Origin of the sequence: Cypionkella sp. (assembly GCF_030652235.1) — a bacterium.
Lineage (GTDB): Bacteria > Pseudomonadota > Alphaproteobacteria > Rhodobacterales > Rhodobacteraceae > Cypionkella.
Window position 1 is genome coordinate 56,887 of sequence record NZ_JAUSBA010000051.1, and the last position, 100,397, is coordinate 157,283.

The 100,397-nt window shown below is 59.4% G+C and carries 108 protein-coding genes, 1 tRNA gene and 1 pseudogene (1 of these 110 running past the window's edge); 54 read left to right on the forward strand and 56 right to left on the reverse strand.

Annotated features, from left to right (window positions below):
- Window positions 1–289: the 5' portion of a component of SufBCD complex gene (locus Q7V03_RS18105; protein ID WP_304926996.1), read on the reverse strand. The gene continues 236 nt to the left of window position 1, outside the view; only the first 289 of its 525 coding nucleotides appear in the window; its start codon is at window positions 287–289; its stop codon lies beyond the left edge, outside the window.
- 124 nt (window positions 290–413) lie between these two features.
- On the opposite strand from Q7V03_RS18105, the gene hemB reads away from it, so the two are divergent.
- Window positions 414–1,424: a porphobilinogen synthase gene (gene hemB, locus Q7V03_RS18110; RefSeq protein ID WP_304926997.1), complete on the forward strand. Its 1,011-nt coding sequence runs from the start codon at window positions 414–416 to the stop codon at window positions 1,422–1,424.
- A gap of 85 nt (window positions 1,425–1,509) precedes the next feature.
- The gene (locus Q7V03_RS18115) at window positions 1,510–2,076 is read left to right on the forward strand and encodes a YSC84-related protein (RefSeq protein WP_304926998.1); all 567 of its coding nucleotides are present in this window, start codon (window positions 1,510–1,512) and stop codon (window positions 2,074–2,076) included.
- Between the two features lie 75 nt (window positions 2,077–2,151).
- Here Q7V03_RS18115 and Q7V03_RS18120 read toward each other — a convergent pair whose 3' ends face one another.
- Complete coding sequence (locus Q7V03_RS18120) at window positions 2,152–3,012, reverse strand: NAD(P)-dependent oxidoreductase (RefSeq protein ID WP_304926999.1); 861 nt, start codon at window positions 3,010–3,012, stop codon at window positions 2,152–2,154.
- 80 nt (window positions 3,013–3,092) lie between these two features.
- On the opposite strand from Q7V03_RS18120, the gene Q7V03_RS18125 reads away from it, so the two are divergent.
- The gene (locus Q7V03_RS18125; RefSeq protein ID WP_304927000.1) at window positions 3,093–5,564 is read left to right on the forward strand and encodes a penicillin acylase family protein; all 2,472 of its coding nucleotides are present in this window, start codon (window positions 3,093–3,095) and stop codon (window positions 5,562–5,564) included.
- A gap of 28 nt (window positions 5,565–5,592) precedes the next feature.
- Here Q7V03_RS18125 and hflX read toward each other — a convergent pair whose 3' ends face one another.
- The 7 genes from hflX to dusB all read right to left on the reverse strand — a co-directional run bounded on the left by hflX (window position 5,593) and on the right by dusB (window position 14,502).
- Complete coding sequence (gene hflX, locus Q7V03_RS18130) at window positions 5,593–6,876, reverse strand: GTPase HflX (protein WP_304927098.1); 1,284 nt, start codon at window positions 6,874–6,876, stop codon at window positions 5,593–5,595.
- Window positions 6,877–6,923: 47 nt separating this feature from the next.
- A complete protein-coding gene (hfq, locus tag Q7V03_RS18135) occupies window positions 6,924–7,157 on the reverse strand; it encodes an RNA chaperone Hfq (RefSeq protein ID WP_054006118.1) in 234 nt (77 codons plus the stop codon).
- Between the two features lie 151 nt (window positions 7,158–7,308).
- Window positions 7,309–8,706 (reverse strand): sigma-54 dependent transcriptional regulator, encoded by a 1,398-nt coding sequence (locus Q7V03_RS18140; protein ID WP_304927001.1) that lies wholly within the window; start codon window positions 8,704–8,706, stop codon window positions 7,309–7,311.
- Window positions 8,703–10,913 (reverse strand): PAS domain-containing sensor histidine kinase, encoded by a 2,211-nt coding sequence (locus Q7V03_RS18145; protein WP_304927099.1) that lies wholly within the window; start codon window positions 10,911–10,913, stop codon window positions 8,703–8,705. Before Q7V03_RS18145 ends, Q7V03_RS18140 begins: the two co-directional genes overlap by 4 nt.
- 147 nt (window positions 10,914–11,060) lie before the next feature.
- Window positions 11,061–12,428 carry a response regulator gene (locus tag Q7V03_RS18150; RefSeq protein ID WP_304927002.1) on the reverse strand — a complete coding sequence of 456 codons (1,368 nt, stop codon included), beginning with the start codon at window positions 12,426–12,428 and terminating at the stop codon, window positions 11,061–11,063.
- Entirely contained in the window at window positions 12,428–13,513 is a 1,086-nt protein-coding gene (locus Q7V03_RS18155) for a nitrogen regulation protein NR(II) (protein ID WP_304927003.1), read from the reverse strand. The genes Q7V03_RS18150 and Q7V03_RS18155 overlap by 1 nt, the downstream gene beginning before the upstream one ends.
- Complete coding sequence (gene dusB, locus Q7V03_RS18160) at window positions 13,510–14,502, reverse strand: tRNA dihydrouridine synthase DusB (RefSeq protein WP_304927004.1); 993 nt, start codon at window positions 14,500–14,502, stop codon at window positions 13,510–13,512. Before dusB ends, Q7V03_RS18155 begins: the two co-directional genes overlap by 4 nt.
- A gap of 192 nt (window positions 14,503–14,694) precedes the next feature.
- On the opposite strand from dusB, the gene Q7V03_RS18165 reads away from it, so the two are divergent.
- The 3 genes from Q7V03_RS18165 to Q7V03_RS18175 are packed head-to-tail and all read left to right on the forward strand — an operon-like array spanning window position 14,695 to window position 16,784.
- On the forward strand, window positions 14,695–15,819 hold the full coding sequence (locus Q7V03_RS18165; protein ID WP_304927005.1) for a bifunctional 2-C-methyl-D-erythritol 4-phosphate cytidylyltransferase/2-C-methyl-D-erythritol 2,4-cyclodiphosphate synthase: 1,125 nt from the start codon (window positions 14,695–14,697) through the stop codon (window positions 15,817–15,819).
- Window positions 15,816–16,319 (forward strand): phosphatidylglycerophosphatase A, encoded by a 504-nt coding sequence (locus tag Q7V03_RS18170; RefSeq protein WP_304927006.1) that lies wholly within the window; start codon window positions 15,816–15,818, stop codon window positions 16,317–16,319. Before Q7V03_RS18165 ends, Q7V03_RS18170 begins: the two co-directional genes overlap by 4 nt.
- A 3-nt stretch (window positions 16,320–16,322) precedes the next feature.
- Window positions 16,323–16,784 (forward strand): CinA family protein, encoded by a 462-nt coding sequence (locus tag Q7V03_RS18175; protein WP_304927007.1) that lies wholly within the window; start codon window positions 16,323–16,325, stop codon window positions 16,782–16,784.
- 74 nt (window positions 16,785–16,858) lie between these two features.
- On the opposite strand, the gene Q7V03_RS18180 is transcribed toward Q7V03_RS18175, so the two are convergent.
- A complete protein-coding gene (locus Q7V03_RS18180) occupies window positions 16,859–17,317 on the reverse strand; it encodes a type II toxin-antitoxin system RatA family toxin (protein WP_304927008.1) in 459 nt (152 codons plus the stop codon).
- A gap of 67 nt (window positions 17,318–17,384) precedes the next feature.
- Here Q7V03_RS18180 and hpt point away from each other — a divergent pair, with 67 nt between their 5' ends.
- The 5 genes from hpt to Q7V03_RS18205 all read left to right on the forward strand — a co-directional run bounded on the left by hpt (window position 17,385) and on the right by Q7V03_RS18205 (window position 20,414).
- Window positions 17,385–17,924 (forward strand): hypoxanthine phosphoribosyltransferase, encoded by a 540-nt coding sequence (hpt, locus tag Q7V03_RS18185; protein ID WP_304927009.1) that lies wholly within the window; start codon window positions 17,385–17,387, stop codon window positions 17,922–17,924.
- Complete coding sequence (locus Q7V03_RS18190) at window positions 17,924–18,097, forward strand: hypothetical protein (protein ID WP_304927010.1); 174 nt, start codon at window positions 17,924–17,926, stop codon at window positions 18,095–18,097. Before hpt ends, Q7V03_RS18190 begins: the two co-directional genes overlap by 1 nt.
- 113 nt (window positions 18,098–18,210) lie before the next feature.
- The gene (locus Q7V03_RS18195; RefSeq protein WP_304927011.1) at window positions 18,211–19,101 is read left to right on the forward strand and encodes a cytochrome c; all 891 of its coding nucleotides are present in this window, start codon (window positions 18,211–18,213) and stop codon (window positions 19,099–19,101) included.
- Entirely contained in the window at window positions 19,102–19,737 is a 636-nt protein-coding gene (locus Q7V03_RS18200; RefSeq protein ID WP_304927012.1) for a glutathione S-transferase family protein, read from the forward strand.
- 206 nt (window positions 19,738–19,943) lie between these two features.
- On the forward strand, window positions 19,944–20,414 hold the full coding sequence (locus Q7V03_RS18205) for a cytochrome c (protein ID WP_304927013.1): 471 nt from the start codon (window positions 19,944–19,946) through the stop codon (window positions 20,412–20,414).
- 37 nt (window positions 20,415–20,451) lie between these two features.
- On the opposite strand, the gene lipA is transcribed toward Q7V03_RS18205, so the two are convergent.
- Complete coding sequence (gene lipA / locus Q7V03_RS18210; RefSeq protein ID WP_304927014.1) at window positions 20,452–21,402, reverse strand: lipoyl synthase; 951 nt, start codon at window positions 21,400–21,402, stop codon at window positions 20,452–20,454.
- Window positions 21,403–21,514: 112 nt separating this feature from the next.
- Between lipA and Q7V03_RS18215 the strand changes: the two genes are divergently transcribed.
- Both Q7V03_RS18215 and Q7V03_RS18220 read left to right on the forward strand, forming a co-directional pair.
- A complete protein-coding gene (locus Q7V03_RS18215; protein ID WP_304927015.1) occupies window positions 21,515–21,637 on the forward strand; it encodes a hypothetical protein in 123 nt (40 codons plus the stop codon).
- Between the two features lie 86 nt (window positions 21,638–21,723).
- Window positions 21,724–22,296: a LysE family translocator gene (locus Q7V03_RS18220; protein WP_304927016.1), complete on the forward strand. Its 573-nt coding sequence runs from the start codon at window positions 21,724–21,726 to the stop codon at window positions 22,294–22,296.
- 112 nt (window positions 22,297–22,408) lie between these two features.
- Here the strand turns inward: Q7V03_RS18220 and Q7V03_RS18225 are convergent, their stop codons facing one another.
- Window positions 22,409–23,521 carry a DUF6456 domain-containing protein gene (locus tag Q7V03_RS18225; RefSeq protein WP_304927100.1) on the reverse strand — a complete coding sequence of 371 codons (1,113 nt, stop codon included), beginning with the start codon at window positions 23,519–23,521 and terminating at the stop codon, window positions 22,409–22,411.
- 222 nt (window positions 23,522–23,743) lie between these two features.
- On the opposite strand from Q7V03_RS18225, the gene Q7V03_RS18230 reads away from it, so the two are divergent.
- Window positions 23,744–24,031 carry a DUF6477 family protein gene (locus Q7V03_RS18230; protein ID WP_304927017.1) on the forward strand — a complete coding sequence of 96 codons (288 nt, stop codon included), beginning with the start codon at window positions 23,744–23,746 and terminating at the stop codon, window positions 24,029–24,031.
- A 64-nt stretch (window positions 24,032–24,095) separates the two neighbouring features.
- Here Q7V03_RS18230 and Q7V03_RS18235 read toward each other — a convergent pair whose 3' ends face one another.
- The gene (locus Q7V03_RS18235; protein ID WP_304927018.1) at window positions 24,096–25,646 is read right to left on the reverse strand and encodes a trimethylamine methyltransferase family protein; all 1,551 of its coding nucleotides are present in this window, start codon (window positions 25,644–25,646) and stop codon (window positions 24,096–24,098) included.
- Window positions 25,647–25,909: 263 nt separating this feature from the next.
- Between Q7V03_RS18235 and guaA the strand changes: the two genes are divergently transcribed.
- A complete protein-coding gene (gene guaA, locus Q7V03_RS18240; RefSeq protein WP_304927019.1) occupies window positions 25,910–27,466 on the forward strand; it encodes a glutamine-hydrolyzing GMP synthase in 1,557 nt (518 codons plus the stop codon).
- Window positions 27,463–27,741 (forward strand): putative quinol monooxygenase, encoded by a 279-nt coding sequence (locus Q7V03_RS18245; protein WP_304927020.1) that lies wholly within the window; start codon window positions 27,463–27,465, stop codon window positions 27,739–27,741. Before guaA ends, Q7V03_RS18245 begins: the two co-directional genes overlap by 4 nt.
- A 147-nt stretch (window positions 27,742–27,888) precedes the next feature.
- Here Q7V03_RS18245 and Q7V03_RS18250 read toward each other — a convergent pair whose 3' ends face one another.
- Window positions 27,889–28,488, reverse strand: coding sequence for a nitroreductase family protein (locus tag Q7V03_RS18250; RefSeq protein WP_304927021.1), 600 nt, complete (start codon window positions 28,486–28,488; stop codon window positions 27,889–27,891).
- Between the two features lie 140 nt (window positions 28,489–28,628).
- Between Q7V03_RS18250 and Q7V03_RS18255 the strand changes: the two genes are divergently transcribed.
- From Q7V03_RS18255 to Q7V03_RS18290, 8 genes are all read left to right on the forward strand, one after another.
- Window positions 28,629–29,924: an MFS transporter gene (locus Q7V03_RS18255; protein ID WP_304927022.1), complete on the forward strand. Its 1,296-nt coding sequence runs from the start codon at window positions 28,629–28,631 to the stop codon at window positions 29,922–29,924.
- Window positions 29,921–30,829, forward strand: coding sequence for a DMT family transporter (locus tag Q7V03_RS18260; RefSeq protein WP_304927023.1), 909 nt, complete (start codon window positions 29,921–29,923; stop codon window positions 30,827–30,829). Before Q7V03_RS18255 ends, Q7V03_RS18260 begins: the two co-directional genes overlap by 4 nt.
- A 126-nt stretch (window positions 30,830–30,955) precedes the next feature.
- Complete coding sequence (locus tag Q7V03_RS18265) at window positions 30,956–32,074, forward strand: OmpP1/FadL family transporter (RefSeq protein WP_304927024.1); 1,119 nt, start codon at window positions 30,956–30,958, stop codon at window positions 32,072–32,074.
- Between the two features lie 114 nt (window positions 32,075–32,188).
- Entirely contained in the window at window positions 32,189–33,073 is an 885-nt protein-coding gene (locus Q7V03_RS18270) for an ATPase (protein WP_304927025.1), read from the forward strand.
- A 25-nt stretch (window positions 33,074–33,098) separates the two neighbouring features.
- Window positions 33,099–34,016: a homoserine O-succinyltransferase gene (gene metA / locus Q7V03_RS18275; RefSeq protein WP_304927026.1), complete on the forward strand. Its 918-nt coding sequence runs from the start codon at window positions 33,099–33,101 to the stop codon at window positions 34,014–34,016.
- Window positions 33,991–34,968 carry an alpha/beta fold hydrolase gene (locus Q7V03_RS18280; RefSeq protein ID WP_304927027.1) on the forward strand — a complete coding sequence of 326 codons (978 nt, stop codon included), beginning with the start codon at window positions 33,991–33,993 and terminating at the stop codon, window positions 34,966–34,968. Before metA ends, Q7V03_RS18280 begins: the two co-directional genes overlap by 26 nt.
- 28 nt (window positions 34,969–34,996) lie before the next feature.
- The gene (gene ppk2 / locus Q7V03_RS18285; RefSeq protein WP_304927028.1) at window positions 34,997–35,869 is read left to right on the forward strand and encodes a polyphosphate kinase 2; all 873 of its coding nucleotides are present in this window, start codon (window positions 34,997–34,999) and stop codon (window positions 35,867–35,869) included.
- The gene (locus Q7V03_RS18290) at window positions 35,866–36,480 is read left to right on the forward strand and encodes a TetR/AcrR family transcriptional regulator (protein WP_304927029.1); all 615 of its coding nucleotides are present in this window, start codon (window positions 35,866–35,868) and stop codon (window positions 36,478–36,480) included. The genes ppk2 and Q7V03_RS18290 overlap by 4 nt, the downstream gene beginning before the upstream one ends.
- Before the next feature lie 264 nt (window positions 36,481–36,744).
- On the opposite strand, the gene Q7V03_RS18295 is transcribed toward Q7V03_RS18290, so the two are convergent.
- The 5 genes from Q7V03_RS18295 to Q7V03_RS18315 all read right to left on the reverse strand — a co-directional run bounded on the left by Q7V03_RS18295 (window position 36,745) and on the right by Q7V03_RS18315 (window position 41,532).
- Window positions 36,745–37,821 (reverse strand): ABC transporter ATP-binding protein, encoded by a 1,077-nt coding sequence (locus Q7V03_RS18295; protein WP_304927101.1) that lies wholly within the window; start codon window positions 37,819–37,821, stop codon window positions 36,745–36,747.
- 32 nt (window positions 37,822–37,853) lie between these two features.
- Complete coding sequence (locus Q7V03_RS18300) at window positions 37,854–38,660, reverse strand: ABC transporter permease (protein WP_304927030.1); 807 nt, start codon at window positions 38,658–38,660, stop codon at window positions 37,854–37,856.
- Window positions 38,657–39,604 (reverse strand): ABC transporter permease, encoded by a 948-nt coding sequence (locus tag Q7V03_RS18305; RefSeq protein WP_304927031.1) that lies wholly within the window; start codon window positions 39,602–39,604, stop codon window positions 38,657–38,659. The genes Q7V03_RS18300 and Q7V03_RS18305 overlap by 4 nt, the downstream gene beginning before the upstream one ends.
- 152 nt (window positions 39,605–39,756) lie before the next feature.
- Window positions 39,757–40,008: a hypothetical protein gene (locus Q7V03_RS18310; RefSeq protein WP_304927032.1), complete on the reverse strand. Its 252-nt coding sequence runs from the start codon at window positions 40,006–40,008 to the stop codon at window positions 39,757–39,759.
- A 123-nt stretch (window positions 40,009–40,131) separates the two neighbouring features.
- Window positions 40,132–41,532, reverse strand: a complete 1,401-nt coding sequence (locus tag Q7V03_RS18315) for a PLP-dependent aminotransferase family protein (protein ID WP_304927033.1) — start codon at window positions 41,530–41,532, stop codon at window positions 40,132–40,134.
- Between the two features lie 89 nt (window positions 41,533–41,621).
- On the opposite strand from Q7V03_RS18315, the gene Q7V03_RS18320 reads away from it, so the two are divergent.
- Window positions 41,622–41,834, forward strand: coding sequence for a DUF1127 domain-containing protein (locus Q7V03_RS18320; protein WP_304927034.1), 213 nt, complete (start codon window positions 41,622–41,624; stop codon window positions 41,832–41,834).
- A gap of 154 nt (window positions 41,835–41,988) precedes the next feature.
- Here Q7V03_RS18320 and rpsI read toward each other — a convergent pair whose 3' ends face one another.
- The 3 genes from rpsI to Q7V03_RS18335 form a co-directional block, all read right to left on the reverse strand.
- Entirely contained in the window at window positions 41,989–42,474 is a 486-nt protein-coding gene (gene rpsI / locus Q7V03_RS18325) for a 30S ribosomal protein S9 (protein WP_304927035.1), read from the reverse strand.
- Between the two features lie 3 nt (window positions 42,475–42,477).
- Window positions 42,478–42,942 carry a 50S ribosomal protein L13 gene (rplM, locus tag Q7V03_RS18330; RefSeq protein ID WP_304927036.1) on the reverse strand — a complete coding sequence of 155 codons (465 nt, stop codon included), beginning with the start codon at window positions 42,940–42,942 and terminating at the stop codon, window positions 42,478–42,480.
- Between the two features lie 236 nt (window positions 42,943–43,178).
- Window positions 43,179–43,961, reverse strand: coding sequence for an SseB family protein (locus Q7V03_RS18335; RefSeq protein WP_304927037.1), 783 nt, complete (start codon window positions 43,959–43,961; stop codon window positions 43,179–43,181).
- A 148-nt stretch (window positions 43,962–44,109) separates the two neighbouring features.
- Between Q7V03_RS18335 and Q7V03_RS18340 the strand changes: the two genes are divergently transcribed.
- The 5 genes and pseudogenes from Q7V03_RS18340 to kdsA all read left to right on the forward strand — a co-directional run bounded on the left by Q7V03_RS18340 (window position 44,110) and on the right by kdsA (window position 49,032).
- A complete protein-coding gene (locus tag Q7V03_RS18340) occupies window positions 44,110–45,357 on the forward strand; it encodes a Na+/H+ antiporter NhaA (RefSeq protein ID WP_304927038.1) in 1,248 nt (415 codons plus the stop codon).
- 480 nt (window positions 45,358–45,837) lie between these two features.
- Window positions 45,838–46,269, forward strand: a pseudogene (locus Q7V03_RS18345) (ABC transporter ATP-binding protein); the annotation flags it as partial.
- Window positions 46,270–46,300: 31 nt separating this feature from the next.
- Entirely contained in the window at window positions 46,301–46,348 is a 48-nt protein-coding gene (locus Q7V03_RS23950) for a hypothetical protein (RefSeq protein WP_370651168.1), read from the forward strand.
- A 126-nt stretch (window positions 46,349–46,474) separates the two neighbouring features.
- Window positions 46,475–48,190, forward strand: a complete 1,716-nt coding sequence (locus Q7V03_RS18350) for a capsule biosynthesis protein (protein ID WP_304927040.1) — start codon at window positions 46,475–46,477, stop codon at window positions 48,188–48,190.
- A gap of 11 nt (window positions 48,191–48,201) precedes the next feature.
- The gene (gene kdsA, locus Q7V03_RS18355; RefSeq protein ID WP_304927102.1) at window positions 48,202–49,032 is read left to right on the forward strand and encodes a 3-deoxy-8-phosphooctulonate synthase; all 831 of its coding nucleotides are present in this window, start codon (window positions 48,202–48,204) and stop codon (window positions 49,030–49,032) included.
- A gap of 207 nt (window positions 49,033–49,239) precedes the next feature.
- Here the strand turns inward: kdsA and Q7V03_RS18360 are convergent, their stop codons facing one another.
- Window positions 49,240–50,418 (reverse strand): NAD(P)/FAD-dependent oxidoreductase, encoded by a 1,179-nt coding sequence (locus Q7V03_RS18360; RefSeq protein WP_304927041.1) that lies wholly within the window; start codon window positions 50,416–50,418, stop codon window positions 49,240–49,242.
- Window positions 50,419–50,519: 101 nt separating this feature from the next.
- On the opposite strand from Q7V03_RS18360, the gene Q7V03_RS18365 reads away from it, so the two are divergent.
- Window positions 50,520–50,594: transfer RNA gene (locus Q7V03_RS18365), tRNA-Gln, on the forward strand.
- Between the two features lie 169 nt (window positions 50,595–50,763).
- Here the strand turns inward: Q7V03_RS18365 and Q7V03_RS18370 are convergent.
- The 4 genes from Q7V03_RS18370 to Q7V03_RS18385 form a co-directional block, all read right to left on the reverse strand.
- Window positions 50,764–51,015, reverse strand: coding sequence for a hypothetical protein (locus Q7V03_RS18370; protein ID WP_304927042.1), 252 nt, complete (start codon window positions 51,013–51,015; stop codon window positions 50,764–50,766).
- Complete coding sequence (locus tag Q7V03_RS18375) at window positions 51,012–51,353, reverse strand: hypothetical protein (RefSeq protein WP_304927043.1); 342 nt, start codon at window positions 51,351–51,353, stop codon at window positions 51,012–51,014. The genes Q7V03_RS18370 and Q7V03_RS18375 overlap by 4 nt, the downstream gene beginning before the upstream one ends.
- 131 nt (window positions 51,354–51,484) lie before the next feature.
- On the reverse strand, window positions 51,485–51,760 hold the full coding sequence (locus Q7V03_RS18380) for a hypothetical protein (protein WP_304927044.1): 276 nt from the start codon (window positions 51,758–51,760) through the stop codon (window positions 51,485–51,487).
- Window positions 51,761–52,103: 343 nt separating this feature from the next.
- Window positions 52,104–52,925 (reverse strand): hypothetical protein, encoded by an 822-nt coding sequence (locus tag Q7V03_RS18385; protein ID WP_304927045.1) that lies wholly within the window; start codon window positions 52,923–52,925, stop codon window positions 52,104–52,106.
- Between the two features lie 234 nt (window positions 52,926–53,159).
- Between Q7V03_RS18385 and Q7V03_RS18390 the strand changes: the two genes are divergently transcribed.
- Entirely contained in the window at window positions 53,160–54,833 is a 1,674-nt protein-coding gene (locus Q7V03_RS18390) for an AIPR family protein (protein WP_304927046.1), read from the forward strand.
- Between the two features lie 36 nt (window positions 54,834–54,869).
- On the opposite strand, the gene Q7V03_RS18395 is transcribed toward Q7V03_RS18390, so the two are convergent.
- From Q7V03_RS18395 to Q7V03_RS18405, 3 genes are read right to left on the reverse strand one after another with little or no spacing between them, the layout of a single operon-like run.
- Window positions 54,870–57,227, reverse strand: a complete 2,358-nt coding sequence (locus Q7V03_RS18395; protein WP_304927047.1) for a phage tail tape measure protein — start codon at window positions 57,225–57,227, stop codon at window positions 54,870–54,872.
- 11 nt (window positions 57,228–57,238) lie between these two features.
- A complete protein-coding gene (locus Q7V03_RS18400; RefSeq protein WP_304927048.1) occupies window positions 57,239–58,846 on the reverse strand; it encodes a terminase large subunit in 1,608 nt (535 codons plus the stop codon).
- A gap of 1 nt (window position 58,847) precedes the next feature.
- Window positions 58,848–59,240, reverse strand: coding sequence for a phage terminase small subunit P27 family (locus Q7V03_RS18405; protein ID WP_304927049.1), 393 nt, complete (start codon window positions 59,238–59,240; stop codon window positions 58,848–58,850).
- Between the two features lie 65 nt (window positions 59,241–59,305).
- Here Q7V03_RS18405 and Q7V03_RS18410 point away from each other — a divergent pair, with 65 nt between their 5' ends.
- Window positions 59,306–59,698 (forward strand): hypothetical protein, encoded by a 393-nt coding sequence (locus Q7V03_RS18410; RefSeq protein WP_304927050.1) that lies wholly within the window; start codon window positions 59,306–59,308, stop codon window positions 59,696–59,698.
- Between the two features lie 2 nt (window positions 59,699–59,700).
- Here the strand turns inward: Q7V03_RS18410 and Q7V03_RS18415 are convergent, their stop codons facing one another.
- The 11 genes from Q7V03_RS18415 to Q7V03_RS18465 form a co-directional block, all read right to left on the reverse strand.
- Window positions 59,701–60,021 carry a head-tail adaptor protein gene (locus Q7V03_RS18415; protein WP_304927051.1) on the reverse strand — a complete coding sequence of 107 codons (321 nt, stop codon included), beginning with the start codon at window positions 60,019–60,021 and terminating at the stop codon, window positions 59,701–59,703.
- Window positions 60,022–60,023: 2 nt separating this feature from the next.
- On the reverse strand, window positions 60,024–60,443 hold the full coding sequence (locus tag Q7V03_RS18420) for a DUF3168 domain-containing protein (protein WP_304927052.1): 420 nt from the start codon (window positions 60,441–60,443) through the stop codon (window positions 60,024–60,026).
- Window positions 60,436–60,885: an HK97-gp10 family putative phage morphogenesis protein gene (locus Q7V03_RS18425; RefSeq protein WP_304927053.1), complete on the reverse strand. Its 450-nt coding sequence runs from the start codon at window positions 60,883–60,885 to the stop codon at window positions 60,436–60,438. Before Q7V03_RS18425 ends, Q7V03_RS18420 begins: the two co-directional genes overlap by 8 nt.
- Before the next feature lies 1 nt (window position 60,886).
- Window positions 60,887–61,174, reverse strand: a complete 288-nt coding sequence (locus Q7V03_RS18430; RefSeq protein WP_304927054.1) for a head-tail connector protein — start codon at window positions 61,172–61,174, stop codon at window positions 60,887–60,889.
- 73 nt (window positions 61,175–61,247) lie between these two features.
- A complete protein-coding gene (locus Q7V03_RS18435; protein WP_304927055.1) occupies window positions 61,248–61,646 on the reverse strand; it encodes a hypothetical protein in 399 nt (132 codons plus the stop codon).
- Entirely contained in the window at window positions 61,643–61,981 is a 339-nt protein-coding gene (locus Q7V03_RS18440; protein ID WP_304927056.1) for an HNH endonuclease signature motif containing protein, read from the reverse strand. Before Q7V03_RS18440 ends, Q7V03_RS18435 begins: the two co-directional genes overlap by 4 nt.
- 8 nt (window positions 61,982–61,989) lie before the next feature.
- Complete coding sequence (locus Q7V03_RS18445; RefSeq protein ID WP_304927057.1) at window positions 61,990–62,598, reverse strand: hypothetical protein; 609 nt, start codon at window positions 62,596–62,598, stop codon at window positions 61,990–61,992.
- Between the two features lie 3 nt (window positions 62,599–62,601).
- Complete coding sequence (locus tag Q7V03_RS18450) at window positions 62,602–64,116, reverse strand: phage major capsid protein (RefSeq protein WP_304927058.1); 1,515 nt, start codon at window positions 64,114–64,116, stop codon at window positions 62,602–62,604.
- Window positions 64,113–64,490, reverse strand: coding sequence for a gene transfer agent family protein (locus tag Q7V03_RS18455; protein WP_304927059.1), 378 nt, complete (start codon window positions 64,488–64,490; stop codon window positions 64,113–64,115). Before Q7V03_RS18455 ends, Q7V03_RS18450 begins: the two co-directional genes overlap by 4 nt.
- Window positions 64,483–65,688 (reverse strand): phage portal protein, encoded by a 1,206-nt coding sequence (locus Q7V03_RS18460; RefSeq protein WP_304927060.1) that lies wholly within the window; start codon window positions 65,686–65,688, stop codon window positions 64,483–64,485. Before Q7V03_RS18460 ends, Q7V03_RS18455 begins: the two co-directional genes overlap by 8 nt.
- 72 nt (window positions 65,689–65,760) lie before the next feature.
- A complete protein-coding gene (locus Q7V03_RS18465) occupies window positions 65,761–67,563 on the reverse strand; it encodes a site-specific integrase (protein WP_304927061.1) in 1,803 nt (600 codons plus the stop codon).
- A gap of 456 nt (window positions 67,564–68,019) precedes the next feature.
- Between Q7V03_RS18465 and Q7V03_RS18470 the strand changes: the two genes are divergently transcribed.
- On the forward strand, window positions 68,020–68,442 hold the full coding sequence (locus Q7V03_RS18470; RefSeq protein ID WP_304927062.1) for a hypothetical protein: 423 nt from the start codon (window positions 68,020–68,022) through the stop codon (window positions 68,440–68,442).
- A gap of 387 nt (window positions 68,443–68,829) precedes the next feature.
- Here Q7V03_RS18470 and Q7V03_RS18475 read toward each other — a convergent pair whose 3' ends face one another.
- The 7 genes from Q7V03_RS18475 to Q7V03_RS18505 form a co-directional block, all read right to left on the reverse strand.
- Window positions 68,830–70,257: a hypothetical protein gene (locus Q7V03_RS18475; protein ID WP_304927063.1), complete on the reverse strand. Its 1,428-nt coding sequence runs from the start codon at window positions 70,255–70,257 to the stop codon at window positions 68,830–68,832.
- A 49-nt stretch (window positions 70,258–70,306) separates the two neighbouring features.
- Window positions 70,307–71,457, reverse strand: a protein-coding gene (locus Q7V03_RS18480; RefSeq protein WP_370651166.1) for an IS3 family transposase whose coding sequence is annotated in 2 segments (ribosomal slippage) — window positions 70,307–71,208 and window positions 71,208–71,457 — 1,152 coding nt in all. Because the reading frame shifts where the segments join, the coding sequence is not laid out codon by codon here.
- A 441-nt stretch (window positions 71,458–71,898) separates the two neighbouring features.
- The gene (locus tag Q7V03_RS18485) at window positions 71,899–72,252 is read right to left on the reverse strand and encodes a DUF1304 domain-containing protein (protein ID WP_304927065.1); all 354 of its coding nucleotides are present in this window, start codon (window positions 72,250–72,252) and stop codon (window positions 71,899–71,901) included.
- Window positions 72,253–72,398: 146 nt separating this feature from the next.
- The gene (locus Q7V03_RS18490) at window positions 72,399–73,565 is read right to left on the reverse strand and encodes a M20 aminoacylase family protein (protein ID WP_304927066.1); all 1,167 of its coding nucleotides are present in this window, start codon (window positions 73,563–73,565) and stop codon (window positions 72,399–72,401) included.
- Window positions 73,566–73,619: 54 nt separating this feature from the next.
- Window positions 73,620–74,777 (reverse strand): M20 aminoacylase family protein, encoded by a 1,158-nt coding sequence (locus Q7V03_RS18495; protein ID WP_304927067.1) that lies wholly within the window; start codon window positions 74,775–74,777, stop codon window positions 73,620–73,622.
- Between the two features lie 9 nt (window positions 74,778–74,786).
- Window positions 74,787–76,037, reverse strand: a complete 1,251-nt coding sequence (locus Q7V03_RS18500; protein WP_304927068.1) for an Hsp70 family protein — start codon at window positions 76,035–76,037, stop codon at window positions 74,787–74,789.
- A 156-nt stretch (window positions 76,038–76,193) separates the two neighbouring features.
- Window positions 76,194–76,775 carry a lytic transglycosylase domain-containing protein gene (locus tag Q7V03_RS18505; protein WP_370651169.1) on the reverse strand — a complete coding sequence of 194 codons (582 nt, stop codon included), beginning with the start codon at window positions 76,773–76,775 and terminating at the stop codon, window positions 76,194–76,196.
- A gap of 250 nt (window positions 76,776–77,025) precedes the next feature.
- On the opposite strand from Q7V03_RS18505, the gene ssb reads away from it, so the two are divergent.
- The 8 genes from ssb to Q7V03_RS18545 all read left to right on the forward strand — a co-directional run bounded on the left by ssb (window position 77,026) and on the right by Q7V03_RS18545 (window position 83,877).
- Window positions 77,026–77,601 (forward strand): single-stranded DNA-binding protein, encoded by a 576-nt coding sequence (gene ssb, locus Q7V03_RS18510; protein ID WP_304927069.1) that lies wholly within the window; start codon window positions 77,026–77,028, stop codon window positions 77,599–77,601.
- A 48-nt stretch (window positions 77,602–77,649) separates the two neighbouring features.
- Window positions 77,650–78,603, forward strand: a complete 954-nt coding sequence (locus tag Q7V03_RS18515; protein WP_304927070.1) for an acyltransferase family protein — start codon at window positions 77,650–77,652, stop codon at window positions 78,601–78,603.
- Between the two features lie 154 nt (window positions 78,604–78,757).
- A complete protein-coding gene (locus Q7V03_RS18520) occupies window positions 78,758–79,120 on the forward strand; it encodes an SUF system Fe-S cluster assembly protein (RefSeq protein WP_304927071.1) in 363 nt (120 codons plus the stop codon).
- A 71-nt stretch (window positions 79,121–79,191) separates the two neighbouring features.
- Entirely contained in the window at window positions 79,192–79,542 is a 351-nt protein-coding gene (locus Q7V03_RS18525; protein WP_304927072.1) for an iron-sulfur cluster assembly accessory protein, read from the forward strand.
- 245 nt (window positions 79,543–79,787) lie between these two features.
- Window positions 79,788–80,531, forward strand: coding sequence for a triose-phosphate isomerase (gene tpiA, locus Q7V03_RS18530; RefSeq protein ID WP_304927073.1), 744 nt, complete (start codon window positions 79,788–79,790; stop codon window positions 80,529–80,531).
- A gap of 57 nt (window positions 80,532–80,588) precedes the next feature.
- Complete coding sequence (locus Q7V03_RS18535; protein WP_304927074.1) at window positions 80,589–81,515, forward strand: DMT family transporter; 927 nt, start codon at window positions 80,589–80,591, stop codon at window positions 81,513–81,515.
- Window positions 81,512–82,702: a cytochrome P450 gene (locus Q7V03_RS18540; RefSeq protein WP_304927075.1), complete on the forward strand. Its 1,191-nt coding sequence runs from the start codon at window positions 81,512–81,514 to the stop codon at window positions 82,700–82,702. The genes Q7V03_RS18535 and Q7V03_RS18540 overlap by 4 nt, the downstream gene beginning before the upstream one ends.
- A 218-nt stretch (window positions 82,703–82,920) precedes the next feature.
- A complete protein-coding gene (locus Q7V03_RS18545) occupies window positions 82,921–83,877 on the forward strand; it encodes a glycosyltransferase family 8 protein (RefSeq protein ID WP_304927076.1) in 957 nt (318 codons plus the stop codon).
- 73 nt (window positions 83,878–83,950) lie between these two features.
- Here Q7V03_RS18545 and Q7V03_RS18550 read toward each other — a convergent pair whose 3' ends face one another.
- Window positions 83,951–84,412, reverse strand: a complete 462-nt coding sequence (locus Q7V03_RS18550) for an Lrp/AsnC family transcriptional regulator (RefSeq protein ID WP_304927077.1) — start codon at window positions 84,410–84,412, stop codon at window positions 83,951–83,953.
- 234 nt (window positions 84,413–84,646) lie between these two features.
- Between Q7V03_RS18550 and Q7V03_RS18555 the strand changes: the two genes are divergently transcribed.
- From Q7V03_RS18555 to Q7V03_RS18585, 7 genes are all read left to right on the forward strand, one after another.
- Window positions 84,647–84,955 carry a DUF2849 domain-containing protein gene (locus Q7V03_RS18555; RefSeq protein ID WP_304927078.1) on the forward strand — a complete coding sequence of 103 codons (309 nt, stop codon included), beginning with the start codon at window positions 84,647–84,649 and terminating at the stop codon, window positions 84,953–84,955.
- Window positions 84,948–86,618: a nitrite/sulfite reductase gene (locus Q7V03_RS18560; RefSeq protein ID WP_304927079.1), complete on the forward strand. Its 1,671-nt coding sequence runs from the start codon at window positions 84,948–84,950 to the stop codon at window positions 86,616–86,618. The genes Q7V03_RS18555 and Q7V03_RS18560 overlap by 8 nt, the downstream gene beginning before the upstream one ends.
- Window positions 86,608–87,357, forward strand: coding sequence for a phosphoadenylyl-sulfate reductase (locus Q7V03_RS18565; protein WP_304927080.1), 750 nt, complete (start codon window positions 86,608–86,610; stop codon window positions 87,355–87,357). The genes Q7V03_RS18560 and Q7V03_RS18565 overlap by 11 nt, the downstream gene beginning before the upstream one ends.
- Window positions 87,354–87,758 (forward strand): DUF934 domain-containing protein, encoded by a 405-nt coding sequence (locus Q7V03_RS18570; protein ID WP_304927081.1) that lies wholly within the window; start codon window positions 87,354–87,356, stop codon window positions 87,756–87,758. The genes Q7V03_RS18565 and Q7V03_RS18570 overlap by 4 nt, the downstream gene beginning before the upstream one ends.
- A 77-nt stretch (window positions 87,759–87,835) precedes the next feature.
- Entirely contained in the window at window positions 87,836–88,669 is an 834-nt protein-coding gene (locus Q7V03_RS18575) for a ferredoxin--NADP reductase (RefSeq protein ID WP_304927082.1), read from the forward strand.
- A gap of 167 nt (window positions 88,670–88,836) precedes the next feature.
- Entirely contained in the window at window positions 88,837–89,187 is a 351-nt protein-coding gene (locus Q7V03_RS18580; RefSeq protein ID WP_304927083.1) for an antitoxin Xre/MbcA/ParS toxin-binding domain-containing protein, read from the forward strand.
- Window positions 89,180–89,677 carry an RES family NAD+ phosphorylase gene (locus Q7V03_RS18585; RefSeq protein ID WP_304927084.1) on the forward strand — a complete coding sequence of 166 codons (498 nt, stop codon included), beginning with the start codon at window positions 89,180–89,182 and terminating at the stop codon, window positions 89,675–89,677. Before Q7V03_RS18580 ends, Q7V03_RS18585 begins: the two co-directional genes overlap by 8 nt.
- Window positions 89,678–89,731: 54 nt before the next feature.
- On the opposite strand, the gene Q7V03_RS18590 is transcribed toward Q7V03_RS18585, so the two are convergent.
- Complete coding sequence (locus Q7V03_RS18590) at window positions 89,732–90,184, reverse strand: hypothetical protein (RefSeq protein WP_304927085.1); 453 nt, start codon at window positions 90,182–90,184, stop codon at window positions 89,732–89,734.
- Window positions 90,185–90,380: 196 nt separating this feature from the next.
- On the opposite strand from Q7V03_RS18590, the gene infC reads away from it, so the two are divergent.
- Both infC and Q7V03_RS18600 read left to right on the forward strand, forming a co-directional pair.
- Entirely contained in the window at window positions 90,381–90,920 is a 540-nt protein-coding gene (infC, locus tag Q7V03_RS18595) for a translation initiation factor IF-3 (RefSeq protein WP_370651170.1), read from the forward strand.
- 98 nt (window positions 90,921–91,018) lie between these two features.
- Complete coding sequence (locus Q7V03_RS18600) at window positions 91,019–91,384, forward strand: helix-turn-helix transcriptional regulator (protein ID WP_304927087.1); 366 nt, start codon at window positions 91,019–91,021, stop codon at window positions 91,382–91,384.
- Here Q7V03_RS18600 and Q7V03_RS18605 read toward each other — a convergent pair.
- The 4 genes from Q7V03_RS18605 to Q7V03_RS18620 form a co-directional block, all read right to left on the reverse strand.
- The gene (locus Q7V03_RS18605) at window positions 91,355–91,840 is read right to left on the reverse strand and encodes a hypothetical protein (RefSeq protein ID WP_304927088.1); all 486 of its coding nucleotides are present in this window, start codon (window positions 91,838–91,840) and stop codon (window positions 91,355–91,357) included. The two genes, Q7V03_RS18600 and Q7V03_RS18605, sit on opposite strands and share 30 nt — an antisense overlap.
- Window positions 91,841–91,918: 78 nt before the next feature.
- Entirely contained in the window at window positions 91,919–92,881 is a 963-nt protein-coding gene (locus Q7V03_RS18610; protein ID WP_304927089.1) for an XdhC family protein, read from the reverse strand.
- 109 nt (window positions 92,882–92,990) lie between these two features.
- Complete coding sequence (locus Q7V03_RS18615; RefSeq protein ID WP_304927090.1) at window positions 92,991–95,219, reverse strand: OmpA family protein; 2,229 nt, start codon at window positions 95,217–95,219, stop codon at window positions 92,991–92,993.
- A gap of 267 nt (window positions 95,220–95,486) precedes the next feature.
- Window positions 95,487–96,380 carry an MBL fold metallo-hydrolase gene (locus tag Q7V03_RS18620; protein WP_304927091.1) on the reverse strand — a complete coding sequence of 298 codons (894 nt, stop codon included), beginning with the start codon at window positions 96,378–96,380 and terminating at the stop codon, window positions 95,487–95,489.
- Window positions 96,381–96,491: 111 nt separating this feature from the next.
- On the opposite strand from Q7V03_RS18620, the gene Q7V03_RS18625 reads away from it, so the two are divergent.
- On the forward strand, window positions 96,492–97,541 hold the full coding sequence (locus tag Q7V03_RS18625; protein ID WP_304927092.1) for a glycosyltransferase family 2 protein: 1,050 nt from the start codon (window positions 96,492–96,494) through the stop codon (window positions 97,539–97,541).
- A 119-nt stretch (window positions 97,542–97,660) separates the two neighbouring features.
- On the forward strand, window positions 97,661–98,605 hold the full coding sequence (locus tag Q7V03_RS18630; RefSeq protein ID WP_304927093.1) for a phosphoadenosine phosphosulfate reductase: 945 nt from the start codon (window positions 97,661–97,663) through the stop codon (window positions 98,603–98,605).
- A gap of 55 nt (window positions 98,606–98,660) precedes the next feature.
- Here Q7V03_RS18630 and Q7V03_RS18635 read toward each other — a convergent pair whose 3' ends face one another.
- Both Q7V03_RS18635 and Q7V03_RS18640 read right to left on the reverse strand, forming a co-directional pair.
- Entirely contained in the window at window positions 98,661–99,056 is a 396-nt protein-coding gene (locus tag Q7V03_RS18635; protein ID WP_304927094.1) for a lysozyme inhibitor LprI family protein, read from the reverse strand.
- A 27-nt stretch (window positions 99,057–99,083) separates the two neighbouring features.
- Window positions 99,084–99,392, reverse strand: coding sequence for a hypothetical protein (locus Q7V03_RS18640; protein WP_304927095.1), 309 nt, complete (start codon window positions 99,390–99,392; stop codon window positions 99,084–99,086).
- A gap of 192 nt (window positions 99,393–99,584) precedes the next feature.
- Here Q7V03_RS18640 and pyrC point away from each other — a divergent pair.
- Window positions 99,585–100,397, forward strand: an 813-nt coding sequence (pyrC, locus tag Q7V03_RS18645; protein ID WP_304927096.1) for a dihydroorotase, incomplete at its 3' end; no start/stop codon positions are given.

Genomic DNA, 100,397 nt, shown 5'->3' on the forward strand with positions numbered 1-100,397 from the left:
ACACCGCCAGAACCAGCAGGGCGGTCAAAATAAAGCACAAAAACGCCACCAACCAAACCCCGGCGGTTTGCGCGATGTAAAGCATCCGCCCGGTGTTGATCCGCACCAGAACCTCTAGGTCGTCCTGCAACGCGCCGCCTTGACGGCGGGCACGCGAAATCAGATCAAACGGCACGCCCAGCACCCAGTGGCTGGCCGATGACCACATCACCGCCAGCATGATCCAATACCACAGGTTTGAGAACGACCGCATGTCGATCAATTCAAACAGGACCTGATACAAATTCACCTTAAGCCCTCACTGCCTTAAGCCTGCCTTGGCCTGCGCCCGAATGTCTGCTTGAGACGCCGCTATTTCCATGTCAGGCAGAGACACCAACCGCAAGCCTTTTTGCCATCTTCAGGATAGACCAATGCGCCCGATCTCTGCCCCCACTCCGTTGTCACGTTTCCGTCGGCTGCGCGGCAGCCCTGCGTTGCGCGCTTTGGTGCAGGAAAACACCCTGACGGTGGGCGATTTGATCTGGCCGGTGTTTGTGCGGGATGGCGTGGGGGTGTCTGAGCCGGTGCTGTCGATGCCGGGGGTGAACCGCTTGTCGGTGGATCTGGTGGTGCAAGCGGCCACGGACGCGGCAGCTTTGGGGATTCCGGCAATGTGCCTGTTTCCCTACACCGATCCCAGTCTGAAAACCGAAGATTGCGCCGAGGCCTGGAACCCAGACAATCTGACCAACCGGGCCATTCGCGCGATCAAGGCCGCGGTGCCGCAGATTGCGGTGATGACGGATGTGGCGCTCGACCCCTATAACGCGCTTGGCCATGACGGGTTGGTCAAGGACGGCATCATTCTGAACGACGAATCCGTTCAGGCCTTGGTGCGGCAGGCCTTGGTGCAGGCCGAGGCGGGGGCGGATATACTGGGGCCGTCGGATATGATGGACGGGCGGATTGGGGCGATACGTTCTGCTTTGGAAGCGCATGGGCATACGAATGTGGCGATCATGTCCTATGCTGCGAAATATGCTTCGGCGTTTTATGGGCCGTTCCGCGATGCCGTTGGGGCTTCGGGCGCGCTGAAGGGCGATAAAAAGACCTATCAGATGAACCCGGCCAACAGTGACGAGGCGTTGCGCCTGATCGAGCGTGACCTGCGCGAGGGCGCGGATATGGTGATGGTCAAGCCGGGGATGCCTTACTTGGACATTTGCCAGCGGGCGAAAGCGATGTTTGGCGCGCCGACCTTTGCCTATCAGGTGTCCGGCGAATACGCGATGATCCAAGCTGCGGCGCAAAACGGCTGGATTGATGGCGAGGCGGCGATGATTGAAAGTCTGATGGCGTTCAAACGCGCCGGTTGTGATGGCATCCTGACCTATTTCGCGCCGCGGGTGGCGAAACTGCTCGGCGGAGCCGCGCTTGCCTAAGCGGTTACGGATGACAAGCCGCCGAAACCGCGCTACTATTGGCACAACGAGGCCATGAGAGTCTCTGTGAGGTGTGAGGGCGGATATGACAGATTTTTCCAGACGCGGCTTTTTGGCGTTGACGGGTGTGGGCTTGGTTTCGGCCTGCCAGAGCACGGTGATCGGCAATGGCGTGGGTTCGAACGGCGGCGCGCAGATTGATGCGCGGGTGCGGGAAACTCAGGCTTATCTGTTCTCCAAGTTTCCGGGCACCCAACAGTTGGCGAACCGCTCCAGCGGGATTTTGACGATGCCTTTGGTGACCGAAGCGGGCTTTGGCTTTGGCGGCGCTTACGGCCGCGGCGTGTTGGAGATCAAGGGCGCCAAGGTGGATTACTATTCGGCCACCAAAGCCTCGATCGGTTTTCAAATCGGTGCGCAACAGTACGCGCATATGCTGTTTTTCACCACCGATCAGGCGTTGCAAGATTTCCGCCGCTCGCCGGGATGGGCGGCCAGCGCCGATATTCGCTATGCAACGCCGGATGAGGGCGGCTCGATTGGCAAAGAGACCACCGAGCTTGACCCGGTGATCGCTTTCGTGTTCGGCCAGCAGGGCTTGATGGCGGGGGCGACGCTGTCTGGGGTGAAATATACCCGGATTATTGTCTAAGCAGACACGCGCGGGAAGCTGTTCCGCGCATTTCTGATCAAAGGGTTAGCGGATGCCATTCCGCTTTCGTTAACCCTATTTCAGCCGCCGGATCAGGCTGGAGGTGTCATTGCGGTTGCCCCCCATCCGCTGCACGTCTTTATAGAACTGATCGACCAAAGCGGTCACTGGCAGGGATGCTCCGATCTGGTCGGCGGCTTCGAGACAGATTTTCAGGTCTTTGCGCATCCAGTCCACCGCAAAGCCGTGATCGAATTTATCCTTCAGCATGGTTTTGTGACGGTTGGCCATTTGCCACGAGCCAGCCGCGCCCTGGCTGATCACTTCGACCACCGCTTCACCATCCAGACCCGCTTTCTCGCCAAAGGCCAATGCCTCGGCCAAGCCTTGCACCAGCCCCGCGATGGCGATTTGGTTCATCATCTTGGCCAGTTGCCCTGCCCCGGACTCGCCCAGACGGCGGCAGATCCGGGCATAGGCGGCGATCACCGGCTCGGCTTTGTCGTAGTCGGATTGGGTGCCGCCGCACATCACCGACAGCACGCCGTTCTCTGCCCCGGCTTGACCGCCCGAGACCGGAGCGTCGACGAAGCCAAGGCCTTGGGCGGCCGCGATGGCGGACAATTCGCGCGTCACCGCCGCCGAAACCGTGGTGTGATCGACGAAAACCGCGTCTTTCATGCCGGCAAACGCGCCGTCCTGCCCAAGGCAAATGCTGCGCAGATCGTCGTCATTGCCGACGCAGGCCATCACAAATTCGGCACCCATCGCGGCCTCACGCGGGGTTGCCGCTGACGCGCCGCCATGCTGCGCCACCCAAGCGGTCGATTTCGCCGGATTGCGGTTGTAAACAACCACTTGATGGCCCTTAGCGGTCAAATGCCCGGCCATCGGGTAGCCCATCACCCCAAGGCCCAAAAACGCCAGTTTTGCCATGATCGCTTCACCCCACATTGCCCCTAATCTGGCTTTGGACTAGGAAGGCAAGCAACCATTGCCGTCAAGGACTCCGCCTTATGTTGACCGCCTTTCGCTGGCTTTTGCGCATCTTCACCGGGCTGATGGCTTTGGGGCTGCTGGCGGGGGTGTTGGTCTATTATGTGCTGACCCGCAGCTTGCCGGATTACAACGAGGATTTCACCCTGAAGGGCATCACTGCCCCGGTGGAAATTGTGCGGAATAACAACGACGTGCCGCATATTTTTGGCAAGACCGAAGATGATGTCTATTTCGCTTTGGGGTTCGCCCATGCGCAGGATCGTTTGTGGCAGATGACGATGCTGCGGCGCACGGCGCAAGGCCGGCTGTCCGAGATTTTCGGGCCACGGACGGTGAAGATTGACGAATTGGTCCGCCGCTTAGACATCTACGAGTTGTCGCAACAATCGGTTAAAGTACAGGACGAACGTACGACTTTGGCGCTGAAGGCTTACGCAGCGGGCGTCAACGCATGGATTTCGCAGATTAATCTTGGTGCGCGCGGCCGGGGTGCGCCAGAGTTCTTTTTCTTTTCCAATGAGATCGCGGCATGGTCGCCTGCGGATTCACTGGCTATTTTGAAGCTGATGGCGCTGCAACTGTCCTCGCATCTGGAGGATGAGGTTTTGCGCGCCCAGATGTCGCTGGTGCTGCCGCCTGCGCGGTTGGTGGATATTCTGCCCGATGATCCGGGCCAAGGTGTCGCCGCTTTGCCTGACTACGCCAGCCTGATGCCGGGGGCTTTTGCGCAAGCAACCACCAAGACCGCCTATCTCGACACACCGCTGTCGCCATTCCATTCCCGCGATTTTGCCGGGGCCTCGAACGCTTGGGCCGCGATGCCGGGCAAAGCGGCGGCGGGTGGGTCGCTGTTGGCGAACGACCCGCATCTAGGGCTGACGGCACCTTCGATCTGGTATCTCGCACGCCTGCAACTGCCGACAGGTGGGGTGATTGGCGGCACGATACCGGGAATGCCGCTGGTGCTGGTCGGTCGGTCAGAGCGCTTGGGTTGGGGGCTGACCTCGAGCTATCTTGACGATCAGGATGTGGTGATCGAAAAAATCAATCCAGCCAATTCGCAGGAGTATCTGACACCCGAGGGGCCGAAGAAATTCACCTCGCGGCAGACGATTTTGAACATCAAGGGCGAAGATCCGGTGACGCTGACGCTGCGCTGGTCAGAGGCTGGGCCGATCCTGCCGGGGACGCATTACGATCTGGCCTCGGTGACCCCCGCAGGATCGGTCGCGGCGCTGGAATGGACGGCTTTGTCGGGTGCGGACACGTCGATGACGGCGGCGATGAAGCTGATGTCAGCGGGCTCGGTGGCCGAAGCGATTGAGGCGGGCAAAGGCTTCGTCGCACCCTCGCAGAACCTGATGCTGGCGGATGCGAACGGCATCGCGCTGCAAACCATTGGTGCGATGGCTGCCCGCGATCCATTGCATGCCACCCAAGGCCGGATGCCCGCGCCCGGTTGGCAGGGCAAAAACCGCTGGACCGGGATGCTGCCGTATGCTGATAATCCGAGTTTTGTGAACCCAACCAGTGGCTTGCTGGGCAACACCAACAACAAGACCGTGGATCGCCCCTTCCCGCTGCATGTGTCGTTTGACTGGGGCGACACCCAACGGATTCAGCGTTGGCTGGCGCTGATGAAAACCCGTGAGGTGCATACCCGCGACAGCTTCATTGAGGCGCAGCTGGATACCGTCAGCCCCACCGCGCGCAATTTGCTGCCGCTGATCGGCGCCGATCTGTGGTTCACCGGAGAGCCTGCGGCCGAAGGCACGCCTGAGCGGCTGCGCCAGAAGGCCTTGGATCTGATGGCAAAATGGAACGGTGAGATGAACGAACATCTGCCCGAACCGTTGATCGCCGAGGCTTGGCTGCGCGCGCTGCAAGACCGTCTGACCCGCGATGAAATCGGCCCCTTGGCGGATCAATTCACTCACCCGGAGCCGGTATTCATCGAGCGCGTTTACCGCAATATCGGTGGCGCGTCGGTGTGGTGCGATGTGGTGCAATCGGCAGCGGTTGAGACTTGCACCGATATTGCGCGGATTGCCTTGGATCAGGCTTTGCTAGATTTATCCGAGACTTACGGCCCGAACATCGAAAGCTGGCGCTGGGGTGACGCGCATCAGGCGACGCATGATCACCCGGTTTTGGGCGATGTTCCGGTGCTGCGCTATTTTGTCAACATCCGGCAATCGACGTCTGGCGGCGACACCACCCTGCTACGCGGTCGCACCAAAGGCACCGGGCCGAACCCTTATCTGAACGTGCATGCTGGCGGCTACCGCGGGGTTTATGATTTCGCCGACCCGGATTCCTCGGTGTTCATCCAAGCAACTGGGCAATCCGGGCATCCTTTGTCGCGGTTCTACGATGATCTCAGCGAATTGTGGCGGCGGGGTGAGTATATCCCTATGTCGCTGGACCCCGAATTGGCGCGGGCTGCGGCTGTGGGAGATATGATCTTGACGCCAGAAACGCCGCAATAACAACGCCCTGAGAGGCGTTGTTCAGCGGTTACTTTAATTCTCGGTAACGGCCTTGCTGCTTTGCCGTCCAAAGCACGCTGATCTGCCAACCGGATTCGTCCTGCGTTTCCTGCTGGACCATTCCAGCATCATGTAACCAAGACCGCCGCTTACCCTCACTGAAGCTAAGCTCAAGCACAGCCTCGGTTTTTTCTTCTTCAAACGCTGTTGATACCGCTTCAAGAAGGGCATCGACCCCCTCGCCCGTCAGCGCCGAAACCGGAAACACCCCCGCGCGATTGGTGGCCTGCACCAACAGAGCCTCGCGCTGGCTGGCGTCCACGAGATCGAGCTTGTTCCAGACCTCAAACATCGGCACGGCTTTGTTGACGCCCAGAGACGTTAGAATATCACCCACATCGGCGGCCTGCTCGGCGGTTTCAGGGTGGCTGATATCGCGCACATGCAAGATCAGATCGGCTTCCAGCACCTCCTCCAACGTGGCACGGAAGGCGGCGACGAGTTGGGTTGGCAGTTCGGAAATGAAACCCACAGTGTCCGAGGTGATCACTTTGCGACCTGACGGCAGCACCACGCCGCGCATCGTCGGGTCCAACGTGGCGAACAGCATGTCCTTGGCCAAAACCTCGGCCCCGGTCATATGGTTAAACAGTGTTGATTTTCCGGCATTGGTATAGCCCACCAAAGCCACCAGCGGAAACGGCACTTTGCGGCGCGAGGCGCGGTGCAGTTCGCGGGTCTTGGCAACGCGGTCAAGCTGACGTTTCAAGCGAATGACCTGATCGTCAATCGCCCGACGGTCAGATTCGATTTGCGTTTCCCCCGGCCCGCCGACAAAGCCGAAACCGCCGCGCTGACGCTCTAGGTGAGTCCAGGCGCGGACAAGTCTTGTGCGTTGGTAGGACAGCGCTGCGAGTTCCACCTGCAGCACGCCTTCACGGGTGCGGGCGCGGTCAGCAAAAATCTCAAGAATCAGACCGGTGCGGTCTAACAGTTTGACGCCCCATTCTTTTTCCAAATTCCGCTGCTGCACCGGGGTCACCGGACCATCGACCAGAACCAGATCAATCTCAAGCCCATTCATCGTGGCCTTAAGGTCCTCGACCTTGCCCGAGCCGAACAAAGTCGCTGGCTGCATCCGTGGCAAGCGCACCACTTCGGCACCCAGAACTTCCAATCCGGGCAGAGCTGCGGCCAAGCTAACCGCCTCGGCCAGCCCATGTTCGGGCAAACGCCGCGATTTCACCGACTTCAGATCGGGGTGCAAAACATAGGCGCGCGTAAGTTTCGCCGCCGTAGAATGGGCGTCGATCTGGCCATTTTCAAACGGCCAATCGTCATCTTCTGGCAGATCAGAGATCAGTCTTCACCTTCATATAGGTTAACCGGGCCACCCGGCATGATGGTTGATATCGCATGTTTATAGACCAGTTGCGATTGACCATCGCGGCGGAGCAGCACGCAAAAATTGTCAAACCAAGTGATCACACCTTGCAATTTCACCCCGTTGATCAGGAAAATCGTCACCGGAACCTTGGATTTCCGGACGTGATTGAGAAACGCGTCTTGCAAATTTTGTTTGTCTGCGGCCATTTTTTTTTATCCTTATCGCCAGTCGCACCGAAAAGCGCGCCCTATCGCGCCCCGATATTTAACTATGTCGCGCAAACTTGGCAGATTCCAGCGCAAAACGCTAAATACGCAGCCGATGTTCCTGATTTGGATTCTTTCTGCAACACTGGGCTTAGTCTTCGTCCGCGTCGTCGCCGCGCCCACCGGATTTGCCGGTGGTAACCACTCCTAAAGACTTTAACTTGCGGTGCAAGGCCGAGCGTTCCATGCCAACAAACCCGGCTGTTCGGCTGATATTGCCGCCAAAACGGTTAATTTGGGTCAGCAAATACTCGCGTTCAAACACTTCGCGCGCCTCACGCAAAGGCAGGGTCGCCATCGCGCCCCCCAGCACCATGCGCCCGCCGGTATCCGTTGGCGCTTCCTGCCCCGGCAACTCGCGCGCCTCAATCGGGCCGGTGCCGTCGCCCAGGATCAGCACCCGCTCGATCACGTTGCGCAGTTGGCGGATGTTGCCCGGCCATTGCATCGTCTGCAACATCGCTTCGGCTTCTTCGGTGAGTTTGCGCTGCGGCAGACCTTGGGTGCGGTGGAACATATCGACGAAAGTTGTTGTTAATTCAGGAATATCCTCGCGGCGCTCGGCCAAGGACGGTACGGCGATGGGCACCACGTTCAGGCGATCATACAGCTCTTGCCGGAACCGGCCAGCGGCGATCTCGCTGCGCAAATCGCGGCTGGTCGAGGAAATCACCCGCAGATCAACGCGGATTTTATCGGAGCCTCCGACCCGCATGAACTGCTGATCGGTCAGCACGCGCAGGATTTTCGATTGCGTGCCCAGCGGCATTTCGGCCACTTCATCAAAGTACACAACGCCACCATGGCCTTGTTCCAACAAGCCTTTTTCAACACCGCGATCCGAAGTTTCGCGGCCAAACAGCACTTCCTCCATCCGGTCGGCGTCAATCGTGGCCGACGAGACGGAGATGAAGGGCGCGCTCGCGCGGTTGGAATTAGAGTGGATGAAGCGCGCGGCCATCTCTTTGCCAGAACCCGCCGGCCCGGCCAGCATCACCCGGCCGTTGGACTTAGTGACCTTTTCCAGCTGTGATTTCAAAGTTCTAAACGACGGACTTGATCCAATCATCTCGGAAGAGCTGACATCACGCCGCCGCAGATCAGCGTTCTCGCGACGCAGACGCGAGGTTTCCATGGCGCGGCTGACCACCACCATCAACTGATCAATGTTGAACGGTTTTTCGATGAAATCATAGGCGCCCTGCTTGATCGCGGCCACGGCGATTTCGATGTTACCGTGACCCGAGATGATTACGATCGGGATATCCGGGTTGTCACGCTTGACGGTTTTCAGAATGTCGATGCCATCCATCCGACTGTCTTTCAGCCAGATGTCGAGGATCATCAGGCTGGGCGCTTCGGCGTTGATCTCGGACATGCAATCGTCGGAATTTGCAGCAAGACGAATGGTATAGCCCTCGTCCTTCAGAATATCGCCGATCAGTTCGCGGATGTCTTTTTCGTCGTCAACGATCAGAATATTGCTCATTTTTCCCCCTGGCCGGTTTGGCTCGTGTTGCGCAAGCCCCGTTTGCGCGGGGCACGTGGCAGGTGGATCACCGCCATCGCTCCGCCGTGGGCGTTGTTTTCAAAGACGGGCGCATCTTCAAGTGTCAGCGTACCGCCATGTTCTTCAATGATTTTCTTCACAATAGGCAGACCCAAGCCGGTGCCTTTTTCACGGGTGGTGACATAGGGTTCAAACAGCCGCGCCCGGTCTGGTGGCAGGCCTATGCCGTTGTCCATGATGCGGATAACCGCTTCAGACTCGTCCACTGTCAAGCTGACGCGGATTTCCGGTTTGTGGTCTGGTGGATTTGACTTTTCATGCAAGGTTTCAATGGCTTCTCCTGCATTCTTAATCAAGTTTGTCAGCGCCTGCCCGATCATTGTGCCGTCAAGTTCCATCATCAGGGAGCCCTCGATCAACGTCCGGCGGAAGGTGACTGTGGGTTGGCCATTTTCTTGCAGCATAATGGCGGCGCGCAGCAAAGCCACTAAATCCGTCTCACGTCGGTCCGGTTCGGGCATGCGGGCAAATTTGGAGAATTCATCCACAATCCGGCGTAAGTCGTTGGTTTGACGTATAATAACCTCGGTATACTGATCTAGGTCCTCGGGGTCTTGCACCTGCGATCTGAATTTGCGTTTGATGCGTTCGGCGGAAAGCTGAATCGGGGTCAGCGGGTTTTTGATCTCATGTGCGATGCGGCGGGCGACGTCGCCCCAAGCGGCCATGCGTTGTGCGGAAACCAGTTCGGTCACGTCGTCGAAGGCCACAACATAGCCTTCCAGCCGCCCGGAGTCGCTGCGTCGCACCGAGACGCGGACCAAAAGGCTTTCTAGCTTGCCCTTGCGGGTCAAGCGAACTTCTTCTTGCACGACAGAGCCGCCCACCTCGCGCAGGCGCTCAAACAAGGGCGCAAATTCCGGGACGGCGGCGGCCAGTGGCACCTCGGCACCACCGTCCGCGAGTTCGAGCAGACGTTCGGCGGCGCGGTTGGCGAAATCAATATCGCCCTCGGCATCCAAGCCAATCACGCCAGCGGTGACGTTGGAGAGCACGGAATCAAACAGGCGGCGGCGTTGTTCCGTTTGGCGGTGGCCTTCCAAAAGGGCTTCACGCTGGCCTTTAAGTTGATGCGTCATCTGGTTGAAAACGCGCGATAATGTGGCAATCTCATCATCGCCTTCTTCTTCGATTACCTGCACGTCGAGATCGCCTTGGCTGACGCGACCCACCGCATAGGCCAATCGGCCCACCGGGCGGCTGAGGCGTTCGGCGAACCAAAGGCCCAGCCAGACGGCAGCCAAGACCAAAATTAAAGCGAAGCCGAGATACAACAGGCCAAAGTTGAACAGAATCTTGCCACGCTCGGATTCCAACTGCTGATAGAGCCGCACGGTTTCCTTGGTTTCATCCAGCAGCGACAGAATGCCGCCATCGACCTTGCGCGCGACATAGAGATAGCGGTCGGCGAATGCATCAAGATGCACCAAAGCGCGGAATTCATCGTTGGCCCAGTCTTGGATCACCACCACTTCGCCTTGTTTGGCCTTACTGAGTTCCTCGGGCTTTGGCGGTTCAAAATCGAACAGATAGGAGCGTTCGCCACGGGTCTTCAGGGTGGCTGTGCCGTCAATCAGATAGACCTCTTTCATCCCACGCTGAATAGCGGCTTGGCCTTGGGTCAGGATCGGACGGACTTGGTCGTCTTGCAGGAAAAACGTCTTTTGTTTCGCGAGGTTCAGGAACGCACCAAGTGCCGAGGCATCGTCTTTCAGCGCCTTGGTTTGCTCATCTTCATAGGCTTGGGCAGCGGTTAAGGACGCCGAAACCACATTGCTGACGCGGTCGGAAAACCAGCCTTCAAGGCCAATGTTCACCGTCAGCACGGCAAAAACGGCGACCAGAATCGTCGGTACCAGCGCCACGAACGCGAACACCCCGGTCAGGCGCAAATGCAGCGCCGAACCTGCGGATTGCGAGCGGCGGTCCGCGATCATCCGCATCACCCTGGCCAATACAAGGCCCGCCACCAGCAGAATATAGACCATGTCGATGAGCAGGATCAGCCGCAGGTTTTGCGATGACGCGCCAAGGTTGAACGGCCCCAGCGCAAGGAAGGTCGCGACCGCGAGCATCGGCCCGAGGAATACGAGGCCAAACGTCAGCCCGTTTTGCACACGCCGCATCCGGCGCAGGCGCGCCAATTTGGCCCATGTGAGACTGCGGTAAGCGCCTTGCACGTTTCCCCCGGTTGTTACGCGGAGTGTCACTCCCGCCACAGGCATTGTGCTTTTCGCGCCACGTCACGCGCGAAGCATTGCCCTGTGGCGGTTTTACATCAGCTTGCGCCGCCGTGTCACGCGGATATCGAGGTCTGTGATCTTCTTACGCAAGGTATTGCGGTTGATGCCCAGCAGATCGGCACATTTGGCTTGGTTGCCCCCCGTGGCGTCAAGGGCGATTTCGATCAAAGGCACCTCCATTTCGCGCAAAATCCGGTCGTAGACGCCGGGTGGCGGCAGTTGGCCGCCGTGTAGATCGAAATAGCGCTGTAAATGTCGCGCGACTGAGGCCGACAATTTTTCGCCGTCCATGCCACCGGATCGGCTGATTTGCACCGGCTGCGTGGCACCGAGGGCCTGTTCGATCTCGGTTTTGGAGATTTCCGGCTCGGTCGCTGTGACCAGCAGACGCTTCAGCAGATTCTCCAACTGTCGGACGTTGCCCGGCCACGGATAGGCGCGCACGATGGCCATGGCCTCGGGCGAGAGGCGGCGTTGCAGGCCCATGTCGCGCTCGCCGCGGGCAAGGAAGTGTTCGGCCAAAAGCGGGATATCTTCGACACGTTCGCGCAAGGGTGGCACTTGCAGGGTGACGCCGCCGAGACGGTAGAACAGGTCTTTGCGGAAAACCCCGGCCTCCATCTTTTGGCCCAGATCGGCTTGCGAGGTCGCCATGATGCGCGGCGCGTGATCGCCCATCACATCGAGCATCCTGACCAAACGCGCCTGCGCGTCATCGTCGAAATCAGAGACTTCATCCAGCACGAGGCTGCCGCCTTTGGAACGCGCCAGCAGGGTTGCGATGCCGTCCACGCCCGCCAGATCAGTGGCTTGTGCGGTGACAAAGGGCTGGCTGCGGCGATCCGAGAAATCGTGAACGGCCCGCGCGATCAGCGATTTTCCGGTGCCGGATTCGCCGGAGATCAGCACGGGAAGATCGGCGTTCATCACCCTTGCGACGAGGCGATACAGCGCTTGCATTGAGGGCGTGCGACCGACAAGCGGCAGGTCATCACCCATTTCGCGCGGGGTCAGGTTGGGTTTGGGGGCGTGACGCTTCAAATCCAAAGCGCGCGCCGAGCGTTTCATCAGATCGGGAAGATCGAAGGGCTTCGGCAGATAGTCGAAGGCTTCGGCCTCAGCCGCCTGAATCGCCGTCATGATGGTGTTTTGCGCCGAGATCACGATCACCGGCAGGCCGGGGCGCAGTTTGGCAATGCGCGGCAGGGCTTCAAGGCCGTTGCCGTCGGGCATCATCACGTCGGAAATCACCAGATCGCCTTTGCCCTCTTCGACCCAGCGCATCAGGGTCATCAGGCTGGAGGTTGCATGCACTTTACACCCGGCGCGGGTCAGCGCCTGGGTCAAAACCGTGCGGATGGTGCGGTCGTCATCGGCGACAAGAATGGTGCCATCCATCAGTGGGACTCCTCGGATAACTCGCGGGGTGCGAGCGGTAGGGAAATACGGAAAACCGTGCGACCTGGGGCGGAATCAACGGAAATCCAGCCCTCGTGATCGGAGATAATTTTGGACACCAAGGCGAGGCCAAGTCCGGTGCCGTTTTCGCGGCCAGACACAAATGGCTCGAAAACATCGGTGGCGATGCCGGGCGGAATGCCGGGGCCGTCGTCGATGATCTCAACCTGTAGTGGCAGGGTGGAGCCGGAACCGTCCTTGCGGCGGCGACGTAAACTGTGGTCGTAGAACGTGTGCAACCGGATGGTTCCACCTTTAGAACCAGCGGCTTCCGAGGCGTTCTTCAACAAGTTTAGGAACACCTGCATCAGTTGATCATTGTCAGCAAAGGTTGCAGGCAGCGAAGGGTCATAATCTTCGACAATGCTCATATGTGCGCCAAAACCGACGAGGGCCGAGCGACGGGCGCGATCCAGCGCGTCATGGATATTTACGGCACGGCGGGCGGGCGGGCGCAGGTTGCCGAATTGCTCGACCTGTTCGAGCAGTTTGACAATGCGGCGGGTTTCTTCAACGATCAGATCGGTGAGTTCCATGTCTTCGGGGCTAAGCCCCATCGCCAGCAGTTGGGCGGCACCCGAGATACCAGCCAGCGGGTTTTTGATCTCATGCGCCAGCATTTCGGCCATGCCGATGGCGGATTTCGCGGCAGAGGTGACTTGCATCGAGCGGCCCAAGCGTTCGGCAATCTCACGCGGCGAAATCAGCAGCAGCACGCAGCCCGCGCTGTCTTGCAGCGGGGCCATTTGCAGCGCGCATTGCACCGGCGCGCGCTCGCCCGTGGTCACGTCAGCCTCGGCGATAAACAAAGGCGATTCGTGCGCATGGACGCGGGCGAGTGCTTCTTCCATCGGGGCGTCAATCGACAGGCGGTCGAGCAGAGGTTGGCCGACGAGGCTTTTGGATGAGGCGTTCAGAAAGGTCTCAGCCGGTGGGTTCACATCGAGAATTAGGCCAGTGGGGCCGATCAGCAAGGCGGGCAGCGGCAAAGACGCCCAAAGCGCGGGGCCGTTGAACTGGGTCATGCGGCCACCTCTCGGGGTTCGGTGAAGCTGTCGCGGATCAGGCTGCGGACGGTCGCGTGGATGGTGGCGGTGAGGATGGCATCGCGGTTGGTGGTGATGCCTGCGGCCTCAAGATACCAGCCAAGGTGTTTGCGGGCGACGCGCAGGCCAAGGTCGGGTCCGTAAAATGCCAGCATATGATCGTAATGCTCGATCACCAGATCGGCGAGGGCGTGGCCTTGCGGTATGTGCGGCGCGGGGGTGCCGTAAAGCGCGTGGGCAATCTCGGCCAGCCGCCAAGGTGCGCCTTGCGCGCCGCGACCGACCATCACGCCATCGGCTTGCGATAGGTGCAGGGCTTGGCGGGCGGTGGCAATGTCGATGATATCGCCGTTCGCAATCACCGGCACCGACACGGCGGCTTTCACCGCAGCGATGGCGGCCCAATCGGCGCGGCCCTTGTAGAACTGGCAGCGGGTGCGGCCGTGGATGGTGATCATTTGCACCCCTGCCCCTTCGGCGGATTTGGCGATTTGCGGCGCGTTAAGGCTTTGATCATCCCAGCCAAGGCGGGTTTTCAGCGTCACTGGGACGGCCACCGCATTGACCACTGCTTCGATCAGCGCAAGCGCCAGTTCAGGTTCCTTCATCAGGGCCGAACCGCAAGCGCCATTGCCACCCGCAGCCGTCACGCGTTTGGCGGGGCAGCCCATGTTGATGTCGATCACCTGCGCGCCTTGGTCTTGCACATAGCGCGCGGCCTCGGCCATCCAATAGGGATCGCGGCCTGCAAGCTGCACGGAAGTGGCGGCCTCGGAAAACCCCAGTTCGGCGCGGGCGCGGGCCAAGGGTTGCGCCTTCATCACTTCTTCCGACGCGATCATTTCAGACACCACAAGGCCCGCACCAAAGCGCGCCACCATCCGCCGGAATGGTAGATCGGTGATGCCCGCCATCGGTGCCAGAATCACCGGGGGGTGTAGAGAGAGTGCGCCTAATGACAGGGACATTGCGGCTCCTTTGGCTGAAACATGCGCTTGGGCGGGGGGTTCGCCAAGGGTTGGCCTTCCCCTTTATGCCCTATTTCTAAGCAATGCACAAATATTAGGCTGTCATGCTGCATTTCGCGACCAGTTGGGCATTGGCTGGGGCAGATTGTCAGGATTGCACCACTGGCTTAGATAGGGCGAAAAGGAAACAGCATGACAACAGCTGCGATCATCACCGCTGCGGGGCGCGGTTTGCGTGCCGGGGGCGGCCAGCCTAAGCAATGGCAGCTTCTGGGCGGTGTGGCGGTGGCGGCGCATGCACTGGCGGCGTTTGAGGGCATGCTGCGGGTGCTGGTGGTGCATCCTGAGGATCGCGGGCGGGCCGAAGGCTTGGGGCTGGATGTGCTGATCGTCGAGGGCGGGGCCTCGCGGTCGGCTTCGGTGCGCAATGCGCTTGAGGCGTTGGCGGGGTGTGGGGTTTCGCGCGTATTGATCCATGACGGCGCGCGGCCTTTGGTGTCCGCGGCGGTCATTGATCGGGTGATTGCGGCGCTCGATCAGGCAGATGGAGCGGCCCCGGCGCTTGCGGTGACGGATGCTCTGTGGCGCGGGGATGCCGGGCTGGTGGTGGGCACGGTGCCGCGCGAGGGGTTGTTTCGCGCACAGACGCCGCAGGGGTTTCGGTATGAAGCGATCCTCGCGGCACATAGGGCGCATCCGGGCGAGGCTGCCGATGATGTGGCGGTGGCGCGTGAGCATGGCTTGGATGTGGTGATCGTCGCGGGCGATGAGGAAAACTTGAAACTGACCTATCCCGGCGATTTCGCGCGGGCTGAGGCGATCTTAAAGGGGCGGCAGATGGATCTGCGGGTGGGCAACGGCTTTGATGTGCATGCATATTGTGACGGTGACGGTGTGTGGCTCTGTGGGGTGAAGGTGCCGCATAGCCGCGCGCTTTTGGGCCATTCGGATGCCGATGTGGGGATGCATGCTTTGACGGACGCGATCTATGGCGCATTGGCCGAGGGTGATATTGGCCGGCATTTCCCGCCCTCGGACCCGCAATGGAAGGGGGCGGAGAGCAAGATTTTCCTCGCCCATGCGATGCGATTGGCGCGGGCGAAGGGGTTTGCTTTGGCGAATTGCGATGTGACGTTGATCTGCGAGCGGCCCAAGGTGGGGCCGCATGCAGAAGCAATGCGGGAGGCTTTGGCGGGCGTTATGGAGGTGGCGGTGGAGCGGATTTCTGTGAAGGCGACCACCTCGGAGCGGCTGGGCTTTACCGGCCGTGAGGAAGGCATCGCGGCCATGGCCACTTGCGCTTTGGTACGGGCATGAGGGTGACGCGGGTTCTGGCGATCTGGTTTGGCGCGGGGTTGCTGCGGCCTGCGCCGGGGACGTGGGGATCACTGGTGGCGGTGATAATGGCGCTACTGATCGACCGCTACTTGGGTTTCCCCGTGTTGCTGGTGGCAACCGTCGCCGTCACCGCCTTGGGGTTCTGGGCGGTTTCGGTGGAGTTGCGCGATACGCCATCCGCCGATCCTTCCGAGTTCGTGATTGATGAAGTGGCGGGACAGTGGATTGCGCTGCTGTTTTCCTCGGCCGCTTTCTGGGGACGCGGGCATGAGGGGTTCCTGCCCTACCCTGCCCCGATTGCCACGTTTTTGTTCTTCCGGTTGTTCGACATCTGGAAGCCGTGGATCATTGGCCGGGCGGATCGCAGGCATGATCCGGCGGGGGTGATGCTTGACGATCTCTGGGCGGGGTTGTTTGCTGGGGGGGCGACGATTGTGGCGGCGGCGGCCTATCACATCCCGATGATCTTGATGAGGTGATCCATGTCTGAACTGCTGCGGTTGGCGCGCTACTGGGGCTATCGGATTTCAACCGCCGAAAGCTGCACCGGCGGTATGGTGGCGGCGGCGCTGACTGATGTGGCGGGATCGTCAGACATGTTCGACCGTGGGTTTGTGACCTACTCCAATCAGGCGAAGATCGACATGTTGGGGGTTTCGCCAGCGCTGTTGGCTGAGTTTGGCGCAGTGTCGGAAGCGGTGGCTGGCGCTATGGCCGAGGGGGCTTTGCGCCATTCGCAGGCCGATCTGGCGGTATCGACCACCGGGATTGCCGGGCCGGGTGGGTCGGAGTTCAAGCCCGAGGGGCGGGTGTGCTTTGGGCTGGCTTTGAAGGGAAAGGCCGTGGTGGTGGAGACGGTGGAGTTTGGCGCTTTGGGGCGGGACCGGGTGCGGATCGCGGCGCGGGATCATGCGTTGGGATTGTTGCTGCGAGCGATGGATTGAGCGGCAGGTGTCAGAGTGGGGCCAGCTCCACACCCCGGGATATTTTAGAACAGATGAAAAATTTTAGATAAGTTTTACGGTTTTGTCGGGGCGTAGAGTTTCGCTGCCCGCACCTCAAACGCGCGCACCACGCGGGTCATCGCTTCGTTGAACACAAGACCGATCAGACCAGCAAGGATCGGGTTGCGGAATTCGAAATCGACGGTGAACGAGACGTCGCAGCCGCTGGGTGTGTCTTTGAACGTCCAGATGGATTTCAGATGCTTGAACGGGCCGTCGATGTATTCGGTGAGGATTTTGGACTCAGCGGGCAGCAGGGTGACGCGACTGCCGAATTTCTCGCGAAAGACTTTGAAGCTGATCACCAGATCGGCCTGCATCACCTCGCCGCCGCCTGCGATCGGCGAGCGCGAGCGGATGCGGGCGGCGGCGGTCCAGGGCAGGAATTCGGGGTAGCGCGCGACATCAGCGACAAGGTCGTACATTTGTACGGCTTGATACGGCAGCTGCTTGGACTCATGGTGATGCGGCACAGGTAACCTATCGCGTGACTTAAGCGCAGGTATTGGTTAGAAAACCAACGGAAATCAAGAGGCCCCCATGCAGACGCGTCCTTATGTCATCGACCAAATGATCTCGGCCAAGGCGATTGCCGCGCGGGTCGAGGCATTGGCGCGCGAGATCACCGAACATTACAAGGGGTGCGACAAGCTGATCGTGGTCGGTCTGTTGCGCGGGTCTTTCGTGTTCGTCGCCGATCTGGTGCGTGAGATTGATCTGCCGGTGCAGGTGGATTTCCTTGAGGCGAGTTCTTACGGCGACGCGATGCATTCCAGCCGCGAGGTGCGGATTTTGAAGGATCTGCGCGGTGAGATTGCGGGCGAGGATGTGCTGGTGGTCGAGGATATCGTCGATACCGGCTTCACCCTGCATCATGTGAAAAACCTGCTGATGTCGCGGCAACCGCATCGGTTGGAGGTCTGCGCTTTGCTCGACAAACCGACCCGGCGTGAGGTCGATATCAAGGCGACTTGGACCGGGTTTGAGATCCCCGATGAGTTCGTCGTAGGCTATGGCATTGATTTTGCGCAGCGAAACCGCAACCTGCCTTACATCGGCAAAGTGCGGTTTACAGATTGATGAATCCGATCTGGCTGATCCGTATGGCACGCTGGGCGCGCCGTCCGCCGTCGATGGGACGGGTGAAGCTGATGCTGGGCGTGGGGATTTTGTGTCTTATTCTGTTTGGCATTGAGCATGTCTGGGGTTGGCCAGACTGGCTGACGGTGAATGGCAAGACCAAGTTGCGCTAGAACTGGCCTTCGACAACGTTGTGCCAAAATCGCCCTTCCCAAACACCTATTCTGGTGTAACGTGCGGCAGAATTGGCCAAGCCAGATGGCTAAGCCCTTCAAAGGTCAGTGCCATGTCGCGTCTGCTCTCTGCCGTTTTAGCCGTTGCACTTTTGGGGTTTGGCGGGTTTTTGCTGCTGTCGGCGCCGCATTCGGTCGATGTCGCGCTGTATGACGGGCTAAAAGGCGATGCGGCCAAGGGGGAGTTGGTGTTCTGGGCGGCGGGCTGTGCCTCGTGCCACATGGCCGCGGATGCCAAGGGCGCGGAGGAGTTGGTTTTGGCGGGCGGGCAGGAATTCCCTTCGGCCTTCGGCACCTTTGTGGCCCCCAATATCTCATCCGATCCGGTGCAGGGCATCGGCGGCTGGACGCTGGTGGAATTTGCCAATGCGGTGACGCAGGGCGTGGGCAAGCAAGGCGAGCATCTTTACCCCGCCCTGCCCTATAATGCCTATAACAAGATGGTGCCGCAGGATGTGGCGGATTTGAAAACCTTCATGGACGGGTTGCCTGTCTCGGCCGAGCCGAGCAAGCCGCATCAGATCGGCTTTCCGTTCAACATCCGGCGCAGTTTGGGAATCTGGAAGCTGCTGTTTGAAAAAACCGACTGGGTGATCGCGGGCGATCTGACGCCCGAACAAACCCGAGGCCGCTACATTGCCGAGGCTTTGGCGCATTGCGGTGAATGTCACACGCCACGCAATGCTTTGGGCGGCTTGCAACGCGCGGCTTGGCTGTCAGGGGCGCCCAACCCGAATGGCAAGGGCCGCATCCCGAACATCACGCCGGGCAAACTGACGTGGAGCGCGGCGGATGTGGTGGAATATCTGACCTCGGGCTTCACGCCGGAGTTTGACTCTGTTGGTGGCCATATGGCGCATGTGGTGGAGAATATGGCGAAGCTGCCCGAGTCGGATCGCCGCGCGGTGGCGGCGTATCTGCAACTGGTGCCTGCGGTGAACTGAATGATCCTGATCGGCCAATATGACAGCCCGTTCGTGCGCCGGGTGGGCGTGGCCCTGACGCTTTATGGCATGGCGTTTGAGCATCGCCCGTGGTCGTCGTTTGGCGACGCGGATCGGTTGCGCGCGTACAACCCGCTGACACGGGTGCCGGTTTTGGTGCTGGAGGATGGCTTTGTGTTGACCGACAGCCATATGATCTTGGACTATCTGGATGGGCTGGTCGAGCAACCGCTGTTTCCGCGCACGGAGCCCGCAAGGCATCGGGTGCTGAAAGTGGCAGGCTTGGCCTGTGGGCTGGCGGATAAGGCGGTCAGCCTGTTCTATGAACGCGCGATGCATGAGGCGATCTCGCCCAGCTTTGACGCGCGCTGCCGTACCCAAATCGGTGCGGTGTTGGCAGCACTTGAGTCGGATCTGGCTGGGCGTGCTGTTTCGGAGCAAGATAAGAACCCCTATTGGTTCGGGCCGCTCAGCCACGCCGATATCGCGGTGGGCTGTGCGTGGCGCTTTGTCACCGAGGCGCATCCGGGGTTGATTGACCCCGCAAGCCTGCCAAACCTGCACCGATTGAGTGCGCGCCTTGAGGCGCTGGCTGCATTTCAGGCGCACTATCAAGCTTTCCTGCCACCGACCTGAAGCCACATCCCCAAGCCTGATGCATAAGCCTTTGGCATAAGCGTGGATCGGCTGTAAACTCTTTGTGTACTTTAAGCCTTTAGCACGGGCGCTGCATCTGCCACCCCTTGCGGCTGCCCCGTGGCTGCGCAAGCGTGCACGCAACCGGCAGCGCCCTGCTCCGGGCAGGCCGCGCCCAGATCGGCGCTTTGCAAGCAGAGTAATCCATGAAAAAACGTCTTATTGCCTTTACCACGATGGCGGCGCTGACGGCGTTTGGCGTCTATGCGCAGGATGCCGAAGATCCGTTCAAAGATGCGGTGGAAACCCGGCATGGCTTGATGCTGCAAATGGCCTCTGATCTGGGCACTTTGGGCGGCATGGCCAAGGGCGAGGTGGCCTATGACAAGACCTCGGCGACCAAAGCGGCGGCGAATGTGGCGGCGATTGCCTCGGTGATCTCGATGGCGCAGTTTCCAGCGGGGTCGGAAAATGGCAAATCCGCTGACAGCTATGCCTTGGCAGATATCTGGGCCAAGCAGGATGATTTTCTGGCCAAGATCACCGATCTGAACAATGCCACCGCGATGATGCAAACGGCGGCGGCGACGGATGCTGATGCGATCAAAGCCAGCATGGCGCAGTTGGGCGGCGCGTGCTCGGCCTGCCACAAGGCCTATCGTCAGCCGGAAAGCTGATCTTTTGGGGGGGGCCGGGCAAGGCCCCCCTCAACTTTTAGGCGCGGCCCAGTTTTTTCAGCCTTGCTTCCCGCAACCGGGCGAAATCGTCGCCGGCGTGATAGCTGGAGCGGGTCAGCGGTGTGGCCGACACCATCAAAAAGCCCTTGCCAAACGCCGTTTGCTCGTAGCTTTTGAATTCATCTGGCGTCACGAACCGATCCACCCGGTGATGTTTTGGCGTTGGTTGCAGGTACTGGCCGATGGTCAGGAAATCGACATCGGCGGCGCGCATGTCGTCCATCACCTGATGCACGCCCTGGCGGTCTTCACCCAAGCCCACCATGATGCCGGATTTGGTGAACAAAGTCGGGTCGAGTTCTTTCACCTTCTGCAGCAGCCGCAAGCTGTGGAAATAGCGCGCGCCGGGACGCACCGTTGGGTAAAGCCCGGGCACGGTTTCAAGGTTGTGGTTGAACACATCCGGACGGGCCTCGACCACCTTTTCCAGCGCAGAAGGTGGGCATTTCAGGAAATCCGGTGTCAGAATTTCAATCGTGGTGCCGGGCGCGCGGTGGCGGATGGCGCGGATGGTCTGGGCGAAATGCTCGGCCCCACCATCCTCCAGATCGTCGCGGTCCACCGAGGTGATCACCACATGGTTCAGGCCCAATTCGGCCACGGCATGGGCGACGCGCCCCGGCTCGAACGCATCCAGATTGTTCGGCTTGCCGGTTGCGATGTTGCAGAACGAACAGCCCCGGGTGCAAATCTCGCCCATGATCATCATGGTGGCGTGGCCTTGGCTCCAGCACTCGCCGACGTTCGGGCAACCGGCCTCTTCGCAGACCGTCACCAGCTTTTTCTCACGCAGAATATCCCGTGTGCGTTTGTAGCCTTCCGAGGTTGGCGCGCGGACGCGAATCCAATCGGGCTTTTTCGGCTGCGCATTGTCGGGCTTATGCGCCTTTTCGGGGTGACGTTGATCCGGTAGCTTGAGATCGCGCAACGGTTTTCCCCCCTGAAACAGCTATGGACCTTAAATAGTCTGCCTGACAGGGCTTGGCAACGGAGTTCCCCGCCGCAGGCCCATGCAGGCTTAACAAGGGTAAGGATTTGAAATGGGAAAAAAACCAAATGCCGTGGCGCTGGGAACTGCGCTTTTCATGCAGCTTGGCCGTGGGGCGGCAGTTATTGGCGGGGCTGAGATTGGCTTTACTGGCATCGCTTTGGCATCAACGTAACAGGGTTGGCGTGAACCCGGCCCCAGTATTCATTTCCGGTTGATCTGGGTCATGGGCGCGTTACCTTCGCCGCGTTAGGAAAGTCGATGACCATGATAGATCTCACCCTCGCCGTGCTTGTGCTGCTGATCACGCCGGGCCCGACCAATACCTTGCTGTTTCTGGCCGGAGCCGAGCGCGGCTGGCGGTCTGCTTTGCGGCTGATCCCGGCAGAGCTGGCGGGTTATCTGGTCATGGTGGTGCCGTTGGCGCTGGTTGGCGTTGCGGTGTTGCACGATGCGCCGCGCGCGCGGGCCCTGGTGGCGATTGCGGCAGGGCTGTGGGTGGCGTGGCTGGCAATCAAGCTGTGGTTGCCGCAAACCGGGCGGCGTGGTGGGCAAAGGGTCAGCACGGCTTTGGTGTTCACCACCACGATGCTCAATCCAAAAACGTTGATTTTCGGGCTGGTTTTATTGCCTTCGCCGGATGCGCTTGGGCCCCATCTGGTGCTGTTTTCGACTTTGGTGGTGGCGGTAGCGACGGGATGGGCCGGGTTTGGCGCGTGGTTGGGCGGCGTTTCGGGCGGCGAAGCTGGTGCGATGCTGTGGATCCGGCGCGGGGCTTCGGTGTGGTTGAGCGTGGTGTCGCTGACATTGCTGGCAAAAGGGCTGGGGGCTTAAGGGCGCGCATGGGTTGAGGCCTTCGGCCGCCGGGGCGCGCAAGCGTGCGCGCCTGCTCACCGCGAAGAACCCTCCACTGGAGGGCTTTTCCCCGGCACAGCCGGGGCACGGCTCACCCAATCAGCGGCCCCGATTTGCCGTAAGTCTCATCAAAATGCCACCGCAAGCGTTGCAACGCGATCCGCAACACCACCTTGCCCGAGCGCGCCGCCCAGCCCAGACGCTGCTCGGCGGTCTCGATGCCTTCCAGAAAGCAACACACCCGCAGCGCCACATCGCCAAGCCCCGGCCCCAGATCGCGCAAGGCTGCCGCGACCCGATCCCGTGCAGCACGCGGCCCTTCCGCTCCGCCCGCCTCGGCATGGAAACTGCCACGGTCGGCCCCGGTCAAAAACCGCTCCCAATTCTGCGCCACCCGCGGCCCCATCTGTGCCAGTTCAAAATCCTCGCGCAGACGTTCGGCGGCCACCACCAATTCGGGTTCCAGATACAGCTTGCCGTCCTTGTCGCGCCTACGCCCGAGCACGGAAACCGGGCTTTCCGCCAAATTGTAGCGGATGCGGCGTGGGCCGTCCTCGTCGGCAACCGTCCGACTGTCCCATTCGCGGTGTTGACCGCCAAACGCGGTTTGTGCCTCGGCAAAGCCCCCGGCGCGCGCATCATCATCGACCATCCGTTTCAACGCCGCCCGTCCGGTGCTGCTGATCTCATAGGTCGCCACTCGCCCCGGCTTGCGGCAGGAAATCCAATCTTTCAGTGCGAATGCCTGCGCGATCACCCGTTCCACCACCGCCGTCCGTGCGGTATGCCCATCAGGAAACTCGCGCATCACCACGGCTTTTTCCATGTCCGGCGCAAAGGCCAGCACCGCTCCCGGTTCAACCAGACGGCGCAAAATACGTTTGCCCTCTGAGGTGATTGTCGCTTCATCGGCAACAATGTTCTGCGGGCGCAAAGGGGCTGTCATGGCGTCGTCATCCTTATTGATCTGGGGCAGGTTTGGCGCAGGGGCGCTGGTCAGGGCGGCCAGCGCTTCATCCAGCAAAGGGTCATCGCGCCGGGTCTCATAGCGGCGCACCGCGCGCATCACGGTCGAGGCATGACGGCCCTCGCGTCGCGCAAGCGCCCGATAAGATTGACCATCTTCGGTATGGTCCAGATAAAGCCGCACGGCGTCTGGTAGCCATCCGGGCAGGCACTGCAGGGGAGAGAGATTGCTTTGCATCTTGTTTTGCCGCGCCGCAGCGCCTTCCTGATCAAACCTTGCCGAAACGTTAACAAGCGTGGAAGGCATTGATTACCCAATCGTTAATTTCTGAGCCTTTGCCGATAATTGTTTATAAATCTTAAACAATCCCGGAAGCTTCCGCGCGCTGCAACTCGGCTTTGCGCAACGCCCAGTTGTGGCGTGCTATGCAGGCGCCACCACTTATGGAGGCCTTGCCAAATGACCGATTTCCGCGCTTTGCTTGAAACCCTGAAGCGCCCCCGGATGTTGATCCGCGCCGCCCGTTGTGGCGTGCTGGATTACCGCCGCGACCGTGATCTGAAGCGCTTGGTGGATAGCACCCCCTCGCCTGAGCGCGCGGTGACGCGGTTGTTGGCCGAGGAGGAACGGCTGGAGGATATCCGAGTCAGCGGCGAGGCCAGCTATTCGGTATCACGCCATATTGAGGTGCTGATCGCCTTAATCGCCGAGGTGCGGCTGCTGCCGCGCGCGCCCAAAGCGATCTGACCAAGCCACCCGAATAGCAAAAGGCCCGCAGCGATGCGGGCCTTTTCAAGATCGGCTGATCCGATCACATAAACGCATCTGGCATTGATGCCTTCTTCTTCGCCACATATTCGTCGATACTTTCCCGCACGCCGTCGTCAATCGCAGGAGCGACATAATCGCCGAGCATCTTCTTCACCCGCTCCGCCGCCAAGGTCTGCGTGTCGCGCGCGCCTTCCTCGGCCCAAGTCTCAAACGGTTTGTAGTCGAACAGATCCGAGCGCCAGAACGCAGTTTTAAAGTTGGCTTGGGTATGCTCGCAGCCCAAATAGTGACCGCCGGGGCCAACCTCGCGGATCGCGTCCATCGCCTGCCCGTTGGTGTCCATCATGATGCCCTGCGCCAGATGGTGCAAAGTGCCCAACTGATCGGCATCCATCACGAATTTCTCGTAAGAGCTGACCAGACCACCCTCCAGCCAACCGCAAGCGTGCAGCATGAAGTTCACCCCCGCCAGCAGCGCCATGTTCAGGCTGTTCGCCGTCTCATATGCCGCCTGCGCATCCGGCAGTTTCGATCCGCAGAACGACCCACCCGAGCGATACGGCAGCCCCAAGCGCCGCACCAACTGCCCGACGCCATAGGTGATATGCGAGGCTTCCGGGGTGCCAAAGGTCGGGGCGCCCGAGTTCATGTCGATTGAGGTCACAAATGCGCCCGCGATCACTGGCGATCCGGGGCGAACAAGTTGGGAATACGAAACCCCCGCCAAAATTTCCGCCAAAACCTGCGTCAGCGTGCCCGCTACCGTCACCGGAGCCATGGCACCGCCCACGATGAACGGCGACACGATCGAGGCTTGGTTGTTCGATGCGTAAACCTCTAAAGCCCCCATCATGATGCCGTCAAAGGTCATCGGCGAGTTGATGTTGATCAGACTGGTCATCACCGTGTTCTGGTCAACAAAATCTGCGCCGAACAACAGCTTAGACATTTCCACCGAATCTGCCGCCCGCGACGGTTCCGTCACCGAACCCATATAGGGCTTGTCCGACAGCACCATATGCGCGCGCAGCATATCAAGGTGGCGCTTGTTCACCGGAACATCGGTCGGCTCGCAAACGGTGCCGCCCGAATGGTGCAACCATTTCGACATATAGCCCAGCTTCACGAATTTCTGGAAATCGTCCAGCGTGGCATAGCGCCGCCCGCCTGCGATATCGCGCACGAAAGGCGGGCCGTAAACCGGGGCCAGCACCAGATTGCGGCCGCCAACCTCGACATTGCGCTCTGGGTTGCGGGCGTATTGGGTGAAGGTTTTCGGTGCAGTCGAACACAACTTACGCGCCAGCCCACGCGGAATATGCACCCGCTCGCCGCGCACATCCGCACCCGCTTCGCGCCAGCGCACCAGCGCCGCTTCATTCTCGATAAAGTTGACGCCGATCTCTTCTAACACGGTTTCCGCATTGTATTCGATGATCTGCAAGGCTTCCTCGTTGAGGATCTCAAAGTTCGGGATGTTGCGCTGGATGTATTTCGCGGTCTCGAAACTGACCGCCGTGCGCTCTGCCCTCCGGGTTGCCCCACCACCACCCCGTGCCCGTCGACCACCAGCTTCTGCAACATCGCTCATCGCAATCTCCATCCTCAGCCGCCTACGCGGCGCTGTTTTGCTAAGCTTATGACGTGAACGAAGCAGACCTCGCCCCCCGAATACGCCGCATAATCGACAAAACCGACATGTTCCGGTTCTGTAAACGACTTATGCGCCTCCTCTGTGCGCAAAGACCCTCACGGGGGGTCAAGGCAGGCTGAAAGCCCGCCTTTCCACCGCAAACACACAAAAATCCCGTCCAGCGATCTTGCGATTCCCCGCACATCCGGCTACCCGAGGCCATGACACAACATGATCGCCTTCTCATCATCGACTTCGGCTCTCAGGTCACGCAACTGATTGCGCGCCGCCTGCGGGAGTTGAACGTTTATTGCGAAATCCACCCCTATAATAAGGTGGATGATGCGTTCCTGAAAAGCTTTGCGCCGAAAGCGGTGATCTTGTCGGGTGGACCGGATTCGGTGACACGCGCAGGATCGCCCCGCGCGCCCGAGGCGCTCTGGTCGTTCGGCGTGCCAGTGTTGGGCATCTGCTACGGTCAGCAAACCATGATGCAGCAGTTGGGTGGTTTGGTTGAACATGGCCACGGCACTGCCGAGTTTGGCCGCGCTTTCGTCACCCCCACCAACGATAATCTGTCGATCCTCGATGGTTGGTTCGCGGATGGCCGCGAACAGGTCTGGATGAGCCACGGCGACCATGTCTCCAAGATCGCCCCCGGCTTTCAGGTTTACGGCACCTCGCCCAACGCCCCCTTCGCCGTCACCGCCGATCCTGCGCGCCACTTTTACGCCGTGCAGTTCCACCCCGAGGTGCATCACACCCCGAAGGGTGCGAAACTTTACGAAAATTTCGTGAAGCTGGCCGGGTTCTCGGGCGATTGGACGATGGACGCCTACCGCGAGCAAGCCATCGCCGCGATCCGCGCGCAAGTCGGCGACAAGAAGGTGATCTGTGCTTTGTCGGGGGGTGTTGACAGCTCTGTGACCGCTATCCTGATCCATGAAGCGATTGGCGATCAGCTCACCTGCGTCTTTGTCGATCATGGCCTGCTGCGGCTGGGTGAGGCCGAGCAGGTCGTCGCGATGTTCAGCGATAATTACAATCTGAACCTGATCCACGCCGACGAATCCGAACTGTTCTTGAGCAAACTCGAAGGCGTATCGGACCCCGAAACCAAGCGCAAAATCATCGGTGGCTTGTTCATCGACGTATTCCAGAAATACGCCAACGGCATTGAAGGCGCAGAATTTCTCGCCCAAGGCACGCTCTACCCCGATGTGATTGAAAGCGTCAGCTTCTCTGGCGGCCCTTCGGTGACGATCAAATCGCACCACAATGTCGGCGGTCTGCCCGCAAAAATGGGCCTGAAGCTTGTTGAGCCTTTGCGCGAGCTGTTCAAGGATGAAGTCCGCGCTTTGGGTCGTGAACTCGGGCTTCCCGCCTCTTTCATTGGCCGCCACCCCTTCCCCGGCCCCGGTCTTGCGATCCGCTGCCCCGGAGAGATCACCACCGAGAAACTCGACATCCTGCGTCAAGCCGATGCAGTCTATATCGACCAGATCCGCAAACACGGTCTCTATGATGAAATCTGGCAAGCCTTCGCCGCCATTCTGCCGATGAAAACCGTCGGTGTGATGGGCGACGGGCGCACCTATGACTACGCTTTGGCTTTGCGCGCGGTGACATCGGTCGATGGTATGACCGCCGACACCTACCCGTTCAGCCACGACTTCTTGGGCGAAACCATGACCCGCATCATCAATGAGGTCAAAGGCGTCAACCGGGTGTTCTACGATATCACCTCCAAGCCGCCCGGCACCATCGAACTCGAATGATCCGGTTGCGCGGCCATCTCATCTGCGCGACGTCGGAACAATCCGCCGCCGTGCAAGCGCATGTTGCCGAGCACACACGCCTTAGCCGCGCCGAGCCGGGGTGCCTTAGCTTTGAAGTCACCCCGACCGACGATCCGCTGAGGTGGGAGGTGCTGGAAACTTTCCGCACCCAAACTGATTTCAACGCCCATCAGGCCCGTACCCGCGCGTCCGACTGGTTTGACGCCACCCGCAATATCCTGCGCGATTTCCGGGTCGAGGCGATCGGCGACTAAACCTCTACCCCTTTCACATTGGCAAAAACACTCCGGGGGAGCGTAGCGGGGGCTGGCCCCCAACTCCGCGCAACAGCCGAAGACCGCATCCCCGGCAGCGCCGTCGGAAGGGGCTCGATGCCCCGCGCGAAGGCACCTGTTTACAGGTCAGACAAACCCGCCATGTGCCACAATCTGCGCCAAAGGCAGCCGACCATTCGGCACTTCGCGGGCTTGCAGCACTTCGGGCAATTTTTCGATATCGCCATGCTCACCGACCGCGATCACGGCATGCAGCACATAACCTTCCGGCAGGTTCAGGTTCTTGGCCAGCACATCGGCCTCAAACCCGCCCATCGCATGCGCCACCAACCCGGCATGATACGCCTGCAACGCGAGATAGCCCCAAGCGGTGCCGGCATCAAAACTATGCGCGGAATTGGGCAGGTCTTTACCGTCTTTCTCAACCGTCGTGCGCGACGCGACGGCAATCAAAGCGGCGGCTCTTTCGGCCCAAGAGCGGTTAAACGGCACCAAAGAATCGGCGATCTTGCCGAAAGCTGCATCGCCGCGCAGACCGTAAGCAAACCGCCACGGTTGGTTGTTGCTGGCGGAAGGCGCCCAACGTGCGGCCTCAAACAGCGGCAGCAGCTCGGCCTCGGTCAGGGTTTTGCCGGTAAAGCCACGCGGTGAGAAGCGTTCGGTGAATTGCGCATGGATCGGATGATCAGCAGTGCGGATGGTTTTGATAGCGGCGTGAGCGGTCATGACGATTCCATTTTTTGATCTATGATCAACATAATGCTGCATTGCGGCATAACAAGGCCGTCCAGCGCAGACATGTCCCGCAAAAATGCACAGGATGCCAGCTCTGGCAAAGCGCCACGGATAGCGCTAGTCCTTCGGCCATGCGCGCGTTGTCTCAAAACTTTTTGTTCCGTCACCGCGATTTCGGCCTATTTTGGACCGGTATGGCGCTTGTCAACATCGCAGCCCAGATAGAGGCCGTCACCATCGGCTGGCAGATCTATGCGCTGGGCCGCGCCACACTTTCCATCAAAGAAAGCGCGTTTCTGGTCGGCATGGTCGGCCTGTGCCAATTCCTGCCGCTGTTCGTGCTGACCCTGTGGGCCGGATCTTTGGCGGATCGTTACTCCCGCCGTATGATCGTCATGCTGGCACTGCTGGCGGAAACCATCGGCGTTTTGGGCCTTGTGGCCTTGGCCCTACACCCCAAACCCGGCTTTACCGCAATCTTCGCCATCGCCGCTTTGTTCGGGGCCGCGCGCGCCTTCTTGTCGCCTGCGGCCACGGCTTTGGTGCCGATGCTGGTGCCGAAATCCGACATGCCGCAGGCGATCTCGCTGAAATCACTCAGCTGGCAGGGTGCTGTGATCATCGGGCCGTGGCTGGGCGGGATGCTGTGCGCCATCTCGACCGCTGCCGCCTATGCCACCACGGCGGCGCTGTATGTCGCGGGCGTGGCGATCCTCGTGCTGATGCGCGCCAACACCACGCCCGAACGGCAACCGGGCAGCCAATGGGCACAGATCAAAGAGGGCCTCGCCTACACCTTCCACAACAAGATCGTGTTTGGCGCGATTTCGCTCGATCTGTTCGCGGTGCTGCTCGGCGGGGCGACCGCCCTGCTGCCCGCCTTCGCCAGCGATATTCTGCATGTCGGGCCCGAGGGCTTTGGCATCCTACGCTCGGGTCCGGCGATTGGCGCGGTGCTGGTGGCACTGGCGCTGGCCCGTTGGCCGCTGAAGCGCCGCGCCGGGATCAGGATGTTCTGGGCGGTGGGAGCCTTTGGACTGGCGACGGTGGTGTTCGGGCTGTCGCAGAATATCTATCTCTCGGTTGCAGCCCTAGCCGTGCTGGGGGCTGCGGATATGATCTCGGTCTATGTCCGGCAAACCTTGGTGCAGATCGTCACCCCCGATCACATGCGCGGCCGGGTGTCTTCAGTGTCAGGTCTGTTCATCTCGGGCTCTAACGAGCTTGGAGAATTCGAATCCGGCGTCGTCTCGCGCTTTCTCGGCCCGGTCGGGGCGGCGGTGCTCGGCGGCATCGGCACCATGATCGTCACCGGCTCTTGGGCCTGGATGTTCCCGGCCCTGCGCAAAGCCGACCGTCTGGATGGGATCGAGCCTGACAGAGAAACGCTTCAGCCCCATTCGATGACCTCGCAGGTCAGCCAATGAGTCCGCCCAAAGCCCCCAACTCGCCCGCGATCCGCGCGGCGTTCTGGATGATCGGCTCGATCCTCGCGTTCTCGGCGATGGCGATTGCCGCCAAACAGATCGGCCCGCGCCACGATAGTTTTGAAATCATGACGGTGCGCTCTGCCGTAGGCTTTGTGCTGGTGCTGGCTTTGACCGCAGCCTCTGGCAAGCTGCCCGAGATCACCGCCCGCAAACTTGGCGGTCATGCCCTGCGCAACGTGATCCATTTCACCGGGCAAAACCTGTGGTTCTGGGCGCTGACCATGATTCCCTTGGCGCAGCTTTTCGCCATCGAATTCACCTCGCCGTTGTGGGTGGTGCTGTTGGCCGCCCTGCTGCTGGGCGAGCGGCTGACCAAGATCCGGCTGATCGCCGCCGCCTTGGGCTTTGTCGGCGTGCTGATCGTGGCCCGCCCGGATCTCGCGCATCTGAACCCCGGCGTTCTGGCCGCTGCCGCCTCGGCCCTTTGCTTTGCCACCACCAATGTGGTCACCAAAAAACTGACCGTGGGCATCTCTATTCTGTGCATCCTGTTCTGGCTGACGCTGATGCAGTTCTTCTTTGGTCTTACCGCAGCGCTGAGCGATGGCATCTTCCATCTGCCCACCGCCGCCACCCTGCCGTGGCTCTGCGTGATCGGGCTTGCGGGGGTTTCCGCGCATTACTGCGTCACGGCTGCGCTGAAACTCGCGCCCGCCTCTTATGTCATGCCGCTGGACTTTCTGCGCCTGCCGCTGATCGCCGTGGTCGGCGCCTTGATCTATGCCGAACCGCTTGACCCCTACGTGATCCTTGGCGCGGCGGTGATTTTTGCCGGCATTTGGCTGAACATCCGTGCGGAAATCCGACCCAAAGGCCACATCGCGCCAATCACAACCCCGTGACGCCGCGTCATTGATTGACCACTGCACAGGCTTGCGCTTAGCGTGACAAATCACCGCATTGATCGCATTAACCCACGGAAAAGTTGGGACATGCCAAGATGCAGCATCGGTTACGGGGAGTAGACCATGAAGCATATCGTCACCGCGCTTGGCGCATTGGCAATGACCACGACGCTGGCACAGGCGGGGGGGATTGACCGCTCTGGCACCAGCTATTCGGCGCTGTTTGACAAAGGCCGCATTGCGACGATTGGTTTTTCCAACGTGACCCCGTCGGTTGGCGGTGTGTTCACCCATCCGCTTGCTGGCCCAATCCCAACCGGAAATATGTCCGAAACCTACACGACGCTGTCGTTCAGCTATAAATCGGACATCAATGATAAATTGTCCTATGCGATCTTCCTGAACCAGCCCTACGGCGCGGATGCCCATTACAAGGAAGGCATCTACAATGGGCTAGAGGCGCATTGGAAAAGCACGCAACTGGCGGCTTTGCTGAAGTATAACCTTAACGAGCGCGCCTCGGTTTACGGTGGTCTGCGTCTGGTCAGATCTTCCGCAGAAATCAATATTCCGGTGCAAATGCTGTCGCCACCCGCCACGCCGATCGTGATTGGGCCTTATACCGCAACAACCGATACCGACACGCAAGTCGGCTATGTGGTTGGTGCGGCCTATCAAATTCCCGACATTGCCCTGCGTGTGGCCCTGACCTACGAATCCTCCATCAAGCATGAGTTTGGCACGTCAGAGCGGTTTGCGGGCCTGAACGAGGGTGCCACCATTGATGGCAAAACCGAAATCAGCATGCCGCAAAGCGTGACCTTGGATTTTCAGTCGGGGGTGGCGAAAGACACGCTGGTGTTCGGCTCGGTGACGTGGAGCGAGTGGTCGAAATGGCACGTTCGGCCCGATTACTATAACGGCGTGATCAATGATGAGATCACCGGTTTTTCGAATAATGTCATCACCTACGAATTGGGCGTTGGTCGCAAGATCAATGACAGCTTGTCAGTGTTCGCACGGATTGGCTATGAGAAATCCGATGGCGAGGAAGCCTCGCGACTTTCCCCCACCGATGGCCGTCGCAGCTTTGGCATCGGCGGGTCGTGGACCAAAGACAACGTCAAAATCACCGGTGGCGTTGAATATGTGAAGCTTGGCGATGCGGTTGACGCCTCAGGCACCAAGTTTTCTGGCAATGATGCGGTCGGCGTCGGTGTGAACGTCGCCTTCACGTTCTGATCGCAGCCTTTTAATTTTCCGGCCCCGCAGTGCTTGTGGGGCCGCTTTCATTTTCGCTTCCCCCTCCCGGCCTGCGCCTGTAACAAAGCCGTGCCAAGCAAGCCGGAGCGCGCGATGATTTACACCTCAGGACAAGATTTTCGCGCCGCCCGCCAAAAGCGCGTGCTGCTGTTTGGCATGTCGGGCTTGGGCAAAACCTATCTGTCGAACATGCTGCGGGATGCGGGCCAAGCGAACGCGGGCGGCTGGTTTCACTACTCGGTCGACTACCGCATCGGCACCCGTTATATGAACGAATTCATCGCCGACAACTTCAAGCGCGAGGCGATGAAGGTTCCGCTGCTGCGAGAATTGTTGATGTCGGATTCGGTCTATATCGCCTCGAACATCACCTTTAATAACTTGGCCCCGCTCTCGACCTATCTCGGCAAGCCCGGTGATCCGGCGCGCGGTGGCATTGCGTTTGAGGAATATCAGCGCCGCCAGGCCGAACATGCGCAGGCCGAAATCTCAGCCATGCTGGATGTGCCGCGCTTTGTCGAACGCGCTAAAAATATCTATGGCTATCAGAACTTTATCTGCGATACCTCAGGTTCGATCTGCGAGGTGGTCGATGCCGAAAGCCCCGCCGATCCGGTGATGCGCGCCTTGGCCGATAACCAGTTGCTCGTCTGGATCAAAGGCTCGGATACCCACAAAGCCGAACTTGCCCGCCGCTTTGACCGCGCCCCAAAGCCGATGTATTACCGCCCGGATTTTCTGATGAAGTTATGGGCGGAATACCTTGTTCATGAAGGCAAATCCGCGACCGAAGTGGACCCAGACGCGTTCTTGCGCTTTGGTTATGCCCGCCTTTTGGATCATCGCCAGCCGCGCTATGCCGCGATGGCACGGTGGGGCGTGACCGTTACCGCCGAAGACGTGGCGCAGGTCAAAACCCCCACTGATTTCGATGACATGATCGAGACTGCCCTTGATCGCGCGAAGAACCACGCCTAACTCTCTACAAAATCAGGATAAATCCATGCCAATCACCCTGCCCGCCTCCCTGCCCGCCTTCGACGTTCTGCGGAATGAAGGCGTCATGGTGATGTCGCCCGAGCGGGCGCAGGCGCAGGAAATCCGCCCATTGCGCATCGGTCTGTTGAACCTGATGCCAAAGAAAATCCAGACCGAGAACCAATTCGCCCGACTGATCGGGGCAACACCGTTGCAGATCGACTTTCAACTGATCCGCATGTCGGAACATCAGGCAAAAAATACCGCCGCCGACCATATGGAAACCTTCTATCGCCCGTTCCAAGAGGTGAAATCCGAGAAATTCGATGGGCTGATCATCACCGGTGCGCCCATCGAACATCTGCCGTTCGAGGAGGTCACCTATTGGGATGAACTCTGCGAGGTGATGGATTGGACCCAGACCAACGTGTTCTCGACCTTTGGCGTCTGCTGGGGTGGCATGGCGATGATCAACCATTTCCACGGCGTCAAAAAGCATATGCTGGATCACAAGGCGTTCGGGTGCTTCCGCCACATGAACCTTGCGCCGACCTCGCCGTTTTTGCGCGGCTTTTCGGATGATTTTGTGATTCCGGTCAGCCGTTGGACCGAGATGAAACAGCCCGAAATTGACGCAGCCCCCGGCCTGCGCACGCTTTTGGGCAGCGATCAGGTTGGCCCCTGTCTGGTCGAAGACCCGGAGCATCGCGCGCTTTATATCTTCAACCATTTTGAATATGACAGCGACACGCTGAAGCAGGAATATGACCGCGATGTGGCCGCTGGCACCCCGATCAATGTGCCGGACAATTACTACCCGAACGACAATCCGGCCCTACCTCCGCTGAACCGCTGGCGCAGCCACGCGCATTTGCTTTACGGCAACTGGATCAACGAGATTTATCAGGGCACCCCTTATGACATGGCAGAAATTGGCCGCTAAGATCCTGATATCGGCCGCGATCTTGGTTGGCTTGTCGGCAGTCACGCTGTATCGCGCCCAATCGCGTGAGGCCGCGATTGCCGCTGAATTCCCGCCCGAGGGCCAGTTCCTGACGGTGAACGGCGCGCAGGTGCATGCCTATGTCACAGGCCAAGGCCCCGATCTGATCCTGATTCACGGGGCCTCCGGCAATGCCCGCGATATGACGGTGGCACTTGCCGCTGATCTGGAACAATCCTACCGCGTCATTGCTTTTGACCGCCCCGGTCTGGGCTGGTCAGACCCGATCCCCGACCAATCTTTGCGCAGCCAAGCCCTGCACCTGTCGGATGCTGCCGCACAGTTGAACGTCCACGATCCCATTATCGTCGGCCAAAGTTATGGCGGTTCGGTCACCTTGGCTTGGGCGTTGTTCGCCCCACTGAAACCGCGCGCCTTGGTGCTGATCTCGGCCCCCTCACTGCCATGGCCCGGCCCGCTCGACATCTTCTACCGATTGACCGATAGCGGCATCGGTGCGGCACTGATCCCGCCGCTGGCCTCGGCTTTCACCCCTGACAGCTATCTTGACGCCACCATCGCGGCCATCTTCGCCCCCGATCCGGTGCCGCCCGGCTATGCCCAAGCCATCGCCGCGAAACTGACGATGCGCAGCAACACCCTGCGCGCCAATTTTGAGCAAGTGAACAAGCTACGCCCCGAAATCGTCGCGCAAGAACCGCTCTACCCGCAACTCACGCTGCCCATTGAGCTGATCCACGGCAGTGCGGACACCATCGTGCCGCTGGTGATCCACTCTAAACCACTGTCAGAACGCCTGCCCAACGCGCATCTGACGGTGATCGAAGATGCGGGCCACATGCCGCACTACAGCCACCGCGACGAAACTCTGGCGGCGATTGAACACGCCGCCCAACGCTCTGGATTGCGCCCAAGCCCGCAATCGCCATAGTGGGGCAACCCTAAAGCTGGAGGAAATCATGGATCTGCCCTTTGACGGCGCAATCAGCCGCTATTTCAAGGAAGCCGCCCCGAAAGAGGTGCGCAAAACCATCGAAAAGGCCAGCAAGGATCAGATTCTGTGGAAGGATTACCCTTACCGGACCGAGATGAAGAAAGCGGACTACAACGTCCAGATGGATGCGCTTCAGGTGCAACTTGTGCGGATGGCGGCGGATGTGAAAGCCACCGGCAAGCGCATGGTGGTGGTGTTTGAAGGCCGTGATGCGGCGGGCAAAGGTGGGGCGATTTCTGCGGCGCATCTGAACCTCAACCCCCGCGTCGCGGGCATTGTGGCGCTGCCAAAGCCGACCGAGCGCGAGGCCGCACAATGGTATTTCCAGCGCTACGTCGATTGGCTGCCTGCGGCGGGTGAAATCGCCTTCTTCGACCGCTCTTGGTACAATCGCGGCATCGTCGAGCATGTCTTCGGCTTTTGTACCCCGGAACAGCGCGCGAAATTTTTCCGGCAACTGCCCGAATTTGAACGGATGCTGGTGGATGAGGGGATTGTGCTGGTCAAGCTGTGGCTGGAAGTCGGCCAAGCCGAACAGTTGCAGCGGTTTTTGGATCGTGAGCAAGACCCGCTGAAGCAATGGAAGCTGAGCCAAATCGACATTGATGGCTTGGCGAAATGGCAGGAATATAGCACCGCGATTGATGAAACCTTCGCCCAAAGTCATTCCAATTACGCGCCATGGACGGTGATCCTGTCGGATGACAAGCTGCGCACCCGGATTTGTGCGATACAAAACATCCTGCTTTCGGTGGATTACAAAGGCAAAGATCTGGCCGTGATCGGCAAGATTGATGACAAAATCTGCGGTGGGCCAAAGTTAAGGCAAAAAGGGTGAAACGCGGCTACCATCACGGCAATCTGCGCCAAGCCTTGGTTGAGGCGGCGTTGGAACTGATCGCGGATCAAGGCCCGACTGGCTTTACCCTGTCCGAAGCCGCAAAAGCCGCCGATGTCACCCCCGCCGCCGTCTACCGCCATTTCGCGGGCCGAGATGATCTGATCGCCGAGGTCGCGCGCCAAGGCTACGACATTTTCGCCGCCCTGATGGAGTTTGCCTATAACAACGGCCAGCCCACCGCGCTCGCGGCGTTTGAGGCCACAGGCCGCGCCTATCTGGCTTTCGCCCGCAAATATCCCGGCCATTACATGGCGATGTTCGAATCCGGCCTTAGCCTGCAAGCGCATCCCGATCTGGCCATCGTCGCGCAAAAGGCCCGCGCGGTGCTGGAACAAGCCGCCGAGCAACTGTCGCAACATCTGCCCGCCAACAAACGCCCGCCCTCCAGCATGTTCTCGGCGCATATCTGGGCGCTAAGCCACGGCGTGGTGGAACTTTACATGCGCGGCGCGCCGGGGGCAAAAAGCCCATTTCCGCCGGAAGATTTGCTGGAAGCAGGCATCGGGATCTATCTGCGCGGCTTGGGGCTGTTGCGGCCAGATTCCTAGACGTTACAGATAACCTCTCGTTCGAATGAACCTAAAAATTCTTACCAAACATGAGATTATAAAAATCATTAGAAATATGTATTTCCATACAAACACGGTGCCAGAAAATCGCGTTGTGTAGACCTGATTGTAATTCACCACATGTGCGAATAGCGACATCAGGCCAAAGCCAATGTAGTTAGAATGCAGCGCAGATAATAATTTATACACGTAATGCCCCAGACTCGATGCCACGGAGACAGACGAAAGCCTGAAACACTTTGTTCAGCGGAACAGCACCAGTGCCCCCGGCGACCATGCCACCCGCGTTTGCGTGCCGATATCCAGCACAGGTCGCCCGAATACGTTGCGCATCGACAGCCGCATCGGCTCGGTGGTGCCTTCCAGCTTGATGTCGTAATAGGTCATATCGCCGTAATAGACGACCTCAACCACCTCGGCCTTACTTTCGCGGTCGGTTGCCGTCTGGCCATCAAACAGGATCGTCAGCGTCTCGGGACGGAAGCCAATCGAGGCGCCGGAACTGCCCGGCGCCACCGACACTTGTTCGGCATCCAGCGTAAGCCTGCCAAAACCCTTGGCCTCCACCTCTACCTTGCCCTCCACCTCTGACAGAATATCGGCAGGCAAAAAGTTCATCGTGCCAATGAAATCCGCCACTTTCCGGCTATTCGGACGCCTGTACAAAGTTTCGGGATCAGCCAGTTGCACGATCTCGCCCTCAAACATCACCGCAATGCGGTCCGACATCACCAAGGCTTCTTCCTGATCATGTGTCACCAGAATGAAGGTGATGCCAACCTGGCGTTGCAGCTTGATCAGCTCCATCTGCATCTGCTCGCGCATCTTTTTGTCCAAGGCGCTCAACGGTTCATCCAGCAGCAGCACCTTCGGCTTTAGGATCAGCGCGCGCGCCAATGCCACCCGCTGCCGCTGCCCGCCCGAAAGCGCATGCGCCGCCCGCGCGCCGTAGCCTTTCAACCCGACCATTTCCAAAGCCTCGGCCACCGCTTTGGCTTTCTCCGCAGCCGAGCGCGGGTCTTTGCGCAGACCAAAGCCCACATTCTGCTCCACCGTCAGATGCGGGAAGATCGCGTAGGATTGGAACACCATATTGGTTGGCCGCACATTGGCCGGCACATTCGCCATATCCTTGCCGTCAATCATCACCACGCCCGAGGAAATGCCCTCAAACCCGGCAATGGTGCGCAGCAGCGTGGTCTTGCCACACCCAGACGGCCCCAGCAGGCTGAAAAACTCGCCCGCTTTGATCGTCGCGGTGATACCGCGCAGGGCGTGATAGTCGCCATAATACTTATGAACGTCTTTGAACTCGATCATCGTCTGATCGGCAGCGGTTGATGTTTCAGACGTCACAGGAAGCCTCCAGTACCCTTACCACCGGTTTTGGCGAGGCCACGGCGGCGGAAATATTCTGCGGTTGCAAGCAAGGCGATGGACAGACACACAAGAATCGTCCCCAAAGCCAGAATGACCGGCACGTTCTGCGGAAAGCGGAACTGGCCAAAGATATAGACCGGCAGGGTGTTTTCATTGCCCGCCAAAAAGAACGCCATGATGAATTCATCAAGGCTGATGGTGAAGGTGATCAGCAGCGATGAGATGATCCCCGGCAACACCAGCGGCAGGATCACCAAGCGGAACGCCGAAATCGGGGTCTCCCCCAAGTCATAAGCGGCTTCTTCCAGTGATTGATCCAAAGACTGGAACGCCGCCGACAGGATCGCAATCGAGAACGGCGTGCAGACCAGCACGTGCCCCAAGATCACCGTGAACAGGCTGAGCGGCATGCCGATGCCCAGCAAAACCGTCAGCAGTGCCACCGCAAGAATGATATCCGGCATCACCAAAGGCAGCATGATCAGCCCCATCAGCGGCGTCTTGAACGGAAACGCATAACGGCTAGAGGCGCGCGAGGCGAAAACACCCAGGCAGGTCGAGATCACCGCGGCACTACAGCCGATGATCAACGAGTTTTTCAGCGCCTGATGCAGTGCCGGATCATCCCACAGCTTGCTAAACCAGATCGTGGTGAAGCCGTTCAGCGGAAAGGCGATCGTGGTGGCGTTGTTAAACGCAAAGATCGGCAGCAGCACGATCGGCGCGTAAAGAAAAATCAGATAAAAGATCGTATAGCCGCGAAACCAGCCGCCCTTCATCGCTTATTCCCCCGCAAGAATCGCCTGTTCAGGAACAAAAACAACAGGCTGACTGCCATCACCAGCGCCATCGAGGACACCGCCAGCGCCGATCCCAGCGGATAATTGTCCAGTTTTTTGTAGTTCAACTCGACAAGGTTAGCGACCATCTTGCCCTCTGGCCCGCCGACCAAACTGGGTGTGACGTAGTCGCCAATGGTCGGAATAAACACGATCAGCACCGAAGAAATCACCCCGGGCATCGCAAGGGGCAGCGTCACCCGCCAGAACGTCATGAACGGGCTTTCGCCCAGATCGCGCCCGGCCTCAAGGAACGAGCGGTCAATCTTTTCAAGCGAGACGAAAATCGGCAGGATCGCAAACGGCGCATAGGCATGCGCGAGGGTGATCACCACCGAATTGACATTGTACAAAAGCCAGGTGATCGGCTCTTGGATCAGGCCAATCTCGAGCAGACCGAAGTTGATCGGCCCGCCGGTGCCCAAAATCACCTTCCATAGAAACACCCGGATCAGGTAACTGGTCCAGAACGGAATGGTGATCAAAAACAGCCACAGCGACTTTTTCGACGGCGCGACGTAAAAGCTGACGTAATAAGCCACCGGAAACGCCAGCAGCACCGTCACCGCCGTCACCACCATCGAAATCATCAGCGACCGCCACATCAGCGTCAGAGCCAGTGGGTCCGACCACACACCTTTGTAGGTCTGCGACTCGGTCAGAACGCCGTTGACATCCTTGTAGGAATGACACTCACCAAAGTAATTACACAGTTGAAATTTCGGGATAATCTGCAAATATCCGTCGGTCATAAAGCTATAAACTAAGATCATCCCCAAGGGGGCCGCCAGCAGCAAAATCGCGTAAATTGCGGTGGGGCTGATCATCAACAGCCCGTTGGCGGCCTCAGATCCCCTGAAGCGCACCTTTGGTTTCGATTGCATACCCGTCCCCCTGTTGCGCCTTGGCTGGCACAGCTTTGCATCTTTTGATCAAATTAAGTCGATCCTGCAAAACCGCGCAAGTCTTATCTGATCGCAAACCCTGAACGATCATCGCCGCCAAGCGCCCCTCGCGCAAGGAAAACAGGATGAATTCAGATCCGCTCGATCTGAATCGCCCGCTTTTTTAGCTCCGCGTACAGACAGGCGAGCACCCTTGGCGCGCCCACCGCCGCCTGTAACGCATCCAAGATCCCCTGATCGCCCGCACCATCCGACACCCGCCAGACCAGCCGTTGCTTCAGGCCATCATCATAGACAATCTCGGTCAGGCCGGTGCGCGACTTGCGCATGCCCAGAAAATCAGCGCCCGCACCAAGCACGTGAAACGTGGTTTGAAGTCCCATTTTTGGGCCTTTCTTTTATGTGTCTGGCCAACCTGCTCGATCCTAGAATCTTGCGCGCCAACTTCCCTGCGGTCAATTCCTGTCAAAAGGATTGTGCCCCACCGAGTCCAGAAAGCCACACAGTCACACCCCCATATCGTTGGGGGGGCGCGGCAGCATGTACCCCATCGCCGCCAACCCCGCATCAAGTTGCTGCCTTGGAATCCCACCCGCAATCGCCAGACGCACCGCATTGGGGGCCCGCCCATTGCTCATCGCATATTGGTCAGCGGCGCGCAGCAAAACCCCCTGTTCTTCCGCCATCCGGGTGAAAGTATAGGCCCGCCACCCCTGCGGCAGCCGCAACCAGGCAAACGGAATTCCCTTCTGCCACGACAGATCAAACGCACCCAAACGATTGACAACCATCTGCAAACGTTCAGAAAAATCTGTCTCGACCTTTGCGCGGATCGTATGCGCAGCCCCCGAGTTGAACAGTTCCAGCGCAAACTCGGCCAGCGGCTTTGACAAAGCAAAGAACGCGTGCTGCGCCGCCAGCCGCCCGGTTGGCCCCATTCCGGTTGGGCAAATCACATAACCAAAGCGCAATGCCGCCGAGACGGATTTCGACAGGCTGCCCGCATACCAAACCCGCTCCGGTGCCAAGGCCCGCAAGGCAGGGTCCGGCGCGCCAGAATAGAAATAGCACTCATCTTCGATAATTTGCAGATCATAGCGCCGCGCGATGGATACAATTTGCGACTGTCTCTCTTGGCTCATCCGCGCGGTGGTCGGGTTTTGTGCGCTGGGGGTCAGACATAACACCTGCGCACCATAGCGTTTGCACGCCGCCTCTAATGCATCCGGGCGAATACCTTCATCGTCCAACTCAATCCCGATCACCTCGGCCCGCGCCGCACGCGCGGCATAGCGAAAGCCGGGATAGGCCAGATCCTCGATCAGCACCACCGGGCGGTCGCCGCGCAAACAGCAATCGAGGATCAGCCCGATGCCGCTTTGGCCGCCATGCGTCAGCATCACATCATCTTCGCCAATCGGCCCCAGCGCCCGGTCAGCCAGCCAACCCACCACCGCCTCGCGCAACGGGGCCTCACCACTTTGATGCGTATAATCAAGCCATTCCGTGCCAACACTTAGAGAAACCTTACGCAGGATATCGCCAAAAACCTCCACCTGTCCGACATCCGGCAGTTGCGGCGAACGCAGATCAACCCGCCCATCTTCTATCCCCGGATCGCGGTCGATGAACAAAGGTTGCGTCGGCCCCAAGCGCGGCTTGCGCGCCGCCACAAACGTGCCGCGCCCCACCGTCGCTTCCAGCAGGCCTTCCTGCGTGGCGATCTGATAAGCCCGGCTGACCGTCCCCGGCGTCACCGACAAGCGGTAAGCCAAATCGCGCACAGTCGGCAATTGTGTGCCTTGCGGCAAGGTGGCGGTTCGGATTGCCTCGCGCAAAGCCCGCGCCAGCGAGAGATACTTCGGCCCTTCGTCACCAGCGAGATCTGGCACCCAGATTGTATGCATAACAATGTTCCTCTGGCGATTCGCCGACTGGCATTGTATCAATCATAGCAGGCAACTGCATCTTGTATCAATACAATCGGATGAAGCGCATGTCGTATAACCAAGCCCTCGCTCTGAATGGCCAAGCTCTGCCGCCGCTGTCGCGCGTTGCAGTCTCGCTCGCGCTGACCGTCGCGGCATGGGAACTGCGCTATCGCACCCGAAAGCAGTTGGCACAGATGCCCAAGCACATGCTGCGCGACATTGGCCTTTCTGAAGACCACGCGGAACTTGAGGCCGAAAAGCCGTTCTGGCGCGCCTGACCCATTCTCCCTGTTCCCCAACCTCGGGCCGGTGCTTTCCGGCCCGTTTTTTTATGCCCAACCTCGGTAAGCCATAAGACCCGCAACGGGGTGACTGCAAAACAAAAGGCCCGTGGAACACCACGGGCCTTTTGCGCAATCCAGATGATAAAGCTTAGCGCTTCGAGAACTGGAACGACTTACGGGCTTTCGCCTTGCCGTATTTCTTACGCTCAACCACACGGCTGTCGCGGGTCAGGAAGCCTGCGGCTTTCAGCGCCCCACGCAGAGCGGGTTCATAAAGCTGCAAGGCTTTGGAAACGCCATGCTTCACAGCGCCAGCTTGGCCGGAAAGACCGCCGCCCGCAACCGTTGCCATCACGTCGAACTGGCCTTCAACGCCCGCCACGGTGAACGGCTGACGCAGGATCATTTGCAGCACCGGACGCGCGAAATAAACCGCCATCTCTTTGCCATTCACAACCACTTTGCCCGAGCCCGGTTTGATCCAGACGCGTGCAACGGCGTTCTTGCGCTTGCCGGTCGCATAAGAACGGCCCAGCTTGTCACGCACAGAGACGCGCACGATAGCCAAAGGTGCTGCCGGGGAAGCCGCACTAACGGCCGATTTCAGATCGTCGAGAGATTTGATTTCGGACATGATTTATGCGCTCCGGGTGTTCTTCGGGTTCAGCGATGCAACATCGAGAACGGTGGGCTGTTGCGCCTCATGCGGATGCTCAGCCGACGCGTAAACGCGCAGGTTGGTCATCTGAACGCGGCCCAGACGGTTGCGGGTGATCATACGCTCAACAGCTTTGACCACGACGCGCTCGGGGTGTGCGCCTTCCAAGACTTGCTTGGCGGTGCGCTGCTTGATGCCGCCCGGGTGGCCGGTGTGCCAGTAGTAGATCTTGTCGTTGCGCTTGTTACCGGTCATCTGGATTTTGTCCGCGTTGATGACGATAACATTATCACCCATATCCATGTGGGGGGTGAAGGTCGGCTTATTTTTGCCGCGCAGGATAGAAGCCACGATCGTTGCAAGACGGCCCAGAACGATGCCTTCGGCGTCGATCAGGATCCATTTCTTGTCAATGTCCGCAGGCGTAGCGGAGAAGGTTTTCATCTTGAACCCATAAGAGAGAGGGCGAGAGTCACCTCTCGCATTTCGGATGGTGGCTTATCGCTGAACCAGCGCGCAGCGTCAAGCGCAGGAATAGATATAATAAAACGCAAATTCAATGACTTATGATATGCGGTATTATATTACCCCAACCCAACCTCAAACAGTTTGACTAAAATTGGTCATCCTCTCTGCTCAAATAACCCACAGGGGTCTGGGGGTGTGAAACCCCCAGCGGTTTACCGCAAGCGCGGCGGCTTGCCGTCCATCCCCGGTGCCGCCCGCTCCACTGCAGCCTGCACCAGCAGATCCGGCACCTCAAACACCACCGCCACCCGCGCAAGCGCGACCACTACCGCATCGCTTGAGGCCAAAAACGTCACATCCAACTCCCCCGCCTCCAGCCCGGAAAACACCAAAGCCTCCGACAGCGCCCGCGCCAAAGCCTCCTCGGCCCCCGGCCGCGCATCCATCACCGCCAGCATATGGCCCAGCCGCCCGTCACTATAGCGCACCCCCGCCAGCAGCGCCGCCCGCGCCAAGCCAGCCGCGCCGCCAAGCGTAAACGTCAAAGCATCGCTCAATGCCTCTGGCAGACCCTTCGGTGCGAAAAACTGCGCAGGTGTGGCCTCGACCTCGACAGGCGCCGCCTCCAACATCTCGCACAGCCAGCGCAAGGCTTCTGGCGGCAACAACACCTCTGACACAGCGCCAGTGCCAAAGTTCAGCCCCAACGACAGCCCCTGCCCCAGCATTTGCTGCGCAATCAACCGCCCCGGCAGGGCTGCATAAGGCAGGCCCCCGCCCCCGCCCGCCATCACCGCCAACCTTTCCTCGGAATCGTATGCCAGCAACACCGGGCCGTCCGGCAGATCGAACACCTTAGGGTCCACCCGCGCGTCTTCCGCCTCGCGCTCCAGCAGCAGGAACAAGGTGGCATCCGCCAGCAGCCGGTAAAACCGCAACCCCGCCGAGGCGTCCCCCGCCTGCATCGCGCCATAAGCCTGATCGAGACTTTGCATCACATCCTCCATTTTGCCATCGCTACCGCCACAAACGCCGCACCGCAACAGCGCAGCAACACTCGCAGACTTCCGTCAAATCCCGATTGTGACGCCACTGCCCCCCAGATAGGGAGGGACAAAACCCGTGCCGCCCCGGAATCCTGCTATGTATCGTGTCTCGCTCTTCATGCGCCATTTCGCCTTAGCCCTTTGTCTTGGCATCCTTGCCGCCACGCTTTGGCTTAACTTGGATGCCGCAAGTTACTATGATTTCATTGAAGGACGCATCGCTGATCTGCACGCGCCCGCCTTTTTCACCAATCTGCTGCCAGCTTGGCTGACGCAATGGTCGCTGCAAAGCCCGGCCCTGACCCCCGCCTCGCTCACCTCTCACGGGCTGATGGCATTGTTCATGTTCTTCGTCGGTAAGGAATTGTGGGAGGCGCTGATCCTAGAGCGTGGCGCGCTGTCTGGCCCGCAATCTTTAGTCCCACTTGGCGGTGTGATTGGGGCGACACTGGGTGCAGCCCTTGTCTGGATACTCACCAGCGCGCTGATCGAAACCGCCGCCGAATCCAGCCTTGGCATCGGCTGGCAAGTCCCGCTCGGCTCTGACGTGGTGCTCGGCTATGTCTTGGGCCGCCGGGTGTTCGGCCCAAACCACCCCGCCCTGCATGTGCTGCTGCTGGTCACCATCGCCTGCGATTTTCTCGGCCTCTTGGTGCTGGGTCTGTCCTACCCCAGTGGTGGTTTTTTCCGCTTGGGCTGGCTCGCGCTGCCGCTGCTCGCCAGCTTTGGCGTCTGGGCGCTCTATGGCCGCCGCCAACGCCTGAACGCCTCCGAAGCCGCCCGTCGCCGGGGCCTGATGCTTTGGCCCTATATCTTGGCCGCAGCCGTCTCTTTCATCGGCGTAGCCGCCGCAGGTCTGCCCCCGGCGCTTGGCCTGCTGCCCGTGATCCCCGCCATCCCGCACGCAGACCGCTCGTTCGGATTTTTTGCCGAGGCCGAGAATTTTCTGTACGACCCGCTCAACCGCATCGCCCATCTGCTGGTGCGCCCGCTTGCGCTTGTGCTGTTCCTGTTTGGCCTGACCCGCGGTGGTATTGACCTTTCGGCCGCAGCCCCCACCACCCTCACCACGCTTGCCGCGCTCTGGATCGGCAAACCCTTGGGCTTTCTGCTTGGCTGCTGGCTTGCGGCCCGCATCACCCGCCGCACCTTGCCGCAAGGCATCGCCCTGCGCGAATTGCTGCTGATCGCCATGCTGCTGGGGATAGGCTTCACCGTCCCGGTCCTCGCTCTGGACACCGCTTTGCCCGGCGGCGGCATGGCCGAAGCCGCCCGCCTTGGCTTGGCACTTTCGCTTCTCGCCGCCGCCGCCGCTTTGCTGCTTGCCCGCCTCACCCGCCGCTAGAAGCCGACCAACCTTAACAAATTCCCCAAAATTTGCCTAAAATTGCGTTTCATCTTGGCCTAAATACTCCACGGGGGTGTGGGGGTGTGAAGCCCCCACCGCTGTCAGCCAGCGCTTCGCTTACCGATCACAATAAGCACTTGGACATCTTCCCAATAAGGCGTCGCCCGCAGCGCACCACTCAGGGAAAGGCGTTCATGCAGCACGCGAAACGCCGCCTGACCCGCACCGCACCCCAATCCGCCCGCATCACACCACGCATCACATCCGCGTGCGCGCAGACAATTTCCCCCACCAATACCGCCCCACCTTGCGCCATTGTCCATGGATGCGACATAATGATGCCTCAAAGCCGGATTAGACCCGTAGTAGGCTCTTGCGCGTCACCAAGAACCAAGCGTTAACACTTCTTCGGTAAGGCTGGGGGCGCTGGCCGATACCGATGTGCACAGACAGGAGGCAGACCCGTCACGGGCAGCCATGATCGCGTTTGAGAATGTCAGCAAGTCCTTCTGGACAGGGAAGTCGCGCAAGGTGATCCTTGATCGCGCCTCTTTCACCGTTGAGGTCGGCAATTCTCTGGGCATCCTCGCCAAAAACGGCACCGGCAAAACCACCATCATCAACATGATGGCCGGGCTAGAGAAACCCGATGAGGGCAAGGTCATCCGCACCTCGCGGATCTCTTTCCCGCTCGGCTTCATGGGCGGCATCCTGTCGAAACACACCGCGACTGAAAACGCCCGCTACATCGCGCGACTTTACGGCCTCGACCCCGATTATGTCGAAAGCTTCTGCCGCTGGCTGTCAAACATCGACGAATATTTTGACCAACCGATCGGCAAATATTCCTCGGGCATGCGCTCGCGCTTCTCTTTTGCTTTGATGCTGGCGTTAGAGTTTGACATTTACCTGATCGACGAAGGCATGCCGTCTTCCACTGATGTTGAATTCAACCGCAAAGCGGGTCAGGTGCTGCGCCAGCGCTTGAAAAACGCCACCGTGGTGGTGGTGTCGCACCAGCCCTCGACACTGGAGAAATTCTGCCGCTCGGCCGCGGTATTGCGCAATGGCCAGTTGTATATGTTTGAAACTTTAGAAGAGGCGAAGCGGCTTTATGACTACCAAACTTAGTGTTCAGCGCTTCCGCACCCGTCGCCCCGATCCGGTTCAGGCCCCCGCGCCGCTGCCGCTGCCGCTGACCGTGGCTGCCACCAAAGCGGCCCCATCGAAAGCCGCGCAGCCAACTGCCGCAAAACCCGCGGCTCCGGCGCAACCCCGCGTCGGGGATCGCGCCTTCTTTCCCACCGAAGAAGACGATGGCTTCGCGGGCATGACCTTCCCCACCGCCAACAAACCTGTCACCAAAAGTCCCCCCGAAGATATCGACACCATCCGGCAAGAATCCCTGACGGGTCGGCAGTTGCGCATGGCCCGGCGGCTTGCGCAAAAACACGGCCTGCCCGCCACTTCGGATTTTGACGCGGTGCGGCTCTTGCGCAACGCAGGCATCGACCCGTTCCAAGCCAATTCGGTGCTGGAACTGGTGTCCTCCAGCGACGGTCCGCCGGTGCCGCCCTCAGGTTCACGCGCGCTGATCCTGACCCCCGGCGGCGATGGCATCCAACTGCCGCAAACCATCAAACCGGTCCAGCTGCCCTCGACCGAAGAACAGATGGAACGGGCGCATTTTGCCGAAGTTGGCAGAATCCAGCGCGATATCGTCGCCCGCCGCCGCAAGAAATCCCTGCTGCTGGCGGCGCGTTTGTTCGTGTTTGTCGGCCTGCCCACCATTCTTGCGGCGATCTATTACTATACCATCGCCACGCCGATGTATGCCTCGCACAGCGAATTCGTCATTCAGCAAAACGATGCGGCTCCCTCTGGCATCAGCTCGATGCTGAAAGGCTCGGCGATGGCAACCTCGCAGGATTCGATTGCGGCCCAAGGCTATCTGCAAAGCCAGGACGCAATGGTGCGGCTGGATCAAGACATCGGCTTTCGCAATCAGTTCTCAGCCCCCAGCATCGACCCGCTGCAGCGGCTTGATGTCAACGCCACGCAATCGGCGACCTACAAGGCTTACAAGAAGTTTGTGAAAATTTCCTACGATCCGACCGAAGGGTTGATCAAGATGGATGTGATCACCCCAGATCCCGAACTGTCAGTACAATACTCCAAAGCCTTGATCGGTTACGCCGAAGAACGCGCCGATCAACTGACGGCACAGGTGCGCGACGATCAGATGCTGGGCTCGCGAGAAAGCAATGATGAGGCCGAGGCCAAGTTGGCCGAGGCCAATGAGCGTGTTGTCGCCTTGCAGGAGAAAAACAAAATCCTGTCGTCTGAGGTCGAGGTCAGCCTGATCAGCGCGCAGATTGGCCAGCTTGACACCCAGCTGACCACCGAAAAGCTGTCGCTGGCGCAAATGGAAGCGAACGCCAATCCGAACCAAGCCCGGATGGAGCCTGTGAAGCGCCGCATCGCGACGCTGGAAGATCAGACCGCACAGTTGCGCGCCAAACTGACAGAGAATGACGCCAACGGCCAGTCGCTGGCACGCGTGCAATCTGAACTGCTGGTGGCGCAAGCCGAGGTGGCGATGCGTCAGCTGTTGCTGTCGCAATCGGTGCAAGCGATGGAACTGGCGCGCAATGAGGCCAATCGGCAGACCCGCTATCTGTCGGTCTCGGTCAACCCGGTTGCCGCCGATGAGGCCGCCTATCCGCGTGCCTTCGAGTCCACTTTGGTGGTGATGCTGATCCTGATCGGGATTTATCTGATGATCACCATGACCATCGCTATTCTGTATGAACAGGTGACCTCGGGATGATGCACAACGCAATGAAACAGGTCGCCATAGGCGGTCTTCGTATCGGCAATGATCTGCCCCTGCTGGTGATCGCGGGGCCCTGTCAGCTGGAAAGTCTGGACCATGCCCAGATGATCGCTGGCGTTATGGCCGAGGCCTGTGCGGCTGTCGGCGCGCAATATGTCTTCAAGGCCAGCTATGACAAAGCCAACCGCACCTCGCTGTCGGGCCGCCGTGGCATGGGCATGGCCGCCGGGCTCAAGGTGCTGGAAGCCGTGCGCGGCTCTGGCATCCCGGTGCTGACCGACATTCACGACATCGCACAGGCGCGCGAAGCCGCGCAGGTGGTTGATGTCATCCAAATCCCAGCTTTCCTGTGCCGTCAGACCGATCTGCTGCTGGCCGCAGGCAAGACCGGGGCGGTGGTGAACGTCAAAAAGGGCCAGTTTCTGGCCCCGTGGGACATGGCCAATGTCGCCGAAAAACTCGCCTCGACGGGCAATGAACGCATCCTGCTGACCGAGCGCGGGGCGAGCTTTGGCTACAACACCCTTGTCACCGACATGCGCAGCCTGCCGATCATGGCGCGCACCGGCTATCCGGTGATCATGGATGCCACCCATTCGGTGCAGCAACCCGGCGGGCTTGGTGGTTCCAGCGGCGGCCAACGCGAATTTGCGCCGGTGATGGCCCGCGCCGCAGTGTCGTTGGGGATCGCGGGGGTGTTTATTGAGACGCATGAAGCACCGGATACCGCACCCTCCGATGGGCCGAACATGATCCCTCTGGATCAGATGGCCGCCTTGATCACCAGCCTGATGGCGTTTGACCGCTTGGCGAAGGCCGATCCCCTGCACGTTTGAAGTGTTGCTGGTTGATTGATCAGCAGCGGGGGCCAGCCCCCTAGCCTGTTTTTTCTCGCAGAAAATACAGGCCTACCCCCGGGATATTTGCGCACAGAGGAGGACCATTTCAGACAGATTCTAGGGAAAGTGTTAAAAATCCCTTAAAGGCACCCAGTCATATCATTGATATAAAACAACAATAAAAGGTCCCGAGTTGGGACCACCTTAGGCCACCTGCCCCGCAGCCCAGCCCGATGACCACGCCCATTGAAAATTATACCCGCCAAGCCACCCCGTCACATCCACCACTTCGCCGATAAAAAACAAGCCCGGCACGGACCGCGCCATCATCGTCCGCCCATCCAGCCCATCGGTATCTACGCCCCCCAAAGTTACCTCTGCCGTCCGATAGCCCTCTGATCCCACAGGCCGCAGCCGCCAGTCCCGCAGCATTCCCGCCACCCGCTCCAACTCACCCCGCCCCAACTCCGCCATCGGCGCGGTGATCGCCAGACTGGCCTCGATATGCCGCGCCAACTTCTCGGGCACGATCCGCCCCAGCACCGTCCTCAGCGCCAGCTTGCCCTGCTCTCGCTTGGCCTGCCCCAACTCCGCCGTCACATCCCGTCCGGGGGCCAGATCCAACCGCACCTCATCGCCCTCACGCCAATAGCTCGACGCCTGCAACACCGCAGGCCCCGAGAGCCCGCGATGGGTAAACAGCACCGCCTCATCAAAGCCGGTCTTCCCCGCCGAGACCCGCCCCTGCACCGCCACACCGGCCAGCGGCACCATCCAATCCAACTCCTGCGCCGCGAAAGTCAGCGGCACCAAACCGGGCCGGGTTTCCACCAAAGCCAGTCCAAAACTCTCTGCCACCTGGTAGCCGAACCCGCTCGCGCCCATCTTCGGAATAGACTTGCCCCCGGTCGCCACCACCACTGACGCCGCCCGCACCACCCCCCGCGCGGTCTCGACCTCAAACCCCGTCGAAGCCTGCCGTACCGCGGTCACGCCACAGCCCAGCCACAGCATCACCCCGGTGTGGGCCATATCGCCCAACAGCATATCCACAACCTGCTTGGCCGAGCCATCACAGAACAGCTGCCCCAAGGTCTTCTCATGCCAAGCAATCCCTGCGCCATCCATCCGCGCGATAAAATCCCACTGGGTGAACCGCTTAAGCGCCGACAAAGCAAAGCGCGGATTCTGCGAGATGAACCGATCCGGCGCGATCCCCAAATTGGTAAAGTTACACCGCCCGCCGCCCGAGATGCGAATCTTCTCACCAGCAGCCTTGGCATGGTCGACCAGCAACACCCGCCGCCCGCGCCTCCCCGCCTCAATGGCCGCGAACATGCCCGCCGCGCCAGCCCCCAAAACGATGACATCAACCTGTTCCATGCCCCCTCATACGCCGCGAGGCCCGCGCCTGACAACCACATGATGATTTTCGCAAAACCCCCTTGCACCCCCCCGATGCCTTCGCTAATAACCGCCGTAGTTGGGGCGTCGCCAAGCGGTAAGGCATCGGTTTTTGGTACCGACATACGGAGGTTCGATCCCTCCCGCCCCAGCCAACTCATTATATTGTGTAAAATCATACGCTTAGCGGACCGTCGGTCGGCGAATGTGTTACAGTCTTGTGTGTGTAACACGCGGGCTTTTCGACTCCACCTCGGACGCATCAAAAAAGCCCGCCACGGCGCGAACCGGGCGGGCTATGGTCGTGTGGTGTTGTGATCGAGGTTAGGCGGCCTCGCCATGCACGTTCACCGTCCGGCGGATCGCTTCATTCGCTGCGTCGATTGCTTGACGCATCTTTACCCGTGCAGCCTTCAAATCGCCCTTGATACGTTCAACTTCGACACGGGCTTGTTCTTCATTGTTAAGCGCAGCAAGTGCCTCACGGCGCTTCCGTTCACGATAACCGCTGATGAACGCCGTCATTGAGGGGCTGAGTGATGTTTCAGCATCTGCAACCTGTTCCATATCCATCATGCTACCACCTGCGCGCCGCCACGGCGTTCGGCCATCAGATCGGCCACCGTGCGATAAATACCTTCACCCGGCTTCCAGAACGTCACCTGCAAAGCGGCATAGCTGTGCGTCTCGTGCATGGCGACAATCGGGCCGATCAGCGACTCGGTGAAGAACTCGATAAGGTGGAAAGCACCAATTTCCGGCTCCACGCTGATCGTAGGGCGCTTCCACATACCGCCGTCTGCCATCGGGTTGCCATGCGCCTCGTGCAGGAAGCTGTTGAACTCCTTCTGGTTCATGCAGATGGTAATTGTGTTGGTTTCTTGTATCATTGGTCGCGCGTTCTCAGTGCCCATAATGGGTTCCTTTTGATTGTCGATGTTTTGAAGTCTTGCTTCCCTAAAGCCTATAGCGGCCGATTCGAGCGTTGCGCTTGGCGGGCGTTCACGTTCCCGTGATGTCCGCAACCGTGATCTGTTTTTTTGCGTCAAGCGGCTTTTGAACGGGCCAAGTCGAACGCGCCATCGGCGTAACCGCGCAGAAAGTTGGTATCTTTACTGACAGCCGGGATGCCAGTCTGTGCGGCCTCAAACCCAGCCTCGTAGGCTTCCAGTTCGGCTTTCAGCGTGTCAGGCCACAAACCACCTACTTCGCCAAGCGTGGTGATCACGTTGTTCTCAAATTCGGGATGGTCACGGTCGAGGCTAACAAGCGCCGCAACAAGCGTGTCAAAACGGTCAGTAGGGATATACTGATCAATCATGGAGTTTCTCACTCTAGTTTTATGGAGGGGATTTGCAGATGGGCGCGACTTGCGGCGCTGCGCCCATCTGCTTGGCACTGGAGAACCAGAGGTGCCTTAATTCCTCTGATAAAATTAATCTAGGTGATCCCGATTCGCAGTGCAAGACATAAAAGAAACTTTTTGTAAACTGTAAAAATGCAAAAGTGTCTTTCGTTATTTACATATTTGGTTATTCGCTAAAATATCAAAGCTACAGTTCGGATAGAAATGAAAAAGGGCGCACCTGAACGGATGCGCCCTATTAGTGGAAAGACGCCTGCAAGCAACTTTCCGATGACAAGAATCTAGGTGATCGAGATTCTCAGTGCAAGGCCGCTTTCGCAGTTTTCACCGACGAATTGCGGTTGGCCGGGGTAGCAGTCGTTATTTGAGCCTTGCGCCGTTCCTCGTAATCATCACGGGCCAGCCGGGTAAGGCTCTGCGAGGTGTAGGTCAGCCGATCGTCATAGAGTTCATTCAGGGTGTAGCGCTTATCCTTGGCGATGTAGCGGTGCCAGCGGTCGCCATCGGTCAGACGCACCAGCTTCACCTGTGTGCTGCCAGCGTGGCCTCTGACGTATCCAGCGCCCTGCCGCAGCGCCTTCTTCACCTTGGCTTCCTGATCAGGTGCAGCGAGAACAACGCCGTGCAGGTGCAGCCGCCCTTCTGGTGACACCTCAAGGTGCAGCGCCATCGGCAGACCGGACAGACCCTGTTCCTTCAAAGCCTCAGTAATGCGCCTAGACAGGTTCCGCATAGGGTTCTCTGAATGGAGTGAGCCGCTTTCCCGCCCGAACGAGAGGTTCAACGAAACCGCTTTGCCGCCCCGTGCCTGTGTGGTCTTGATGGCGGCGCGGAACTTTTCTTCTGGTGACAGCTTCAACCATGCCTTCGGCGTGGTGCTGACTGTTCCTGTGGGTGTGCTGCGTGCTGTGGGTGGTGATGTTACAGGGGGTGCCGTGGGGGTGGCTTGAGGTGTGGTGTGGGTGCCTAACTGGTCAAACACTTCGTTTTGGGTGCTAAGTGCATTGATTTTGCTTACAGAAGTGACTGTTGCAGGGTGGACAAAATTTGCGGGCTGGATGGGGGTGCTTTGCAGGCGGGAAAGCGTGGCAAGAACGGCCTCAAAATCTTCGAGGCTCATGGTGACAGGCACGTTTATGCACTGTGCGGGTTGTGGTGACAGGTCAGGCATCGGTGATCTCGGCTTGCAGGCTTCGAGATGGAGATAAGCGATGGGCGTGGGCGTGCAAGGGGGGTATGGTAAAATTACAACACATTGCCCGGTTGGTGTATGCGAGGTCGTGCTTTGACACACCCCTTGACTCTGTAATCTCACAGTGCCTACTGAATTTTTAAGTATACATGGTAAGGCAGAATGAGAAACATAACTCAACTAGAATATTCTCTAATTCAAAGCAGAGTTGAACTTACCAAAAAACGAAACGGCTTAGAAACGGACTCACGAGCATTTGCTCACGTCATTCTTGAGTCTATGACTGAACATGGCGATGGTGAAATATCACCACATATTACCGATGGCGGCCATGATCGCGGCGCTGATGCAGTATACATTCAGGAGAAAGGCGGTGTGGCGACGATCTCGATCTTTCAGTTCAAATACGCCACAACTATCAGCAGTGCGCAACGGAACTTTCCGGGCGCAGAGATAGACAAAATATGCAGCTTGATTTCTGACATTATGAATAGAGCGAGTGGCCTGATAGCAAGTGTAAACGGAATCTTAGCCCAAAAAATCAATGATATTTGGGGACTGGTTGACGCCGGAACTCATCTTAATTTTAAGATATTTTTATCATCAAACACCAACGGCCTTGCAGATCTTGAGAGAAAAAGATTGAGTGCCTATTGCGCAGATCACCGAATAGTGACATTTGAAGAAATATCGCACTCTGCGGTAATATCAATGATTTCGGCTGATGACAGGATAGCAGAAGCAGGAACGCTTGACTGTATTGACCTGCAAAAATATGAGAGATCAGACGGTGATATAAGGGGTGTAATCGCAAATATAGATGCCGGATCTTTTGTCCGGTTAATCTGTCATGATGATTTGCAGACCATTAAGCGGCACATATTTTATGACAATATACGCGGATTCCTAGGAATTGACGGCGGTTATAACAAGCAAATCGAAGCAAGCGCGCTTGCCGATGACAGCCACCTATTTTGGTATCTCAATAACGGCATTACTATTATAGCTAAGGACTTTTCACATCAGCCAATTCGGGGGTCCAAGATTCATTTGACTGACTTTCAGATTGTGAACGGCGCTCAGACCTCCTATTCACTATTTGAGGCATATAAGGTCGACCCGGTAAAAGTCTCATCGTTGGTGCTTCTTGTCAAAATATTTGCTTCGAGCCGAACGGACGTTGCGAACAGTATTGCCATCGCAACAAATAGCCAAGCACGCATCGGCCCTCGTGATCTGCGTGCAAATGATGCTATCCAGAAGAAAATCGAAGCTGTTTTTCTAAACAGTGGCATACTTTACGAGAGGAAGAAGAATCAGTATTCGTCAAAATCCGATATGGCAGTATTCGATTCGCTAAAATTAGGTCAGGCAATACTTGCCTACCATATTCGTGAGCCGCACAGAGCAAGAACCAGTTCAGATGAAATCTTCTCATCACGCTACTACAACGAAATATTTTCAGACGCTCTCGATGCGAACTACCTTGTTCTGATCGCTAAATTGTTCATTGCAGTTAGTGCAAGTCGTGAGTTCACTATGGAAGCAATAAGAGCGCACGGAACAGTTACTCGTGTTGATGACTTTTCAGCATACAGCCAGTGGCATATGCTGTTCTGTATTTCGCTACTCGCCAGACGTGATCAAATGTTGATCCCGCCGGAGTCTGATTTTCCAAAATATATTGAGGAAGCAAACGCAATTGTCTCAAAGATCGCAATTAGTAATCAATCTTTTTCTTATTACAAGTTTTTTAGATCACCCAAAGCAAAGGAGTTAATCCAAGCCGAAATTGGCTCTGGGTCTGCGCAACTCGCGTTCGATATTTTTAGTTAACCCCGTTCGCTACCCCATTTATACATAGCCTAATCGTCACCCTTTACGGTTCAGCATCGCACCGGGCCGGAACTGGCGACCTATCTCGTCACGCACCACCGCCCGCATAGATAGTTCGGTTTCGCGTGCCACCTGCTTGGCGAGATCGGCATTTTGCTCTGGCGTTCCACCGCTGGCGGTGACTGTCACGGGCGCGTTGATGGTCACGCTGGGGGCGGATACCCCGCCAGACTCGCGCAGAGAGTCACCAGAGGCCCGTGCCGATGCTTTGGCCATACCCACCGCCCCGCCGTCGGCATAGCCCTGTAGCGCGCTCCTATGGAGTCCTTCGAGGTTTGCCACGCCAAGGCGGTTCACGCTGGCCTTGCTGAAAACATACTCGCCACCGTGGACAATTCCCTTCGGCTCATACTTTCCGCCAGCCCCCGTGAAGCCGCCACCCGAAAAGCCCAGCAGTCCGCCGATCCAGCCCATGAACGAACCCGCACCAGCACCTTCAAACATCGCCATCAACTTTTTCTGCGCAGCCACTTTAAGCATCTGCAACAGCAGACCTTTCAGGGCTTCGCCCGCCGTCATGCTGCCATCGGCCATCGACATGAAAATGTCGGTCAAGGCTTGCGCGCCTTTCGCCCCGGCCTGTTCGATCTGTTGCAGCTTGTCGGTGGCGGTTTCGGCGTTCTGGCCTGCGGTCGCGTAGGCAGCCGCAAGCTGATCAATCTGCGCTTCCAGTTCGGGCGTGATCTGCTTTCCGGCCTGTTGCGCTGCGGTCAGCAGTTCGGCTTTCTGGCGGGCGAACTCCAGCGCGTTGCCATACTGTTTGCCACCAGCCGCCACCGCCAGCATCACCACGGCTTCACGCTCCAGCGCCGCCGTTTCTTGCTGAATCGAGGCCAGCGCCTTTGCAAAGTCATCTTGCTTGGCGGCACCACCAGCGCCCCCTCCGGGTTTGGGTGCGTCTGGCACGCCGAAGTCAGGGTCGTTCGGCGCGCGCTTAGGCTTGACGCTGGTTGTCGGTGCCAGCGGCGATGCGGGTTCGGGCGGCAACAGATCACCGCCAGAGGCCAGCGGCGTTCCGCTGTCCATGAGGGCGATGCCAGCGACAGCATCGCGGGCAGCGGCTGCGGCACCGGGCAGAAGGCCGATCCATTCAAGCAGGCTGGAAACCTGCCCGATGACGCCCGCCAGCCGCGCCTGATCAAGTTCACCCATCGCGGTCAGGGTGTCTTGTGCCTCTGTCACCACGTCCTTCAGCTTTTCGGCGTAGGCTTCGCCGCTAATGGTGCCAGCTTCAAATTCCCGCGCAGCATCACCGATGTGCGTGGCGAGGCCAGTGAACGCCTGCGCGGCAGCTTCGTCGCCCAAACCGCGCATCATGTTTGACGCATCGCTCAAAGCCGGAACAAGCAGCCGCGCCTCGGTTGCAAGATCACCATACTCGATCTTGAGGCTTTCGATCTGTTCAAGCGCGTCTTGCGGCACCTCTGGCATATCGGCCAAGCGGTCGCTGGTGCCTTTGCCGACAAGGCGCGCGGTGTCCACCGGGTCAAAGGTCAACTTCGGCGTCTCGCGGTCGATCAGGCCGAAGAAATATCCAGCTTCGACAACGCCTGTGCGCCAAACAGACGCCAGCCGGGTTTCGACTTCGGAAAACTTGGCGTCTAGCTCGCCTGCCTTCTTCACCGCGCCTTCGTCCAGCACCAGCCCCAGATCGCGCGCGCGGGCGATCTGCGCAGAGATGCCGGCTTGCCCCTTGTCCAGCAATTCGACAAAGCGTTCACCCCCGGAACCGCCAAACACTTCGTCGGCAATCCTGATCTGTGCCGCTTTGTCCAGCCCTTCCATGCGCCCGATGATCTCAAGCATCAGCGCGGACGGGTCTTTCAGCTTCTTTTCAAGGTCCACGGCGCTAAAGCCAAGCCGCTTGAACGCATCCGCGCCCGAACCGCTGCCTGTCTGGATAAATTCATCGGCGCGCAAAGACAGTTCCTTGAACCCATCAGTGAGGGCGTCGATGCCGATGCGGTTCTGATCAGCGACAAACTGCCATTCTTGGAAGGCTTCGACGTTCACCCCAGCGCGCTTGGCGGCGTCACCGATCTCGGCCATGCCGCGCACGATCTGGCGGGTGTTAGCAACAGCATCGGCAACACTTAGGGCGGCGATTGCAGGAAGTGCTATCTTCGGCAAGGCGATACCCTTGAACGCCTTCGCCATGCGACCACCAGCCGCCTCGTAGCTTTTCGCCATAGCGTCGGCTGACTTTTTGGCGTTCCGCTGCATATCAGTCGAGAACTTCTTTTGCGCTCCGTTCGCTTTCTTGAGGGCGCGTTCGAGGCCGTCGATGCGTGCCTCAAGAGGGATAACGAGGCCGGGAAGGTTTACGTCGGTCATAGCGGTGTCTCCTAGAATGTGAACAGGTCCGCATCGGCGGCGTTGTAAGCTGATTGGTTGGTTTCGGCTGCGCAGGCGCGCGACACGGCCATAGCGGCGGCGATTGCGCCGTCTATGCGGTCGGTTTTCTTGCCTTTGTGCATCCTGATCAGGCCAGTGTCGTTGCGGCTGGCAACCACGCTGGCGAAGTGATGGCGAAGCACCGGGTGGCCGTCATGCCTGATAAGATGCCCGTTCACGGTGCGCGCAAGGTCGCCAGCCGCTACACCCATCGTCAGAGGTGCTTGGCGCATTTCCACCGTAGGGATGCCGTCATCATAGAGGTGCTGCATGGTGACGCGCGCGAGGTGCGGGTCAAAGGCCACCTCTTGCACGTCAAACCGCCCGCAAAGTTCACGCACACAATCTTCAACCGCGGCGGGTGCAATAATCGGGCCGGGAACCGCGGTGATCAGACCTTCATCACGCCACCGTTCGTATGGCACCCCGTCGCGGTCGCCACGCTCTTTCAGGTCATCACCGGGAACAAAGAACCACGGCTTGACCGTGATCTGCCCGTCATCATGCAGGAAGGCTGCCACCACCGCCGTAAGGTCGCCACTGATAGACATATCAACGCCAATCCAGCACGGCAGCGCCTCAAGGTCGGTCAGGTCGTCGGCAAAGCAGCGGGCGTCGTAGGTGTCGAGGTCAAACAACGGGCTGCGGCTGTGTGCCATCCACAGATTGAGGTTGAACTGTTGGAAGGCGTAGCGGTCAGATGGTCGGCCTTCGGCCTCTTTGGCCGCTGCGCGCAGCCCGCTTAGGCTCGGAAAGCCGTGGATAAGGCCGGGGTTCACCCGCTGCCATACCGCTTCATCCTGCCAATCGTCATCGGGTCCGGCCTCAAAAATGATCGGCAGATATTCCGGGTTGTCGATTTCGCCCAAAGCCACCCGGCGCGCGTAGCTGTATTGCTCTGCCCCTAGGTTTTCAGAACCCCGGCCTGCGGTCGTGGCGATGACGGTCAGACTTTGATCCACCTTCACCATGCCGGATTTCAGGGCTTCCCAGAGGTCGCGGCCTTTCCAGACGTGGATTTCGTCAATCAGGGTGAAGGATGGGGTCTTACCATGCTGCGCGCCGCCGTCGCTGGAAACGGCGATCAGGGTCACGTCCTGCGCTTTCAGCACGATTTTCTTGGCGCTGTTGTGGGCGTCATAGATGCGCGTTGCTGCCACCAGCCGCTTGTCGGCCCGAACGATATTGGCGGCTTCACGAAAGCCGATGCCTGCTTGTTCGCGGTCACTGGCGGCAAAGATCACTTGTCCGGCTGGCACCTTTTCCGGGCCGATGGTGTGCAACAACGCCAGCGCGGCGGCGAGGCTGGTCTTGCGGTTGCCGCGCGGGATCATCAAGAACACGTTGCGCACGATACGGCTGCCATCGGGATGGCGCGGGCCGTAGATGCGCCGCACGATACGTTCTTGCCACGGGAAAAGCTGGAAAGCGCGCTTCGGCAAGGTGCTGTTTGGGTGCTTCAACAGGCGCAAGAAACGCACGGCACGTTCACCGAAGCCGAACGGGTCCGGGATCGGGCTGTTGTCGTAAATCCATGCCGGGTAGGTGCTTGCGGTCATGCTACACCGCCAGCGGGTTGTCTGCGTCGTCATCATCGGCGACGTTGTTGCCGATGCGGGCGCGGCTTGTGGGTGTCAAACCATACTCGGCTGCCAACTGGCGGGCGGTCTGCGCTGCGCGATTGAGAACGCCAAACAGTTTTGCGTCGATTATGCCGCCAGCGGTTTGGCGGTCTGTCTCGATCTGCCGGATGATGCCAATACAGGTGACGTAATTTTCCACCCCCGCCAGATCGGCGCGGGTGATGATCTGCCGCGCGATCAGTTGCGGCATAATACGCTTCCACTCTGCTTTCGCCTGCACCGACAGCCATGACGGCACGGGTGGCGCTTTCGACAGGGCGTCATCATCCGGGGAAAGAGTGGGCTTGATACCTCTGGAATGAACGCTCATGCTGCACCTTGACACTTAGTGTCCGCAGCATTGCCTCCACCAGATAAGTGAACCAGTGAGCCTAGATGAAAGACTTCATACTTTTTGCGTCGATTTTGACCGCCGGGATTTTGGGTTTCATTGTCAAGCAAAACGCCGATGATCTGACAAGTCTTAAAGCTAGTCTCAGCAGCGCCGAAACGCAGTTGGCGGCGGCAAGTGCCGACAAAGTCACTGCCGGAGAACGAACCGCATATGGCTCGATCTGCGTTGATTGGATAAAAGATGTCGAGGAAAAGAAGGGAACCAAAGGTGAATACTCTTTGGGACGCTCTTGGAAAAAACACGGACAATTTGTGTTTGAGGTTATGACCCCGGCAGAGGGCGGAAACATGGTGGTTTGCACCTATGACGAGCAATCCGGTGTGGTGGTTCGACCAGCAGACAGTGAACGAAGCATATGGATGTTCTATGAATAGGCTCATGGCTGCACCCCTACGGCGCGCAGCTTCCAGCCGTCGCGCCGCCCGATCTCTGTGATGGCTTTCAGGTCATAGCTGCGGCCTTCAAACAGGATACGGTCGCCTGTGGTGATCGGTGTAGGGTGCCAGCGCACGATAAACACCAGAGTCTCGGCCTCGGCTTGACCGAAGCCTGTGGCGATTTCATCCGCGTTCTGTTCACGCACCTCGGCTCGAACGGTCAGCAAATTCGTCCAGGTGATTGCCGGGACTCTGCCGGGTAGCCCGGTTTCGACTGCGCGTTGAACGGTGATAATTCTGTCTAGTTTACCTGCTTCCATGATCAGAACCCCCACCGGATGACCGCTTCCAGCGTCATCACGCCATGCACATACGAAAGGTCAGGTTGGGGGTCGCGCAGCCATATCGTGCGGGGCTTGGCGTAGTCGTCAACGGCAAAGCCAGCACCAGCAGGGGCGTCGATCAGGGCTTGCAGCACCGCCATACCGATGGCTTTGGCCGTCTCGGCACCGTCTTCAATCGCCCAGATATGCAGATCGAGGAACACCCGCGCGACGTGCTGCGATACGGGCGCGCGGCCAAGATATTCGGTCTGCGCACCCGCAAGGATGATGCACGGCGTCTTGTCGGGCCGGGTCGAACCTGCGCGAACATGCGCCACTGGCACCAGCGCAAGCACCTCTGGCGATGCCACCAGCGCGGCTGCAACAGCGTCTTGGAAGGCTACTGTGGGCTCAAGCATCGGATGCACTCCCGTTTTTGGCCGCTGCGCGTATGGCAGCACCCACGGCGCGGCCGATGCGCGCTTTGAACTTGGCGCGGGTCAGACGTTCGGCCGGGCGCATAAACGGCTGTGCCTCGTGGTTTACGGTGCCAAATTCTTGCAGATGGCCGTGGCGCATATCGGGGTTGCCCACGGTAACAAGGGCTTGGTTTTCGGCAGCGGTGCGCTTGCCACCACCAGCGGCATATGGCGGCGTGGTGCCACCGGGCGGCGTGACTGCAATCGAGGCGATCAAGTCGCCTTCGTCTTGCGGTGCCAGCGCGCGCATGGTCGCGGCAAGATCTTCCGCACCCTGCACAAGCGCGGGCCGAACGTGCGCCACGATCTCAGCCGGGATAGCTTCAAGTCGTTTCGCAAGAGCGCGTGATTGTGCTGCAAGGTCAAATGATTGCGAAGCCATCTTACACCACCCACTGACGGTAGGCTTGCAAAAGATCATGCACGCCGAAGGGGATTGCGTAAGCATTGCCGCCCACGGTCGCGGCTTCCCTGATTTCATACCAGTATGCCGCCATCATCAGCACGGCTTGCGTGATTGCAGCGGGTGCCGGGTCGTAAATCCAGCCGCCGATGTAGCTCGCGCAATAACCTTCGGCGGCTTCCAGCTTGTGCTGTAACAACACATCATCGAGGTCATGTTCGATATTCAACTGCGATTTCAGCAGGCTAAGAGGTGTAAGTGATGTCATGGTTTAACCTGCTCTGTGGGTGAAAAACTTATTTCGGGTGTCTCTTGTAAGAACCTCCCCCCGCCGGTCCCCTTCATAGGGTGGAAGTCGTTACCCACCCCCGCTGCACTGGTGCGTCTGCCGTCTGCCGTGCGTCTTGTGTGAGGGCGCGCTCTGGCGTCCAGCCGCGTGCAAGACGTTGCAGGATAAGCACGCGGGATATTCCCGTGCGGTTCGACCAGTCAGCAGCGTTCAGGGTTTCGCCGTTGTGGGTGATCAGCTTTGGCGCGGATGACGTGCTGTCAGTCACAACCTGCTTCGGCCGGGTGATGGCTTCGGCCTCTGACCACCCCAAGGCGAGGCGGCTGTAAATCTTGAACGCCGGGACGCCAGAGCGTTTTGACCATTGCGTGATGGTCAGGGTTTCGCCGTTGTGGGTGATGGCGTCGGTGTTGATGGTGCGCTTGACGGGTGGCTTGATGGAGCGCTTCATGCTCTGCGCTCCTGACGTTGCTTGTCGCTGTTGTGGCAGCGCTGGCAAAGCGATTGCCAATTTCTAAAATCCCAGAACAAGCTTTGGTCGCCACCATGCGGCTTGATGTGATCCACCACGGTTGCCGCCTTGCCGCACATCACGCACCATGAATGATGGAACAGCCACTCTAGGCGGGCCTGTTCCCACTTGCGGCTGTAGCCACGCTGGCGGGCTGTGGGGCGCTTGGCGTCAAACCGGGCGTTGCGGGCGCGGGTGCTGGCGATCTGACACGCGCAGCGGGTGCCGTGCGCGACGGTGCGGCCACAGTTGCAGAGGTGTGGGGGTCGTGGCATGGCGGTCCTCATTGCATCATGCGCAGGGCTTCGAGGCCCGTGCGGTCAAAGTCGGGATCGAGGCCAGCGGCGATATTGGCTTCGCGCTGTGCATCGGTTTGGGTGGTGTCATCCTTGTCGGCAGCGGTGCCGTGGATGGCCTCTAGGCGGGCGATGTGCCCAGCGAGGGCTTCGGTGATCTCGGTTGGCGTGGCGTGCCACGTCTCTGCCGGGGTCCAGCCAAGCCAGCCCGTGCCGATGCGGTAAAGGTCTGCGAAGGCGTCAGCCCACGACAGGGTTTTGCCTTTAGGCGCGGCGCTGGTGGTGTCGGTGGCGGGTGTGGGCAGGAAAGCCGCCAGCAGACTCGATAGCGGGCCTGTGACAGCGTGCTTGTAGGTTTGAAGCGGTTCGGTGCTGATCGAGGCAAGAAAGCGCTGTGCGGCGCTGTGATCGGTTGTGGCGATCTCGATCATGGCGCGGATGGTGGCGGTGTCGAACTGATCAAGTTTGGTGATCAGCGGGCCGAAGCCATCATGCAGGCGCTCAAGGCGAAGTGCTGACCGCAGAGACGCGCGCAGCCGCACGGTGTTGCCACCGTGCGAAAGCGTGAACTCTGTCTCTGCGACCAGCGGGTTCATGGCTTATACGGCCATTTTCAGCTTGCGGAAAACGGCTGCGCTGGTGACGCCAGCTCCCACCCGGCGGCGGGCGTGAAAGCGGGCCATACCCACCGTGCGCTGCGTCAGCAGATCGGGCAGCACGTCCAGCGCGATACGGTCATAGATGCGATACCCGGCTTTGAAGTCGCCAAAGATGATCGGCGTGGTGGCGTTCGCGACGTTCGGCATATCCAGCGCTTCGACAACCGGACGGCCAAGGATCGTTTCCGGCTGGCCTGCCTGATAGGACGGCTGCCACAGATATTGCCCGGTCGTGTCTTTCAGGGTGCGCAGCACGGCAAGCGTGGTGCCGTTCATCACCCAAGTGCCACGGTTGCGATAGGTCGCGGGCATTGAGTAAAACAGCTTGATCAGCGCATCTGCCGACAGGTTGGTCGCGTGGCCGTTGTTCGTTTCGGCAATGCCTGCGGCGGTCATAAAGCCCGTGGGTTCAACAGCGGTCGCACCGTTCACGAACGACACGGCCTCTTTCATGCCGAAGTCTTCGGCCAAGGCCAAACGCACTTCGGCTTCCACGTTCGCAGAGTCCTCAAGCATCCGCAGCGATAGGTCCACAAAGGTCGCAAGTTCCTTCACCGCGATCTCGCCTTGATCGAACGAAGGCTGAGACGCGGTGCGCTCCACCACTTCACCCACCCAAAGAGCGTTGGTGACGCCCGTGCGCTTCGGCAACAGGACGTTGTGGCTGGCGGTCGTGCGCACGTCTGCGATGGCGCGGATCGGGCTGAACTCGATCAGGTTGCGGATGAACTCGCCAGAGACTTCCTCTGGTGCCAAAACGTAGGCCGGGGCGTCATTGGCGACGGTCAGGGCTTTCTTGTCGAACTCGCCACCTTGCAGGAACGACACGAACGCCTTGCGCTCTGGTGCGATCACCGCGCCGGAAACATGCGCGCCGTGGGGGCGGTTGCTTTTGGCCTCAAGTTGATCGAGGCGCGCTTTCATCGCGTCGAAAGCCTTGGTGTCGATTTGCGGTGCGTTGGCCGGGGTTTGGGTTTCGTCGGTCATGGTGTTTTCCTCTGGGGTGTTTTCCGCATTTGCGGCTTTGATGGACGTGATCACCGCGCCGGGATGGCTCGGGATAGCGACTATGCTGATCTCGAAAAGATCGAGGGCGGCGATGGTGCGACCACGCGGGCGCGGCGTGGCTGATTTCGTGACAAAGCCGATTGAGAGCCCGGAGACAGCGCCCGCTTGGATCATGGCGCGAACCTCCGCAGCGCGGGCCACGTCATCCACCAGCAAGCGGCCTTTCACAGTCAGACCTTCGGCGGTTTCAGTGATTTCGTTCCAGACGCCGATCACCTGTGCCTGATCATGGGCGAACAGCATGGGCAGCGAGGCCGGGGCGGTGAAAGCGCCTTTGGTGATCACGTCGCCCACACGGTCAGGTCCAGAGAACGGCCACGCGGTGCCAGTGATCTCGCCTGCGTCGTCAACCGCGAAGGCGGCTTTGAACTCGATACGGTCGGTCATGCTGGCACCTGCAAGGCTGCGGCAAGATCACCAGTGGCGGCGGCTTCGGCAAGCTGCGCGTCATCGGCAACGCCAGACCACCGCGCATCAAGAATGTTCAACGCCAGCGCCATCAGCTCGCCCAGCGGGCGGTTTGTGGCATAGGCTTGCACCTTGCGGAGAGAATACTCAGGACTTGCTCCCCCGCCGATCATCCCAAGCCGGATGATCTCGCGCAGGGAGTCTGCGGCGAACTGTCCGGCGATGAAGGTGGCGTAGATCGCACCGATGCCTTGGCCCGTGATATGCTCAAGTTCGGTCAGCATTTCGTCGGTCAGGCAAAAGGTATAATCGGTCGTTCCGAAAAACCCCCGGTGTGAGATTTTATCAGGCATCTTGAGATTCCTTTTTAGCGGCGTCATTCGCGCCCGTGGTGGTATAGGGGTTTTGAAGGGTGTTGCCTTCGGCGTGGGCTGGCAGGTTCAAGCCGCCGCGAACCTCATTGGCCGTCATTGCACCCATAGATCGGAATTGACCGTATGCCGTGGCACGTTCGGCAAGTTTTACCGTGGACAGGTCTTCGGTGATAAACTCGACATAATAAGCGCGCCGTTCCTCTGGTGTCAGCAACACGCGCGCATAAGCCGCCTGCCACTTATTAAGCCACGGTCGCAGCGTGGTCTGAATAAACTGCCGCTGCATTTCTTCGGCATTTGACCATGTGCTGCGCGACAGCTCAAAAAGCATCGTTGGCGGCACTCTAAAAATACGCGCGACTTCGTGGATTTGCTCAAGGCGGTTTTCACTGAATTGCGCATCGGTCAGCGTCATTGTGATTTGCTGATAGGCCATGCCTTCGTCAAGCAAAGCCACGCCGCCAGATTTCGGGCCGGAGTGGGTGTCGGTCCAAGCCTTTTTCAGCTTCACCTTGGCTTCATCGCCAACCGTTTTCGGCGCGGTGATGATGCCGCCGGGGCTGGCACCGTTCGCCAGCAGCTTGGCGAGGTGGCCGGAAAGCGCTGCCGCCGTGGCGAGGGCTTCACGGCCAAGGCTGATCGGTGATGCGTCAAAAAACGGCTGGATATGCAGGATTTCGGTATAGGCATAACGCACTGTGCCGCGCGCCGTCTGCAACAGGTAATAGGGCTCACCGTCATCATCATGCTTGAACTGGACGGCGGCGGGATCGAGGCGGTGCAATTCAAGCGGTGTGCCGTCTGCGGCGCGGACAACCACGGCATAGCCTGCGCCATGCAGTAGGGCGTCTGCGGTCAGGGTCGTGCGCAGCGCCTCTGCGCTTGTCCACGGGTTCGCCTCGTCATGGATCAGGTGATAGGCCGGATGATCCTTGGCAGTCGCTTTGGTTTCGCGCTCAAAGAGTTTTACAGGAAGGGTGCCAGCGGTTTCAGAAATTAACGCGACAGCGCAAGCGACAGCGGGAATACGCATTGCGCCCGCTGCACTAAAAGACAGACCACCGATATTTGAGATACCGCCAAAAACGGAAAAGGCTTCATCGTCTGAAAGCGAAAAAGATTTGACCTCTGGCTTAAAGCCAAGTGCCGATTTTACGGTGTCGAGTAATCCAGTCATCGGCGTTTATCCTGTGAAGCATCTTCATAGGATCAATGTAGAGTCAGCCGAATCAGTTGTAAGGGGTTTGCGTTATTTTATTTTGTCAAGCACTAAATGGTCGAGACTTAGGCCGGGATATTGAATCGCATTCACCAGTTCCACGCGCTGTTCAAGCATCCCTTGAGGCATAATACCGTATCGGCCAGTCATAGATTTTTCAGTGTGTCCTAAAATAAATCCGAACTGCTGATCGAGGAAACCGCCACGCCGCAAAGCATCTGCCGCACCATGCCGAAAAGAATAAAGCGAAAGTCCCCTACCCACCTTGAGACCGATCCTTGTCAAATATCGCCCAAACTCACGCGACACATCAGCCATCATCTGACCACGCTTATTCCGCACCGCGCCGGGGAACAGCGCCGTGCCACCCTCTTTCACGCGGCCTTCGTGGTAGCCGATAAAGCCAAGCCTGATCAGTTCGGGGTGAACCGGAACAACACGCATTGACCCTTCGGTTTTCACCGACTTGCCTTCGTCGGTTTCGTCGCCTTCGGTGGTGACGTGCATGATCCAGTGGCCGTGCTGTTGCCGAACGTCATTGACGGCAAGCTGACCGATCTCTGCGGGCCGCGCGCCAGAGAACAGCATGATCAGCGGCACCCAGAACCGATGATCACGGATCAGGAAGTTACCGGGTTTTGCGATCTTGCGCCATTCATCATCACTCTGGCACCCCACAAACCACGGCGAGGCGAACAGCGCTTTAAGCTGATCGGTGTCAAACGGCAGCGTGGGGGTTTTTGTCTCTTTCTTGAGTGCCAGCCCCAACGTGGCGTTTTCGTTCACATAGCCGTTGTCCACAGCCCACGACAGAAACGCGCCAAGGCTAGACAGATAGCGGTTCACGGTGCGGTCAGCGATCACCGGCTTGCCGATCTTCTCGTTCGCCTTGACGATCTGTGAGATATTCATGCCAGCGAACACGTTGGTTTCGGTCGCCTTGACCGGGTATTTCACAAGCAACTGCTTCCAGTTTCGCACTTCGACTTTGCTGATCGAGGCGATGGGAAAGCTGGCACCCACCAGTTCAACGAATGTCCCGATGTCCCGGCGCATCTGGTGAAGGCGATCCTGCGCAACACCGCTGGGGTTTTCTCTGGCGAAAATGTCGAAAAGTTCCATAATCGTCTCACCGGGCTTCGCAGAGGCGCGGCGCTGCCCGCTGGCGGGCCGCACAAGCTGATCACGGGGTTCGCCGGAGTAGTCGCCAGCATCGCGCTCTAGGGTGCGCTGTAGCCCCTCTATGCCGCCGCGCATCATGGCGCGGGCGATGCCCACCCATTCAGGCGAACCGGGCGCTGCATAGAGGCGGTTGGCGCGCAGGAACTCGTTCACGTCATCCGCGATGGGTGTCATCTCGCCTTTGATCAGGTTCGCGCGCGTGTCGGCCAGCTTCGCCTTGCGCATGGCGCTGTTGAACTCTGCCGCGTTTTGTTTGGCCTGAAAGCCCACGGTCGCCGCCAGCATCGCCAGACGGTCGGTCAGGTCCAGACCCTCGGCCTGCGCGGTCGCTACCGCCTCGGCCTTGGCCTCTTGCACGTCGCCTTCGGTTGGCAGGTTCACGCGGGCGGCTTCGTCGTCAGCAAGGGTTTGGCCGTAGTGCGACCACGCCGCCAACGCCTCGTCGTCCTTGGTCAGGTTCTTGCGGGCGCGCAGGTCGTCAAATTCGAGGTGCCAAGCCTGCATCTGCGGATGCAGCCGCCGTTTGGCTTCTGGCAACTCGTTGGTGCCTAGCGCCTTCACCAGCTCTGTTTTGCCGATCACTTCCACCAGATCGACAGGAACGCGGATGCGGGCCGAATAGCTTGCACCGCGTCTCAGAAGGTTGCTCATTTTGGCCTATCCTGTCACATGTGGAACGGTCGTGTGTTACAGTCATGTGTTACAGTTTTTTTCAGGATAGTCAATAAATGTCATATAGTTACATGAAAACATGGGCTTAAAAAATGTTGTAATAATGCCCTCCCGCCCCAGCCAACTTATTTGCAGGTTTGGTTCGAAGTTGAAAGCGACGGCTCTGCCGTTGCTGGTTTTGATTTGCGGCCAAGGGCTTATTCACCTTGCCGTCGTGCCGTTGCTCCCAGAAGTTCACGCGAGGTTTCAGGCAACTGGTGGTGGATCTGCCCCAAGCGATGCCCCAGTTTGGGTGGAACGGGTGGCGGGGGTTAGAGTCGGCGGGGGCTTTTAGCTGACGTTTTGTCTAAGCCTTATACCGTTGGAAGTTGGCAAGCTGACCAAGCCTTGTTAAAGCATCGTAGAACCCATTCGTTTGATTTGGAGCCGTAGAGTATGCGTTGCGTTTGGACGGCATTGGCCCTTTTGGCACTTTCCAGTCCGGCAACGGCAGACGAATGCAAGATCGTTTGGTGGGATCTTTTTCTCCCTCAGTCCGATGTTGAGTTTGAGAAGACCTCGGATGCAAGCGCCCTGCTCACTTTGAAAAATACCGGCAAGCTCGAACCGATCAGCTTCGAGTTGGCTCTACGAAATGTAACCAAAGATGATGGGAAAGGGCTGAGCTTGCTGCTTGGCACGCAGACACTGGTGGCTGGAGGGGTGTCAAATCAGGTGACTGTTACACTGCAGCCAAAGACCACGAGTTGGTTGGTTGGCTTCGAAAGCGAGCAGATCGTTCGAGCCAAAGACGGTCAAACTTTCGGCGGCGTGGTGAGGCTTACTGGGCATTTGGTCTGCAATCAGCTTAAGCCGTGAAGGTGGGCAAACCGTCCGCTACATTCGATGGCGCAGATGGCAACGAGCAACCTGGGATGACCGCCTCACCCTTTAGGAGCCAAGGTCCACTTTGTGCGCATAGCGCCCCTGCCCTTCGTCACGCTTGATTGCAAGACCGCTGCTTGCGCTGCCTCAAGCTCTTTCCAGTCTCCGTTATAGGGCGGTTAACACTCCACCAGAGGGCCTAGGTCTGGGGTGGGGGAATAGGTATAAGTAATGGATGATAAAGGGTTATCTGGAGGGACTAGAAGGAAGTGTATCCTCCTCCTCCCCCCTAGAGCCTGAAGGGAATAACCAACCTCCCCAGTCCTCTCCTCCCAGCTAGATAACCGTCCTAGATACCCCGCAACCATTCGTTCTGCTCCCTTAATAGGGAATGACCAGCTTGCCCTTCATAACCTCCCACAGCTTAAGGCGTTCCAGATACTTCTCCTGTCTGGGGACTTGGCACCAAGAAATGAAATCCAAGACTCGATCGGGAGGAGTATCGGCCCGAAACTCGTCAAGTCCAGCTCCAGACTGCGAAACCGATAACGCTCGCCCGACAACTGCTGCCGATGCCTCAGCCATCACCCGTTTAAGTTCAGCCACGCGTGTATAGTCGATAATGAAGCTGTCGTGCACCGAGAGGACGCAAACACCTTGATGCACGAAGTGTTTATGAACCCTTTCCGCAATAAGACCGTCGATGTTCATCAGCCCTATGCCCTGATCGGCGCAGATGAAATTAGCCATATGAGGGTGCAACTCGACGAAAGCACGGAGGAGCCCATCCAGTTGCTGGTTTGACATGGTCTTGCCCAAGTGACCTGCGGGGAAGCCATCGCGGAAACTTGCAAAGGCTGAGTTCTTTGCCTTGGCATTCAGGGCGGTAAGAACCAGCTGCTTAACCAACGTTCTTTGCAACTCAGCAGAAGCACCCGGCACTAGGCCTGCTGGCAGAGCATAGGGGTCACCTTCAACAACAACGCCCTGCCTTGCACTGAGTATCGCGACATGCAGCCCCTTGAAGTCTACTTCGACCGTGGGCGTGTCATTAATATAGATCTTTTTTCTTAGCTCGCTGCTAATGAGCTGCCACCACGGGCCATAAAACCGACCATTCGCTTCCCAGCTACCTCGGCTAAAGATACGCCTAACGGACTGGTGGTGATGGTCGATATTGACCTTCATCGTACCGCCTAGCCCATCGCCCCTTTCAACCCAAGGGTGATCCAGCGAGGGTATGTCAATGAAGTGATCGGCCAGCACCTGATTGTACGCCTTCAACTCTTCGCGCATTTGGCGGGTCGCTGCAGTGTCTTCGTATTCGATCAGCTTAGCTGCTTCACCTTCAGCAGCCTTGAGGATTATGCATTCTTGGTCAGGGTGCTGAAGGACATCATCACGGGTGAACTTCGCTGCACGAAACAGTTCCCTCATCGGTTCGGCTGCCCTAATCCTTGTGATGCGGTTATATGGTGCATAGGGACCGCTGTAGCTGCCCTTAGCTAGATCAATCAGTCCCTTCGCCTCCAGCCCATGGATGAGCGGTATTATCTTCTTCGAGATACGCAGAGCATTGTAGCGTGACCACGTATCCCAATCATTCTCTGACATCGCCACCCCGATGCACAAGTCAGAGTCTTCCAGCCAAGCGACATAGAGGTCCAAGATCAAAATTCGAAGTTGCTGCCTGAAGGTGCGCTTGGGCTTAGGTCCCGGTCGCCCCTTTGCATCCAGATCCCCAAAATTGGCCTGCCAGATCGTATCAACTACCTTGATAAGTTCCGGGTGATCAGACCAGCGATGCACGTCTATCGGCCTAGAGTGCCAAGGGTCCTTATGAATAGCCCCTAGTTTGCTAGACGCCTTGCAGTTTCAGTTTCTGCTGCTGTTCGAAGGCGATCGGTGACAGCATCCCGTTCCTAACGTGTTTGCGCTGCGGGTTGTAGAAGAACTCGATGTAATCGAACACGTCTTGGCGGGCCTCTTCGCGGGTTTTATACTTTCTGCGGCGGATGCGTTCGCGTTTGAGCAGGTTAAAGAAGCTTTCCGCCACCGCGTTATCCCAACAGTTCCCGCGACGGCTCATGCTTTGCGTCAGATTGTGCTGTTCGAGGAACGCCTGCCACTCATAGCTGGTGAACTGGGAGCCTTGGTCGGAGTGCACCTGGACCTTGGTCTTTGGTTTACGGCGCCAGACGGCCATCAGCAGGGCTTGCAGCGGTAGGTCGGCATAGGTGCGGCCCTGCATCGACCAACCAATAACCCGCCGCGAAAACAGATCGATGACGACGGCGAGGTAGAGGAACCCCTCGTGCGTGCGGATATACGTGATGTCGGTGACCCAGAACTGGTCGGGGGCATCGACATCGAACTCACGGTTCAGGGTGTTGTCGGCCACGACAGCCGGGCTACCGCCATAAGAGCCAGGCTTCTTTTTGTAACCAATCTGGGCCCTTATACCCGCCAGTCGGGCCAACCGCCACGCGCGGTTGGGGCTGATGTCTTCGCCGAGGTCGCACAGATCATCGTGCAGTTTACGGTATCCGTAGACCTCGCCACTCTCCTCCCAAGCCGTTTTGATAAGCTTGGTTTGCCGCTGATCCTCCAGCGCCCGTTGGGAAAAGGGTTCGCGCAGCCACGCATAGAAGCCGCTGGGATGAACCAGCAGCATCCGGCACATGGCCCGGACCGCAAAGATCAGCCGGTTCTCCGCAATGAACGCATACCTCACCGGGATTCCCTGGCGAAGTATGCGGTCGCCTTTTTTAAGATGTCCCGCTCCTCCGTCACCCTGGCCAGATCGCGCTTCAGCCGTCGGATCTCGTCCGCTTGCGCATCGACCTCCTGGATCACCTTCGCTGGCCGCGAAAACTGCTTCTGCCATGTGTAGATCGACTTGGTGCTGACGCCCAACCGCTCGGCCACCTCGCGCACCGGATAACCACGATCCTCGACCTGGGCCACTGCATCGCGCTTGAACTCGTCTGTGAACTTGTTTGCGGACATCTCGTCCTCCTTGCTTCCAAAATTACCAAGCAAGGCGTCTACAAATCTAGGGGCTATTCACTCGCACCCCCTGGGCATAAGCCTGCAACCCGGCAATCAGATCACGAAGCGCAGACCTTGCGATGAACAGTGGCAGACGGCGGGGATCGATACAATGTTCCGGGATGGAACATGTAGCCCAGACAATAGCGAAATGATCGCTTTTCAGGTAGCTGTTATACACATCCAATTTATGCTTTGATCTCCCATTCCTCGATAAAACCTGAAAACCGAGCAGCAGCAAAATCAACCAGAACAAAGCCATCACGCCCGACCTGACGTGTTCGCCTAAAAAAGATTGCGAGGAATCGTGCATATTCGCGCCATTCTCGATCTTTAAAGCTACTTCACTTCACTCCTGATTGCTATTTTCAAAATACTCACGCGCGGAGCCCCCCCCCCTCAAACCCTCAGCAAAACCGCCACAATCCCCAAAGCCTGCACAAATAAAATCGGCCGCGAGGCCGTCGCCGCTCCGTAAATTCCCGCCACCAGCACGCAAGCCAAGAAAAACAACGCCACCCCGCGTCCCTCCTCCCCCAGCCACAAAGCCCAGACCAGCCCCGCCGCCAGAAATCCGTTTAAAGCCCCTGATTGGCAGCCAGAACCTTCGTCTGTGCTGCAAACTCCGCCGAAGTCCCAAACACCGCCCGCGTCCGTGGCGCCCCCTACAAGAACATCTCCAGCACCAAGATAGACACATGCAGCGCCGCCAAAGTCATAGCAATCATCCTGCAACCCTCCCCAAACCGTCATAACCATCCCAAAGCCTTTTACATTGGCGATAAATACTCCGGCCGGAGGCTCCCCCACCAAACCCCGAACCGACGGGGCAGAACCAACCCCCACTGCCCCCCTTCAGGCGGTGGGGCGGGTGGAAACCGCCTGAGGGGGGCAGTCCCTTACGCCGCAGGCATCCGCGTTTCCACCATCCCGGCATACCAGCTTGACCCAAACGGGATCGCATTATCGTCAAAATTATACGCCGGGTGATGCACCATCGCGGTGTCACCATTGCCGAGGAAAATATAAGCCCCCGGCCGCTCCAGCAGCATGAAGCTGAAATCCTCTGCCCCCATCACCGGCGGTGTATCGGTGTTCACCTGCCCCGACACCGCCCGCGCCACCTCGACCGCGAAATCGGTCTGCGCCGGCGCATTCACCGTCACCGGATAGCCGCGCGTATAGGCTATCTCTGCCACCGCCCCCAAAGCCTGCGCCACGCCCGCAGCGATCTCTTTCACCCGGCCCTCGACGTAATCCTGCACGCCAAAATCCATCGTCCTGACAGTGCCCTTCATCTTCACCACCTGCGGGATCACATTATGCGCCGTGCTGTCGGTCGCCACCGTGCAGACCGAGACCACCACCTGTTTCAACGGATCGACCCCGCGCGAGGCAATCGTCTGCAACGCCACGATAATATGCGCGGCGACCACCGTGGTATCAATGCACTCATGCGGTTTGGCGGCATGGCCGCCCTTGCCCGTCACCGTGATCTCAAACTGATCCGCCGCCGCCATCATTGCCCCCGGACGAATGGCAAAATGCCCGACCGGAATCCCCGGCATGTTGTGCATGCCGTAAACTTCCTGAATCCCCCAGCGGTCCATCATGCCATCGGCGCACATCTCGCGCCCACCGCCGCCGCCTTCTTCCGCAGGCTGGAAAATCAGCACTGCCGTGCCGTCGAAATTCCGCGTCTCCGCCAGATATTTGGCAGCCCCCAGTAGCATCGAGGTGTGGCCGTCATGCCCGCAAGCATGCATCTTGCCAGGCACTTTTGAGGCATACCCCACCCCGGTCTGCTCATGGATCGGCAAAGCATCCATATCCGCCCGCAAGCCAATCACCCGCCCCGCAGTATCGGTTTTACCTTTGATAACAACCACAACCCCGGTGCGCCCGATGCCCTCAGTCACCTCATCGCAGCCAAACTCCCGGCATAACGCTGCCACCCGCGCGGCGGTGCGATGCACCTCGAACAACAACTCGGGGTTTTCGTGGAAATCCTGCCGCCATCCGGCGATCTCGGGCAGCATCTCGGCAAATCGGTTCTTCACGGGCATGATGGCTCTCCTTTTGCGTGCAGCCTGTGCCAATCGCGCCCGCGCTGCAACCCCTCAGCCGCGCGCCTCGACCATCCCTGCCAACCATGCCGCCCCGTAAGGCAGACCCGCATCGTTGAAAGCATAGGCAGGATGATGCAGCGAAGGCCCCGCGCCGTTGCCCACAAACATGAAAGCCCCAGGCACCCGGTTGAGAAACTCGCTGAAATCCTCAGACACCATCATCGGGGCGACATCGCCCTCAACCGCGCCCGACAGCCCCCGCGCCACCGCCAAAGCATGACCAGCACAGACCGGATCATTCACCGTAGCAGGCGCATCGCGCAGATAGTCGATCGCAGTCACCCCACCGTGTGCCTCTGCAATCCCAGTCACAACCGCCCGCAAGCGATCCTCCAGCACATCCTGCACCGCCAATTCAAACGAACGCACCGTTCCGGTCAGCACCACCCGCCCCGGCACAACACAGGCCCCCGAGCCATCGCTCACCACCGTAGACACCGACAACACCGCAGGCTTCAGCGGATCAACATTGCGCGACACCACCGTCTGCAACGCCACCAGCACATGCCCCGCAATCATCACCGGGTCCAAAGCCAGATGAGGCTGCGCTGCATGGCCACCCCGCCCGGAAATCACAATCTCAAACATATCTGCCGCCGCCATAATCGGCCCCGAACGGGTCGCATAAGCCCCCACCGCCAGCCCCGGCATGTTGTGCAAAGCGTAAATCTCATCAATAGGATAACGCGAAAGCAAGCCATCGGCGATCATCGCCCTAGCCCCGCCGCCCGCTTCCTCACCGGGTTGAAAAATCAACACCGCCGTCCCTGAAAACCCACGCGACGCTGCGAGATATTTCGCCGTCGAAAGCAACATCGCAGTATGCCCATCATGGCCGCACGCATGCATCACCCCCGGCACAGTGCTCGCAAATTCCACCCCCGAGGCTTCTAAAATCGGCAAAGCATCCATATCGGCGCGCAGCCCGATCCGCCGCCCCTGCCCCTTGCCGTTGATCACCGCCACAACGCCAGTGCCGCCAATCCCCGCTTCAACGACATCGCAGCCAAAGCCGCGCAGCAATTCCACCACCCGGGCGCTGGTGCGATGTTCAGCAAAACTCAGCTCAGGATGCGCATGAAAATCGCGCCGCCACGCCACCGCTTCCGGTAAAAACGCTTCAATCGCCGCGATCATATTGCCAGTCATTTTGGCCCCTTAGGAAAACTTCCGCCGCGCATCCAGTGCGAGGCCCGTGCCGACCGAACCAAGCATATCCCCGGTGGCAATCGCAACCCCCGGCAGCGCCGCCTGCACACAAGCCCGCAAAATCGGCAAGCCAGACGAGCCCCCGGTCATAAACACTGTGCCAATATCGCCAACGCCAACACCTGCCTGCGAAAGCACCGCGCCCAACCGCTCCGAAATCCGCTCCACCAGCGGCAGCACCGCCGCCTCAAAGCCCTCGCGCCGCAGCAACGGGTTTGGCCCCCCGGTCAAAGCCGCCAGTTGCAGCCGCACAACCTCTTGATCTGATAGCGCAATCTTCGCCGCCTCGACCGCCATTGCCACCGCATGGCCCTGACGTTCCGAGATCACCTTCATCAACCGATCCAGCAACTCTGGCCGATCAATCTCGCGCCGAAATGCCTTCAAATCGGCCAGACACCGCTGAGTATACAGCATGTTAATCCGGTGCCATGTCGCGAGGTCTAGGAAGTAATGGTTCGGCATCAGCCCCTGACCGCCCTTAGTGGTCGCCTTATACCCAAGATGCGGCATCACCTCGGCCAGACTCAGAAATCGGTCAAAATCCGTCCCCCCGACGCGGATCCCGTCATTGGCCAGAATGTCCCCCGCCCGATCCGCCGCCCGCGCCCGTTCGGGCGACACCCGCACGATGGAAAAGTCGGATGTGCCGCCGCCGATATCGACGATCAGCACCAGTTCTTCGCGCGCAACGCCCTGCTCATACTGCAACGCCGCCGCAATCGGTTCATACTGAAACGACACCTCGCGAAAGCCCAAACCGCGCGCAATCTCCTCCAACGCCGTTTGCGCCTTGGCATCGCCCGCCGCATCACCATCGACAAAATGCACCGGACGCCCCAGCACAACCCGATCCGTCCCCGGCGCATGAAGGCGCAACACCTCTACCATATGCCGCATAAACCGCGTCAAAACCTCGCGGAACGACACCGCGCGCGACCCAACTGCCGTGCGCTCGTCAATCATGCCAGAGCCAAGCGTGCTTTTTAAGCCTCGCATCAGCCGCCCTTCATCGCCGTGCAAATAGGCCGCAATCGCCGCGCGGCCAAACTCCGGCGCGCCGCCGTCTTGCTCCCAAAACACCGCCGAGGGCAAAGTCACCGCTTGATCTTCCAAAGCGATCAGCCAGGCGCGGTCCGCATCCGCCAGCGAAACCGTCGAGTTCGAGGTACCAAAGTCGATCCCACAAAACAGCGTCATAGCAGCCCCCAAGCGTTCGCAAAACGCGCGGTGTAACGATCTGGGCAGCCGATGTAAAGCCGCGCTTGAGTGTTAAAAAGAGGGATCGGATAAGTCTAACCCATTGATTTCATATAAATCTAGGCCTTGTCCACATGTGGACAACCTGCAAAACCCTTAGCCTAAAATCGCCAAAACGTAATTCTGCGTCTCATCATAAGGCGGCACCCCGCCGTGCTTTTCCACCGCCATCGGCCCGGCATTATAGGCGGCCAAAGCCAGCTTCCAAGTCCCAAAGCGATCATACATCATCCGCAGATAGCGCGCCCCGCCCTCAAGGTTCTCGCCGGGATCGTTGATATCCACCCCCAACCGATCCGCCGTCCCCGGCATAAGCTGCGCCAACCCCGTCGCCCCCTTGACCGACACCGCCCCGGTATTCCAGCCGCTTTCCTGCTGCACCAGCCGCAGAAAAACATCCTCTGGCACGCCATGCTTGCGGGCGGCGGCCTTGGCTACCTCCAGATACTCACCCTTATACTTGCCGGAAAACCGCAGTGTCGGCGCATCCGACCCACCCGCATCCGCCTTGTTATAATTCGGCTTCAGCCGGTCCGAGCCTTCATATTCCACCGCCAGCCGCCCATCCAGCAGCGCCATCTGCGATTTCAGCATCGAAGCGCGGTTCTTCTTGCCGCCCAGCTTCAACGCCTCAGCCTGCGCCATCACAGGGGCGGTCAGTGCCAGCCCTGCGACCATCATGATTGTCAACACCATCGGCGAAAATCGCATGGAGACCCTGTCTTCAACCCAGACCAAAACTGGCGGCACTATACCGAAATTTGCACCAAGTTCCAGCGCCGAGATCGAACCCACCCGGACCGCTTCGGCAAAACCTTGCCACCCGCGCCGCCGCTGCCCGGTTGCGGGGCGCATGGCGGCGGTCTATAGAAATTATTAACCACCTGTCGCGATGCTGGCGGGGATATACGGAATCAGGGAGACTAAGATGGCAGGCTCGGTCAACAAGGTGATCATCGTCGGAAATCTGGGCCGCGACCCGGAAGTGCGTAACTTCCCCAACGGCGGCAAAGTGGTGAACCTGCGCATCGCCACCAGCGAAACGTGGCGCGACAAGCAAAGCGGTGAGCGTAAAGAGCGCACCGAATGGCATAGCGTGGCGATCTTCAACGAAAACCTCGGCAAGATTGCCGAACAATATCTCAAAAAAGGCTCGACGGTTTACATCGAAGGCCAGTTGGAAACCCGCAAATGGCAGGACCAATCCGGTGCGGACCGCTACACCACCGAAGTCGTGCTGCGGCAATTCCGGGGCGAGCTGACACTGCTCGGCGGGCGTGATGGCGGCGGTTCGGGTGGCGCTGGCGGCGATGATGATCGCGGCCGCTATGAAGATCAGGGCGGCGGCTCGGGTGGTGGTGCGTCAAGCGGCGGCTACAGCCGGGGTGGATCAAGCGGCGGCAGCTATGGCGGAGGTTCGTCCTCAGGCGGCGGGTCTGGCAGTGGCTCAGGCGGCAGTTCGGGTGGTGGGCGCTCGGATATCGACGACGAAATCCCGTTCTAACTTGAACGCCGCGTTGTCAGTTTAACTCTAGCAAGGCCATATCCTCTGATGTCCAGCGCGGACCGCAGTCGCGCCATTGATGCATTAAAGCTTGCTCTGGCTTTCATGGTCGTCGGTATTCACGCCAATCCGTTTGCCCCGCTAGGGCGAACGGCGATTCTTTTGACCGGAGACGGGCTGTTCCGGCTGGGCGTGCCGATCTTTCTACTGTTCAACGGCTATTTCCTACAGGCAGCGATCGAGCGGGCTCGCGGCTGGGCCTATGTTCAGCGTGCAGGCCAGCTTTATGGGTTGTGGATGCTGCTGTATCTGCCGATCTATTGGCCGATGCTGCTGGCGCATTCGCCATTGCAGAATTTGCGCAGCGCGCTGTTTGGTTATTGGCATCTGTGGTATTTGGCCGGGATGGTGATGGCCGCGGCGCTGATCGTGGGGATCGCGGCATGGTCCAGCCGGGCGCTGGCTTGGTTGGCCGCCCTGACCTTCTTTGCCGGAATTGTTGTCACCTATGGCATCGCTTGGAATCTGATCGCGCCCAACAAGCTGATTTTCTCTGATCCGCTGCTGGCGAACCGCAATCCTTTGCTGGTGTGCTTGCCCTTCATGCTGGTGGGGTTCCTGATCCGGCGCGAAGCCATAGCGGCCCGCCTGCGCGTCGGTTGGCTGCAGCTGGCCGCGGGCATCGGCGTGGCGCTGGTGCTGGTCGAATCGCTTGCTCTGGCGCGATTCGCCCCGAAGGGCGTCGGGCACGACACGCTGCTCGCGCTTGGCCTTGCGGCCCCGGCGCTGATGCTGCTGGCGCTGAAAGGCTCCACCTTGGTGGCCGACCGCCGCTTGGGGGATTATGCCTCGGGGATTTACTTTATCCATGTCGCATTTTGCGCGGTGCTGTTTCGCTACAGCGCCCTGCCCCGGCCCGCAATCTATCTGCTGGCGGTCGCAGGCTCGATCCTGCTGACTTGGGCGATCCGGCGCGCTGGCTTGGCGCGGCGGCTGCTTTAGGGCACGGCTGGCCTCAGGTTTTGGCCCACAATCTGGACCAAGATTTGACCTGTGGTTTGACGTGCAAGCGCGCAAGGTCGAAAAACGCTTTGTCGCACTGGACCTTTGCTGGCCATTCCCTATATAAATACTCAACTAACCACGTGAGAATGTGATGACCCAGCAGCAAAACCAGATTGAGGGTGCCCCCCTGATCCGTCCCTCCTCGACTGAGCATGCGCTCTATGAACAGATCGTAGAAGCCTGCCGCACGGTCTATGATCCGGAAATTCCGGTGAATATCTATGATCTGGGTTTGGTCTATACCATCGAAATCAGCTCGGAAAACGCGGTTGAAATTCTGATGACCCTAACCGCCCCCGGCTGCCCGGTGGCGGGTGAGATGCCGGGTTGGGTACAAGATGCAGTGGAGCCCGTCGCCGGGGTGAAAGAGGTCAAGGTCGGCATGACTTTCGATCCGCCTTGGGGGATGGAGATGATGTCAGACGAGGCGCGGCTGGAATTGGGTTTCATGTAACCCGCGTTATGGCCTTGTCGGGTGACCCCGGCGATCTTATCTTTGACGCTAGAACGTAAAGGACCACCCCCATGTTCGGCATCCCCGGCAAAGCCGCCGTCACCCTGACCCCCATCGCTGCCAAGCAAATCGCGCGGCTGATGCAGAAACAAGGCTCGCAAGGCCTGCGCATCGGCATCAAGAAGGGTGGCTGCGCGGGCATGGAATACACCATGGATTACGTGGCCGAAGCCAATCCGATGGATGAGGTGGTCGAGCAAGACGGCGCTAGGGTGTTGATCGCGCCGATGGCACAGATGTTCTTGTTCGGCACCGAGATTGATTACGAGATCGATCTGCTGCAAGCGGGCTTCAAGTTCAACAACCCCAACGTCGCCGAGGCATGCGGTTGCGGCGAAAGCATCAAGTTCAAAGACGCCTGATCTGGCGCGGTTGTTCTGATGCCGGCGCTCCCCCTGATCCCGGTGATCTGATCGCGCGGCTTACGCCGCAAGATCCTTAAGCGCTTGCGCGCGGTGGGCGCGGGATACAGCGTTCGGACCGGATTTGATGCGGGGCTTTGGCCGCTGGGTTGCGATCAGATTGAGTATTTTCAAAAGAGCAAATGCAAGGGCTTTCCCTTGGCGCTGCGCTTGGGTAACCCTTTGGCGAACATTGGGGGGATGCGATGAAGAAGTTGGCCGCAGGCAATTGGAAAATGAACGGCAACCGGGCGGCTTTGGCCGAAGTTGCAGCACTGCTGTCGGCCTATCCCGCACCAGACTGCGAGATGTTGCTTTGTCCACCTAACACACTGCTGGCCCAGATGGCCGCTATGGCCGCAGGTTCGGCGCTGCATGTCGGCGGGCAGGATTGCCATCCCAAAGTCTCGGGTGCGCATACCGGTGATGTTTCCGCCGCGATGCTGGTGGATGTGGGCGCAAGCCATGTGATCTTGGGCCATTCTGAGCGCCGCGCCGATCATGGCGAAAGCGATGCTTTGGTGTTGGCCAAAACTGAGGCCGCCATCGCCGCAGGCCTGATCGCCGTGGTGTGTCTGGGCGAGACCGAAGCGCAACGGGATGCGGGCGACACACTCGCGGTGATCGGCGCGCAACTGGATGGTTCTGTGCCTACAACCGCCACCGCGGCCAATCTGGTGCTGGCCTATGAGCCCGTTTGGGCGATCGGCACCGGGCGCACCCCCACTTTGGCGCAAATCGCCGAAGTTCACGCCTTCCTGCGCGTCCGCCTCACCGCGCATATTGGCGCCGAGGCCGCGAAAACCCGCGTGCTTTATGGCGGTTCGGTCAAGCCTTCAAACGCAGCCGAAATCTTCGCTGTGCCGGATGTCGATGGCGCTTTGGTCGGCGGTGCCAGCCTGAAAGCTGCCGATTTTGGCGCGATTGTCGCCGCCCTCGCCGCAGCCTGACCTGCACGCGTCGCGGACGGATCAGCCCGGACGGGCGCGCCCTGTTAGACCCATATTATGAGCGCACAAGCCAATACCCCCGCCACCCCTGTTCCCAGCCTGCTGGGAGCAAACCTGATCTGCATGGCCTCGATGCTGATCTGGGCCGCAGGCCTGCCTGCCGCCGATTTTATCATCCCGCTGCTGCCTGCTGATCAGTTAAGCGCGTTGCGGATGGCCCTCGCTGCCCTCGCGCTGTTGCCGGTCTGGGCGCTGATCGAGGGGCCGGGGGCATTCCGCCGCGCCAACTGGCTGAAAGGCATCGCCGTTGGCAGCCTGATCGGGCTTGGCGCATGGTTTCTGATCCAGGGCCAAGCCCGCAGTGGTGCGGTCACAGCGGCGATGATCTCGACCACCCTGCCGATGGTTGGCATCGCGCTGGAGGTTGTACTGGACGGCCGCAAGCTGAGCGTCGCGCTGGTGCTTGGTCTGTTGCTGTCGCTGGCCGGGGGGATGATGGCGCTGGATTTCAAAGCGGGTGGCATGTCGATGGGGTTTGGCGCGTTATTGTGCTTCTGCTCGGTGCTGTCTTTCACCTTGGGCTCCCGCCTGACCGTCACCGCCTTTCCCGGCCTGTCGCCCATCGGCCGCACCGCGCTGACGATTTCCGGTGCTGCGATCGCAGTGTCCACTGTCGCTGCTTTGGGCATCGCCTTTGGCGCCCCGCCGCCCGATTTCAGCGCTTGGGGCTGGAAAGAGACGCTGGCGCTGCTGGCCTTTTCGGTCGGGTCCCTTGGGATCAGCCAACTGATGTGGATCATGTCGGTGGAGAAACTCGGCATCGGCCTGTCGGGCCTGCATATCAACGCAGCGCCGTTCTACGTCATGATCATCCTGTTCCTTTTGGGCGGGCGCTGGGATTGGGGTCAGGCTGCTGCCGCTTGCCTGGTCGCCGTCGGCGTGCTGATTGCCCAAGGCATCATTCCATTGGGGAAACGCGCTTGAAGACCCTGAAGCAATCGCCGCTTGACCCCGCTTTCGTGCAAAACCCGTATCCGTTCTACGAGACCGCCCGCAGCCTTGGCCCGTTCTTCCACTGGGCCGAGTATAATATGGCCTGCACCGGCAATGCCGCCGCCGTAAGCGCGATCTTCCGCGACCGCCGCTTTGGCCGTGAGGCCCCCGCCGAATTGGCCCCCAAAATCCCCGCCCACCTGAAACCGTTCTACGCGGTTGAAGCCCATTCGATGCTGGAGTTAGAACCGCCTCGTCACACCCGCTTGCGCGGTCTGGTGCTGCGCGCCTTCACCTCGCGCCGCATCGCCGCCTTGCAGCCCGAGATCGAGGTCCTGACCCACCAGTTGATCGACGCCTTCCCCGCAGGCCCATTCGATCTGCTGGCGCAGTTCGGCCAAAAACTGCCGGTGATCATTATCGCCCGCCTGCTGGGTGTGCCCGAATCCATGTCCGATGACCTGCTGAAATGGTCAAACGCGATGGTCGGCATGTACATGGCAGGCCCCGCCGATCCTAGCGCACGCCGTGCCCGCGAAGACCGTGCGATTGCGGCGACCGAATCTTTCGTCGCCTTCATGCGTGGCTATGTCGAGGCCCGCCGCCAAGACCCGCGCGACGATCTGATCACCAGCCTGATCGCCGCCGAGGAAGCCGGTGAGAAACTGACCACAGATGAGCTGATCACCACCTGCATCCTTTTGCTGAACGCAGGCCATGAGGCCACTGTTCACACCATCGGCAATGGCGTGAAAACCCTGCTGGAAACCAACAGCACCGTCACCCCCGACACCGCAGATACCTGCATCGAGGAAATCCTGCGCTTCGATCCCGCCCTGCATATGTTCACCCGCTGGGCCTACGAGGACATTGACGTGATGGGCCATACCTTCCATCGCGGCGATCAAGTCGCCCTGTTGCTCGCCTCTGCCAACCGCGACCCCGGCCTCTGGGAAAATCCTGATCAGTTCCAACCGGGTCGCCCAAGCAAACCACATGTCAGCTTCGGTGCAGGCCTGCATTTCTGCGTCGGGGCTCCCCTCGCCCGGCTTGAGTTGCAAGCCGCCCTGCCGATCCTGTTCCAACGCCTGCCGAAATTGCGGCTGACAGAAGCCCCGGTTTACGGCGATGTGTATCACTTCCACGGGCTGACCAAGCTGATGGTGCATGCCGCCTGACAAAGCCTGCGCAACAAAAGCCAGCAGCAGACAGGCTTATACGGGCGTTAGGCCCCGCCCCGATCTTTCAAAATCCACTGGCGTTACAAATTTGTAAGCAACCTGCCATTTTACTGCAATCTGCCCCTGCGAAGATGCGGCAAGGGTGATGATGCCCTGTTGCCGTCACAACGTTGCGCGGGGCCGCCAACCATGCCGCGCTCCGGCAGCCTAGTGCCGTGAAACTGGAAGGGCGCGCCGTGCATATCGTCACCGCTTCGGATGAAAACTACGTTGTGGGCGTGATGGTTCTGATCGCGTCGGTGGCACGTCACAATCCGCAGGCGCGTTTTACAGTGCTGACCACAGAGTGGTCGCCCGCAAGTCATGCCAAGCTGCAACAGTTGCGCCAACGGCTGGGTCTGCAAATCGAGTGTATCGAGATTTCTGCGCAAAGCCTGCGCGGCCTGCCAATCAGCCGTCCGCATCTGACGCGCACCACCTATGCACGACTGTTCATTCCCGCCATGTTGCCCGCCGCAGAGCGGGTGATTTACATGGATTGTGACATGCTGGTAACCGGTGCGTTGGATCAAGCGTGGAACTGCGATCTGACGGGAAAAGTGCTGGCCGCAGTCCGCTGCCCCACGCCGACGCGCAGCTTTGCAGCAGCGATTGATCTGTCAGTCGAGCATTACTTCAACGCAGGCTTTCTGGTGCTCAATCTGGATCTGTGGCGCAGCGAACATCTGGCAGAGCAATGCATCACCGCGTTGAGTGCCACAGATTGCCGCTACCTGTCACAAGACGAATCAGCGCTGAACCATATCGCGCGCGGTCGGGTGCAGTATCTGGATGCGGGTTTCAATCTTTATGCCCTGGACCGGATCTGGCAGTCGCCGCTGTCTGATCCGCAGGCCATCCGCGTCATCCATTACATCACGCGGCCCAAACCTTGGAACGGCAATTGCCCCTTCGGCAATCTGTGGCTGCAAGAGGTGGCGCGCCTGCCGGAAATGCACGGCTTCCGGCCTGAACCGCAAAGTCTTCGCGCGAGACTGACGCGGCTCAACCGAATTCGTAAAGCCTATATGGGGCAATGGGTAGGCAAGGTCCAATATGCGCGCCAGATCGAGGCGCATCAACTGGTGCATCAGGTTCTTGCCCCCCGCTATGTGACAACGGGTCACTTTTAGCGGCGATAAGCGCGTGTTCAAAAGCTATCGAAAGCCTGCCTCTTGAACATGCTTCGGCTGAATGTTGCCTTTGCTACAGCGGCAGAACCGTGGTCGCCTTGATTTCTTCCATGCTGAGCAACGCCGTCACGTTATAAATCTTCACTTCCGAAATCAGCGCCTGATAAAACGTGTCATAGGCTCGCGCGTTCTTCACCCGCACCTTCAAGATATAATCGATATCGCCCGCCAAACGATGCGCCTCCAGCACCTCGGGGCGGCTGCGCAACACCTGCAAGAACTTGCGCTGCCAGTCGGATTCATGCTCTGACGTGCGGATCAGCACGAAGAAACACGCCTCCAACCCCAAGCTTTCGGCATCCAGCAAAGCTGTTTGCTTCAGGATCACCCCCTGCTCGCGCATCCGCCGGATCCGGTTCCACACCGGGGTTTTAGAAGACCCCACTTTGCGGGCGATTTCATCCAAAGATTGCTCGGCATCCTCTTGCAACTCTGCAAGAATTTTCCGATCCAACTCATCCAACTGGGCCGCCATTCGCCAGACACCTTATTTTGCGGAAATTCATTCCATTCCGGCATAGTATCGGAACATTCTTCCTTATCCGCAAGGGGGACTGGCGATAACAGGGGAAAATATCCTATATTGGATGGGTAAAACAACGCGATCACGCACACCCTGCCCAACTGCTCTTGCAGGACGACGCGCGATCCACTACCGCCTCGCGGCGACAGACACCGTCACACCGACCACTCCCAAAGGGACACAAGCATGAGCCGCCAGTTTATCCCAAAAGTCGTCACCGCCAATGATCTGCGGATGGGCGATGTGGTCTACCTCACCGCCGATGACCGCTGGAGCCGTCTGCACCACGAGGCCGAGTTGATCGAAGACGAAGCCCATGCGCAAATTCGCCTGCTGTTTGGGGCTGCCCAACGCAATGTGATCGTCGGCGCGTACCTCGCAGATGCCAAAGCTGGCCCAAACGGCCCCGAGCCTGTGCATTTCCGCGAGGCCTTCCGCACCCGTGGCCCCTCCAATTACGCCCACGGCAAGCAAGTGGATCTGAACCATGTATAACTACTCTGATTTCGACGAATCCTTCGTGCGCGCCCGCGTCGCGCAATTCTCCGATCAGGTCAGCCGCCGTCTGGATGGCAGCCTGACCGAGGATGAATTCCGCCCGCTGCGCCTGATGAACGGCCTCTATCTGCAACTGCACGCCTATATGCTGCGCGTCGCCATCCCCTATGGCACCCTGAACCCGACCCAAATGCGCCAACTCGCGCTGATTGCCGATACGTGGGATAAGGGCTACGGCCATTTCACCACAAGGCAGAACATCCAGTTCAACTGGCCGAAACTGCCCGACGTGCCTGCGATCCTGTCGGCCCTCGCCGATGTTGAAATGCACGCCATCCAAACCTCTGGCAACTGCGTGCGCAACGTCACCGCCGACCATTTCGCCGGTGCCGCAGCGGATGAGATCGCAGACCCCCGCCCCTATGCCGAATTGCTGCGCCAGTGGTCCACCGACCACCCAGAATTTCAATTCCTGCCGCGCAAGTTCAAGATCGCCATCACCGGCAGCCCGAACGACCGCGCCGTCACCAAAGCCCACGACATCGGCCTGCGCATGGTGCGCAACGCCGCCGGAGAGCCCGGCTTTGAAGTCATGGTCGGCGGTGGCCTGGGTCGTACCCCGATGATCGCCTTCACCGTGCGCGATTTCCTGCCCGTGGCCGACCTTCTGCCCTATGTCGAGGCGGTGCTGTCGGTCTACAACGTGCTGGGTCGCCGCGATAACAAATACAAAGCCCGCATCAAGATCACCGTGCATGAGACGGGCCGGGAAGAGATTTCTCGCATGATCGAAGAACGCTTCCTGGAAACCCGCTTGCAATTTGGCGGTGCAGACCAAGCCCTGCTGGATGACATCCGCGCCGCCTTCGCGCCCCCGGCTTTCCGCAACGCGCCAACCGATGGCTACGATGCCTTCTACAAAGCCGATCCGGTCTTCCGCGCGTGGGTCGATACCAATCTCGCAACGCACCGAAATGACGAGTATGCCATCGTCACCATTTCGGTGAAAGCCCACGGCGAAACCCCCGGCGACGCAACCTCTGCCCAAATGCGCGTGATGGCCGATCTGGCGGAACAATACAGCCACAATGACCTGCGCATCAGCCACGAGCAGAACGTCATCCTGCCGCATGTGCATAAATCCGACCTGCCGGCGGTTCACGCCGCCCTCGTCCACGCGGGTTTGGGCACCGCCAATGTCGGCCTGCTCAGCGATATCATCGCCTGCCCCGGTATGGATTATTGCGCGCTGGCCACAGCCCGCTCGATCCCTGTCGCGCAAGAAATCGCGCTGCGGTTTGAAGAACTGAAGCTGGAACACGACGTAGGCCCGCTGAAAATCAAAATCTCCGGCTGCATCAACGCCTGCGGGCACCACCATGTCGGCCATATCGGCATTCTCGGCCTCGACCGCGCAGGCGTCGAAAACTACCAGATCACACTGGGCGGTGACGGCTCTGAGACCGCCAGCATCGGTGAGAAAACCGGTCCCGGCTTCGCCTATGACGAGATCGTTCCCGCCATCGAACGCATCATCCGCGCCTATCTGGAAATCCGCGAAGATGCGTCGGAAACCTTCCTGCAAACCTACCGTCGCGCAGGCTTTGCCCCGTTCAAATCCGCGCTTTACGGTGCCGAAGGCGGCCGTGATGCCGCGTGATTTCCCCGCAGGCTCGGTCGCCGAGCGCGTCGCGGTCTTAAACGCGCGCTACAAGCATCATGCCGCGACTTCGGTGCTGCAACATGCGCTGAAGGATGATGATCTGGGCCAAGTCGCCCTCGTCTCGTCATTCGGCGCAGAATCGGTGGTGCTGTTGCATCTGGTTTCGGTAATCGCCCCGGAAACCCCGGTGCTGTTCATCGACACCCGCATGTTGTTTCAGGAAACCCTTGATTATCAGCGAGAGTTGGCGGAAAAACTTAACCTTTGCGACGTGCGCACCATCCGCGCCAATCCGGCGCGGCTGAACTTTGAAGACCCCGACAACACCCTGCATCAGTTCAACACCGATGCCTGCTGCGCCGTGCGCAAGGTTGAACCCTTGGAACGCGCTTTGGCACCATTTGACGGGTGGATCACCGGACGCAAACGCTTCCAAGGCGCGACCCGGCAAGCGGTAGAGTTCTTTGAGGCCGAGGGCGACACCCGCATCAAGGTCAACCCCCTCGCCCATTGGGGCCGCGACGATCTGGAAGACTACATCGTCAACAACCGCCTGCCGCGCCACCCGCTGGTCGCCCAAGGTTACCCTTCCATCGGGTGCACCCCTTGCACCAGCAAAGTCGCTGCCGGCGAAGACCCCCGCTCGGGCCGCTGGCGCGGGCAGAACAAAACCGAATGTGGCATCCATTTTATCAATGGCAAAGCCGTGCCGATCAGAAAGGATACCGCCGCATGAGCGTCCTCGTCACCGATCAGGGTTTTGCGCCCGCCCCGCAGGTTAACGCCGTCGCCTTGGCAGAGATCGCCAATCACCAAGGCGCGGTTGACCTGTTGCATACCGACGCGCCCGAGGCTTTGCTGCCCTACCTCGCCGATCTCACCCTGATCCGCATCGCCTTCCCGGCGTTCTCAGATGGCCGCGCCTTCACCATCGGCCACCGTCTGCGCGCGCTTGGCTACAAGGGCCATCTGCGCGCCATGGGTCCGGTGATCGCCGATCAGTACCCGATGGCACGCCGCACCGGCTTTGACGATGTCGAAATCCCCGATGAGATGGCCGCCCGCCAACCCGAAGCGCAGTGGAAGTCCCGCGCCAACTGGAAAGCGCATGACTATCAATCCCGTCTGCGCGCCTGAACCGCCCCCTTTTAAGTTTTTGTTTACGCAAGCCTGAAAACTTGCATCTTTACGAATGAAATAACCGAGAGCCCCGTATGTCCTCCTCTGCCGAAGCACCCATTCTGTCGACTGTCGCCACCGCCAAACCCCACCTGCCCGATGCGCAAACCGTCACATCGGTAAAGCATTGGACGGACCGTCTGTTTTCCTTCCGCGTCAGCCGCCCGAAAACCCTGCGCTTCCGCTCGGGTGAATTCGTGATGATCGGCTTGATGGGGGATACCGGCAAACCGCTGCTGCGCGCCTATTCCATTGCCTCGCCTGCTTGGGATGAGGAGTTGGAATTCTACTCGATCAAGGTTCCAGACGGCCCGCTGACCTCCAAACTCCAACATATCCAAGTCGGTGATGAAATCATCCTGCGCCCGAAACCCGTCGGCACCCTCGTGCATGACGCGCTGCTGCCCGGCAAACGGCTGTGGCTGCTTTCGACCGGCACCGGCTTTGCCCCCTTCGCCAGCCTGCTGCGCGAGCCGGAAACTTATGAAAAATACGACCAAGTCATCATGATGCACACCTGCCGCGAGGTCGCTGAGTTGGCCTACGGTCAATCGCTGGTCCAAAGCCTGTCAGATGACCCGCTGATCGGCGAACTCGTTGGCGACAAACTGCGCTACTACCCCACCACCACCCGCGAGCCGTTCCACCACATGGGCCGCGTCACCGATAACCTCGCCTCTGGCAAAGTCTTCGCCGACCTCGGCCTGCCGCACATGAACCCCGAAGAAGACCGCGCCATGGTCTGCGGTAGCCTTGCATTTAACGTCGATGTCAAAGCCATCCTTGAAGGCTTTGGTCTACACGAGGGTGCCAACTCTGACCCCAAACAGTTCGTGGTCGAAAAAGCCTTCGTCGGCGACGGCATCTGACCTCAGGCCGTTTCGCATTGGTCCAAATACTCCCGCCGGAGGCTCCTTAGGCCAGCCAAGGATGCCTCCGGCGGGAATATTTAAGCCAGTCTGAAAGCCAAGCGCCGACGCCCTTTGACTTTCCACGCCGATTGACCTATATATTGGTCAATCCGCATGGAGGCACTATGAACATCCTCGCTTTTGCCGACAAATCCCTGTTCCAGCCCCGGCTCTTGGCCGAGGAATGGCTGACCACCCAAGATGAAATTGCCCGCACCGCTGGCCTTGGCCGCGACGCGATTGCCCGCAAGGATCGCCTCGCGTCCGCCAAAACCCAAACCCGTTTGCGTGAGATGGTGGAAATTATCAACCGCCTGACGCCGCGTTTTGGCTCGGGGTTGGTTGCCTATGCCTGGTTCCGTTCCGAACCCCTGCCCGGCTTTGGCGGCTTGACCTCGGCGCGGTTGCTGCAAGACGGTAAGGCGGCAGAGGTGATGGAGTATATCGACGCGGTGGATGCGGGCGGCTTTGCCTGATCCCGCCACCAGCTACCAAGGCCCGCTCTACCGCGCCCTGAACCCGATCTGGGCGCGCGATCCCTTGTCGGGTGAAGGTGCCAAACGTCACGGCGGCCGCTTCAACGCCAAGGGTCGCGCCGCCCTTTATACCGCGATGAGCGTGATGGGCGCTGTGGCCGAGGCCAACCAGATCGGCCGCCCGTTCGAGCCGGTCACTTTGGTCAGCTACGACGCTGATCTTGCCCACATTTTCGACAGCCTGAACCCGGCGCATCTCGCCGCCCATGGCATCCCCGCCGCCGACCTTGCAGCCGATGACTGGCGCTTGCAGATGCTGGCGCACGGCCGCTCCACCGCGCAAGATATCACCGAAACCCTGATCGCGGCCGGCTACCAAGGCCTGATCGCGCCGTCTTTCGCCACAGGCGGCCCGCCCGATGCGCGCAATCTGGTGCTGTGGCAGTGGCCCAATCTGAAACTGATAGACACCGAGCACCGCTTGCAATGAAAAAGGCCGCGCCAGGTTTCCCCGGCGCGGCCCCAACTTTGCCCTCAGGCAAAATTACATGCCCATTGCGGTTTTCACAGCAGCCAAAGCCTCAACCACTTTGGTCGGATCAACAGCAGCAGCGTCAACGCCAGCCTTCAGCGTGGTTTTCAGCGCAGCGTCCAAAGCGGACGCGTCGATCATCGCGTTGACCTTCGCTGCGTCAAAGTTTGCCGGGTCAAGAGCTGCCATTGCATCGGTTGCCGCCGGTGCGGTTTCCGTGGTCGCTGGAGCGGTTTCGGTTGCTGCTGGCGCAGGTGCCGCCGCAGCAGCCGCAGCCGCGTCATCAGCAACCTTTTTGGCCGCCGCAGCCGCTTCTTCAGCTGCCTTCGCAGCCGCTTCTTCAGCCGCTTTGGCATCAGCCGCAGCCGTCGCTGCCGCTTCCTGCGCCGGCTTCATGCTGAACTGGTAATAGCCAGCACCCGCCAAAGCGATCAGCACGATGCCGATAAGGACGTTCTTGTTCATGTTCATTCTCCCAATACCGAGTACCCTTCGGTTGAGCGAAGCCTATGACAGAATCGCCAGCAAAAGAAAAGACCTACGCAGCATCCCCACCCCCACGCGGCAAAACCAAGCGCAAATCATCCGGCTTTTAAGGTTGAAGCTGGCGCCGACCAAGACTATCTTGCGCCAGCTAATAACCATTCGAAGGACCACCACCATAGCCCGCAGACCTCACAATGCCCCGCCGCAACGCGAAACCGGCCCGCGCATCAACGATCGCATCCGGTCGCCCGAGATTCGCCTGATTGGCGCAGATGGGGAAAATGTCGGCGTCGTCACCCCCGCACGCGCGATGCAGATGGCCGAGGAAGCCGGGCTCGATCTGGTGGAAATCTCGCCGAATGCCGAGCCTCCGGTGTGTAAAATCATGGATTTCGGCAAGTTCAAGTATGAACAGCAAAAGCGTGAGGCCGAAGCCCGCAAGAAACAGCACATTATCGAGATCAAAGAGATCAAGTTCCGCCCCGGCACCGACACGCATGATTATGATGTGAAGATGCGCTCGGTGCTGAAATTCCTTGAAGAAGGCGACAAGGTGAAAGTCACCCTGCGCTTTCGCGGTCGTGAAATGGCACACCAACAGCTTGGTTTGGAACTGCTGAACCGAGTCGCAGCCGATGTCGGCGAAGCTGGCAAAATCGAATCAATGCCGCGCCTTGAAGGCCGCCAAATGGTGATGATGGTGACGCCGAAGTAAGGCGTCCCAAAAGATATGCGGAATTGGGGGCCACTGGCTCCCTTTTTCATGCCCAAATTCCATCATTCCACTTTTTAGTCGAATTATAGTTTGGCGCGTTGTCATTCATCCATATGGTTGAACAGCAAACCCCCTCACCAGACCGCCTGACCGAAATCCTCAAAGCCGCAAGCGATCCGATCTGTCGCGGCATCCCCACCCTGCTGGCCCAATCCGGCCCCACCCGTGTCACCAAAATTACTGCGCGTTTTGACATCAGCCTCAACGCCGTCTCCAAACATATCAAAGTGCTGGACCAAGCTGGTCTCGTTTCCCGCCGCACCCTGTGGCGCGAACATCTGATCGAGGTGCAGATGCAACCGCTGGCCCTGATCGACCCGTGGTTCGCCGCTCTACGCTTGATCTGGGCGCTGCGGCTGGAAAAACCCGATGACCTACTCACCAAGGAGCAGACAGATGACTGAATTTTCCCTCACCGTATCCCGTTTGATCGCCGTCCCGGGCCCTGCTATTGCTTTTATCGCGGTAATGACGCGACGCTCTGGGGCTTCAAACACGTCTGCGTTCTGGGTTTTTTTTAAAGGCGTCTTGCTGCCAGACCCTGAAGCCGTCCTGATGCCGCCCGGTGAGAACTCGGGTGCGGTGCGCATGGTGAAATTCACTGATATGCGCAAATCACCGCCGCCAGCGCCACCCTCAACGCCGACACTGAAGCCGCCATTGCGCTGGAGAAATCCGGCGCGAAAGTCTCTTGCGCCAAAGATAATCTGCCCTACACCAATGGGCTGATAACCAAGAGTGCAGATTGCTTGGTCCTCGGCTGCACCAAAATCTACATGCTGTCGAGCCCAGATCACGTCACGGTCCCAATGTTCGACACCGTCTGGATCCAAAGCGAAACCGCACTCGATCTTGCGCAAAGCTTAACAAATCCTTAAATCAATAGACTCAAGGCATTGATATAAAACAAACAAAAAAGGTCCCGAGTTGGGACCACTCTAGCCCCCCCGCAAAACCGCCGTCATCTCAGCCAGAATAGACACCGCAATCTCCCCCGGCCCCTGCGCCCCAATCGCCAGCCCCACCGGGGCACGTATCCGCCCGATCTCGGCCTCCGAAAACCCAGCCGCAATCAACCGCCCCACCCGCGCAGCATGGGTCTTTCTCGACCCCAAACACCCCAGATAAAAACACCCAGACCGCAACGCCACCTCAATCGCCGGATCGTCCAGCTTCGGATCATGGGTCAGCGTCACCACCGCTGTGCGCCCGTCCAGCCCCAACCCCCGCAGCGCTGCATCCGGCCATTGCTCCAAGATCACCTCGCCGGGAAACCGCGCTGCCGTGGCAAAACTTTGCCGAGGGTCCACCAAGATCGGATCGTACCCCGCCAGCCGCGCCATCGCGACCAAAGGCTGGGCTACATGCACCGCCCCCACCACGACCAGCCGCAAGGGCGGGTTGCACGGCAGAATGAACCGCCCCTCTTCCACCCCCGCCTTGTCGGCCCGCAAGCGCAGATCCACCGCAGCATCCTGCCCCAGTTCAACCAGCCTGCGGCTCCAATCCCCCAGATCCACCACATAGCCCACCGCCCGCCGTGCCGCCCGTGCCACCACCAGATCCTCCAGCAGCCCCAACATCGGTGCCACAGGCTCCACCAACACCCGGATCGTCCCACCACAGGCCAACCCCGCCGAGAATGCCGTCTCATCCGCTACGCCATAGCTCAGCAGTCGCGGCACCCCGGTGGCAATCGCCTCCATCGCTTCCAGCACAACCGAGCCCTCGACACAACCGCCAGAGACCGAGCCCACCATCTCACCCAACGCTGACACCGCCATCTGGCTGCCCGTCCGGCGCGGCGCCGAGCCCCAGGTTTCCACCACCGTCGCCAAGGCGGCAGCTTTGCCCCCACGCGCCCAACCAAGCGCCGCTTCGGGGATCAGATCATGGCGCATGCTGCGGCTCCTTTTCCGCCAACTTGCCGCAAAGCCAAACCACCCGCCACCGCCAAAACGCAAAAGGCCCCGAGGTTTCCCCCGGGGCCTTCCGCATTATGCTAAAAGCTTACTTGCCGACGTTCAGCAACGGCGTGATTATCCGCACCGCTACGCGCCGGTTGCGCTTTTCATCGCTTTGCGTGTCGACGCGCAACTCCGTCTCGCCATAGCCCTGAATGACCATGTTTTCCGGCGGGATCTCGAAATACTCGCTTAAAGCCAGTGCCACCGATTCCGCACGACGATCCGACAAGGCAAGGTTCATCGCAGCCTTGCCTGTCGCATCGGTGTGACCTTCGATCAGGAAAATCTCGCCAGGATTTGCATCCAGCATTTCCTGCATCAAGCTGCCCAGATCGGCCAGATCCGAGGCCTCATCCGCCGTTATCGCCGAAGATCCCGACTCGAAGTTGACGTTATCGACATCAATCGTTGCCGCCAGCCAACGCACCTGCGGGATCTCGCGGATCTGGCGCAGGCTGAAGGTGCGACCGATTTTCTCGATATCCTTCGCCGCCAGCGCCGCTTTCAGCGCATAGTCGTTGTCAGAAGTCGAGATAACCACCCGGTTGGGCCGTGGTTTCGGCAGATCGCGCACGATCACCACCTGTTCCGGCTCAAGATCGTCGATCAGCACCAATTCGCGACCGCGCTCGTCATATTGCGAGCGGCGCAGTACACGCCCCGTGGCATCGCGGATCGTGACGATCTGGGTGCCATCAGCACGCTCGACGATCGAGCGGGTTGAGCCATCGCTGTACGTCTCGGTCCGCACGTTCGAGCCCGGCTGACGCAGCACCGCATCGTCGTCTTTGTAAACCTGATATGTGCCATCGGGTTTCAGCACGACAACGCGGTCACCGGTGTTCGAGACCACTTGCGCGCCTTCGCGACCCCGGCGATCCTTGTTATTGTCCTTAATGATCGCACCGACCACCAAAGCGCCCAGCGCCACCAGCCCGACTTTCTCCAAATCCGACAGGCCGCTCTTTTTCTTATTGTCGCTGCCCAACATCACCGGGGCCGCCGCGAATTCCTGCGTCGAAGACCGCACGCTGTCATTCGTCAACATTTCGGTCACTGTCGCGACTGCATCTGCTGAAGGAGCTTGATCGGAGGGCTTCTCACCCTCCGCAGCCGGGGTAGCCGTTGCTAAAGCCGCAGCGGCCCCCAACGTGGCCGGATCAACGCCTTCTGGCTGCGCCAAGAGGTTGGTCAGGGTTTCAACCTCTGCTTCAGACGCAACTGGCACGTCAACTGGCGGGGTGTCAGGGTTCATCACCGGTGGCGAGGTTTTCAGGCCTGCCGAGGGATCAACCACGCGGCCATCCGCCTCAACCGCGATTTCTTTTTGCGCTTCGGCGAGGGATTTCTCCTGCGCGGCGGCTTGGGCTGTGGCTTCTTCTTCGGTCACAGCCGCGCCCGTGGCTGGATCAACCACAAGGGTTTCCCCGGTTGCCGGATCGGTCACCGTGGCAGGAAGCACGGCGGGTTCATCGGTTGCGGCAGTGGCTTCGGTTGCCGTACCCTCTGCCGGAGCAGCCTCTGTGGCTTGGTCAGCCGGGGCCGTTTCATCGGCCGGAGCGGCTTGAGTGCCTTCATCAGCCGGAACAATTTCTTCAGCTGGAGCGGCTTCAGTGCCTTCATCAATGGGGGCCGCTTCCTCTGTAGGAGCAACTTCGTCAGCAGGAGCCGCTTTTGTATTTGACTCCATTGGTACCGCATCAGTGGCTTCATCAACCGGAGCGACTTCCTCAACCGGCGGAGTTGCCTCTTCGACCGGTGCAATGTCTTCAACAGGCGCTACTTCGGTTGCCGCTTCTGCATCAGCGGCGGCTTTGGCATCGGCCTCAGCCTGTGCAGCGGCATCAGTCTCAGCCTGTGCAGCAGCGGCGGCATCGGCTTCAGCCCGAGCGGCAGCGGCGGCATCGGCCTCAGCCTGTGCAGCAGCGGCAGCATCGGCTTCAGCCTGAGCGGCTGCGGCAGCATCAGTCTCAGCCTGAACAGCAGCGGCGGCATCAGCCTCAGCTTGAGCGGCGGCGGCAGCATCGGCCTCAGCCTGAGCGGCGGCTTCTGCCTGCGCTGCGTCTTCCGCAATCTGCGCCGCGATCGCATTGGCCTGATCAACAAAAGCCGCCGGGTCGCAAGCTGCATCTGCGGTCGGTTCGCACAACACCGTGCCATCCACTGCGACCACAGCGCCGCTGTCGGTCAGCGTTTGCGCCATCAAGGGCCAAGGCTGTACGTTGAACATCGCCATCGACAGCGCCGTGGTGGTTCCAAGCATTCTTCTCATCGGTCGTCCTTTCAAAATCGCGTGGCGGCCAAGGGTCAAAACTGATTCCGAACCGGGTCGCCGCTATGGCATCAAAGCACAGGATGGGCGGTGATATGCGATAACAGCGGCTAAACTGCAGGCCAAACTGGCTTGGTTTTGCGGTGATATCAGCTAGCAGTCCTCCCAGATCGCTCTCCTGTGCCGGCTGCCCGCACCTGCCTCGCTTAGCACGGTGTGGTCGGCCTTACTCTTGACAACACCGCATGGCGGCACTGGTTCCCAAGTTCAACTTTGCGATATCGCTTTCACCCGAGCGCGATTTTGGCTATGCACCGCCTCATAGGGTTCAAAGTACCGCAAAGTGCCGTCTTTCAGCCAAGGCGCGATGATCTCCGCCATCGGGCGCGGATCATCTTTCTGCAGACAACGGATGTAATCCGCCGTGGCCGCCAGCAACCCCGGCCGATACCCCCCTGCCGCAATCACTTCCGCCGCGCCGTGATTGGGCAGCACCCGTTCTGCACCCAACGCCTGCAACCGAGCCAGATCGGCGAGATGGATGTCAAAATCCTCCGGCGCGCCAACATAGGTCACACAATCCTCGACCGTATCGCCCGCCAACAATATCCGCCGCTCTGGCAACCACAGCACCGTTGCATCATCCGAGTGGATGTTTGCCTCGATCAACTCCACCCGTTCGCCGCCCAGATCAAGCGTCATATGCCGCTCAAACACCAGATCCGGCAGGATCAGCGGATTAATTGCGGGCAGGCCATGATCGGTGCCCGCCTCAATCGCCGCCTGCCGCTGGGTCAGATGCGCCAGAGTACGGGCGTTGGCGATCACCTGGCAGCCGGCGAAGGCTTCGGTCCCTGCGACATGATCCAGATGCCAATGCGACAGTATCACCCGAATATCGGTCACCCCGCGCGCAGCCAAGGTCTGCCGAATAAACCGGCCATGCGGCACCGATACATGCGTATCATAGACAATCGCCTGCGCCCCCGCGATCAGCGCATAAGACGCGATGCCCAGCGACAATGCGCCATCATCGACCCAATTCGGCCCATCGGCAAAGCGATGCCCCGCCACCCGGCCATCATAAAACGCCATTATCCCCGGATGAGGCTCTAATATCCGCAACTGCGACAGCATCGAAATCCCCCCAAACTTGCGCATGTTTGCCGCCGCCACGCCTACGCGTCAAGTTGCCCCTTTCCTTTGGTCATCCTCTGCGCTCAAATATCCCCGCCGGAGACACCTGCCTCCCCGCTGCCCCAAAGGATCAGAATGCGCGCCACCGCCCTGCTTGGAGTGAAAAACGAAGGCGCGTTCCTGCTTGAATGGCTGGCGCATCACCGTGCCTGTGGCTTTACGGATTTCCTCGTCTATTCCAATGATTGCGCCGATGGCACCGATGTCATGCTCGACCGCCTCTCAGCCATGGGTTGGCTCACCCATATCCGCAATGACGGCCCGCACACGGAAGGCCCGCAGTGGGCAATGCTGAAGGCGGCGGACAAACACCCTCTTATTACAAAGGCCGATTGGCTGCTGTTTTGCGACATCGACGAGTTTGTGAATATCCACATCGGCGATCGCAGCCTGTCGGCGCTGCTGAACGCCCTGCCCGAGGCCACCGCCATCGCACTAACATGGCGGATGTTTGGCAATGCGGGGGTGATCGAGATCACCGATCAGCCAGTGACCAAAACCTTCACCCACGCCGCCCCTGCAAGCTTTGCATGGCCGTGGCGGGCGCAGTTGTTCAAAACCCTGTTCCGCAATGACGGCAGCTACCGCAAACTTGGCGTGCACCGCCCGCGCAGCCGTGACCCGGCGCGCGCGGCTCAGGCCCGCTGGTTTGATGGCTCGGGCCGCGCACTGCCCGCAGACTTTCCCCAAGCGCGGATTTTTTCGGACTACAGCCGCGACAACTACCAACTGGTGCAGATGAATCATTACGCATTGGGGTCGATGCAGAACTATCTGATCAAGGCAGACCGGGGCCGCGCCAACCGCGACGCTTCGGGGTTTGATATGAGCTATTGGGTCGAGCGCAATTTCAGCACGGTGGAAGACCGCTCGATCCTGAACCTGACCTCCGCCCCCCTCCACGCCGAGCTGATCTCCGACCCCATCCTTGGCCCACTGCACCACCAAGCCGTGGCATGGCGACAGGCGCGCTTTGAGACTCTGATGCAGCAAGAGCCGTGGCGCGCTTTGTTTGGCCGCTTGCTGATGACGCCGCCGTCGCAGGTTTTACAACCAGAGCGAGCGCGTCATGTACTGCGGCACGCGCAAGGACCCATGACGCACGCCAGCTTGAAACAGTCTTAACCCAGTGTTGACAAAGCCCATGCTAGTTTGGCCTGTTCTGCGCTTGCCGTAACGGCACAGAGGGCAGATTATAGTTCAACCCCACAGTGCCCCCTGTAAAGCGTTCGACTGGATGTAAAATGACCGATTGTGCCGAAATCGCCGAGTTGCCACAGCCCACCGACACCCTGCCCGACCGCGACGCGTGGGAGCAGCAGATGGAAAGGGTAAGCGAGGATTCTGGGTATTTCCACAGTGTGGGCGATGCGCATTGGGCCTATTTCGCCGATGAAGGCACCACTTTGTTGGTCACCTTTGAGACGATTGATGCCGTATTGGCCCGCCCCGGTCAAATGCCCTTGGCCGACGCTCTGGCTCGCGCGCATGGCTGGTCGGTGCTGACGATCATCGCCGATGGCGACACTTGGTTTCGCGATCCGGCGGTCTATGGCTTCTTTGACCGACAGGTCGATGATGCGTTTTTTGAGGATTTCGATCAGGTGCTGTTCTACGGCGCGGGCATGGCGGGCTATGCCGCTTGCGCTTTTGCGGTGACGGCCCCCGGCGCACAAGTGCTGGCAGTGAACCCGCGTGCCACGTTGGAACCGGCGCAAAGCCGGTGGGACAGGCGCGATCTTGCCGCCCGAAGGCTCGATTTCACCTCACGTTACGGCTATGCGCCCGACATGCTGGAAGGTGCCGGGATTGCCGTGGTGATCCACGACCCCACCATCGCCGCCGAGGCAATGCACGCCAGCTTATTCCGCGCGCCGTATATCACCCGGCTGTCGGCGCGTCACATGGGCGATACGCTGGAACCTGCCTTGATCGGCAGCGGCATTCTACCCGCCCTGATTGATCAAGCTATGGCAGGCACCCTTAGCCTGCACAGCTTCGCGGTGCTGTGGCGGGCGCGGCGGCACTACTCGCCCTATCTGCGTGCCCTGCTTGCAAAAACCGAAAACACCGGGCGTACCAAACTGGCGATCATGATTTGCCGCTCGGTCACCCACCGCTTGCGCGCGCCCAGCTTCGCGCGGCGGTTGGCGAAATTGACGGGGCGGATGGCGGGGGCAGAGGCGTAAGCCAAATACGGCGGCGCTAGGGGGCTGTGCGCCGCAGAAGTCCTTCCGCTTCAACTCAGTATTCCTCAGACATCGCCTCAAGATCAGCGGTGCGCTGTTTCGTTAGACGCGCGCGGCAGCCATAGATCACCATTGGCTCAGCCGAGCCGCCATGCATAGTGTAGCCCTCAGCCGCACAAGTGGCATCGCGGAACGTGACCCAAGCCCGCTGGCCATCGCGCAAATAATCCGCCGCCCCGCGCTGTGAGGCTTCCAAATCAGCGTCAATTCCCTGCATCAGTTTACGCGCCACAGCGTAAGCTGGATTTAAATCGGCATCAGCAGTCAACCAATCTTGCTCGGCGCAATAGGTCATCTCGACCTGCACCTCGGCATTGGCGCAATCAACATCCTGCGCCAGTGCCGGAGCCGCCGCCAGCGCCGCCACACATCCCAACCAAGTCAACCGCATCGACATGCCCCCATTCGCGGGCTAGCCTCAGCCACCCGTCACCTTGCGCTGCAACCGCTTGGCATTGGCGCGGGTTTTTGCCCGCACCGGCTGCATCGCCGCCATCGCCATCTCGGAAATGTTACCGCCCTCCATGCCGCTGCGCAACGCGGCATGTGCCGAATCCATCCCCGCCGACAGCTTTTCCGCCAGCATCCGGTCAGTCTCAGATTTCGCCATCGGCCACAGCCCCGCCATGCCTGCCAGTCGCATCCCAATCACCATCTGCGATTCCACCATAATCTGGCCCGCCTCAAGCGCCGGGGCCAGGAAATCAAACGGAGACATCAGCTTCATAGCGCTATCCTGAACAATTCATGTGAACTATGTAACCCTATGCTGCGCCGCAGCAAGAGCTTTCGCGGCGCGCCTCCTTGTGCAAACACCATGACCCCGAATCTGCATAACCAAGTGTCGCAACCTTGCGCCACTCCCCCTCAAGCAGCGCACCCCCTAGAGAATCGCCAGCGGCTGAGCTATCTGGTTCGCATGATACAAAGTCTCACCCTCCGCCGCCCCGATGACTGGCACCTGCATCTGCGCGATGGCGCAATGCTGAAAGGCGTTCTGCCCGAAACCGCCCGGCATTTCGCCCGCGCGCTGATCATGCCCAATCTGGTGCCACCGGTCGTGACGGCTGCGCAGGCAAAGGCCTACCGCGACCGGATAATGGCGTCGCTTCCGATAGGATCAGGGTTTCAACCCCTGATGACTCTGTACCTCACCGAAGCCACCGACCCCGCTGATGTGGCCGCTGCTGCTGCCTCAGGTCTGGTGAAAGCGGTGAAACTCTATCCCGCAGGTGCCACTACCAACTCACATTCCGGCGTGGCGGATTTCGCGAAAGTCCAAGGCGTGTTGGAGAAAATGGCCGAGATCGGCCTGCCTTTGTGCCTGCACGGCGAAGTCACGGACCCCTCCGTCGATATCTTCGACCGGGAGGCAGTGTTCATCGACACCATCCTAGACCCGTTGCGCCGCCGAATCCCCGGCTTGCGCGTGGTGATGGAGCATATCACAACCGAAGAAGGCGTGGCTTACGCCCGCGCAGGCGGCGATGATCTGGCCGCCACCATCACCACGCATCACCTGATCATCAACCGCAACCATATCCTCGCCGGTGGCATCAGGCCGCATTTCTACTGCCTGCCCGTCGCCAAACGCGAATCGCACCGCATCGCCTTGGTCCAGGCCGCGATCTCCGGCGACCCACGCTTCTTTCTCGGCACCGATTCCGCCCCGCATACCGACGCCAACAAACTGCTGCCCTGCGGCTGTGCCGGCATCTACTGCGCGCCCAAC

What these genes read in the sequence shown, in the direction of transcription:
- hemB (WP_304926997.1), top strand. Translation starts at nt 414, where the DNA reads ATGCGCCCGATCTCTGCCCCCACTCCGTTGTCACGTTTCCGTCGGCTG.
- Q7V03_RS18115 (WP_304926998.1), top strand. Translation starts at nt 1,510, where the DNA reads ATGACAGATTTTTCCAGACGCGGCTTTTTGGCGTTGACGGGTGTGGGC.
- Q7V03_RS18120 (WP_304926999.1), bottom strand. Translation starts at nt 3,012, where the DNA reads ATGGCAAAACTGGCGTTTTTGGGCCTTGGGGTGATGGGCTACCCGATG.
- Q7V03_RS18125 (WP_304927000.1), top strand. Translation starts at nt 3,093, where the DNA reads ATGTTGACCGCCTTTCGCTGGCTTTTGCGCATCTTCACCGGGCTGATG.
- hfq (WP_054006118.1), bottom strand. Translation starts at nt 7,157, where the DNA reads ATGGCCGCAGACAAACAAAATTTGCAAGACGCGTTTCTCAATCACGTC.
- Q7V03_RS18140 (WP_304927001.1), bottom strand. Translation starts at nt 8,706, where the DNA reads ATGAGCAATATTCTGATCGTTGACGACGAAAAAGACATCCGCGAACTG.
- Q7V03_RS18145 (WP_304927099.1), bottom strand. Translation starts at nt 10,913, where the DNA reads ATGCGGCGTGTGCAAAACGGGCTGACGTTTGGCCTCGTATTCCTCGGG.
- Q7V03_RS18150 (WP_304927002.1), bottom strand. Translation starts at nt 12,428, where the DNA reads ATGGATGGCACCATTCTTGTCGCCGATGACGACCGCACCATCCGCACG.
- Q7V03_RS18155 (WP_304927003.1), bottom strand. Translation starts at nt 13,513, where the DNA reads ATGACCCAGTTCAACGGCCCCGCGCTTTGGGCGTCTTTGCCGCTGCCC.
- dusB (WP_304927004.1), bottom strand. Translation starts at nt 14,502, where the DNA reads ATGTCCCTGTCATTAGGCGCACTCTCTCTACACCCCCCGGTGATTCTG.
- Q7V03_RS18165 (WP_304927005.1), top strand. Translation starts at nt 14,695, where the DNA reads ATGACAACAGCTGCGATCATCACCGCTGCGGGGCGCGGTTTGCGTGCC.
- Q7V03_RS18170 (WP_304927006.1), top strand. Translation starts at nt 15,816, where the DNA reads ATGAGGGTGACGCGGGTTCTGGCGATCTGGTTTGGCGCGGGGTTGCTG.
- Q7V03_RS18175 (WP_304927007.1), top strand. Translation starts at nt 16,323, where the DNA reads ATGTCTGAACTGCTGCGGTTGGCGCGCTACTGGGGCTATCGGATTTCA.
- hpt (WP_304927009.1), top strand. Translation starts at nt 17,385, where the DNA reads ATGCAGACGCGTCCTTATGTCATCGACCAAATGATCTCGGCCAAGGCG.
- Q7V03_RS18190 (WP_304927010.1), top strand. Translation starts at nt 17,924, where the DNA reads ATGAATCCGATCTGGCTGATCCGTATGGCACGCTGGGCGCGCCGTCCG.
- Q7V03_RS18195 (WP_304927011.1), top strand. Translation starts at nt 18,211, where the DNA reads ATGTCGCGTCTGCTCTCTGCCGTTTTAGCCGTTGCACTTTTGGGGTTT.
- Q7V03_RS18200 (WP_304927012.1), top strand. Translation starts at nt 19,102, where the DNA reads ATGATCCTGATCGGCCAATATGACAGCCCGTTCGTGCGCCGGGTGGGC.
- Q7V03_RS18205 (WP_304927013.1), top strand. Translation starts at nt 19,944, where the DNA reads ATGAAAAAACGTCTTATTGCCTTTACCACGATGGCGGCGCTGACGGCG.
- Q7V03_RS18215 (WP_304927015.1), top strand. Translation starts at nt 21,515, where the DNA reads ATGGGAAAAAAACCAAATGCCGTGGCGCTGGGAACTGCGCTTTTCATG.
- Q7V03_RS18220 (WP_304927016.1), top strand. Translation starts at nt 21,724, where the DNA reads ATGACCATGATAGATCTCACCCTCGCCGTGCTTGTGCTGCTGATCACG.
- Q7V03_RS18225 (WP_304927100.1), bottom strand. Translation starts at nt 23,521, where the DNA reads ATGCAAAGCAATCTCTCTCCCCTGCAGTGCCTGCCCGGATGGCTACCA.
- Q7V03_RS18230 (WP_304927017.1), top strand. Translation starts at nt 23,744, where the DNA reads ATGACCGATTTCCGCGCTTTGCTTGAAACCCTGAAGCGCCCCCGGATG.
- Q7V03_RS18235 (WP_304927018.1), bottom strand. Translation starts at nt 25,646, where the DNA reads ATGAGCGATGTTGCAGAAGCTGGTGGTCGACGGGCACGGGGTGGTGGT.
- guaA (WP_304927019.1), top strand. Translation starts at nt 25,910, where the DNA reads ATGACACAACATGATCGCCTTCTCATCATCGACTTCGGCTCTCAGGTC.
- Q7V03_RS18245 (WP_304927020.1), top strand. Translation starts at nt 27,463, where the DNA reads ATGATCCGGTTGCGCGGCCATCTCATCTGCGCGACGTCGGAACAATCC.
- Q7V03_RS18250 (WP_304927021.1), bottom strand. Translation starts at nt 28,488, where the DNA reads ATGACCGCTCACGCCGCTATCAAAACCATCCGCACTGCTGATCATCCG.
- Q7V03_RS18255 (WP_304927022.1), top strand. Translation starts at nt 28,629, where the DNA reads ATGCGCGCGTTGTCTCAAAACTTTTTGTTCCGTCACCGCGATTTCGGC.
- Q7V03_RS18260 (WP_304927023.1), top strand. Translation starts at nt 29,921, where the DNA reads ATGAGTCCGCCCAAAGCCCCCAACTCGCCCGCGATCCGCGCGGCGTTC.
- Q7V03_RS18265 (WP_304927024.1), top strand. Translation starts at nt 30,956, where the DNA reads ATGAAGCATATCGTCACCGCGCTTGGCGCATTGGCAATGACCACGACG.
- Q7V03_RS18270 (WP_304927025.1), top strand. Translation starts at nt 32,189, where the DNA reads ATGATTTACACCTCAGGACAAGATTTTCGCGCCGCCCGCCAAAAGCGC.
- metA (WP_304927026.1), top strand. Translation starts at nt 33,099, where the DNA reads ATGCCAATCACCCTGCCCGCCTCCCTGCCCGCCTTCGACGTTCTGCGG.
- Q7V03_RS18280 (WP_304927027.1), top strand. Translation starts at nt 33,991, where the DNA reads ATGACATGGCAGAAATTGGCCGCTAAGATCCTGATATCGGCCGCGATC.
- ppk2 (WP_304927028.1), top strand. Translation starts at nt 34,997, where the DNA reads ATGGATCTGCCCTTTGACGGCGCAATCAGCCGCTATTTCAAGGAAGCC.
- Q7V03_RS18295 (WP_304927101.1), bottom strand. Translation starts at nt 37,821, where the DNA reads ATGATCGAGTTCAAAGACGTTCATAAGTATTATGGCGACTATCACGCC.
- Q7V03_RS18300 (WP_304927030.1), bottom strand. Translation starts at nt 38,660, where the DNA reads ATGAAGGGCGGCTGGTTTCGCGGCTATACGATCTTTTATCTGATTTTT.
- Q7V03_RS18305 (WP_304927031.1), bottom strand. Translation starts at nt 39,604, where the DNA reads ATGCAATCGAAACCAAAGGTGCGCTTCAGGGGATCTGAGGCCGCCAAC.
- Q7V03_RS18310 (WP_304927032.1), bottom strand. Translation starts at nt 40,008, where the DNA reads ATGGGACTTCAAACCACGTTTCACGTGCTTGGTGCGGGCGCTGATTTT.
- Q7V03_RS18315 (WP_304927033.1), bottom strand. Translation starts at nt 41,532, where the DNA reads ATGCATACAATCTGGGTGCCAGATCTCGCTGGTGACGAAGGGCCGAAG.
- Q7V03_RS18320 (WP_304927034.1), top strand. Translation starts at nt 41,622, where the DNA reads ATGTCGTATAACCAAGCCCTCGCTCTGAATGGCCAAGCTCTGCCGCCG.
- rpsI (WP_304927035.1), bottom strand. Translation starts at nt 42,474, where the DNA reads ATGTCCGAAATCAAATCTCTCGACGATCTGAAATCGGCCGTTAGTGCG.
- rplM (WP_304927036.1), bottom strand. Translation starts at nt 42,942, where the DNA reads ATGAAAACCTTCTCCGCTACGCCTGCGGACATTGACAAGAAATGGATC.
- Q7V03_RS18335 (WP_304927037.1), bottom strand. Translation starts at nt 43,961, where the DNA reads ATGCAAAGTCTCGATCAGGCTTATGGCGCGATGCAGGCGGGGGACGCC.
- Q7V03_RS18340 (WP_304927038.1), top strand. Translation starts at nt 44,110, where the DNA reads ATGTATCGTGTCTCGCTCTTCATGCGCCATTTCGCCTTAGCCCTTTGT.
- Q7V03_RS18350 (WP_304927040.1), top strand. Translation starts at nt 46,475, where the DNA reads ATGACTACCAAACTTAGTGTTCAGCGCTTCCGCACCCGTCGCCCCGAT.
- kdsA (WP_304927102.1), top strand. Translation starts at nt 48,202, where the DNA reads ATGAAACAGGTCGCCATAGGCGGTCTTCGTATCGGCAATGATCTGCCC.
- Q7V03_RS18360 (WP_304927041.1), bottom strand. Translation starts at nt 50,418, where the DNA reads ATGGAACAGGTTGATGTCATCGTTTTGGGGGCTGGCGCGGCGGGCATG.
- Q7V03_RS18370 (WP_304927042.1), bottom strand. Translation starts at nt 51,015, where the DNA reads ATGATGGATATGGAACAGGTTGCAGATGCTGAAACATCACTCAGCCCC.
- Q7V03_RS18375 (WP_304927043.1), bottom strand. Translation starts at nt 51,353, where the DNA reads ATGGGCACTGAGAACGCGCGACCAATGATACAAGAAACCAACACAATT.
- Q7V03_RS18380 (WP_304927044.1), bottom strand. Translation starts at nt 51,760, where the DNA reads ATGATTGATCAGTATATCCCTACTGACCGTTTTGACACGCTTGTTGCG.
- Q7V03_RS18385 (WP_304927045.1), bottom strand. Translation starts at nt 52,925, where the DNA reads ATGAGCCTCGAAGATTTTGAGGCCGTTCTTGCCACGCTTTCCCGCCTG.
- Q7V03_RS18390 (WP_304927046.1), top strand. Translation starts at nt 53,160, where the DNA reads ATGAGAAACATAACTCAACTAGAATATTCTCTAATTCAAAGCAGAGTT.
- Q7V03_RS18395 (WP_304927047.1), bottom strand. Translation starts at nt 57,227, where the DNA reads ATGACCGACGTAAACCTTCCCGGCCTCGTTATCCCTCTTGAGGCACGC.
- Q7V03_RS18400 (WP_304927048.1), bottom strand. Translation starts at nt 58,846, where the DNA reads ATGACCGCAAGCACCTACCCGGCATGGATTTACGACAACAGCCCGATC.
- Q7V03_RS18405 (WP_304927049.1), bottom strand. Translation starts at nt 59,240, where the DNA reads ATGAGCGTTCATTCCAGAGGTATCAAGCCCACTCTTTCCCCGGATGAT.
- Q7V03_RS18410 (WP_304927050.1), top strand. Translation starts at nt 59,306, where the DNA reads ATGAAAGACTTCATACTTTTTGCGTCGATTTTGACCGCCGGGATTTTG.
- Q7V03_RS18415 (WP_304927051.1), bottom strand. Translation starts at nt 60,021, where the DNA reads ATGGAAGCAGGTAAACTAGACAGAATTATCACCGTTCAACGCGCAGTC.
- Q7V03_RS18420 (WP_304927052.1), bottom strand. Translation starts at nt 60,443, where the DNA reads ATGCTTGAGCCCACAGTAGCCTTCCAAGACGCTGTTGCAGCCGCGCTG.
- Q7V03_RS18425 (WP_304927053.1), bottom strand. Translation starts at nt 60,885, where the DNA reads ATGGCTTCGCAATCATTTGACCTTGCAGCACAATCACGCGCTCTTGCG.
- Q7V03_RS18430 (WP_304927054.1), bottom strand. Translation starts at nt 61,174, where the DNA reads ATGACATCACTTACACCTCTTAGCCTGCTGAAATCGCAGTTGAATATC.
- Q7V03_RS18435 (WP_304927055.1), bottom strand. Translation starts at nt 61,646, where the DNA reads ATGAAGCGCTCCATCAAGCCACCCGTCAAGCGCACCATCAACACCGAC.
- Q7V03_RS18440 (WP_304927056.1), bottom strand. Translation starts at nt 61,981, where the DNA reads ATGCCACGACCCCCACACCTCTGCAACTGTGGCCGCACCGTCGCGCAC.
- Q7V03_RS18445 (WP_304927057.1), bottom strand. Translation starts at nt 62,598, where the DNA reads ATGAACCCGCTGGTCGCAGAGACAGAGTTCACGCTTTCGCACGGTGGC.
- Q7V03_RS18450 (WP_304927058.1), bottom strand. Translation starts at nt 64,116, where the DNA reads ATGACCGACCGTATCGAGTTCAAAGCCGCCTTCGCGGTTGACGACGCA.
- Q7V03_RS18455 (WP_304927059.1), bottom strand. Translation starts at nt 64,490, where the DNA reads ATGCCTGATAAAATCTCACACCGGGGGTTTTTCGGAACGACCGATTAT.
- Q7V03_RS18460 (WP_304927060.1), bottom strand. Translation starts at nt 65,688, where the DNA reads ATGACTGGATTACTCGACACCGTAAAATCGGCACTTGGCTTTAAGCCA.
- Q7V03_RS18465 (WP_304927061.1), bottom strand. Translation starts at nt 67,563, where the DNA reads ATGAGCAACCTTCTGAGACGCGGTGCAAGCTATTCGGCCCGCATCCGC.
- Q7V03_RS18470 (WP_304927062.1), top strand. Translation starts at nt 68,020, where the DNA reads ATGCGTTGCGTTTGGACGGCATTGGCCCTTTTGGCACTTTCCAGTCCG.
- Q7V03_RS18485 (WP_304927065.1), bottom strand. Translation starts at nt 72,252, where the DNA reads ATGACGGTTTGGGGAGGGTTGCAGGATGATTGCTATGACTTTGGCGGC.
- Q7V03_RS18490 (WP_304927066.1), bottom strand. Translation starts at nt 73,565, where the DNA reads ATGCCCGTGAAGAACCGATTTGCCGAGATGCTGCCCGAGATCGCCGGA.
- Q7V03_RS18495 (WP_304927067.1), bottom strand. Translation starts at nt 74,777, where the DNA reads ATGACTGGCAATATGATCGCGGCGATTGAAGCGTTTTTACCGGAAGCG.
- Q7V03_RS18500 (WP_304927068.1), bottom strand. Translation starts at nt 76,037, where the DNA reads ATGACGCTGTTTTGTGGGATCGACTTTGGTACCTCGAACTCGACGGTT.
- Q7V03_RS18505 (WP_370651169.1), bottom strand. Translation starts at nt 76,775, where the DNA reads ATGGTCGCAGGGCTGGCACTGACCGCCCCTGTGATGGCGCAGGCTGAG.
- ssb (WP_304927069.1), top strand. Translation starts at nt 77,026, where the DNA reads ATGGCAGGCTCGGTCAACAAGGTGATCATCGTCGGAAATCTGGGCCGC.
- Q7V03_RS18515 (WP_304927070.1), top strand. Translation starts at nt 77,650, where the DNA reads ATGTCCAGCGCGGACCGCAGTCGCGCCATTGATGCATTAAAGCTTGCT.
- Q7V03_RS18520 (WP_304927071.1), top strand. Translation starts at nt 78,758, where the DNA reads ATGACCCAGCAGCAAAACCAGATTGAGGGTGCCCCCCTGATCCGTCCC.
- Q7V03_RS18525 (WP_304927072.1), top strand. Translation starts at nt 79,192, where the DNA reads ATGTTCGGCATCCCCGGCAAAGCCGCCGTCACCCTGACCCCCATCGCT.
- tpiA (WP_304927073.1), top strand. Translation starts at nt 79,788, where the DNA reads ATGAAGAAGTTGGCCGCAGGCAATTGGAAAATGAACGGCAACCGGGCG.
- Q7V03_RS18535 (WP_304927074.1), top strand. Translation starts at nt 80,589, where the DNA reads ATGAGCGCACAAGCCAATACCCCCGCCACCCCTGTTCCCAGCCTGCTG.
- Q7V03_RS18550 (WP_304927077.1), bottom strand. Translation starts at nt 84,412, where the DNA reads ATGGCGGCCCAGTTGGATGAGTTGGATCGGAAAATTCTTGCAGAGTTG.
- Q7V03_RS18555 (WP_304927078.1), top strand. Translation starts at nt 84,647, where the DNA reads ATGAGCCGCCAGTTTATCCCAAAAGTCGTCACCGCCAATGATCTGCGG.
- Q7V03_RS18560 (WP_304927079.1), top strand. Translation starts at nt 84,948, where the DNA reads ATGTATAACTACTCTGATTTCGACGAATCCTTCGTGCGCGCCCGCGTC.
- Q7V03_RS18565 (WP_304927080.1), top strand. Translation starts at nt 86,608, where the DNA reads ATGCCGCGTGATTTCCCCGCAGGCTCGGTCGCCGAGCGCGTCGCGGTC.
- Q7V03_RS18570 (WP_304927081.1), top strand. Translation starts at nt 87,354, where the DNA reads ATGAGCGTCCTCGTCACCGATCAGGGTTTTGCGCCCGCCCCGCAGGTT.
- Q7V03_RS18575 (WP_304927082.1), top strand. Translation starts at nt 87,836, where the DNA reads ATGTCCTCCTCTGCCGAAGCACCCATTCTGTCGACTGTCGCCACCGCC.
- Q7V03_RS18580 (WP_304927083.1), top strand. Translation starts at nt 88,837, where the DNA reads ATGAACATCCTCGCTTTTGCCGACAAATCCCTGTTCCAGCCCCGGCTC.
- Q7V03_RS18590 (WP_304927085.1), bottom strand. Translation starts at nt 90,184, where the DNA reads ATGAACAAGAACGTCCTTATCGGCATCGTGCTGATCGCTTTGGCGGGT.
- Q7V03_RS18610 (WP_304927089.1), bottom strand. Translation starts at nt 92,881, where the DNA reads ATGCGCCATGATCTGATCCCCGAAGCGGCGCTTGGTTGGGCGCGTGGG.
- Q7V03_RS18615 (WP_304927090.1), bottom strand. Translation starts at nt 95,219, where the DNA reads ATGAGAAGAATGCTTGGAACCACCACGGCGCTGTCGATGGCGATGTTC.
- Q7V03_RS18620 (WP_304927091.1), bottom strand. Translation starts at nt 96,380, where the DNA reads ATGCGCAAGTTTGGGGGGATTTCGATGCTGTCGCAGTTGCGGATATTA.
- Q7V03_RS18625 (WP_304927092.1), top strand. Translation starts at nt 96,492, where the DNA reads ATGCGCGCCACCGCCCTGCTTGGAGTGAAAAACGAAGGCGCGTTCCTG.
- Q7V03_RS18630 (WP_304927093.1), top strand. Translation starts at nt 97,661, where the DNA reads ATGACCGATTGTGCCGAAATCGCCGAGTTGCCACAGCCCACCGACACC.
- Q7V03_RS18635 (WP_304927094.1), bottom strand. Translation starts at nt 99,056, where the DNA reads ATGCGGTTGACTTGGTTGGGATGTGTGGCGGCGCTGGCGGCGGCTCCG.
- Q7V03_RS18640 (WP_304927095.1), bottom strand. Translation starts at nt 99,392, where the DNA reads ATGAAGCTGATGTCTCCGTTTGATTTCCTGGCCCCGGCGCTTGAGGCG.